The organism is Cobetia sp. PS-4MA (assembly GCF_057670765.1).
Genome location: NZ_CM173107.1, coordinates 3,800,047 through 3,915,389, shown reverse-complemented (window position 1 = coordinate 3,915,389; position 115,343 = coordinate 3,800,047). Strand labels below are relative to the sequence as shown.

Sequence of the window (115,343 nt, the reverse complement as noted above, 5' to 3'; positions counted from 1 at the left end):
GCATCTCGAGCAGGCCGCGTACCCACTCGCGGGCACGCGCGTGGCTGCCGGCGCCGATGGGACGGTCGGTCTGCCCGGCCTTGTACAGCCAGTGGGCCGCGATGCCGTTGTTGGCCATCGCTTCCATCTCGCGGGTGCGGATCTGCACCTCGATGGGCATGCCGTTCATGCCGAACAGCGTGGTGTGCAGACTCTGGTAGCCATTGGCCTTGGGGATCGCGATGTAATCCTTGAAGCGTCCCGGTACCGGCTTGTAGAGATTGTGCACCACGCCGAGGATGCGATAGCAGCTGTCCACGTCATCAGTGATGATGCGGAAGCCGAACACGTCCATCAGTTCATTGAAGGGCTTCTGCTGGTCACGCATCTTGCGGTAGATGGACAGCAGATGCTTCTGACGGCCGATCACCGAGCCGGGCAGCTGATCGCGCTCCAGCGCGTTCTGCAGGCTGGCCTGGATCTCGCGCATCAGGGTACGACGATTGCCACGCGCGGCGGTGACGGCACGCTTGATGCGTTCGGAGCGCATCGGGTGCAGCGCCTGGAAGGACAGATCTTCCAGTTCGACACGGATGGTGTTGATACCGAGGCGGTTGGCGACGCGGGCGTAGATCTCGAGCGTCTCACGGGCGATGCGCCGCTTCTTCTCGGGGCGCAGGGCACCGAGGGTACGCATGTTGTGGAGACGGTCGGCCAGTTTGACGATGATGACGCGGATGTCCTGGGACATCGCCAGCACCATCTTCTGGAAGTTCTCGGCCTGAGCGACTGCCTTGTCCTCGAAGGTGATCTGAGTCAGCTTCGAGACGCCATCGACCAGCAAGGCCACCGGCTCGCCGAACTGGCCGGCCAGTGCCTCGAAGGTCACGCTGGTGTCTTCGATGACATCGTGCAGCATGGCCGCCATCAGGCTCTGATGGTCCATGTGCATGTTGGCGAGAATGTTCGCCACCGCCAGCGGGTGGGTCACATAGGGTTCACCGGAACGCCTGCGCTGGCCATCGTGGGCCTGCTCGGCGTAATAGAAGGCGCGCCTAACCTGACGGATCTCTTCCTCGGGAAGATAACCGCCCAGGCGGTCTGCCAGGTCATCGATCGTGAACATTCAGCGGCCTTGGCTCAAGGTGGTTCCGGGCCCGCACCCCGCGTGATGGCCATGATGGCGCGACGTTGGAGGTGCGGATCAGCACACGTACAGGAGAGGGAGAGCCGGGGCTCAGTCCTCGATCTGCGGCAGTACCGGCTTGCGCTGGATCGGAGCTTCGACCGGCTCATTCAGGATGTCGCGGTTGACCAGACCCGCCGCCACTTCGCGCAGGGCCAGCACGGTCGGCTTGTCGTTTTCCCACGGCAGTTGGGCGTTGCGGCTGCCACGTGACAGCTGACGGGCACGACGAGTGGAGATCATCACCAGCTGGAAGCGGTTGTCGACGTTCTCGAGGCAATCTTCTACGGTTACGCGGGCCATGGCAGTGCACCTTCAATAGCGGGATATTCGGGGGTTCGCTGTCGGCGTGTAATCAGCGCAGAGTGCCGCGACCGCTAGGGGCCGCATACCCTGATCATCTGACAGTATCTCGCACACGACGCAAGCACAATGCCGCTGCGCCAGCCCGCCAGGGGCGAGACAGCGCAGCGGCCAATGAATCTGAAAGGGAATCGAGTCTACTCGACGCCCTTGTGGCGTGACAAGTAGGGCGCTATCCGGTGGCGCGACATGGCGCGCTCTCGGCGGCGTAAGCGACCAGAGCGCGCATGATCAGCACCGTAGGCCGCAACAAGTCCTTGTCATGCCTGGACTTCGTGCACGGGCGTCATCCGGCGAGCAGGGAGTCCAGCAATGCGGCATGGCGCGCCTGTACGCGCGGGCGGCGTGCGCGTTCGGCGGTGATCAGACTGCACAACTCGTCCAATGCCTGAGTAAAATCATCGTTGATGACGATCAGGTCGTATTCGTCGTAGTGGGACATCTCGCTGACGGCGTCACGCATGCGCCGGGCGATGACGTCTTCCCCATCGGTACCGCGGCCGGACAGACGCTCGAGCAGCGCTTCACGCGACGGCGGCAGGATGAAGATGGAGACGGCTTCCGGCACTTGGGCGCGTACCTGCTGGGCGCCTTGCCAGTCGATCTCGAGGATGACGTCCTCGCCCTTGCTCAGGCGAGCTTCGACCGCCGGACGCGAGGTGCCATAGAAGTTGTCGAAGACCTGGGCGTGCTCGAAGAAGTCGCCCTGCTCGATCATCGTCTTGAAGTGATCGACATCCACGAAGTGGTAGTTGACGGCATCCTGCTCGCCCGGGCGCTGGCCGCGGGTGGTGTGCGAGACGGATACGCCGATGCCGTCCATGCGCTCCAGCAATGCCTTGACCAGTGTGGTCTTGCCGGCGCCGGAGGGCGCGGAAATGATGTAGAGAGTGCCACGGGCGTTGCTGGCGGCAGTGGAGGGTGCTGATGATGTCGAAGACATGGAAGGGATCCGCTTGCTGTCGCTGAATCGGCGCATTATCGCACACTCACCCCTGCTTGGGCTGCAGGCAGACATGACGGTGTCATGTACCGATGTTGCACTTCCGGCACCACAGTTGTCGTGATGAATCGGTTGGGCCGGCGTGGCGTTATCTGCAACAATGGTCGTATATTTCATTGATCGCTCAAGCATCGGCCAGCCTGCGAGTCGGCTCGGCCCCATGAGGGATCGCACGGTTTGCTGACGCCTCGCCCAAGGCAACTTGAGGGGGGGTGCCGCAATACCGTTTGCCAGACGATAGAGCAGCGCCATGACGTGCAGCAGGCGTCCAAGAGAGACGCCACGCACGAGCGCATCACCTGTTACCTGTCCCGCGCGCCATTCATTCCCGCCTTCCTGGCAGATGATGAATGGCGCGCGGTCTTTTGCCTTGCGTAGCGCCAGCCATGCGCAGGCAATGCCATTCGTGGCCTGCACCTGTCAGCGGTGCTGCGGATGAGCACGGACACGGGTGATATCCCCTTTCAAGTTTCAGGAGACCCGGACATGTCTGCCTCCCCCGTTGCGCGCCATCCGCGCATCGCCGAACTGGCGCTGGCACTCGGTGCCTTTGCCATCGGCACTACCGAATTCGTGATCATGGGACTGATGCCCAACATCGCCGCGGACTTTCAGGTGTCATCCCAGCAGGTCGGCTATGCCATCAGCGCCTATGCGATGGGGGTGGTGGTCGGTGCTCCGCTGATCTCGGCGCTTGGCGCACGCCTGCCGCGGCGTGGCCTGTTGATCGGCCTGATGCTGCTGTTCGCGCTCAGCAACGTGGCCAGCCTGATGGCCCCCTCACTGACCAGCTTCGCCGCGCTGCGCTTCATCGCGGGGCTGCCGCATGGCGTCTATCTGGGGGTGGCCGCACTGGTGGCGGCGGATGCTGCTCCCGCCGGCGAGCGTGGCCGTGCCGTCGGGCGCGTGATGATGGGGCTGACGGTGGCGATTCTCATCGGGGCGCCAGCGGCGACCTGGTTCGGCAGTCTGTTCGGTTGGCATTCCGCGTTCCTCCTCGTCGGCCTGCTGGCGCTGGCGACGGCCGTGCTGGTGCGTGGCTTCGTGCCCTATCAGGCAGGCAATCAGAACGCGACGCCGCTGACCGAGCTGGCCGCGCTGATCAAGCCGCGGGTGCTCTATACCCTCGGCATCGCCTGCATCGGTTTCGGCGGCATGTTCAGTGTCTACAGCTATGCGGTGGAGACGCTCAACGTCCAGGCCGGACTGTCCCAGAATCTGGTGCCGATGGTGCTGGCCGTCTTCGGGGTAGGCACCATCATCGGCAACCTGATCGGTAGCCGTGCTGCGGACATCGACCTGATGCGCACCATTCCTGCCGTGCTGATCTGGAGCGCGCTGGTACAGGGTGGCTTCTACTTCGCCGCCGACGGTGTCTGGAGCGGTATCCTGTTCGTCGGACTGGTCGGCACGGGCATCGGCCTGGCACCGGCGCTGCAGATGCGCCTGATGGATGTGGCGGAAGACGCCCAGACCATGGCGGCGACCCTCAATCACGCGGCCTTCAACATCGCCAATGCGCTGGGCGCCTGGTGTGGTGGCCTGGCCTTCGCGTATGGCCCGTCCCACTCCTCCATCGGCCTGGTCGGGGTGGCCATGGCCATCGCCGGCTTGATCGTCTTCCTGCTCGGGCAGCGCCATGAGCGCCGCGAGCTGCAGACGGCTTCCGCCTGATGTGGGCATGAAGCGAGGCCGTGAAAGCCCCGTGAGCACAAGACGTCGCAACGCAGAACGCCGCCCTTCGGGGCGGCGTTCTGCGTTTCTGGGGCTCATCAGTGGCAAGGGACTGTCAGCATCTCTGGCGAGCGCGCGTCGGTGACATGCCGAAGTAATCCCGGAAGCAGTGACTGAAATGTGTGGTGCTGACGAAGCCGCAGGCCACGGTGACATCGGTGATGCTGGCATTGCCCTGGGTCAGCAGCTGGCGGGCGCGTGTCAGGCGCATCTCCAGATAATGGCGAGATGGCGTGGTATCCAGATGTCGCGTGAAAAGCCGCTCTATCTGGCGCCGCGACAGGGAGACGCAGTGCGAGATGTCGGTCATGCTCAGCGGCTCCTCGAGGTTGCTGCTCATCAACTCCAGGATGGAGCGCAGTGCCTCGGGAAGGTGACTGTCCGGTGCGGGCAGCGTCTGCTCGACATGCCACGGACTGGGCGTGGCCGGGCGCTCGCAGGCCAGAATCTCCTCGACGCTGCGCGCCAGATCCTCTCCGTGACGCTGACGCATGCCTTCCAGCATCATGTCCAGCGCACTGGCGGCGCTGGCACTGCTGAGACGCGCTTCCTCGACGACCAGCGGGGCTCGGGACAGCTCGAGCGCGGGGAAGGTCTCGCTGAACAGCGCCGCGTTCTCGGGGTGAATGGTGCAACGATGGCCCTCCATCACCCCGGCCGAGGCCAGGAAGTAGCTGCCGTTCCACAGACTGCCCAGGCGACAGCCCTGCTGGGCGGCACGGCGCAGCAGCTCGTTGAGCCTCGGGATCTCTTCCAGCATCACGCGATAGCCTCCGCACACGATCAGCAGATCGCACTGGGCAGGGTCCAGCTCGGCAAGCGTCAGGCCGGGCATGATGTCGATGCCCAGATCGCTGCGTACGCTGCCATCGTTCAGGCCACAGGTGTGCAGGCGATAGAAGGGATCGTCACGGAGCAGATTGGCAGTCACCAGCGCATCCAGTCCGGAGGTGAAGGCGGGGAGGGAGAAGTGCTCCAGCAGCACGAAGGCCACATCGAGCGGTGCGCTCCGGGAGCAGGTCACGTCCTGAAGCAGGCGCTGGTTGCGCAGTTTCATCGAGGGGGTGAAATCACGGCGGCGAGGCGATGTCATGGTATCGAGGGAGCACTATCGCGGATGAAGGAGGGGGCGGGGCAGGCAATGCCTCACGTGTCAGCTTCATCCTCTCAGGAGTTGGCAGGCACGGCGAGTGGCAATCCGGTGTCCTTGTGTTGGGCAGAATGTAATGCCGCTGTGGGCTTGGTGATACTTCGCGTAACACAGCAGTAAAATCATGGACTTGTCACAGCGATGCCAAGGGTGTGGCTGATAGACTGCCCGGCTAATCAGACCATGCCCAGAGGCAGATAAATGACGGATACCACCCGGACCCTTTCGTCCGGCGCCGCAACTTCAGCAGCCCCTACCCCTGTTTCCCGCGCTTCCTCCCGGGGCCTCGACTGGCCCGTCTTCCTCCTCAGCGGTGGCGTGATGGCGGTGTTCGTGATCGCCGCACTGGTCAATCTCGAGGGCGTCTCGTCGCTCATCCAGCATGCCTTCGATCTCTCGACCGCCTACTTCGGTGCCTATTGGCAGGCGCTGATGATCGCCACCTTCCTTGTCGCCATCGGCATGACGTTCGGTCGCACAGGACGGGTGGTGCTGGGTGGCCTGGACACGCCGGACATTTCCACGCCGCGCTGGATGGCGACCATCCTGTGCACGTTGCTGGCGGGGGGTGGCGTCTTCTGGGCAGCGGCGGAGCCGATCGCCCACTTCACCTCGCCGCCACCGGTGTTCGGCCCGGACGCCGCCGTGGGCAATCTCGATGCTGCCTACAACGCGCTGGCGCAGAGCTTCATGCACTGGGGATTTCTCGGCTGGGCAGTTCTGGGCAGCCTGACCGGCGTGGTCTTCATGCATCTCCACTATGAGAAGGGTCTGCCGCTCAAGCCGCGCACGCTGCTCTATCCGCTGTTCGGCGACCGGGTGATGCGTGGACCTGCGGGAGCGCTGGTGGATGCCTGCTGCGTGCTGGCGGTCATCGCGGGCACCGTGGGGCCAGTGGGCTTTCTCGGCATCCAGCTCAGCTTCGGGCTCAACGCGCTGTTCGGCATTCCCGACACCTACACGACGCAACTGGTGCTGTTGGCCATGTTGACCGCCGTCTACACCCTGTCAGCGGTGAGTGGTGTCATGCGCGGCATTCAATTCCTGAGCAGCGCCAATGTGCTGATCGGCGGCGCGATGTTGCTGTTCATCCTGATCATGGGACCGACGGAATTCCTGCTCAAGGCCTTCCCGCTGGGCATGGTGGACTACCTGAAACACATCGCGCCGATGGCGGTCTTTCGCGCGGACACTGGGTGGCTGAACAGCTGGACGCTGTTCTTCTGGGGCTGGTTCATCGGTTTCGGGCCCCTGATGGCGATGCTGGTCGCGCGTATCTCGCGGGGCCGCACGCTGCGCCAGATGGTGTGGTTGATCACTCTCCTGTCGCCGCTGGCGACCTGCGTGTGGTTCACCATTCTCGGTGGCAGCGGCCTGGCCTTCGAGCTGGCCGATCCCGGCAGCGTGTCCGGCCCGTTCACCGGCTTCAACCTGTCGGCGGCCTTGATCGCCATCACCCAGCAGCTGCCGTTCGGTTTCATCATGTCCGTGATGTTCCTGATTCTGTCGGCATTGTTCGTGGCCACCACTGGCGACTCGATGACGTATGCCATCTCGATGGTGATGAGTGGGCACGACGACCCACCACGCAGCGTGCGCGTGTTCTGGAGTCTGATCATGGGCGTGGTGGCAGCCTTGCTGATCTCGATGGGCGATGGCGGCATCAATGCGCTGCAATCCTTCATCGTCGTCACCGCCGTACCGGTCTCGCTGATCCTGTTGCCGAGCCTGTGGAATGCGCCCGGCATCGCGCGCAGGATGGCCCGCGAGCAAGGACTCTGATTCATCCTCATGACCTTGGCTGGCATGGTTCGCCCGACATGATTCGCCCGGCAGGATAGGCAGGGCCATGTCATCCGATGACGAGAAAGAAGACGCCGCCCTCCAGGGCGGCGTCTTCATGAGGAGAGGGACTGAGGGCACAAGCGGCGCGAAGGGGCACGACTCGAAGGATGCGTCATGTTACGGCGCGCCAAGAATGTAAAACGGCTGTAGGCTTGATGATACGTCGCGTTACATAGGTGTAAAAACAACCGCTTATCGCCTATTTCCTCCTGTCTCGACTGATACACTGCACCGTCACTCAGATCATGCCCAGAGGCTGACTAATGACGGATTCTTCCCGGACTGTTTCGTCCGGCTCCGCCACACCGGTAACTCCCCCCGCTGATTCCGCACACTCCCCGCAAGGTATCGACTGGCCTGTCTTCATCATCAGTGGTGGCGTGCTGGCGCTGTTCGCCATCGCCGCACTGGTCGATCTCGACGGTGTCTCCGCGCTCATCCAGAGTGCCTTCGGTGTCTCGACCCACTACTTCGGTGCCTACTGGCAAGCGCTGATGCTGGCGACCTTCGTCATCGCCATCGTGCTGACCATCGGCCGCACCGGACGGGTGCGCATGGGCGGACTCGCCGCGCCGGATATCTCGACGCTGCGCTGGATGGCCATCATCCTGTGCACGCTGCTGGCGGGCGGTGGTGTCTTCTGGGCAGCGGCCGAGCCGATCGCTCACTTCACCTCGCCGCCGCCGGTGTTCGGCGCGGATGCCCCGACGGGCAACGCCGATGCCGCCTACAACGCGCTGGCGCAGAGCTTCATGCACTGGGGCTTCCTGGCCTGGGCGATGCTCGGCAGCCTGACCGGCATCATCTTCATGTACCTGCACTACGAGAAGGGCCTGCCGCTCAAGCCGCGTACGCTGCTCTATCCGCTGTTCGGCGACCGCGTCATGCGTGGCCCCGTCGGCGCGCTGGTGGATGCCTGCTGCGTGCTGGCGGTGGTCGCCGGTACCGTCGGTCCCATCGGCTTCCTCGGCCTGCAGGTCAGCTATGGCCTCAATGCGCTGTTCGGCATCCCCGATACCTACGCGACCCAGCTCACCCTGCTGCTCGTGCTGACCGTCATCTACACCCTGTCAGCGGTGAGCGGCGTGACCCGTGGCATCCAGTTCCTGAGCAGCACCAATGTCCTGCTCGGCGGCGCGCTGTTGCTGTTCATCCTGATCATGGGTCCGACCGGCTTCCTGCTGGATGCCTTCCCGCAAGGGCTGGTGCGCTACGTCGGCGACTTCGTCTCCATGTCCACCTTCCGTGCTGACGATGGCTGGCTGAATGGCTGGACGCTGTTCTTCTGGGGCTGGTTCATCGGCTATGGTCCGCTGATGGCGATGTTCGTCGCGCGCATCTCGCGTGGCCGTACCCTGCGTCAGATGGTGCTGTTGATCGCGGTCATCTCGCCGCTGGTCACCTGCCTGTGGTTCACCATCATCGGTGGCAGCGGGCTCGCCTTCGAGCTGAGCAACCCGGGCAGCGTCTCCGGCCCGTTCACCGGCTTCAACCTGCCGGCAGCGCTGATCGCCATCACCCAGCAGCTGCCATTCGGCTTCACCATCTCGGTGCTGTTCCTGGTGCTGACCACGCTGTTCGTCGCCACCACCGGTGACTCGATGACCTACGCCGTCTCGATGGTGATGAGCGGCCACGACAATCCGCCGCGCGGCGTGCGCGTGTTCTGGAGCCTGATGATGGGCGTGGTCGCGGCGCTGCTGATCTCGATGGGCGATGGCGGCATCAATGCGCTGCAATCCTTCATTGTCGTCACCGCCGTGCCGGTGTCACTGATTCTGCTGCCCAGCCTGTGGAACGCTCCGCTGATTGCCCGCCGCATGGCGCGTGAGCAGGGCGTCTGATCGGCTCGCACGCTCGAGAGCAATGAGCGTGTCGCACCATCAAAAACGCCGCCCCGAGGGGCGGCGTTTTCGTGTCTGGCGATCAGTCGCCAGTCATCAGACGCTGACGTTCAGCGTCACATCGATGTTGCCACGCGTCGCATTGGAGTAAGGGCACACCTGGTGCGCCTTCTCGACCAGCGCATCCGCCTCGGCCTTGTCCATGCCCGGCAGGCTGATATCCAGCGCCACCTCGATACCGAAACCGGCCGGAATCTGGCCGATACCCACCTTGCCGGTGATCTCCAGGCCTTCCGGCAGCGTCACGCCTTCAGTGCTGGCCACGTGCTTCATGGCACCGATGAAGCAGGCAGAGTAACCCGCCGCGAACAGCTGCTCCGGGTTGGTGCCTTCACCGCCACCACCGCCCAGCTCTTTCGGCGTGCTCAGGGTGACATCCAGCGCCCCGTCGGAAGAACGCGACTTGCCCTCACGCCCGCCAGTGGTAGTGGCTTCTGCACGGTACAGCACTTGTTCGATAGACATGCCTGACTCCTTGAGCGGAAATGCCCTCAGCTGAGGGATGGAAACAAGATGGTGGCTCCGAAAGAAAAATCAAGGTTACATTAGGATAGGTTTTTAAGTTAACTTTGCTAATCTAAGCAGTCTAATTTTAATTTCAAATTAATTATTTTCAGGTAAAGTATTATGCCGCTTATACAAGATATAGAGAAATTTTTGAGTAGCTGGGAGGATGCTTGTAAAGAAACATTTACTAATCACGCGATTGCTGAACTATTTAAAGTTAATATAGGTGGTCGAGTTAAGACCTTTGTACATACAAAGCACCCAGATTTTATTGTCAAGGCTAGTGTTGGTGCTGGTAATTGGGCAAATGTACCTTGGATTTCGATGCTAAATCCGAGAATAACCACTAGCACTAAAGATGGGGTATATCCAGTATACCTTTTTAAAGCTGATGGTTCCGGCTTTTATTTGTCACTCAATCAAGGCACGACTAACCCTAAAGATAAGTATGGTAAGGTTGTTTCAGAGAAAAGGTCTGAAGTTATCGTACAGCATATTCGAAATGAAATACCCGAACTAATAGATTGGGAAAATGTAGATTGTGTACAGCTAAATGCTTCCACCAGTCTTGGGAAGTCATATGAGAAGCCAAATATTGCCGCTAAATTTTATGCATTTGATAATCTTCCCGAGGAAGAAGAGCTTTTTAATGATCTTGCCGAATTGTTATACTATTACAAGCGAGTTGAAACGTTATCTATTCTTGACAGCATTGATACCAAGTTGAGCGAAGTCAATGACTCTAAGCAGCTCGATTTTAATACAAATAATGTAGACGAGTCAGATAATGTTGACTTATCTGTGAACTTTACTCCTGATATATTTATTTATAAGCCGTTTCTCTTGCTTGCTGGCATTTCAGGAACAGGAAAAACTAGATTTGTGCGTAAACAAGCAGAGGCTACTGGGTCATTAGCGGATACTTATTGTTTAAGCTCTGTACGCCCAGACTGGCATGAACCAAGTGATCTTTTAGGATACATATCTCGTCTTAATGGCACGCCGCAATTTGTAGTTACAGATGTGCTATTTTTCATAGTTAAAGCATGGCGTGAAATATTTTCTGCAAAAGTAAAGTTTGAAGTATCAAAAAACGGTCGGTTAGAGGTTATCGGTGATAACAAAGACCTTGGCTCAATTAGACCCTATTGGCTTTGCCTTGATGAGATGAATTTAGCACCAGTAGAGCAGTATTTTGCTGATTATCTTTCAATATTAGAGACACGCTCATGGTCATGGAGGGACGGGTCATTCTCATATAGTAGCGACCCGTTACTCAAGTCATCTACAATATCTCAATTAGGAGAAAACTCCACATTAAGAGAAGATCTTGGACTTCAAGGCTCTATCTACGATATGGCATGGAAGATGTTTGAGCAATATGGCATCGGAATACCTTTCAACTTAATCGTTGCTGGCACGGTTAATATGGATGAAACAACCCATGGCTTTTCCAGGAAAGTGATAGACAGAGCGATTAGTTTTGACTTTGGCGCCTTTTTTCCAAATAGCTTTGATGAATTCTTTTTACCTACCATTCAAAATAAAGCTTTGAGCTATCCGCTACAGGCACAAGTAAGTCAATTAGACTTGGAATCAACTTGTGACCGTAATGGTGAAAAAAGTATTGTGTTTTTGAAGGCGATTAATGAAAGCTTGGAAAGTACGCCTTTCGAGCTGGCGTATCGTGCACTTAATGAGTTGTTATTAGCAGTTGTTTGTGCGCAGCCACAAGACGATAAAAGTCTGATAGCGGTGTGGGATGATTTTATGATGTGCAAGGTGCTTCCTCGCATTGAGGGAGATAGTGATAAACTTACAACTGCAGGAGGGGAAGAGATACTATTAAAGCTGAAAGTTGTGCTGCAGAGTCAGTTCGCATCTATTTTGAATCGAAGCGATAGCGATTTAATTCAGCGGCCAGATCTTTATCGGGAAAAAATAATAACAGATAGTAATAGCGAAAAGTTATTGAATATCCCGTGTCGCTCTATAAACAAACTGGAGTGGATGCAGCAAAGATTAGTTATCGCTACCTTCACCAGCTTCTGGCCTTGATCTTCTGCTTATAGTGGAAATAGACAATATGGAGGTCTAGCTATGCCAGAGTTATTTCGATTGCAAACTCCTGATTACGAGTTTTCAGTCTGGTCTAGTGATATTAGTCAGCGTGTCAAAATGTATAATACCACTATGGCTAGAAGCTCTAGTTCGGCCACTAGTAGTTCTAATGGAGATTGGAAGGAGAACAATATTTCTGCGGTACTTACAGAGGATATGTCGACTCCTAGTTACCAGTTACGCTTTTCACCTGAAATCGAGCTTGTTGATTTTCATTTAGAACCAAGTTCAAACCAGGAGAATGCAAGTACTTCTGTGGCAACAGAGCTGTCCACAAGTGTTTTAGTACCTAAAAAGAAAGATAATATATTATTAGGTTCACCAGTTTTTTTTGAGAATACCCAATATCAGTTTGAGTGGGTTTTCTTTTCTAAAGTGACGTTTGCATGCATAAAGCACCGTAGTCAAAATGTTAATGACACCTTTAGATTCTCAAAGCAACGAGGGCCAATGCCAGCTCGTTTGACAGGAACTATAAATACTGGGAACGATGTAGGATGGATGCGCTTGCCCTTATCTTTTGAAATTGAAGGCAAGACCTATCTACAAAATATCGCGTTCGAAGTGCTTCCAGTCAAGATGATGTTGCATCGTGACCTCCCATGTATGTATCGAGCGATTGATTCTATTTATCCGTTGTGGCGTTTCAGCCTTGTAGAAAAAACTGAGCAAGACACAGCGCTAGGGGATCAGCGAGGTCATTTTCCGTTAATGTGGCTAGCGAATTTTGCTGCTTTAAGGTTGCGTTTTGAGCAGGGACTCAAAGTGGTTTGTGCAGCACCTCATAGTCGCCTGCAGTCGCATATTGATAGTATCAAGGCTTCAAAGTTAAAGGGACGTCTTCCTAGAAAGCTAGCTGAGCGCGTGAAACAGGATTTTGCTTCTGGGCAATATGATAAGCGGTATAGGGTGAATAAAAAAAGGCTTAGTGTTGATACTCCAGAAAACAGGTTTATCAAGATGGTAGTAAGCCAAAGTAAGCGAAAATTAGCAAATTTCGAAAACAAGTTGCGCGCTAATAATCGTGCGCCTGAGAACCAGCGGTTATCAAATCATTTTTTAGATGAGCTACACTGCTGGCAGAAGCCTTTAAATAAAATATTAACTCAAAGCTTTATTAGCGAGGTCGGCTCTTTCTCTGGAATGACTCGAGAGTCATTGGTGCTACAACAAAAAACTGGTTATAGTGCAGTTTATCGAGTCTGGCAAGAGTTGAAATACTATCTCGATGCCTTTGACAATCAATCTAGTATGTCTATGAAGTCGGTGTCTGAGATTTATGAAGTGTGGTGTTTTTTATGCCTGAAGAAAATTCTTGAAGATGAGCTTGGTTTTAATGTGGTTGATAGTGAATTAATAAGTTTAGCTCAAAATGATTATTTTGAATATCAATTAAGAGATGGATTTGCAGGCGCCTTTTGTTTCAAGCGAAGTGATGGTGTAACAGCGAGGTTGGCTCATGAGCCAAAATTCACAAAAAAAGGTAAAGACATTCGTTCCTATCTAGTGAGTCAGGAACCCGATATTGTATTAGAAATCACGATCCCAGGGAGTAAACAACCTGAAGAGGCACAAAAGTTTATTTGGATATTTGATGCGAAGTACCGCATAAAAAATCATAAGGAACGTTATGATGATCAGTCTGAAGATATCGATAATATAGACCGAGTGCCAGATGATGCAATTAATCAGATGCACCGATATCGTGACGCATTAATTCGATTAACTGATCCCAATAAGAAAAGTGATAAGTTTGATATTTCTTATCTATTAAGGAAAAGTCGACCCGTTTTTGGAGCATTTGCTCTCTATCCTGGTTTTTTTGATCAGAAAGCACATGATAATCCATATGCTCGTGCGATTGAAGAAGTTGGAATCGGGGCTTTTGCATTGCTCCCTAGTCAAGCTGAGACTGAATATTGTGGCCATCAATGGTTGTTAGAATTTTTGAGGTCACAAATTGGGGGAGTCTCTGCGGAGGGAATGAATAATTATTCATCCTCAAGTATAAAAGAAAATCTATACGTGCAAGAGGCTTCACGTATACCCTATTCTGGTATGCAGCAAGTACTATATTCAGATTTAACAATGACAGTAGCATTAAGTGGTAAGCGTAAGCGAGATGATGGCTACTTTGAGGCATTTGAACAAGGGCTTGCGCGCTGGTATCACATGCCGCAAAGTACTTTCTTGGGTAAATTTAAGCAACATGTGGTAGAAGAAATTCGCTACCTGGGTTTGGCATCTACATCTGATGACCAAACGAATACCAAAAAAATAGATAAGCTTTGGCCAGTTAAGCGCGTAAGGCTCCTCCCACGATATGAGATCGACGAAGAACAGGCTGGAAAAGCTTCTGATGCGTCTGAGCTATATTATTTATTTGAGCTTGGGAAGCCGCTTACATTACACGTTCCGGTAACGCGTGTGCCACATCGACCAATAGCTCATTCAATGAAACTCACTACTTTAACTCAGTTAGAGAGCGTAACAACTTTTGCCGATGTAGAGAAAGTTTACAAGGAGGCAATGGTGTAACCGTGCCTGGCGGAGGCCATGAATAATTTACCTTAAGCTATAAAGGCAGTTTGGCAATGGCATCCGCCAGTTTCTTAATACTGTTGGCCGTTATCACTCTATATTCTGAATCTGCTCACGCATCTGTTCGATCAGTACCTTGAGCTCGACGGCGCAGCGGGTGGTGTCGGCGACGACGGATTTGGAGGAGAGGGTGTTGGCTTCGCGGTTGAGTTCCTGCATCAGGAAGTCGAGGCGACGGCCGATGGGGCCTTTCTGGGTGAGCTGACGACGGACTTCGCTGACGTGGGTGTCGAGGCGGTCGAGTTCTTCATCGACATCGGCTTTCTGGGCCATCAGGGTCAGTTCGGCTTCCAGGCGTTGCGGGTCGAGGGTGGCGCGGACTTCCTCGAGGCGGGCGAGCAGGGTTTCACGCTGTCGGGCGAGGATGTCCGGCATCAGGCGACGGACTTCGGCGACGTGGGTGTCGACGCCATCGAGGCGTGCGCTGATCAGCTCGGCGAGGCGTTCGCCTTCGCGGGCGCGGCCTTCGATGTGCTCGTCCAGCGCGCGCTTGAACAGGCTGAGGGCATCGGCCTTGATGCGTTCTTGATCGGCGCCTTCGCGCACCAGCACGCCGGGGTAGTCGAGCAGGGCGAGGCGTGAGGGCTGCGGGGCGTCCGGGCAGTGCTGGCCGACTTCGGCGAGCACGCGACTGAGTTCGCCCAGGCGTCTGGCATCGACGGCGAGGCTGTCGGCACCGGCTTCGGCGTCAAAGCGCAGCGAGAGCTCGACCTTGCCGCGATTGAGGCGTTTGCGCAGGCCTTCGCGGAAGGTGCTTTCGAGTTCGCGCAGGCTGTCGGGCAGGCGGAAGTGCGGTTCCAGATAACGCTGGTTCACCGAGCGCAGTTCCAGTGTCAGGGTGCCGTAGTCGGCTTCATGGGTCTGGCGGCTGAAGGCGGTCATGCTGTGGACCATGACGTGCTCCTTGTCGGTTGGCTGTCGAGAGAGAGGCGGCGTATGAGCGACCGCGCTGATAGCCTGAAGTGTACGCGTGCCGCTCTTGAGCGCCCAGTGCTCTCGGGCGGGCGGCCCGGTGTGCGGTGAAGGTCGTCGCCCGTGGGCGTGGCGTGTAGACTCTGGCCTCCCGAAGACTGCAACAAAGGAATCCCCATGAGCGAAGCCAACGTGATCCGCCCCAGTGGCCGCACCCCGGAGCAGCCGCGCGAGATCCGCCTGACCCGTGAGTTCACTCGTCACGCCGAGGGCTCGGTGCTGGTGGAGTTCGGGGATACCCGCGTACTGTGCACCGCCTCTGTCGTGGCGGGCGTGCCGCGCTGGCTGCGCGGTTCCGGCAAGGGCTGGCTGACCGCCGAATATGGCATGCTGCCGCGCGCGACCCACACCCGCAGTGATCGTGAGGCGGCGCGTGGCAAGCAGGGTGGTCGTACGGTGGAGATCCAGCGTCTGATCGGCCGTGCGCTGCGCGCTGCGGTGGACCTCAAGAAGCTGGGCGAATACACCATCACCATCGACTGCGATGTGCTGCAGGCCGATGGCGGCACGCGTACCGCGGCGATCACCGGTGGCTGTGTGGCGCTGGTCGATGCGCTGCAGGGCCTGCAGCGTGAGCGCAAGATCAAGACGGACCCGCTGGTGAGTCTGGTCAGCGCCGTGTCCGTCGGTATCTACAAGGGCGTGCCGGTCACGGATCTCGACTATCCGGAAGACAGCAAGGCCGATACCGACATGAACGTGGTGATGGCGGAAGGCAAGGGGCTGATCGAGGTGCAGGGCACGGCCGAAGGCGCAGCCTTTGATCGCGCCGAGCTCAACGCGCTGCTGGATCTCGCCGAGCGGACCGGAGCGGAGCTGTTCGCCGCGCAGCGTGCGGCGCTGGGCATGCCCGCCGAGGCCTGAGTCCTTTTTCGGGACCCGACGGAAAACGCCCCCATCGCTTGCGCGGTGGGGGCGTTTTCGTCAGTGCCGGATGGCACATCATGCGACTGGCAGGGTGGCCCGAGGCCGAGCGCTCAAGGCGAGACGCGACGGATCACAGTTCGAGGTCGTACTCGACGATCACCGGTGCGAATTCGCTGAAGGTCGCGTCGGTATCGATCCATGCGTCCTTGATGTGACGACGCAGGTTCGGGTCGATGACCTGATAGTCGAGGCGCCAGCCTTCCTGACGGGCGCGCGGCTGGTCACTGTCCAGCGCCGGCCACCAGGAGTACTGGTGAGCCTCGCGATTGACCTCGCGGAAGGCATCGATGAAGCCGATCGGGCCGAAGACCTGATCCATCCAAGCGCGCTCTTCCGGCTTGAAGCCGGGCGTCATCTGGTTGTCGGACCAGTTGGCGAGATCGACGGTCTTGTGGGCCACATGCCAGGTGCCGCAGATCATGTAATCACGACGCTTGCGGCGCAGCTTGCTGAGGTATTCCTGATACTGCTCCATGAAGGCGCCCTTGGCGTCCGGATCACTGCCGTCAGGCATCAGGAAGGAGCAGATGCTGAAGCGGTCGTAATCGGCCTGCAGGTAGCGGCCTTCGTTGTCGCACTGCTCGAAGCCCAGTCCATACATGATGGCCTTGGGAATCTGGCGGCAGTAGAGGCCTACGCCCGAGAAGCCGTCTTTCTCGGCGTCAAGGAAGTAGCCTTCATACCCTTCCGGGTAGAGGATGCTGTCGTCGAGCTCGAAGCTCTTGGCCTTGAGGTTCTGGATGCAGACGACGTCGGCGTCCTGACTGGCAAGCCAGTCGAGGAAGCCGCGGCTGACCGCTTCTCGAATACCATTGACGTTAACTGTAGCGATTTTCATACGTGGTCCCTGGTTCGTCGCGCCTGTATGATACCCGAGCTTTAGACGATTTGGTAAATGGCTAACGAATTCAAAGGTGATATCGGATGCAGGACTACCAGCGGGAGTTCATTGAGTTTGCCATCGAGCAGGACGTGCTGCGGTTTGGCGAGTTTACGCTCAAGTCCGGGCGGGTGAGCCCCTACTTCTTCAATGCTGGCCTGTTCCGCTCCGGTCAGGCGTTGGCGCGCCTGGGTCGTTTCTACGCCCGCGCCATCGTCGACTCGGGCCTGGAGGCCGACGTGCTGTTCGGCCCTGCCTACAAGGGCATCCCGCTGGGTGCCGTGACGGCCGTCGCGCTGGCCGACCACCATCAGCGCGACATGCCGTTTACCTTCAATCGCAAGGAAGCCAAGACGCATGGTGAAGGCGGCTCGCTGGTCGGCGCGCCCCTGGAAGGCCGCGTGATGATCATCGATGACGTCATCACCGCCGGTACCGCCATCGGCGAAGTGATGGAGATCATCCACGCCGAGCGTGCCAAGGCGGCGGGGGTCGTGATCGCTCTGGACCGTCAGGAGCGTGCTCCGGATGGACAGGGTGGCCTGAAAGCGAACAGTGCCATCCAGGAAGTGGAAGCACGTTTCTCCATGCCCGTGGTCAGTATCGTGACGCTCGACCAGGTGCTGGAGTATCTTGAGCAATACGCACAGCAGGAACTGTCTGGGTACGCGGCAGCTATCCGCGACTATCGTGCGCAGTACGGTCTCCAGAGCGCCTGAGAGCGCTCATGACCCGCGCACACCACATTTCCCAGTCACGTAGAGAGACATGCACATGACAGCTTACCGTAACATTCTCGGCCTTTCGGCAGCTATCCTTGCCGCTAGCCTGTCCGCCCCGGCACTCGCCGGCAACGCCGATCTCAACCTCAACAGTGAAGCCGTCCAGGGCGAGCTGAACGGCGAGATCAGCAACGGCGTCCAGCTCGGCGGCGGTATCCTGTCCAGCGATGACCACGATGATGTCACCGCCGGTCACGTCCAGCTGCTGGGCACCGAGCGCACCAGCGAATACGACGTGGGCCTCGGCGCACGTTGGAGCCAGTACGACACCGACCACGGTGACGGCGGCGGTCTGGGCCTGGGCGGCTATGGCTACTACTACCTGCCGGGCGCGCCGCGCGTCTCGCTGGGTGGCTATGGCTACGTCACCCCGAACGTCGTGACCAGCGACGAGCTGGAGCACAGCTACGAGTACGGCCTGCGCGCCCGCTACCAGGTCATCGACAACGTCGAAGGCTATGTCGGCTACCGCAAGGTGAAGGCGGACTTCGACAACCGTGACGAGCGCACGCTGGATTCCGGCCCGCTGGTCGGCATGCGTCTGCAGTTCTGATTCCCGCCCTGCGCGACGGATGTGCATTGCGGTAAGATGGCGGGCCCTTCGGGGCCCGCTTTGCGTTGTCCTGGCGGGCGGTGCTGCCATGAGGGGAATGCTGGCCTGCCAACGCCCTGTTTCGTCATCTGCCGCGAGTTCGCTCATGCTCGATATCGTGCTCTATCAGCCCGAGATTCCGCCCAATACCGGCAACATCATCCGCCTGTGCGCCAATACCGGCTTTCGCCTGCATCTGATCGAGCCGCTCGGGTTCGAGCTGGAGGACAAGCGCCTGCGGCGTGCCGGACTCGATTATCATGAGTGGGCACGTGTCCAGCGCCATGCCAGCCTCGAGGCCTTCGTGGCAAGTGTGGCCCCGACGCGGATCTTCGCGCTCTCGACGCGGGGTCGCACTGCGCCACACGAGGCCAGCTTCCAGGCCGGGGATGCGCTGGTGTTCGGCCCCGAGACGCGCGGCCTGCCACAGGCGATGCTCGACAGTCTCCCCCGCGAGCAGGTATTGCGCCTGCCGATGCTGGCCGACAGCCGCAGCATGAATCTGTCGAATGCCGTCGCCGTCGTCGTCTACGAAAGCTGGCGTCAGCTCGACTTTGCCGGGGCCGTGCAGCTTGATTGAGTGCGCTGCCCGGTCGTGCCCGGCACCACCAGAGATGTTTCTTCGATTGATTTCCTCGCCCAGCAGGACACCGTGATGACCGAGATCCGTGATCGCCTCGCCAAGCTCAATCTCCGCCAGCAGGAAGCCGTGCGCGCCATCGATGGCCCCTGTCTGGTACTGGCAGGGGCCGGTTCCGGCAAGACCAGCGTGATCACGACCAAGATCGCCTATCTGGTGCAGGAATGCGGCATGAAGGCACGCAACATCGCCGCCGTGACCTTCACCAACAAGGCGGCGCGCGAGATGAAGGAGCGAGTCGGCAAGATGCTCAAGGGCCGCGAGGGCCACGGGCTGATCGTCTCGACCTTCCACACCCTCGGCCTGACCATCATCCGCGGCGAGCTGAAGACACTGGGCTACAAGCCGGGCTTCTCGCTGTTCGACACCGATGACGCCAAGGTGTTGATCAAGGAGCTGATGCACAAGGAAGCCGACACCGACGCCGAGCAGATCAATGCGGTGCAGAGTCAGATTTCCACCTGGAAGAATGACCTCATCCTGCCCGGGGCGGCGCTGTCGCATGCCGAGGATGAAGACGCCCAGTACGCCGCGGTGATCTACGAGGCCTACAACCGGCATCTCAAGGCCTACAACGCGGTGGACTTCGATGACCTGATCCTGCTGCCAGTGGTGCTGTTCCGTGACCATCCCGAGGTGCTGGCGCGCTGGCAGCGGCGCATCCACTACATGCTGGTCGATGAGTATCAGGACACCAACATCAGTCAGTATCTGCTGGTGAAGATGCTGATGCAGGAGCGTCAGACCTTCACCGTGGTGGGGGACGATGATCAGTCGATCTACGCCTGGCGTGGCGCGCGCCCCGAGAACCTCGTCACCCTCGGCGAGGATTTCCCGCGGCTGAATCTGATCAAGCTGGAGCAGAACTATCGCTCCACCGGCATCATCCTGCGCGCGGCGAACACCCTGATCGCCAACAACCCGCACGTCTACGACAAGACGCTGTGGTCGCAGATGGGCGATGGCGACCCGATCCGCATCATCATGAATCGCAACGAAGAGGCCGAGGCCGAGCGCGTGGCGGGGGAGATCCTGACGCGGCGCATCAAGGAAGGCGCCGAGTGGCGTGATTTCGCGGTGCTCTATCGTGGCAACTTCCAGGCGCGCCTCCTGGAGCTGAAGCTGCAGCACTATCAGATTCCCTACAAGCTCTCCGGCGGCACCTCCTTCTTCGGGCGCAACGAGATCAAGGACGCGATGGCCTATCTGCGGCTGCTGATCAACCCGGCGGACGACAATGCCTTCCTGCGCATCGTCAACGTGCCGCGGCGCGAAGTCGGGCCGGGCACGCTGGAGAAGCTGGCCAACTACGCCACCGGGCGTGGCGTGTCACTCTACGCCGCCTGCAGCGAGATGGGCCTGCGCGAGCAGCTCAGCGAGCGGGCGCTGGACCGCCTCGGCCGCTTCACCCACACGCTGGACCGCGTGCGCCGCGAGATGGATGCTGGTCAGTCGATCAGCGCGATCCGCGAGCTGTTTCATGAAGTGGATTACGAGGGCTGGCTGTATCAGAACGCCAGTGCCCCCAAGATCGCCGAGCGGCGCATGGCCAACGTCTGGATCCTGATCGACCAGCTGGAGAAGTCGATCAGCGGCAATCCCCAGGAGGAGGTGGAAGAGCTTGAGGGCAGCGAGGCGATGGTCGGTGACACCGAGACCGGTGATGTCGCGGCGGCCATCTCACGTCTGGTGCTGCGCGACATTCTCGAGCAGCAGGCCGAGGAGGACGATTCGGACCGTGTGCAGCTGCTGACGCTGCATGCCTCCAAGGGCCTGGAATTCCCGCACGTCTACGTGATGGGGCTGGAGGAAGACCTGTTGCCGCACCGCAACTCCATCGAGATGGAGACGGTGGAGGAGGAGCGTCGCCTCGCCTATGTCGGCATCACGCGGGCACGGCGCACGCTGGTGCTGACACTGGCCCGGCAGCGCAAGACCTACGGCGAGATGATGGACTGTGTGCCGAGTCGTTTCCTGGATGAGCTGCCACCCGAGGATCTCGAGTGGGAAGGGCGTGCCGACAAGCCGCAGGATCAGGAGAAGAAGGTGGCCCGCGGACGGGATGCCATCGCGGGCCTGCGTTCCCTGCTCGGTTAGTCGCGCTCGAGGGTCAGCGCACGGAGTCGAGCAGATAGTCCACGGCGGCCTTCACTTCCTCATCGGACAGCGCCGGGTTGCCGCCCTTGGCCGGCATGGCATTGAAGCCTTCGATGGCATGGGTGTAGAGCGTCTCGTCGCCCTTGGCGAGACGCGCTTCCCAGTCGCCGGCCTCTCCCAGACGCGGTGCGCCGGCCGCGCCCGTGGTATGGCAGGCCATGCAGATACCGCCGTAGACCTTCTCGCCGTCGATCGCGCTGGCAGCACTGGCGGAGTCACTCTCTGCCGCCGCAGACGGCTGTTGGCCCGCTCCGGCCATGTCACCTGCGCAATTCTCACCTTTCAGGCATAGCTCACCCACCGGCTTGAGGCGCTCGGCGATGGCGTCATGCGAATTGTCCGCGGCGAGCGCCTGTGAACTGACAAGCACGCTGAACAGCATCGCGCTCAGGGAAACCGGCAGGGATGAGCGCGTGAGGAATGACGCGGATGGCTGGCGAGCTTGCATGAGGTGCACCTTTTGAAGGCTGTGTATCGAGCCAGTATAGCGCTGGCCGAGGGGGCGGCAACCGTGTGACGGGCGTGATATCTCGACAACGTAGAATCAAGACGTTACCATAAGCGCGCCTTGGTTCTCCGCAACCATGGCATGCGCGCCCATAGCTCAGCTGGATAGAGTACTGCCCTCCGAAGGCAGGGGTCGCAGGTTCAAATCCTGCTGGGCGCGCCAACGAATTCCGTCATCGGCCGATCGGCAAGATGACATCCGAGAAGCCCTCGCACCTCACGGTGCGGGGGCTTCTTGCATTCTGGCTTGCGTGGACTGTCGTGCAGACTTCCTTTGACGCCATCAAACGAGTGTTCTAAAACGGAGTGAGCCACGACGACGTCTGTCATTCTCGACAGCTCCCACCGGATACGCTCATGACGCCTGCTTCCCCTGAAGACCCCCGTGCTGTTGACGACCTGCCTGCCACCTCCGACGCTGCGACTGCCTCATCAGACCACGAGGGAGAGGCCGAGATGGCTCGCATGCGTGAGTTGCTGGACGCTCAGCGAGCAGCCTTCGCCCACGCGCCGATGCCGAGTGCCGAGGAGCGGCGTGGCTGGCTGGCAGCGCTGCGTGATGCCCTCAAGGCGCACGAGGAGGCCTTGGTCGCGGCCATCAGCCGAGATTTCGGTCATCGCAGTGCTCACGAGACACGCCTGGCGGAACTGGTACCGAGCTACGAGGGCATTCGCCATGCACGCCGTCACCTGAAGGGCTGGATGAAGCCCTCGAAGCGCCACGTCAGCGCCGCCTTCCAGCCAGCCAGTGCAAGTGTCGTCTACCAGCCACTTGGTGTGGTCGGCATCATCGTGCCGTGGAACTATCCGCTGTATCTGGCGATCGGCCCCTTGATCAGCGCGCTGAGCGCCGGCAATCGGGTGATGATCAAGATGAGCGAATTCACGCCGGAAACCGCCGAGGCGCTGCGCGGCATGCTCGCGGATGCCTTCGAGGAAGCGCAGGTCGCGGTGGTGACCGGCGAGGCCGAGGTCGCGGCGGCCTTCTCGGCACTGCCCTTCGACCACCTGCTGTTCACCGGCAGCACGGCGGTGGGCCGGCATGTGATGCGCGCCGCGGCGGAGAATCTGACCCCCGTCACGCTGGAGCTGGGCGGCAAGTCGCCGGTGATCATGTCGCGCCAATTGATGGCGGACGACGCGCAGCGCCGCGAGGCGGCCTCACGTCTTGCCTTCGGCAAGGGCATGAATGCCGGCCAGACCTGTGTCGCTCCGGATTACGTGCTGTGTGCGGAAGATCAGATCGAGTCGCTGGTTCAGGCGTTGGGGGAGTGCTTCCAGCGCTTCTATCCGCGCTTCGCCGAGACGCAGGATTACTCGCGCATCATCAATCAGCGTCAATACCAGCGCGTGAGGGAAGTGCTCGAGGATGCACTGGCCAAGGGTGCGACGCTCAGGCCACTGCTCGACAGCCCTGACTGGGATGACCCGGCGCTGGTCGAGAAGCGTCTGATGCCGCCGCTGGCACTGCTTGAGGTGACGGATGAGATGCGGGTGATGCAGGAGGAGATCTTCGGGCCACTGCTGCCGATTGTCGCGCTGCCGGACGCGGCGGTGGATGAGCTGTCCGCTGCGATGGCCTACGTGAATGCGCGCCCACGCCCGCTGGCGCTTTACTACTTTGGCCACGACAAGCACGAACAGCAGCGGGTCACCGAGGGCACGCATGCAGGTGGAATGTGTCTGAACGACACCCTGCTGCATGTGGCGCAGGATGACATGCCATTCGGCGGCATCGGGCCATCCGGCATGGGGCATTACCACGGGCGGGAAGGGTTCCAGACGCTGAGCAAGGCCAAGGGCGTCTTTGCCAAGGGGCGCATGAATGGCGCGAAGCTGATGTATCCGCCCTATGCCGACGGGCCGGCAGCACGCGCCATCCATGGTCTGATCCGCCGCCTGCTGATGCGCTAGGCGGTATCAGCGGTGCAGATCGCCCGCGCTTTCCGGCTGGTAGTGGAGCGCCTCGATGCGTACCTCGTGCAGGCTGCCATCCGGCAGCCGCCACTCGATGAGGCTACCGACCCGCAGCCCCAGCAGAGCGGCTCCCAGAGGCGCCAGTACTGACAGGCCATCCTGCTGGTCTGACAGGGCGTGCGGATAGACCAGCGTGCGTATCAGGGTCTGCTGGCGGGTCAGATCCGTGAACTCCACGCGGCTGTTCATGCTGACGATATCGGCGGGCACCTCGTGAGGCTCGACGATATCGCCGCGCTCCAGTTCGTCCTCAAGCTGTTCCGCCACCTGGCGGTCGGCAGCCGAGACGCGATCAATCAGGCGCTCGAGGCGTTCGGCATCCAGACGATTGATGATGATCGAGGGAAGTGTGGCCATGTGACCTCCTGTCAGGTGTGGTATCCGCGCCTTGCTGACAAGGCCTGGCGAGTTACCAAAAAAACAGCCCTCCGCCGGGTAGGCGAAGGACTGTGTGCAGAAGTCATCATATAAACTTCACTCAGCGCTGAATAGTCCTGCAAGCCATCGTTTCAGGCGCTGGAGCTGACGAACAACCAGTCGCTGATCTCGGCATGATTCAACACCACCAATTGCTGCGCACGGGGCGACTCATCCAGATAATCCGGATTGATGCCCAGCTCACGCAGCACATACTGGACGAGGGCGCCGCGAGTCGGGAGGTGAAGCTCGCCGTCGACCATGCCGTGGTCCTGTTCGATCAGGCCACGCTCATCTGGCGTCAGGCGAGGGTCTGCCCCCAGGCGCAGGGTGACCCGGGTTTCCCAGCCGTCATCGAATTCACGTTGACTGCCTTCAAGTGCCTCGCCGAACAGCTCAGGGACATCGCGGAATCGAGACAGCACGAAGTCGCGAAAAGCCCGGTTCTTCTCACAGAAGGCCCGCACATGCCAGCGACCTGCGGCATAGACCAGCGTATGTGGACACAGGATACGCTCTTCCCCCTGAGGGGAGTTCAAAGAGGCGTAGGTGACCTCCAGGCGTGCTCCCTGGCTGGCCGCTTCAATCAATGTCCGGACCACGGGCGGGCTGGCGCTGCGGGACGGCAAGCGGAGCGCCTCGGTGTTGGCCTGACCGAGTCCGAGTCCGGTGAAGTGGGGATTCAGATTGTCATGATTGCCGAGCAGCTGCAGATATTCATCCACCTCACCCCGCGTCAGCATCGGGTGAAAATTGGCGGAGGGGCGGTAGCCCTTGATCACGGGATCATATTCAAGATTGTGTTCGGCGACGGTCTCGCGATAGGTCTTCATGACGCGTGACGCCTGCTGGCGTGCTATCCCGAAGGCGTTGCCCAGATGACGTGACGTGACGCGGCCTTCCCACAGGGCGATGATCTCGATCAGACGGTAGCGTGCCAGCGTGTCCCAGGGCAGGGTTTCCAGGCGTTCCTTGATGCTCATTGATGAATCCTTTCATACGGGTCTTCTATGGCGCCGAAATGCGAGATTGCTGGAGAGGGCCCTGGCAATGGCAACGCGTGGCAGGCGTCATTGATGATCGGGAAGATGACCCGGTTCCGGGCTTCCTGTGATGGCTGAGGACTTCTTAAATGCTGGGTAGGCATGAAAAAAGCTCCGGCAGAAGATACCTGTTCGGATGCGTTGACCCCAGTGTCCGCGAAAGGCGCGACTTCATTGCGTCGCATGAAAGTGACGCATTGAAATAATCTGTTGCCATATAAACAGGTTCCAGTTTTCTATTGCGGCTTCTGGCCGTTGCGAGCAACAAGTTGGCGCATCCGAAAACCACTATCGCCGGGTGGAAGAGAGCAGCACTGCGATATGCGCAACAACAGAAGCTTGATATGACTCACATTTAAGAGGTTAGAACGCGTTAGGCCAAGGAACGGACGTTTGAGGGGGGAAACTGCCGGCCCTAATGGCGACGCACTATCTGCAATGACATGCTCGAGTATTAGGGAAGTGGCGTTGTTCACGCCTGAAACGCAAAAGACCCGCCGGGAGGCGGGTCTTTTGCGTTTCAGGCTTGCCCTCCACTTGGGGTGGAGGGCTGCACGGGCAGCGTCTTACTTGCTGGCGCGCTTGCGCTCGTTCTCTTTCAGGTACTTCTTGCGGATACGGATGTGCAGCGGAGTGACTTCCACCAGCTCATCGGAATCCAGGAACTCGATCGCCTGTTCCAGGGTGAAGCGGATCGGCGGCGTCAGCACGATGTTCTCGTCGTTGCCGGTGGAGCGCATGTTATCCAGCTTCTTGGCCTTGGTCGGGTTGACGACCAGGTCGTTGGCACGGTTGTGGATACCCACCAGCATGCCTTCATAGACTTCGGTACCGTGACCGATGATCAGCTTGCCGCGCTCCTGCAGAGTGTACAGGGCGTAGGACAGTGCCTTGCCCGGCACCATGGAGATCATGACACCGTTGCGACGCTCGACGCCTGCGCCTTCCTTCAGGTCACCGTAGTGATCGAAGCGGCTGGTCAGGATGCCGGTACCGGAGGTCAGGGTCAGGAACTGGCCACGGAAGCCGATCAGACCACGTGACGGGATGATGAAGTCCAGACGCACACGACCCTTGCCATCCGGGTTCATGTTGGTCAGCTCACCCTTGCGGTAGCCCAGCTCTTCCATGATGGAGCCCTGGTGCTGCTCTTCACAGTCGATGATGACTTCTTCGTACGGCTCCTGCTTCTTGCCGTCGATTTCCTTGATGATGACTTCCGGGCGGCCCACGGCCAGCTCGAAGCCTTCACGACGCATGGATTCGATCAGTACGGAGAGGTGCAGCTCACCACGGCCGGAAACGACGAATTTCTCCGGCGTCTCACCCTGTTCGACGCGCAGGGCGACGTTGTGGATCAGTTCCTGATCCAGACGCTCACGGATGTTGCGGCTGGTGACGAACTTGCCGTCCTGACCGGCGAACGGAGAGTCATTGACCTGGAAGGTCATGGAGACGGTCGGCTCATCGACGGTCAGCGGCGGCAGCGCTTCGACGGTCGCGGTGTCGCAGATGGTGTCGGAGATCGCGAGGTTCTCGATACCGGTGATGCAGACGATGTCGCCGGCGGTCGCCTTGTCGGTCTGCACGCGGTCCAGACCCATGTGGGTCATGACCTGGCCGATCTTGCCCTTGCGGACAGCGCCTTCCTTGGTGACGATGGAAACCTGCTGACCCGGGCTGACGGAACCGCGCTTGATGCGGCCCAGACCGATGACGCCGACGTAGCTGTTGTAGTCCAGTGCGGAGATCTGCATCTGGAACGGACCGTCCAGCTCGACCTTCGGCGGCTCGACGATGTCGACGATGGACTGGAACATCGGGTCCATGGTGTCTTGCAGGTCTTCCGGATCCATGCCGGCAATGCCGTTGAGGGCAGAGCAGTAGATGATCGGGAAGTCGAGCTGCTCGTCGGTCGCGCCCAGGTTGTCGAACAGATCGAAGATCTGGTCGACGACCCAGTCAGGACGAGAGCCCGGACGGTCGATCTTGTTGACGACGACGATCGGCTTCAGACCCTGGGCGAAAGCCTTCTGGGTCACGAAGCGAGTCTGCGGCATCGGGCCATCGACAGCATCGACCAGCAGCAGCACGGAATCGACCATGGACATCACGCGCTCGACTTCGCCACCGAAGTCAGCGTGCCCAGGGGTATCCACGATGTTGATGTGGTAATCGTTCCACTGGATCGCGGTGTTCTTCGCGAGAATGGTGATGCCGCGCTCTTTTTCCTGGTCGTTGGAATCCATGATGCGTTCCTGACCCTCGGCCTTGCGGTCCAGGGTGCCAGACTGACTCAGGAGCTTGTCGACCAGGGTAGTTTTACCGTGGTCAACGTGGGCGATGATGGCTATGTTGCGAAGTTTCTCGATCACGACGGGAACCTGTGCGGAAAATGGGCGCTCGCGTACCGGGCGCTTGTGATTTGGGGCGCATTATAGGGGGCATGGCATGCCTCCTGCCAGCATCGTGCATTCACGAGGCGGGTCAGTGACGGCCATGGATTGGCCTGAAGTGCCCAAATGATTGTCTCTCAAGTCTTTTCCGCGCGCTTGTGACAGATGAAAAAAAACTTGTGGCCAGGGGCTGCCATGACGATCACGAGCGAAAAAGACCGTCATCGACAGCGAGTTCTCTCGAATTGACGCGGCCAGTGTGAGGCTGATGCGACCGGTCAGATTGGCCTGATGGCTCGCTGTGCACCATGTTGGTGCCAAGGCATTTTTTGATGCACCAATATGATAATTCGTGCCTGCGCAATCCTCTTTTCTGCACCTTGTGGGGTCATGTTTCTCGCTGCAAAATCCAGTATGTCATCTTTGGGTGCATGTATTTCTTCATTGTTTTCAGTTAGTTATTGTTGTTGATGTTCTGGTGTGCTTCATTCTGGCACGCTCGATGCATTATCAGGTCATCCTCTTCATGGCTGGCATCCATTGGCTGACCATGAGAAAAAAGACAGACAACGAAAGACCTGAACAGACAACGCTGACACCAACTGCAACCGAGCCGCCGGCTCCATCGGAGAATTACCATGGCTGAGAAGACACTTGCCCTGATTGAAGAACACGAAGTCAAGTGGGTTGATCTGCGCTTCACCGACACCAAGGGCAAGGAGCAGCACGTCTCCATCCCGGCGCGCACGGTTGACGAAGAATTCTTCGAGAATGGTCAGATGTTCGATGGTTCTTCTATCGAAGGCTGGAAGGGCATCAACGAGTCCGACATGATCCTGATGCCGGACGATGGCACTGCCTTCCTTGACCCGTTCACCGAAGACACCACTCTGGTGCTGCGCTGTGACGTCATCGAGCCGGCCACCATGCAGGGCTATGAGCGCGACCCGCGTTCCGTCGCCAAGCGTGCCGAGGAATATCTGAAGTCCACCGGTCTGGGCGATACTGCCTTCTTCGGTCCGGAGCCGGAATTCTTCATCTTCGATGAAGTGCACTGGAAGAACGAGATGAACGGCGCGATGTTCAAGATCTCTTCCGAAGAAGGTGCATGGGCGACCGATTCCACGCCGGAAGGCGGCAACCTGGGTCACCGTCCGCGTCTGAAGGGCGGCTACTTCCCGGTCCCGCCGATCGATAGCTTCCACGATATCCGTGCTGCCATGTGCAACACCCTGGAAGCCATCGGTCAGGAAGTCGAAGTTCACCACCACGAAGTGGCGAACGCCGGCCAGAACGAGATCGGTGTCAAGTTCAACACCCTGGTCAAGAAGGCCGATGAGGTTCAGGAACTCAAGTACGTGATCCACAACGTGGCGCACGCTTACGGCAAGTCCGCGACCTTCATGCCCAAGCCGCTGGTCGGTGACAACGGTTCCGGCATGCACGTTCACCAGTCCTTCTGGAAGGATGGCGACAACCAGTTCGCCGGTGACGAGTACGCGGGTCTGTCCGAAATGGCCCTCTACTACATTGGCGGCATCATCAAGCACGCTCGTGCGCTGAACGCCTTCACCAATGCGTCCACCAACTCCTACAAGCGTCTGGTGCCGGGCTTCGAAGCCCCGGTCATGCTGGCCTACTCTGCCCGCAACCGTTCCGCTTCCATCCGTATCCCGTACACCGCCAGCCCGAAAGGCAAGCGTGTCGAGGCTCGCTTCCCGGATCCGACGGCCAACCCGTACCTGGCGTTCTCCGCGATGCTGATGGCCGGTATCGACGGCATCAAGAACAAGATCCACCCGGGCGATGCCATGGACAAGAACCTCTACGACCTGCCGGCCGAAGAAGCCAAGTCCATCCCGACCGTGGCCGAGAGCCTCGAACAGGCACTGACCGCGCTGGACGGCGATCGTGAGTTCCTGACCCAGGGTGGCGTCTTCACCGACGACATGATCGATGCCTACCTCGAGCTGAAGGGCGAAGACATCCAGCGCCTGCGCATGGCGACTCACCCGCTCGAATTCGACATGTACTACAGCGTCTGATCTACCGACGGCGCATGTCGCTCACGGCCCCGCCCGGAGCAGTCTGAGCGCGGGGCATGCGTGAGGCGAGACACACAGGGTCATACCGACAGGTATGGCCCTGTTCTCGTTTCTGAGACATGTGCTCCAAGAGCTGACTCCCGGCTGTCCAGGACCCGCGACCCGTCGCGGAAAGTCGCGTCGCAACAAGCAGGGCTGGTATCAACGCGGGAAGCTTTGTAACTTGGCAGCAGGATATGTCACTTCTGGCACGCTGGTAGCGTTCGAGTGAGTGAAACGACTGGCAGAAGCGGATGCGCGCTTCTGGCTTCCCATGACTTCTTCAGGAATTCCCGGATGTGGCCCTTCACTTCTTCTTCGCGTGGCATCGGTTCAGTGGGTGACAGCAGGTCCTTGCCGGTCAAGGGAATGCGGCGGATGGCTCGCCTGCCGGGCATGACGACGCTCGGTCTCTGCCTGTCAGCGGTGCTGGCCCTGAGCAGCGTCTCGGCGGAGCTCGAGGCGGCTCAGGTCTACCGGCACGTGGATGCCAACGGCAACGTGGTGTTCAGTGATCAGCCGGCGGGCGGCAGCAAGGTCAAGCTGACGCCGCTGAGTGTGGTGCCTTCCACCGAGTCTGCTCCCTCGCGCGCGCCTGCTTCGCGTGGCGTGTCATCTTCCCCGTCCGAGACCGCTTCCCGTAGCCGACCCTCCGCGCCTGCCGTGGATGTCAGCTTCCGTGGCTATACCCGCTTCTTCATCCAGAGCCCGAGCAATGAAGAGACGCTGCCTACGGGGCAGGCCGGCAACCTGGCGGTGCGCCTGGCCATCGAGCCGCAGCTGCGTCCCGAGCACAAGGTACGCGTGACCGTGGATGGCGCGCCGTCGCAATCGGCCATGAACAGCAGTGTCTTCATGGTGCCGGGGCTCGAGCGTGGCAAGCACGTCATCCAGGCGGAGCTGCTGGATGCCTCCGGACGAGTGCGCCAGACCACCGAGCCCCGAGTGGTCTACGTGCAACGCGCCAGCGTCAATCTCCCGCGCAATCCCAACAACCCGGCCAATGCCGGGGGTGGCTGAGAGATGGGGGTGACAGTCCTTCTGGCTTGCGAATGACACGTGACTCGCGCGCCAGGTCATCAGGCCACCTTCGGGTGGCCTTTTTTGTCGCCAGGTCTGGCAACGGTATCGCCCGCGATGCAGCAGCACGCCCGCTGATGAGCAGGTCTGCTTCATCGGGTTGGCAGTGCGATCCTTTGGTGCACCATAATGGTGCTTCAAATCGACGCCCGAAAGAGGTGCATCGGCGCGGGTGCCATGCACGCGGCATTTGCACCAGACTGGCGCGGTTATTGCAGAACAGGGAGACGTACTGCGAATGGCGGATAAAGGCATGCATCAACGACTGCTCGAACACCTGAATACTGCCGTGGTGGTGCTGGATGCACAGCTGCGCGTGGTATGGCTGAACCCGGCGGCCGAGACGCTATTGGCGGTCAGCCTGGTGCGCGTCAAGGGCAGCTCCCCTGAACATCTGACCGGGCTGGATGAAGAGCCCATCAAGGTGCTGCGCAAGGCGCTGGAAGAACAGCATCCCTATACCCAGCGTGAGGCCGAGATCGTCAATGCGGCCAACGAGCCGCTGACGGTGGACTTCACCGCGACCCCGGTCAGCGCCAATGAGCTGCTGGTGGAAATCGAGCCGCGTGATCGTCTGATGCAGATCTCTCGCGAGGAGGCGCTGATCGCTCGGCAGGAAGCCGTCAAGGTGCTGACACGCGGACTGGCGCATGAAGTGAAGAACCCGCTTGGCGGTATCCGGGGCGCGGCCCAGTTGCTGGAGCGCGATCTGCCGGAACCGCAGATGGTGGAGTTCACGCGCATCATCATCGAGGAGGTGGATCGCCTGCGCGATCTGGTCGATCGCATGCTGGGGCCGAATCGGCCACCGCTGCAGTCGCCGGTCAATATCCACTCGGTGACCGAGCGGGTGCGCTCCCTGCTGGCGGCGGAAGGGCATCACATCAAGCTGACGGCCGACTATGACCCGAGCCTTCCTGAAGTCATCGGCGATGAAGGCCAGTTGATCCAGGCGGTGCTCAACATCGCGCGCAACGCGACCCAGGCCCTCAACGAGCAGCCGCAGCCCGAATCAGCCGATGGCAATGAGGCGCCGTGGGAGATCACCCTGCGCACGCGGGCCCGGCGGCAGTTCACGCTGGGTCATGAGCGCCATCGTCTGGTCTGCGAGCTGGCGATCAGCGACAACGGCCCGGGCATTCCCGAGGCGCTGCGCGAGACGCTGTTCTACCCGATGGTCTCGGGGCGCGCCGAAGGCTCAGGGCTCGGGCTTTCCATCGCCCAGGGCATCCTGCACCAGCATCAGGGGTTGATCGAGTGTGACTCGCGCCCCGGCCATACCGAATTCCGACTATTAATCCCGCTTGCCGGCACTTCTGGAGATCCCTCATGAGCGAGACTGCACGCGTCTGTATCGTCGATGATGACCGCGCCATCCGCTGGGTACTGGAGCGCGCTCTGGCCCAGCCTGACCTCGAGGTGGAAAGCTTCGAGCGCCCGGATCAGGCAGAAGCCAGCATCATGCGCCAGTGCCCGGATGTGCTGATCACCGACATCCGCATGCCCGGTATCGATGGCCTCGATCTGATGGCACGAGTCCGCGAGCGTTATCCGGACCTGCCGGTGATCGTGATGACGGCCCATTCCGACCTCGACAGTGCCGTGGCCTCCTATCAGGGCGGTGCCTTCGAGTATCTGCCCAAGCCCTTCGATGTCGATGAGGCGCTGGCGCTGGTGCGGCGCGCCGTGGCGCACGCGCGGGAATCCAAGGCCCCCGCGGTGGTGCCGGAAGGATTGACCAAGGAGATCATCGGGGAAGCGCCAGCGATGCAGGAGGTCTTTCGGGCCATCGGTCGCCTGTCCCAGTCGCACATCACCGTACTGATCAACGGCGAATCCGGGACCGGCAAGGAGCGTGTCGCCCAGGCGCTGCATCAGCATTCGCCCCGCAAGGCCAAGCCGTTCATCGCGTTGAACATGGCGGCGATCCCCAAGGACCTGATGGAGTCAGAGCTCTTCGGCCACGAGAAGGGCGCCTTCACCGGTGCCACCGCTCTGCGTCGCGGACGCTTCGAGCAGGCCGATGGTGGCACCCTGTTCCTGGACGAGATCGGCGACATGCCGGCGGAAACCCAGACACGTCTGTTGCGGGTGCTGGCGGATGGCGAGTTCTACCGCGTGGGGGGCATCACGCCGGTCAAGGTGGATGTGCGTATCATCGCCGCGACCCACCAGCACCTGGAGGCGTTGGTGGAGGATGGTCGTTTCCGTGAGGATCTCTTCCACCGCCTCAACGTGATCCGCGTCCACCTGCCGCGGCTGTCAGAGCGCCGTGAGGACATCCCGCGCCTGATGCAGCACTTCCTCGCCGAAGCCGCACGCGAGCTGGCCACGGACCCCAAGGTGCTCACCGAGGCGGCCGAGAAGCACCTCACGCGTTTCGACTGGCCGGGCAACGTGCGCCAGCTGGAGAACACCTGTCGCTGGCTGACGGTGATGGCCTCGGGCCGCGAGGTGATGGTCGAGGATCTGCCGCCGGAACTGCGTGACGTCAGTGGCACCGAGGCCGCGTCCGGGGACTGGCGTGGTGCCTTCCGTGAGTGGGCGGACCGCGCGCTCGCCGCCGGCCACACCCATCTGCTGGAAGAGGCGGTGCCCGACTTCGAGCGCATCCTGATCGAGACGGCGCTAAAGCATACCGGCGGTCGCAAGGGCGAAGCCGCCGAGTTGCTGGGCTGGGGACGCAACACGCTGACGCGCAAGCTCAAGGTGCTGTTGCCGGCACTGGCCGAGGATTGAGCCGCCCCGGCGCCAGACAGTCTCGAGCGCCCTTATCATCAGGCTGAGCGGGAGATGAACCGCCTGAGCGGGTCGAGAAACCGTCTGGGCGGACAGGAGAACCGCCCAGCGGTCTGGAGAGAAAGAGAACAGGGTGCCACAATCCCTGTTCTCTTTTTTTCTGCCCGTCATTCACCGTTGTCTGCTCGCCGGCGTCATTTCTCGGGCGCCTGCCAAGGAGTTGCCTGATGTCATCAATGAACTGGGAACGACTGCTGGAGCCGAGTCGCCTGCATGACGCACCGGGCACCGTATCGCGTGAGATGGGCCGTACGCCCTTCCACAAGGATCACGACCGGATCGTGTTCGCGGGCTCCTTCCGACGGCTGGGTCGCAAGACCCAGGTGCATCCGCTGACCGACAACGACCACATCCACACGCGTCTGACCCACTCCCTGGAGGTCGGCTGCGTCGGGCGTTCGCTAGGCATGATGGTCGGCGAGAAGTTGAAGGACCATCTGCCCGAGTGGGTCACGCCCGCCGACCTCGGCGTCATCGTCCAGACCGGCTGTCTGGGACATGACATCGGCAACCCACCCTTCGGGCATGCCGGAGAATATGCCATCCGTGACTGGTTTGCCGCAGAGGCCGCCAGTGACCACGGGCGTCTGTCAGGCCTGAGCGAGGCCGAGCGCGAAGACCTGCTCACCTATGAAGGCAACGCCCAGGGCTTTCGTATCGTCACCCAGATCGAATACAACCAGTTTCATGGCGGCATGCGCCTGACGGCGGCGACGCTGGGCACCCTGCTCAAGTATCCCTGGACGGTGAAGCACGCCACGGCAGGCGGCAAGTTCGGTTGCTACCAGAGTGAGCGTGAACTGCTGGATCAGGTGGCCGAGCGCTGCGGGCTGCTGGCGCGTGACGATGGCCGCTGGTGTCGCCACCCGTTGGCGTGGCTGGTCGAGGCCGCCGATGACATCTGCTATGCGCTGCTCGATCTCGAGGATGGCCTCGAGATGGGCATACTGCAGTTCGAGGAGGTCTACGAGATTCTGACCGGCATCAGTGGTGGCGCGCCGCGGGAGTATGACGACATGGTCGCGCGTGGCACGTCACAGCGGCGCAAGGTGGCGGCCCTCAGGGGCGCGGCGATGGAGCGGGCGGTCAATGACGTGGCCCAGGCCTTCGTGCAGCATGAGGCGGAATTGCTGGCGGGCACCCTCAGTGAGGACCTGCTGGATCTGTGTCATCCCGATCTCGGCTGGGGCGTGCGGGAAGCCAAGAATCTGGCGCGCCAGAAGATCTTTCGCAACGAGCGCAAGGCCAAGCTGGAAATCGGCGCCTACACCACGCTGGGCATCCTGCTCGAAGCTTTCATCGGGGCTGCCCATGAGCTGCACACCACGGGGCGCTCCAGCTTCAAGCATCAGCGCGTGCTGGCGCTGATCGGCGAGAACACCCCGACGCGTGACTGGGATCTCTACCGCAGTTACCGGCGCATGCTCGATTTCATCGGCGGCATGACCGATCACTTCGCCGTGGACCTCGCTCAGGAGATGGGTGGCCGCTTGCGCGGCGACTGAGCCATCCGCTCGAGCATGACGACTGTCCGGCAAGCCGTGCCGGGCAGTCGTGGTCTGCCGTGTCATCTCCGCGTTGCCTTGCCGGCCTCCTGCCGGTCACGCGCCCCATCTGTTCCGGCAACTCCTTTCCCGCTTTCCCTCCGTCCCTCTTTTCCTTTTTTCCTCGATGTCTCCGTCGACGTGATCCTGGCCGGCTGCTGTCTCGCGTGACGTCCTTGCGCTGACAAGCGGTAAATTTTCTTTACGTAGCCTATCGAGTTGTTGTACTAGCTTTGTACGAAGTGTGAGCGCGCAGGTCACTTTTCATTCATGATAAGCTATTATCATGCAGGGTAATAACGATAAACGAGGCTTATTTATGAGCAAGAAAACCCCCGGAGGAACCGCTGCCAACGCGGAGAACAAGCCAGAGAAGGCCTTCGACATGATCGACAAGCCGACCTTCTTCGGCTCGATCTTTCTGCTGCTGGCAGTGACGTTGCCATTGGTCATCTTCCCCGAGCAGGGTGCGATGTGGGTATCGGCGGCCAAGAATTTCGTCACCAGCAAGCTGGGTGTGCTCTACCTGATGCTGGGTGTCGGAGCCGGTGGCTTCATGATCTACATCATCTTCAGTGATATCGGGCAGATCAAGCTGGGCGACGCCGAAGAGAAGCCCGAGTTCTCGATCGTGTCGTGGGCGGCCATGCTGTTCTGCGCCGGTATCGGGGCCTCCATCCTCTACTGGTCGATGATCGAGTGGGTCTACTACTACCAGTCGCCGCCGTTCCACGTGGAAGGTCAGACACCGGAGGCCGCGGAATGGGCCGCCGCCTACGGTATCTTCCACTGGGGGCCGCTGGCATGGGCGATCTATCTGATTCCCGCCGTGCCGATCGCCTACTTCTACTACGTGCGTCACCACAGTGTCCTGAAGATTTCCGAGGCGCTGATGCCGGTGCTCGGCGAAAAGCTGGCGCGTGGCTGGCTGGGCAAGCTGGTCGACATCAGCTTCGTCTTCGGCATGCTGGGTGGCGGGGCGACCACGCTCGGTCTGGCAGCTCCGATGATCAACGAGGGGGTGCATGAGCTGTTTGGCGTACCCAAGTCGCTGATGACCCAGGTCGTCGTGCTGCTGGTGTGTACCGCGCTGTTCGGCTACAGCGCCTACGTGGGGCTCAAGAAGGGCATCAAGCTGCTGTCGGACATCAACTTCTGGCTGGCGGTCGGGTTGCTGCTGTTCATCTTCATCGCAGGTCCGACCCTGTTCATGGCCAACACCGGTCTGGACGCGCTGGGGCGCGTGATGAGCAATCTGATCCACATGGCGACCTGGCTTGAGCCGTTCGCCGAGTTCAAGGGCTTCGAGAACACCCACTTCCCGCAGGACTGGACCATCTTCTACTGGGCCTGGTGGCTGGTGTTCGCGCCCAGCGTGGGGCTGTTCATCGCGCGCATCTCGCGGGGTCGCACCATTCGCGCGATGGTGGCGGGCTCGATGTTCTTCGGCACCATGGGCTGCTTCCTGTTCTTCATGGTGATGGGCAACTACGGCCTGTACCTGCAGCTGTCAGGTGAGCTGGACGTGGTGACCATACTCAACGAGCAGAGCCCGACCGCTGCCATCTTCGCCATGCTGCATACCCTGCCGCTGGACTATGTGGTGATCTTTGCCTTCACGCTGCTGGCACTGATCTTCACGGCCACCACCTTCGACTCCATCTCCTATATCCTGGCGGCCGTGGTCCAGAAGGAAGTGGATGAGGAGCCGATGCGCTGGAACCGTCTCTTCTGGGCCTTCGCGCTGTCGTTCATGCCGATCGTGCTGATGTTCGTCGGCGGGCTGGAAACCTTGCAGACGGCCTCGATCATCGGTGGCGTGCCGTTGCTGGCGGTGGCGTTGCTGCTGTGCATCTCCATCGTGCGCGCCGCGCACTATGACCTGCGCTACCAGCCGGATTACACGGTCAAGGAGATCAATATCGAGGAATTCCCGGAAGACGACCCCTGGACGGAAGAGGGCACCTGGGAGATTCCGGACGAGGACGTGCCTGCGGCGGGCAAGCCGCAGCAGGACACGCCCAAGAATCATGTCGAAGGCGACCCGCACAGCCGTCCTTCCCGACTGTGATCCGGCCGGCCTGAAGGATCAGGCCGCCGACAGCAGAAAGCCGCCCCTCGGGGCGGCTTTCTGCTGTCTGGATGACGGGCTGGTGAGTCTCAGGGGCGATGATTCAGGCGGTTTCCTGCAGTGTCTCGCTGCGGGCGCGGCGCGGTGTCAGCACCGGCGGCGTCGGGTCCTTGTCGTCATTGTCGAGGGCCAGATAGCGACTGATGGCGGCACCGATACGCCGTGAACTGTCCTGAATGCCCTGGTTGCCGAACAGACGATTGAACTCGAAGACCATCGGATGGCCATCGACCATCGCGATATCGAAACCGGCGTGGTCGACACTCAGCGCCTCGGCCAGCTGCAGCGCCAGCTCGATGGCGGGCGCCGGGATGTTGTCATAGGCCGTCTCGCCGCCCTGACTGACATTGGAGCGATAGCCGCCCAGCGGCGTGACGCGCCAGTAGGCAGTGATGACTTCGCCACCGACCACCACGATGCGCAGGTCGCGATCGATATCCAGCCGCGGCTGGGCATACAGCACCGGGTGCTCGGCTGCGTGGGCTTCCAGCTCGCCACGTGACTGGATCAGCTTCACCCCGGCCCCCATGGAGCTCTTCACTTCCTTGACGATCAGCGGATAGCCGAAGCGTGCCTCGATGTCGTCGATAGCCTGACGGCTGGCACCCCGAATCTCGGTGGGCGGCACATTGTCCGGGCAGATGGCCTGAAAGACGCGCGTCTGCTCGACCTTGTCGTGGCCGATGGCGTAGCTGGGCAGGCTCGGGAAGATGCGTTTTCCCAGGCCGTAGACCAGGGTGGTGATCTGCCAGTATTCGGGAAACAGCAGGATGTCGGCGGCGCGGATCTCGTCGAGGTGATCCAGCATGCGTTCCGGCTTGATGTAGCGAACGCCGGCGATACCGAGGGTGCGAAATGCGTCGAAGGTGATGAGTTTCATGGGGGATATGTCGCCAGAAGCGCCATTATTGCGACGGCGCGATCAAGGAGCCAGGGCTGGACCGGCGCGTATTTAACGTCGCGCCGGCCCGCTTGGCAAGTCCTTGTGACGGGCGGATGGGCGACCGCCAGTCGCTGGCCTAGGGCGTTTCCATGCGTTCGGCCTGTACCCGCAGCAGAATCGCCTCGTTGATGCGCTGCTTGAGTGCCTCATCCAGCGCCGGGCAGCCATCCTCCGGGGTCATGCAATGGGTGCTGAGCCACTCGGCCAGCCCTTCGCCATTGACGACGTCCGGGTCGCCCTTGCGCTGTTCACCACGCCGGATGATCTGCCAGCCCGGCAGCGCCAGAATGCCGTGTACCGGTACCTCGACACCACACTCGCGCTTGAGCCAGGCGGCAGTCCAGTCACGCGCGACGCGTGTCTCGCGCAGCGGCTTGCGCTCGCGCCCACCGGGGAAGTGCAGGCGCCCATCCTCCAGCTTGACCTCGTTCTTGATCGCTCCCAGAGCATCCAGCGGACGCGAGCGCGCCTTGGTGCGGATGGCATAGGCACCGAGCGGCGTGAGCACCAGATGGTCGATATGGAAGCCGTCGGCGGGGACGTCATGATAGACCACGCTGCTCAACTGCTCCGGGCGAATGAGCTGATCCAGCTCCTGGCCGATGGACAGCTCGCAGGCCAGCCCCAGCTTCAACTTGCGGATGCGCTGGAAGTGGCGGGTGAGGCGCAGCGCGAAGATCAACACGAACAGCGCGCAGGCCAGTCCATAGCCCGCCCACTCCAGCCAGTTCTGCTCTTCGCCGAACACCATGCGTCCCATGCCATAGATCAGCGGGCTCAGGGTGATGAGCGGTCCCAGTGCGCCATCGAGAAACAATGACTGGAAGGCATCATCGAGGCGGTCTCGCAGGCTCTGGCCCGGCTCGCGCAGCTGGCGGCGGGTCAGGGGTGACTGGATGCGGCGCTCATGCAGGCCGCGCATGCCCAGCACCACCAGCGCGATGGCGCCCAGCGGGGTGAGAAAGAAGACAGGTAACAGGTATTCCAGCCAATCCATCGGGATGTCCTATCTACAGGAGAGGGGGGCGTATTCAGTGGCCCAGCGCACGTGGCAGCGGCACGATCGGCACCTCGACCTCACCCTGCGCTGCGTTGTGGGTAGTGTCCAGTACCGGCACCACGCTGTCATTGATCCAGTACAGCTTGCCGTCACTGCGCACGTCGGCCTGCAGTGCATAGCGATGGCCATCCTCGATGGCATTGCGATCATATTGCAGGCTGACCGGGAAAGGCCCCTGGCGCAGCCCGCCGAAGCGGGTGCTGGCGATCAGGTTGGCCGGTGCATCGGCTCTGGAGATATCCACCAGGCGGACCTCCAGCAGCGCATCACCCGGTGCCTGGAAGGCTTGCTGTGGCACCACGCGTGCCTCCAGCTGAGCGAAGTCAGGGCCGGTCATGCAGCCCGCCAGCCCCAGCGTGCCGAGCAGCAGTGCGCCGATGGCCAGAGAGCGGGAAGGATGAGGCATGGAGAGTTTCAGCATGGAGGTCCCTTGTGCGGTCGGCGATACGCCGCCAACCGAGATGTCTGATGAGACGGATGCCGGGGCGTGCAGGTTCAGCCGCCGGCCAGCTTGACGGTATAGCCGCGTCGCGTCAGCTCGGTCTTGAGCGTCTCGCGGTGATCGCCCTGGATCTCCACGATACCGTCCTTGAGGCTGCCGCCGGTGCCACACCGCTGCTTGAGAGTCTTGGCAAGCGCCTTGAGTTCCTTCTCCGCCAGCGGAATCCCGCTCACGGTGGTCACGCCCTTGCCCTTGCGGCCGCTGGTCTCGCGGCGGATACGCACCACGCCATCGAGGCTGTCGAGCCGTTCGCGCTCGGCGAGGTCCGCGCACTCGCAGTCGGCTTCGGCGCGGCGGCATTCGGGGCAGGTGGCGCCGTGTTCAGTGGAATAGACAAGCCCGGAAAGTTGATCCTTGAGCGAGGCCATGATGTCTCCTGCGGTACCAGAAAAATGATGCGTTGTCGGCGGTGTCTGAGGAAAGGATACCCGTGCGCGTCGGCAGCGGCACCCTGATGCGTCAAAAAAAGGCGGCCCCTGCGGGCCGCCTTTCGTTCATGCCGTCGTGCGCATGGCCGTCAGATCAGTTGATCTTCGGGTCCAGCTCGCCACGGTGGTAACGCTCGAACATCGCTTCGAGGTTGATCGGGTCGATCTTGCTGCCGTGGCCGGCAGCACCGAAGGCTTCGTAGCGAGCGATGCAGATGTCGCGCATCGCCTTCACGGATTCCTTCAGGTACTTGCGCGGGTCGAATTCAGACGGGTTCTGGGCCATGAAACGACGGATGGAGCCGGTGGAGGCGAGGCGCAGGTCGGTATCGACGTTGATCTTGCGCACGCCGTGCTTGATGCCTTCGACGATCTCGTCGACCGGAACCCCGTAGGTTTCCGGAATCTTGCCACCGTATTCGTTGATGATTTCCAGCCAGTCCTGTGGCACGGAGGAAGAGCCGTGCATCACCAGGTGAGTCTCGGGGATGCGGGCGTGGATTTCCTTGATGCGCTGGATGGACAGGGTGTCACCCGTCGGCGGCTTGGTGAACTTGTAGGCGCCGTGGGAGGTGCCGATGGCGATGGCCAGGGCATCGACGTGGGTCTTCTTGACGAAGTCGGCGGCTTCTTCGGGGTCGGTCAGCATCTGGTCGTGGTCCAGCTTGCCTTCGGCACCGATGCCGTCTTCTTCACCGGCCATGCCGGTTTCCAGCGAGCCGAGGCAACCCAGTTCGCCTTCGACGGACACGCCACAGGCATGCGCCATCTCGACGGTGCGACGGGTCACATCGACGTTGTATTCGTAGCTTGTCGGGGTCTTGCCATCTTCCCCCAGCGAACCGTCCATCATCACCGAGCTGAAGCCCAGCTGGATGGAGCGCTGGCAGACGGCTGGCGAGGTGCCGTGATCCTGGTGCATGACCACCGGGATATGCGGGAATTCCTCGATCGCGGCCAGAATCAGGTGGCGAAGGAACGGCGCGCCGGCGTATTTGCGAGCGCCTGCAGAGGCCTGGACGATCACCGGAGAGTCGGTGTGGTCGGCGGCTTCCATGATGGCGCGCATCTGCTCGAGGTTGTTGACGTTGAACGCGGGAATGCCGTATCCGTACTCGGCTGCGTGGTCCAACATCTGGCGCATGCTGATCAATGCCATGACATCACCTGTCTTCTTGGGGAATGGAAAAGGGAGTAGCGTCTGGCCACCCTGTGCCGCAGGCAGAGGATGGCCCTGTTACCGTGACCCAGTTACCGGGTACCCCGGGCATGTGGCTGGCTCAGGGTACCGGGACAGTCGATGAGGACCTTGTCGCTGCGCCATTCGAGCGCAGCCCGGGTCAGCTTGCAGCGGCTTCCAATGCCGCCACGGCCGGTAGCGTCTTGCCTTCCACGTACTCGAGGAAGGCACCGCCACCGGTAGAAATGTAGGACACGCGGGACTCGACAGCGTATTTGTCGATGGCCGCCAGGGTGTCCCCACCACCAGCGATGGAGAAGGCGTCGCTCTCGGCGATGGCCATGGCCAGCTTCTCGGTACCGTTGGCGAACTGGTCGATCTCGAACACGCCCACCGGGCCGTTCCACAGAATGGTGCCGGCATCCTTGAGCAGCGCCCCGAAGCGGGAGGCGGTGTCCGGGCCGATATCCAGAATCATCTCGTCATCACGCACGTCGGCAACGTCACGCACGATGGCCTCGGCCTTGTCGGAGAACTCGGTGGCCACGACGACGTCGGTGGGCAGCGGGATCTCGACCTTGTCCATCAGCGCGCGAGCGGTCTCCAGCAGGTCAGCCTCGTAGAGCGACTTGCCGACGTTGTAACCGGCGGCGGCGATGAAGGTGTTGGCGATGCCGCCACCGACGATCAGCTGATGGCACTTGTCGGACAGCGCCTTGAGCACGTCCAGCTTGGTGGAGACCTTGGAGCCGCCGACGATGGCGACCATCGGCGCGCGCGGCGCGGCGAGTGCCTTCTCGAGGGCTTCCAGCTCGGCAGCCAGCAGCGGGCCGGCGCAGGCGTCCGGGGCGAAGCGTGCCACGCCATGGGTAGAGGCCTGGGCGCGATGCGCGGTGCCGAAGGCGTCCATCACGTAGATGTCGCACAGGGCGGCGTAGGCGCGAGACAGCGCTTCATCGTCCTTCTTCTCGCCGGCATTGAAGCGCACGTTTTCCAGCAGCACGACCTCGCCCTCGGCGACGTCCGGTGCCGTGTCGAGATAGTCGGTGATCAGACGCACCGGGCTGCCCAGCAGCTCGCCCAGGTGTGCCGCGACCGGTGCCAGAGAGAACTGCTCTTCCGGCTGCCCTTCGGTGGGACGGCCCAGATGGCTCATCAGCATGACGCGCGCTCCCGCATCGCGGGCCGCCGTGATGGTCGGCAGGCTGGCGCGGATACGCGCGTCGCTGGTCACCTGACCATTGCGAACCGGCACGTTGAGATCTTCGCGGATCAGCACGCGTTTGCCTGACAGGTCGAGGGCGGTCATCGTTTGCACGTTCATGACGGGTTCCTTGGTCGTGAATCGGTGGAGAGAGCTCCCGTCGCCAGAGGCGTTGTCATCTCGCAGGCGTGCCAATGGGTGGCGACGTCCAGCATGCGATTGGCAAAGCCCCATTCGTTGTCGAACCAGCACAGCATCTTGATCAGCCGGCCGCCGGCAACACGGGTCTGGGTCGCATCCACGATACCCGAGCGCGGATCGTGGTTGAAGTCGATGGACGCCGTCGGCTCCTCGCTCAACCCCATCAGGCCCTGCAGGCGTCGTGCGCAGGCCTCGCGCAGCAGGTCATTGACCTCGTCCGCGCTCACGTCGCGCTTCACCTCGATGGACATGTCCATGCAGGACACGTTGATGGTCGGCACCCGCAGGTGCAGACACTCGAAGCGTCCTTCCAGATGCGGCATCAGGCGGTTGATGCCCTTGGCCAGCCCCGTATCCACCGGCACGATCGAACTCATCGCGGAGCGCGTCAGGCGCAGGTCCGTCTGGTGGTAGGCGTCGATCACCGGCTGGTCGTTCATCGCCGAATGCACCGTGGTGGTGACGCCACGCTCCAGCCCGAAGGCCTGCTCCAGCACCGTGAGGATCGGGATCAGGCAATTGGTCGTACACGACGCCGCCGAGACGATGCGCATGCCGCCAGCGTCTTGCCCTGTCCCGGCGGGGGCCAGCGCCGATTGGTTGATGCCGCACACGATGGTGGCATCGACATCGGCGTCGGTATCGCCGGGCTGGGAGAACAGCAGCCGTCCCGCGCCTGCCGACAGATGGCGCTCGGCGGTGGCGCGGTCCTTGAAGCTGCCGGAGCACTCCAGGACCAGGTCAATCCCCAGTGCCCGCCAGGGCAGGCAGTCTGGATTGGCCTCGGACAGGATGCTGATCGCATGACCGTTGACGACCAGCTGGCCGTCGCGCTGCTCCACCGTGCCGGGGAAGCGGCCATGGGTGGTGTCGTAGCGTGTCAGATAGGTGATGGTGTCCAGGTCTGATAGCTCGTTGATCGCCACCACTTCCAGTGGCAGCGTCTCGCCACGTGCTTCACGTTCCACCAGCGCTCTCAGCACACACTGACCGATGCGTCCGTAGCCATTGATGGCCACTCGCAAGGGGGCGTTCCCCTGGCGAAGGCGCATGCTGGCCTCCTGGGAGGCGTCGGAGGTGGGCAGAGGGGACTGATGGCTCAATGAGGTCTCGTTCCGGGTGTTTTTCAGGGGGTCCATGGTAGCGCATCGCTTTGCTGGGCGGAGGGAGCGAAAGGCGCGCAAGCGCCTGATTTCTGGTTTTTTTCGTCTAAGAACACGTAGTCACACTACCCAACTGGAGGGGTTGTGTAGTCGCCATCCGCACTGTCTGTCGAGGGCTGGATCGCCGGAGAATGACCGTTCATGCAGGATGAATCGTGTCATCAAGCTGTGACTGACATGGAGCGCGTCGACTACAGGCGACAGCCGGTGACGGTGGAGGGCTTCTCGAGTGTCGCACAGACGAAAACGCCGCCGCTCCCATCGGGAGGCGGCGGCGTCGATCTGCATCCCACTCCGTCATCGACGGGGTGAGTCAGGCGGTGATCAGCCCAGCAGCGTGTTGGCGCGTTCGACCACGTTCTCGACCGTGAAGCCGAAGTGCTTGAACAGGTCGCCAGCCGGCGCGGATTCCCCGAAGGTCTCCATGCCGATGATGTCGCCGTTCAGGCCGACATACTTGAACCAGTAGTCACGATGCCCGGCTTCGATCGCCACGCGCGCGGTGACGGAGGACGGCAGCACGGATTCGCGGTATTCCGCGTCCTGGGCATCGAACAGGTCGGTGGCCGGCATGGACACGACACGCACGGCGCGACCGGCGGCTTCCAGCTCGGCGGCGGCATCCATCGCCAGACCGACTTCGGAGCCGGTGGCGATCAGGATCAGTTCCGGCTGGCCGTTGGCGGCGTCCTTCAGCACGTAACCGCCACGGCTGATGTTGGCCAGCTGGGCCTTGTCGCGGTTCTGGTGCGGCAGGTTCTGACGCGACAGGATCAGCGCGGTCGGGCCGGAGTGACGCTTGATGGCCGCATCCCAGGCGGCTGCGGTCTCCACGGCATCCGCCGGACGCCAGGTGGACAGGTTCGGCGTGGTGCGCAGGCTGGTCAGCTGCTCGATCGGCTGGTGCGTCGGGCCATCTTCGCCCAGACCGATGGAGTCGTGGGTGAAGACGTAGACGGCCTGCTGACCCATCAGGGCGGCCATGCGAACGGCGTTGCGCATGTACTCCATGAATATCAGGAAGGTCGCGCCGTACGGGATGAAGCCGCCGTGCAGACCGGCGCCGTTCATGATCGCGCCCATGCCGAACTCACGCACACCGTAATGCAGGTAGTTGCCGCTGAAGTCTTCGCGGGTGATCGCCTGGGCGCCCTTCCAGAAGGTCAGGTTGGACGGGGCGAGGTCGGCGCTGCCGCCGAGCAGTTCCGGCAGCTGCGGGCCGAGCTGGTTCAGGCACTCGAAGGAGGCCTTGCGCGATGCCGGGCTGTCGCCGGCGGCCTGAGCGTCCTCGATCATCTTCTCGCTGCTCAGGGCGTGCGGCAGCTTGCCTTCCAGACGACGGGTGAACTCGGCGGCCAGTTCCGGGTGCGCGTCGGCGTAACGGGCGAAGCGCGCATCCCAGTCACTCTCGAGCTTGGCGCCGCGCTCGCTGGCATCCCAGCCCTGATAGATGTCTTCCGGGATGTGGAAGGGTGCGTGGGTCCAGCCCAGCTTCTCGCGGGTCGCCGCGACTTCGTCGTCACCCAGCGGAGCGCCGTGGCAGGACTCGGTGCCTTCCTTGTTCGGGGAGCCGAAGCCGATGACGGTCTTGCAGATGATCAGGCTCGGCTTGTCGTCGTGGCTCTTGGCCAGGGCGATGGCGGCGTTGATCTCTTCCGGCTTGTGGCCGTCGACGTTGGCCACGACGTGCCAGCCATAGGCTTCGAAGCGCTTGGCGGTGTCATCGGTGAACCAGCCTTCGACTTCCCCATCGATGGAGATGCCGTTGTCGTCATACAGGGCGATCAGCTTGCCCAGACCCAGGGTGCCGGCCAGCGAGCCGACCTCGTGGGAGATGCCTTCCATCAGGCAGCCATCGCCCAGGAAGCACCAGGTGGTGTGGTCGACGACGGTGTGGCCCGGACGGTTGAACTGCGCCGCCAGTGTCTTCTCGGCGATCGCCATGCCCACGGCATTGGCCAGCCCCTGGCCCAGCGGGCCGGTGGTGGTCTCGATACCCGGCGCATAACCGTATTCCGGGTGACCGGCGGTCTTGGAATGCAGTTGGCGGAAGTTCTGCAGATCTTCAAGGCTCAGCTGGTAGCCCGTGAGGTGCAGCAGGGAGTAGAGCAGCATGGAGCCGTGGCCGTTGGACAGCACGAAGCGGTCACGGTCGGCCCAGTTCGGGTTGGCCGGGTTGTGCTTGAGGTGGTCGTTCCAGAGCACTTCAGCGATGTCGGCCATGCCCATGGGGGCGCCGGGGTGGCCAGACTTGGCCTTCTGAACGGCGTCCATGGAAAGTGCACGGATGGCGTTGGCCAGGTCAAAACGGGAAGGCATGCAATAGCTCCTCGCCTGCGGGGCGTCAAGAGTGTGGCAATGAATCACGGCGTTCTGCCTGTGGTGCGCAGCGCGCCGGAAAGGACAGTGCGTCGCGTGAACCTTGTGCGTACGAAGCTTCGCCCGTACGCGATCTCCGGGCCAGTATTGTCACCGAGATGACGGGGCGCGGCAAATCGCATCCGGGCCCCGCAGCCGTCCATGCGTCTTGCTGACTTATGCCGGTTGGTGTCCTTCTTGTGGCAAAAAGGTCTCGAAACGGCCGTCGTGCAGTCCGCATGGCGCTAGGCACTCACATAAGTGGCGTGTAAACTCGCCCCCCCGAGGCCGGGCCGTCTGTGTCAGTCCTCAACGTGCGCCGCAAGCGTGTTTCTACTCGGTCTCAAGCAGCCATCTGCCGTCAGTGGCCGAATCATCCCCGCATCCGAAAAGAGGGTCGAGGACCAATGAGCGAATACTCACTCTTCACATCCGAGTCCGTGTCCGAAGGGCACCCGGACAAGATTGCCGACCAGATTTCCGATGCCGTGCTCGATGCCATCATCGCGCGCGACAAGCAGGCACGCGTGGCGTGCGAAACGCTCGTCAAGACAGGCGTGGCCATCGTGGCCGGTGAGATCTCCACCAGCGCGTGGGTCGATCTCGAGGAGCTGGTACGTCGTGTCATCACGGACATCGGCTACACCTCTTCCGATGTCGGTTTCGACGGCGAGACCTGTGGTGTCCTGAACCTGATCGGCAAGCAGAGCGTCGATATCGCCCAGGGCGTCGATCGCACCAAGCCGGAAGATCAGGGCGCGGGCGACCAGGGCCTGATGTTCGGCTATGCCACCAACGAGACCGACTCCTTCATGCCGGCGCCGATCCACTACGCTCACCGTCTGGTGGAGCGTCAGGCGGAACTGCGCAAGAACGGCATGCTGCCGTGGCTGCGTCCGGATGCGAAGAGTCAGGTCACCTTCCGCTACGACGAAGCCGGCAAGCCGGTCGCCGTCGAAGCCGTCGTGCTGTCCACCCAGCATGACCCGGAAGTGTCCCAGGAAGACCTGCGCGCGATGGTCAAGCGCGAGATCATCGAGCAGGTCCTGCCGGCCGAGTGGCTGTCCGAGACCACCGAATACCACATCAACCCGACCGGCAACTTCGTCATCGGTGGCCCGGTGGGTGACTGTGGTCTGACGGGCCGCAAGATCATCGTCGACACTTACGGCGGCATGGCCCGTCACGGTGGTGGTGCCTTCTCCGGCAAGGACCCGTCCAAGGTCGATCGCAGCGCCGCCTATGCCGGTCGTTACGTGGCCAAGAACGTCGTCGCCAGCGGTCTGGCCGACAAGTGCGAGATCCAGGTCTCCTACGCCATCGGTGTCGCCGAGCCGACCTCCGTCTCGATCAACACCTTCGGCACCGGCAAGATCAGCGATGCCAAGATCGTCGAGCTGGTGCGCGAGCACTTCGACCTGCGTCCGTATGCCATCACCACCATGCTGGATCTGGCGCACCCGATGTATCAGCTGACCGCTGCCTACGGCCACTTCGGTCGTGAGCCGTTCGAGCACAGCTACAGCTGGACCGACGTGACCGGCGAGAAGAAGACCGAAACCTTCACCGCCTTCCCGTGGGAAAAGACCGACCGTGCCGCTGGCCTCAAGGCTGCTGCCGGCCTGTAAGGTCGTCAGCTCGACAGGCCTGGCAGGGGAGGGGCATCTCGCCCCCACCGGCTCAGTGTCATGACAAGAAAACCCGCTTCGGCGGGTTTTCCTGTCTCTGGTGGAGCGTTAGCGGCGCGAGCCCGTCTGACACGCAGGTCTGACCCTTTGTGGGACAGCAACAGGAGAGAGGCCCAGTGGCTGATCTACGCTATCTCAAGGGCTACGGCCCCGAGATCCAACAGCAGGCGAGTGAACTGCTGGCGTCGGGCAAGACGGCAGCCTTCTTTCTCGCTAGATATCCCGAGCCACATCAGTTGCAGGGGGCCCGTGCGCTGCATGACTACACCATGGCGCTGAAGAATCAGCACCTGCGCAGCTCGGCGCCGATCAGCAAGGTGATCTATGACGACCGGATTCACGTCATCGACAACGCCCTGGGGCTGCACACCTTCGTGTCGCGGGTGCAGGGCAACAAGCTCAAGGCCAAGCACGAGATCCGCATCTCGTCGTTGTTTCGGCGCCTGCCGGAGCCGCTGCTGAACATGATCGTGGTCCATGAGCTGGCGCATCTGCGCGAGAAGGCCCACGACAAGGCGTTCTATCGACTCTGCTGTCACATGCAGCCGGAGTATCATCAACGTGAGTTCGAGCTGCGTCTCTATCTCTGTCACCGTGAACGTCACGGCGATCTCTGGTAGTCACGGCCAGTGCTGGCAGTCACGATCAGCGCTGCTGGCCACGCGAGTGGCTCACCACACCAGCTCGTATGAAAGACGAATGACAAGGACGTCATGCCCTCCAGGGTATCGGCGCCACTGCAAAGGACCGTTTTCGGATGCTCAATCTCGCTGCACTGTTCATTACCATCACTGCCGTGTGCATGTGGTTCAACCATCGGGTCCTGCGCCTGCCCCCGACCATCGGCGTGATGGCCATCGGTCTGGTGCTGTCACTCGGCGTGATCGGACTGGATCACTTCGCGGTGACCACCGTCGTGGCCGACATCGCGGAAGACTGGCTGGGGCGCATCAACTTCAACAGCCTGCTGATGGACGGCATGCTGTCCTTCCTGCTGTTCGCCGGTGCGCTGCACGTGGATCTCTCGCGTCTGAAGGCCTATCGCCGCTCCATCGGCCTGCTGGCCACGCTGGGCGTGCTGGTCTCGACCCTGGTGATCGGCTCCGCCGCCTGGTGGCTGTTCCAGTGGGCCGGCATCGAGGTGCCCTACCTGTATTGCCTGGTGTTCGGCGCGTTGATCTCGCCCACCGACCCGATCGCCGTGCTCGGCATCATGCGCAGCGCCGGAGCGCCTGCCGACATGGAGATCCGCATCGTCGGCGAGTCACTGTTCAATGATGGTGTGGCGGTGGTGCTGTTCACCGCGCTGTTGAGCGCGGCCTCGGCGGGCAGCGGTGAGGTCGAGCTCGGCCACATGGGGCTCCTGTTCCTCGAGGAAGCCGGCGGCGGGATTCTGCTCGGGCTGGCACTGGGGGCGCTGGTCTATCAGCTGATGCGCAGCATCGACCAGTATCAGGTCGAGGTGATGCTGAGCCTGGCGCTGGTGTTGGGCGGCTACGCGCTGGCCTCGGCGCTGCACGTCTCCGGCCCCATCGCGATGGTGGTGGCGGGGCTGATCATCGGCAACATGGCGCGTGATGGCGCCATGTCCGACAACACCCGCCGCTATCTGGACGGTTTCTGGGAGCTGGTCGACGAGATCCTCAACGCGGTGCTGTTCGTGCTGATCGGCCTCGAGCTGGTGCTGATGCCGATCACCCTGACCTCGATCGGCATCGCCCTGGCGCTGGTGGCGGTCATCCTGCTCTCGCGTCTGGCGCTGATCGGCATTCCGCTGAGCATCTTGCGGCGCTGGTATACCTTCCGGGCCGGCACCACGCGCGTGCTCACCTGGGGTGGCCTGCGCGGCGGCATCTCGGTGGCACTGGCCCTGGCGATTCCCGAAGGTGACTTCCGCGAGCCGCTGGTGGTCACCACCTACATCATCGTGCTGTTCTCGATCCTCGTGCAGGGGTTGAGCATCGGCAAGCTGGTGACCGCAGTCGTCGGTGATCGCCGTCATTCGCAGGAGTCGAACGACCAGCATTGAGTCAGGGCCTGCCAAGAGAAACGCCCCCTCACTGACAGCAGTGAGGGGGCGTTTTCGTTGCTGTCGAGAGAGGCAAGCCAAGGGCATCGCAATGGCAGGTCAGAGGGCAGCCAGCCCCCGGGCAAAGACGCCGCTGAGCGGCTTGGCCTCGCCGCCCGGTGCCGCGCGGGTGACGGCGGGCTGGCGCATCAATGTCAGCAGCAGATCCCGTCCCGCCAGCAGCGGGTCGACCACCGGCAGACCGATATCCCGAGCGATGGCGTCGCGCAGCGGGCCCATCGCGGCGCAGCCCAGCACGATGCTGCCGGCACCGCTCGCCCTGGCCTGCTCACAGCTCTCAAGCAGCGCCTGCGGGGGAGTGCGTGCCTCGGACAGCGCCAGTACCGGGACGTCACAGGCCAGCAGCGCCTTGCACAGCGGACGCATCGCATAGCGCTCCAGCAGCTGCTCGGACATCGGCAGCGTGCTGGTCATGCTGGTGACGATGGCAAAGGAGGGTGCCGCCAGCGTGGCCATGTGCATGGCGGCCTGGGCGATGCCGATCACCGGCACGGGGCTCAGTTCGCGGGCGGCCTCAAGGCCGGGGTCACCGAAGCAGGCCAGCAAATAGCCATCGGCGGGGGGCGTGTCCAGCAGGCCTTCCCGGTCCCGGGCGATCAGACTCAGCAGCGCGACCACCGCCATGGCTTCCTCGACGGCCGTCTCGATGCTGGGGGCGCCATGCTCGGCGGTCAGTACCTCGAGTCGGACGTCGTCCGCGAGCTGTCGTTGCAGCGAGTGCGCCATCTGCTGGCTCATCGCCTGGCTGGTGTTGGGATTGATGACCTTGAGACGCAACATGGCGCGTGTCTCCTGTGATGAGGTTCGGCTCGCGGGGATGGGTGAGACGTTCGAGCAGGATGGTCAATACGTGAGCAGCATTCGTGCCAGACGGGCAATCACCGCTTCAGCAACGTTCGTTTCATCGTTGGTGCGCCCTGGTGGTGCATATGGCGAATTCAGGGGGAATCGATGGTGCTTGAGGGGGCAGCGATTTCGGCTTGAGAGGCACTACTGGCAGGAGGTGCAGGCAGAGCAGGGGTTGGGGGAAACGCTGGGAGATTGAAAAGCCGCAACATGTGTTTCATTGGCATGCTTGTTGATAGGGGGATAGGCATGGCGAGGCGTGATGCCTCGTGACCGGCCCACGGACGGAACGTCCACTCGGGCACCAAGCCCCCTCTGGAGACAACAATGACACCCCAGACTCCCCCTGACCTGAGCAACGCCAGCAAGCGGCTCATCAACGACGACCTCGCGCCCTGCGAGCAGAACTGGAACTGGTACAACATCTTCTCGTTCTGGATGTCCGACGTGCACAGTGTCGGTGGCTATGTCTTCGCCGCCAGTCTGTTCACCCTGGGCCTGGCCAGCTGGCAGATTCTGGTCTCGATGCTGGTGGGGATTCTGGTGGTGCAGGTGTTCGCCAATCTGATCTCGCGGCCCAGCCAGCAGACGGGGGTACCGTTTCCGGTGGTCTGCCGCCAGTCCTTCGGCATCTATGGCGCCAATATCCCGGCGATCATCCGCGGGCTGATCGCGGTGGTGTGGTACGGCATCCAGACGTATCTGGCGGCACATGCCTTGATGCTGGTGCTGCTGCGTTACGTGCCGTCGCTGGAGGGGCTGACCGAGGTCCAGTACCTCGGCCTCTCGCAGCTTGGCTGGTACTGCTTCCTGTTCATGTGGGTGCTGCAGGCGCTGGTGTTCTGGTGGGGCATGAACGCGGTGCGCCGTTTCATCGATTTCGCCGGGCCGGCGGTCTATGTGGTGATGTTCGCGCTGGCGGGCTGGATCGTCTGGCAGGCCGGCTGGGACAACATCAGCTTCACGCTGGGCAGCAAGACACTCTCCGGCAGTGATGCCCTGTGGCAGATGGTGATTGCCGCGGCCCTGGTGGCGGGCTACTTCGCGGGTCCGACGCTCAACTTCGGTGACTTCTCGCGTTACTGTGCCACGCCTGGTGACGTGAAGCGCGGTAACTTCTGGGGCCTGCCGGTCAACTTCCTGCTGTTTGCCGTCATCACCGTGGTAGTGGTGTCCGGCACCCAGCCCATCTTCGGCGAGATGCTGCATGACCCGATGGAGACTGTCGCGCGCATCGACAACGGTGTCGCGGCGGCGCTGGGCATCCTGACCCTGGTGCTGGCGACCATCGGCATCAACATCGTGGCCAACTTCGTGTCACCGGCGTTCGATTTCTCCAATGTGGCGCCGTCGCGCATCAGCTGGCGGATGGGCGGCATGCTCGCCGCCGTCGGCTCCATCTTCATCACGCCGTGGAATCTGTTCAACAATCCGGAAATCATCCAGTACACCGTGGGCATTCTCGCTGCGGCCATCGGCCCGGTGTATGGCGTGATCCTGTTCGATCACTACTTGGTCCACAAGGGCGGCATCAACACCCGGGCATTGTTCACCGACAGCGCGCAGGGAGAGTATTTCTTCGAGAAGGGCGTCAATGTCGCGGCGGTCAAGGCGTTGCTGGCCTCCTCGGCGGTGACGCTGGTCATCAGCTTCCTGCCGCTGGGTGACATCACCCACTTCACGCTGTTCATCGGCGGCCTGATGGCGGCAGGGCTGTATGGCATCTTCTCGGGATATTGGCTGGGAGATGCCGCCTCCGCGCGCATCTATGTGCCTGCTGGCTCACGCGGCAAGGTCGTCTGATCGCAGGCGAAAGGCGCGAGTCACGTCGAGACGCTCAGGGCCCGTACCTTCCCGGTATCGGGCCCTGAGTGCATCTCGCCGCCAGGACACGTGGCTGTAGCGTTGGCGGGACGCGAGCCGTCGGGATAGGGGGAGGCTGGCGGCAGGTGTAGCATGAGGCCATGCCCCAGCTTTCCGAGAGGACGTGCCGTGTCGTTCCATGATCACCTCATGCCATGCAGTGAGATGGAGGATGAGGAGTCTCGCCATTATCGGGCGCGACTCAATCATACCTTCGTGCTGTTCGCGATGGCGGGTCTGGCGTGCTTTCTGCTGTTCGATTACTTCCAGGTCCCTGACGCCTGGCCGACTCTGTGGCTCGGGCGCTTTCTGCTTCTCGGTGTCTGTGTGCTGTGTGTGACGCTACTGCGTCGCCAGCCACGTCGGCCCGACGATATCGCATTGCTCGGCGCCGTCTGCGCCAATCTGTATTTCTGCTTCGGCGCGACGATGATCCAGGATGCCATCACGCTATCGCTGTGGAACCTGAGCTTCTCGACCTCCATGCTGATCGCCATGCCGGCGTGGCTGGTGTGGGGCTGGCGGTACCAGCTGGTCAGCAGTCTGCCGTTGATACTGGGCTATCTGCCGCTCTTTCTATGGCTGAGCCCGCTCTCGCTCAAGGACCTTGCCGGCGCGGGAGGTGCCTACATGATCGCGACGATGATCATGGCGCCGGCGCTGGCGCACGCTCGCAGCTCCACCTTCCTGCGTACCGTCAAGCTGCGCCGGGCACTGGAGGTGCGCAACGCCGAGCTCAGCCACATGAATCAGCAGCTGCTCACGCAGCAGCATGAGCTGGAATACCGTGCCAACCATGACCTGCTGACCAGCCTGCCCAACCGCCGTTGTGGTCTCGAGTTTCTCGATAGGACGTTGGCCGCCAGCCTGCGAGAACGCCGGTGTCTATCCATCCTGTTCGTGGATGTCGATCGCTTGAAGTACGTCAACGACACCTTTGGCCATCCCCAGGGGGACCGGCTGATCCAGCTGGTCGCCGCAGGCGCGGCACAGGCCGCGGGAGAGGAAGGGATGGCCTGCCGTCTGGGCGGAGACGAGTTTCTGGTCGTGCTGCCCGGGGCCTGCGACATGGCCAGTCAGCAGGCGGCGAATCAGCTGATGCATCACCTGGAGGCGCAACGTCTCGAGGAGCAGATCGCCTTTCCGGTCGAGGTGAGCATCGGGCGGGTCACGCATGACTCGGTACTGCAGGGCGAGATCAGCGTGCAGGATCTCATCCACATCGCGGATGATCGCATGTACCGCCAGAAGCGCGCCGGCCGGCATGCGGTGGTAAAGGGGAGCAATCAGCAGGCGTGAGCGGCTAGTTGTCATCGCCCGGTCATGGTCCTGTTATGGAGGCGTCATCGCACGCGGTCACTCTGGTCCGGCAATCCGGGGCGTAGCCATGTCTGTCTGCGCTCGCCGATCCCGAGGTGATTGATCAGAGGTAACTGACATGCCCGTGCCGCACTTCGCTCCCCCGTCTTCTCCGGCATCTTCTGCAGAGGCGGCGCCACGGCATGCGTCACTCGGCCAGGTGCGGACATTGTTCATCTCGGACGTGCATCTGGGCACGCCGGACTGTCAGGCGGCGCTGCTCGCGAAGCTGCTGCGGCGCGTGCGCCCTGAGCGTCTGTATCTGGTCGGCGATATCGTGGATCTGCTGGCGATGCGCAAGCGTGCGGTGCTCGACAAGGACCAGCAGGCGCTGGTGGCGCGGGTACTGCGCCTGGCACGCAGTGGCTGCGAGGTCATCTACATTCCCGGCAATCACGATGCCGCCTTCCGTCGTCTGTGCGGTCTGAAGCTACACAACGTCAGCATCGAGCGGCGCGCGATCCACACCACCGGCAGCGGGCGCCGCCTGCTGGTCTCCCACGGCGATGAATTCGATACCCATGTGCGCATCGCGCCGTGGCTGCTCACGCTGGGGGATGGCATGCACGGCTTCATCCTGTCGCTCAATCGCTGGTGCAACCGCGCGCGTGGCATGTTCGGTCTGCCTTACTGGTCGCTGGCCAGCGCGCTCAAGCGCCGCAGTGGCGTCGCCCAGCGCTACGTGGCCCAGTTCGAGGAGGCGGCCATGCGCCAGGCCCGTCTCGAAGGCCTGGATGGCTATGTCGGTGGGCATATCCACCAGGCGGGCTTTCGGGTCGAGGATGGCGTGCTCTACTGCAACGACGGCGACTGGGTAGAGCACTGCACTGCGCTGGCAGAAGATGGCGATGGCGCACTGCATCTGATCGACTGGCAGGGGCAGATTCTCGAAAGCGCCCCGCGTCATGTGATGCCGCGTCAGGCCGTGCCACCCGCCACCGAGGCCGTCACCCCCGAGATGGCCGGGGCCTGAGCCTCACCCCAGCCCGCTGATCGTCAGCATCCATGACAGGTAGAGTGGGATGATCAGCGGGGCCGCCAGGGTAGTCAGCATCACCGCGATCGCGCCCTTGGCCGGCTGGATGTTCAGCTCGATGGCCAGCACGACCACATTGGCGGCCATCGGCACCACCCCCAGCAGCAGCAGGACCTGCGCCAGTACCGGGTCGAGTGCGAACAGGCTGCCCAGCAGCAACACGCTGCCCAGACTCAGCAGCGGCCACATCACGAAACGCAGGGCAGTCGCGGCCAGGATGAAGCGCGGGTCGACCTCGCGCAGGCTGACACCCCCCAGCGTCATGCCGATGATCATCATGCCCAGCACCGTGTAGCTGTACTTGAAGTAGTCGAGCCCCTCCATGACCGCCCCCGGCACCTGAAGCCCCAGCGTGCCGACCAGCAGTGCGGCCATGAAGGCGTAGATCAGCGGCAGCCGCGCGATCTTCACCAGACTTTGCTGCATCGAGAACTGCCCGCGCGCACTGACGTAGAAGCCCAGCGTGAACTCATACAGGGTGATGCCAAGCAGGCAGAACAGGTACTGGGTCACGCCTTCCGGCGGCAGCAACAGCATCGCGACCGGCAGGCCGAAGTAGCCGGTGTTGCCGGTGCCGGAAGAGAAGGCGAGCAAGGCGGCCTCCTGCGGCGGGAAGAACTTCGCGGCCAGTGGACGCACCAGCAGACAGATGAGGCTCGACAGCGTGAACAGGCCCAATGTCAGACCCAGATCGCTCAAGGAGGGCTCGCCCAGCACCAGTCCGCGGAAGAAGGTCAGCGGCGCGATCACGTAGATCAGCAAGGTGGCGATGGGGCGTGGGTCGATGGCCAGCTTGCGGGCGCAAAGTGCGCCGATGGCAACGAAGGTGATCAGCATCCAGAGCGGTTGCTGCAGATCCAGGTGATCCATCACGGTTCCTTGTGAAGTGGGGCGGGGCGTGCGAGCCATCATGCCGTGAGTCATGTGCCGACGTCATCTCGAAAACGGCGCCCGCTCAGACCGCAGGGAGGATGTGGCGCAGCAGGCGAGTCGGGTAAGGCGTTGTGGTTATAAGAAAGCAGATTCTTATATGAATGATATTGATGTTGAGGCGAAAACCTTTCATTGGCCGTGGATCGAGGCGCAGGTCATGATGCATGACATGCACCGTGCGCGCGCTTGTGTCATCAGCGCAGCGCCTCACGGCAGCACGCACACCGCGACGTGTGCGGCACAAGAACATCAATGCCGGACACGACCGACCAGGAGGCCGCCCCATGAGCGTCAGCGAACACCCCTCAGGCATCAGTTTCGAGTTCTTTCCACCGAATACCGAGGTGGGACATGAAAAGCTGATGGGTGTCCGTGACCGCCTGGCCGCGCTGGACCCGGCATTCTTCTCGGTCACCTATGGCGCTGGTGGCTCCACGCGTGAGCGCACCTTCAATACCGTGCAGTCCGTGCGCAGCAGCGGTATCTGCACGGCGCCGCATCTGTCATGTGTCGGCAGCGACCGTGGTGAGCTGCGCGAGATTCTCGGCGAGTATCGCGAGCAGGGCATCAAGCGCCTGGTGGCGCTGCGCGGTGATCTGCCGTCCGGGATGGGCGCGCGCAGTGAACTGCGCCATGCCAATGAGCTGGTGGAGTTCGTGCGTGACGAGACCGGCGATCATTTCGAGATCGCGGTGGCCGCCTACCCGGAGTGTCACCCGCAGGCTGACAACTACCGTATGGATCTGGAGAACTTCGCACGCAAGATGAATGCCGGGGCCGACATCGCCATCACCCAGTACTTCTTCAATGCCGATGCCTACTTCCACTTCGTGGAGCGAGCACGTGATCTGGGCATCCAGCAGCCGATCATCCCGGGCATCATGCCGATCACCAATTACACCAAGCTGGCGCGTTTCTCCGACTCCTGCGGTGCCGAGATTCCGCGCTGGATTCGCAGGCAGCTCGAGAGCTACGCCGATGACAGCGAGAGCCTCCAGGCCTTCGGTACCGAGGTGATCTCGCGGATGAGTCAGCGTCTGCTGGATGGCGGCGCGCCGGGTCTGCATTTCTATACCCTCAACCAGGCCGGGCCGTGTCTCAAGGTGCTGGAAAACCTGGGGATCTCTTCTCGCTGAGGTGTGCTCGCCCGGCGTGCGCGGCAAGTCATTGGCAGAATTGCATTGAATGTGACGTCTCTCGCCCTGAGGTCTGAGGGGTAGCCGCTTGCGACAGCGGCCCGCAAGCCACTCAAGGCGTCGGCAGTGAAGCCGGCCTCAGTGAAGGAGAGATTGGTCATGAATCACGAAACACGGCACACGGCATCCTTTGCGTCATCTACCAGAAAGCCCTTCAAGAGCGCCGCTGCGGTGGCGCTGGGTGCCTGGTTGTTCGGCGGTGTCGCCCAGGCGGCCACCGAGGTGGAAATGCATCGTGTCAGCAGTGACGGGGTCGGCGAGACCGTCGGTAGCATCATGGCCGAGGACACTGCTGATGGTCTGCTGCTGACGCCGAAGATCGAAGGACTCGAAAGCGGCATCCATGGCTTCCACCTGCATGCCAATGCCAGCTGCGAACCCGCCGAGAAGGACGGTGAGGCCGTGGCCGGTGCCGCGGCAGGTGGCCACTTCGACCCAGAGGAGACCGGCACCCACCAGGGCCCGTATGGCGATGGCCACCTGGGCGATCTTCCGGCGCTGAGCGTCGATGCCGATGGCAAGATCTCGCTGCCGGTGTTGGCTCCGCGCCTCAAGGAGAGCGATCTCGGCGGTCATGCGCTGATGATCCACTCCGGCGGTGACAACTACACCGATACGCCCAAGCTGGGTGGTGGCGGCTCGCGCGTTGCCTGCGGCGTGGTCAAATGAAAGCCGTGGGCCAGTCGAGCTGACAGTCCGTCGAGCTGATACGCAAAAGCCCCGCCATCTGGCGGGGCTTTTTCATGCAGCAAGCATGGATGCCACGGGGGCTCACGATATCACATGCGGTCAGTGCCGCTTGCCGGGGTCCAGGATACGCACCGGCTGGACCTCATCACTCGCGGGCTCGTCGCGTGGCGCGTTCACGCGCGTGGACAGCTCCTCGAGGGTGGGCGGTTCCTCGATGGCCTGTTGCTCGAAGAAGTCACAGGACACGCAGTCACGGTAGCGTGTCTCGTTCTGCTCCCAGGTGCGCAGGCGGTCCATTGCTCCGCAGCGTGGGCAGACGGCACCCGCGATGAAGCGCTTGATGGTAGACATGGTGCCTCCAGTCAGGATCTGGTTGTGTCAGGCCGCTCGGCATCGGGCAATGCGAGCGTCAGGCGGACGATGCGCCATATGATACGCCCCCGACCGGCAAAGGTCAGGGGCGCAGGGACAGCGGTGTGTGATCAGGCTTGCGCCGTCATCAAGACCGGGGTCTGGGCGAGGCTCAGGCCGCCTGGGCACCGATGCCGGAGTGACGCAGCAGGGCATCGACCTGCGGGTCACGGCCCCGGAAGGCGCGGAACAGCTCGGCGGCATCACGCGAGCCACCCTTGGCCAGTACCTCTTCCCGGAAGCGCTGACCGGTAGCAGTGTCGAAGACCGCGCTTTCCTCGAAGGCGCTGAAGGCATCCGCCGACAGCACTTCGGCCCACTTGTAGCTGTAGTAACCCGCGGCGTAACCGCCGGCGAAGATGTGGCTGAAGCCATTCTGGAAGCGGTTGAACTCGACCGCCGGGACCACGGCGACCTTGCTGCGTACCTCGTCGAGCAGCGTCTGGACATCGCCGGCGGACGGCGTGTCGAGCTCGTGATGCAGGCGGAAGTCGAACAGCGAGAATTCCAGCTGGCGGACCATGGTCATCGCCGCCTGGAAGTTGCGGGCTGCCTGCAGGCGCTCGAGCATGTCGTCGGGCAGACGCTCGCCGGTGTCCACGTGACGCGCGATCAGATCCAGCCCTTCACGCTCGTAGCAGAAGTTCTCCATGAACTGGCTGGGCAGCTCGACGGCGTCCCACGCCACGCCATTGATGCCGGAGACTTCGGCGACTTCCTGACGGGTCAGCATGTGATGCAGACCGTGACCGAACTCGTGGAACAGCGTAACCACTTCATCGTGGGTCAGCAGCGCCGGGCGGCCACCCACCGGGCGGGTGAAGTTGCAGGTCAGATAGGCGACCGGCAACTGCAGGCTGCCATCCTCGCGGCGACGACGCACGCGGCACTCGTCCATCCAGGCGCCGCCACGCTTGCCTTCGCGGGCATAGAGATCGAGATAGAAGCCGGCGATCGGCGTGTCATTCTCGATCACCTCGTAGTAGCTGACGTCGTCGTGCCACACCGGCACTTCACGCTGCTTGAAGGTGATGCCGTAGAGGCGATTGACCACCTCGAACAGCCCGTCGATGGCCTGCGGCGCCGGGAAGTAGGGGCGCAGCTGTTCCTGATTGATCGCGTAGCGTGATTCGCGCAGCTTCTCGCTGGCGTAGCCGACATCCCACGGTTGCAGGTCATCGATGCCGAGGCTTTCGGTGGCGTAGGCCGCCAGCTCGTTGAACTCTTCACGCGCCTGGGGCACTGCGCGGGTCGCGAGGTCCTCGAGGAAGCTGATGACCTGTGCCGGCGAGTCGGCCATCTTGGTCGCCAGTGACAGTGAGGCGTAATCGTCGAAACCGATCAGCCTGGCCAGTTCCTGACGCAGGGCCAGAATCTCCTCGATCACCGGACCGTTGTCGAAATCACCGGCGTTGGGACCCTTTTCCGAGGCGCGGGTGACGAAGGCGGTGTAGACCTCCTCGCGCAGCTCGCGGTTGTCGGCGTAGCTGAGCACCGGGAAGAAGCTCGGGAAGTCCAGGGTGATGCGATAGCCTTCCAGCCCCTTGGCCTCGGCGTTGGCCTTGAGCGCCGCGAGGCCGCTTTCCGGCACGCCCGCCAGCGCCTCTTCCTCGACATCCTTGTGCCAGGCCTGGGTGGCATCCAGCACATGGTTGGAGAAGGTGTTGGAGAGTTCGGACAGGCGCGCCTGGATCTCGCCATAACGCTGCTTCTTGTCCTGGGGCAGATCGACACCGGCGAGACGGAAATCGCGCAGACTGTTGGTGATCGCCTTCTGCTGGGCTTCATCGAGGCTTGCGAATTCGTCGCTGTCCGCAAGGCGCTGATAGGCCGCAGCCAGATCGCTGTTCTGACCCACCCAGGTGGAGTAGGCCGACAGCTTGGCCAGACAGGCCTGATAGGCCTCGCGCAGCTTGGGGGAATTCATGGTCGAGTTGAGGTGCGAGACCGGTGACCAGGCCTGACTCAGGCGGTCGCCCAGCGCTTCCAGCGGCGCGGCGAAGTTGTCCCAGCGCGTGTCGTCGCGGGTGGCCTCGATCAGGCGCTCGATCTCCTGCTGGTTGTGCTCCAGCAGTTCGCTGATCGCGTCTTCGACATGCTCGGCCTTGAGGGTGTCGAAGGGGGGCAGAGTGTTGCGTTCCAGCAGGGGATTGATCGACATCGTGTACCTCGCGTCATCGGATGGGCGGCAGCGGTGAACGGTAAAGGAAGACTGGCGCATCGGAGGCGCCACGAGAACGGTGTCACCGTCGCCGCGGGGATACCTAGAATGTGAGGCCTTGGCGCGTGTTATTCAATCTATCGACCCGATAGGAGGCGGCCCGGACCTCTCCGCGTGGGACGCCCGAGCCGAGCCCGCATTGGCCCTGAACGACGCGGCTGCTATCTTGCAGCCCCTGATGAGCCTTCATTGACTATCGATTCTTCACCACGAGAGCAGACATGAGCGAAACCACCGAACGCTGGGGCAGTCGCCGCGCCTTCATCCTGGCCGTCACCGGCGCTGCCGTCGGGTTGGGCAACATCTGGCGCTTCCCGTACATGACGGGCGAGAACGGCGGTTCGGCCTTTCTGCTGCTGTACATCGGCTTCGTGCTGCTGCTGGGCCTGCCGGTGATGATGGCCGAGATCATGATCGGTCGCGCCGGTCGGCGCGGGCCGATGCAGGCGCTCGCCCATCTGGCGACCAGCGCTGGCCGTACGCCGAACTGGCGCTGGCTGGGCTTCTTCGGTGCCATCACCATGTTCTTCATCCTGTCGTTCTATTCGGTGGTGTCGGGCTGGTCGATCGAGTATCTGGTCGATTCACTGAAGGGGGACTTCAGCGGCATGAGCCCGCCGGAGATCGGCGCCTCCTTCGGTGCCTTTCTGGAAGACCCGGTCACCATGACCTTCAACCACACCGTCTTCATGCTGATGACCATGAGCGTGGTGGCCGCCGGCATCTCCTCGGGGCTCGAGCGTCTCAACAACCTGATGATGCCGCTGCTCTATGTGCTGCTGCTGGCATTGGCCGGTTACAGCATCAGCACTCCGGGCTTCGGTCCCGCCATCAGCTGGCTGTTCATGCCCAATCCCGACGCCATCACGCTGGACGTGGTGCTCAATGCCATGGGGCATGCCTTCTTCACGCTGGCGGTCGGCGCCTGTGCGCTGATGGCCTATGGCGCCTACATGCCGGAGCGCCAGAGTCTGCCGACGGCCGCGATCGCCGTGGCGGCGCTGGACATCGGGGTGGCATTGCTGGCGGGGATCGCCATCTTCGCGGCGGTGTTCAGTCAGGGACTGGACCCGGCTTCCGGGCCCGGCCTGATGTTCGTCAGCCTGCCCATCGCCTTTGCCAATCTGCCGGGCGGCAGCCTGCTGCTGGCGCTGTTCTTCCTGTTGCTGCTGCTGGCGACCTGGACCAGCTCGATCAACATCGCCGAGCCCATCGTCGAGGTGCTGCAGGGCTGGGGAATAACACGTCGGCGTGCCGCGCTGGCGGTGGGTATCGCGGTCTGGGCGATGGGCCTGTTGTCGGTACTGTCCTTCTCGAGCCTCAAGGAAGTGCACCTGCTGGGCGAGATGAACGCCTTCGATGTGGTGACGACGATTCCGCCGGACTTCTTCCTGCCGATCGGCGGCCTGCTGATCGCCATCTTCGCGGGCTGGATCATGCCGCAGAATCTGGCATTGGCGGGGCTGGGGACGTCGCGTCGTTTCTTCCGTCGCTGGCGTTGGGTGCTGCGCTGGATCTCGATTCCGCTGGTGCTGGTCGTGCTGGGGTGGAGCTTCTTCAAGTAGGCCGCCAAGGGTTACGTGAGCAGGGCGTTTAGTCCTCGGGAGGGGCGGTGCCGCAAGGCGGGGAAATGAGCGTCGTCGAGCAAACCGCAACGCGATTCAGGCTGCCGCGCTATTGGCATCATGATGATGGGAGCAGTAGGCTGGTGGCCTAATTCAGGAGGCAAGGCATGAGCATTCGATCCTTCAAGGGCCTGACGCCGCGGCTGGGCGAACGGGTTTTCATCGACCCCAGCAGTGTCGTACTGGGCGATGTCGCCCTCGGTGATGACAGCTCGGTATGGCCACTGGCCGTGATCCGCGGTGACATGCACCGTATCCGTATCGGCGCGCGTACCAGCGTGCAGGACGGGGCAGTGCTGCACATCACTCACGCCAGCGACTTCAATCCGGGTGGCCATCCGCTGGAAATCGGTGACGACGTCACCATCGGCCACAAGGCCGTGCTGCACGGCTGCACCATCCATGACCGCGTGCTGGTCGGCATGGGAGCCATCGTGATGGACGGTGTGGTGGTGGAGGATGAGGTCATCATCGCGGCGGGCGCACTGGTGCCGCCTGGCAAGCGTCTCGAAGGCGGGCATGTGTATGCGGGCAATCCCGCGCGTGCGCTGCGTCCCATCAAGGACAGCGAGCGTGAGTTCTTCACCTATTCGGCGGTGAACTACGTCAAGCTGAAGGATCAGCATCTGGCTGAGGATTACGCCGGCTGAACCTCCTTCAAGGAGTTCCCCGAGCGCAGCAAAGAGCACTCCCCCGTCGGCCCTGGCTGGCGGGGGAGTGCGCGTTTCGGGGGCTGCATTTCCCGAGCGTTGACGGTGGAGGCAGCATCTGCACTCACAAACCCGGACAAGCCATTGTTTTTCATGAAATGCTTGCGTCATAATCTGGACATATATCCAGTGCCAGCGTGTGGTGACTGGTCCAGTGACATCGTCGAGGGCTCGCGACCCGTATCTCATGGCCAATTTTCGTACCCATATCACCGTGGCAGCCTTTGCCGGCGGTATCGTGGCGGCGGCAGGCTGGCAAGGCGGCCTGTGGTCGCTGGCGGAGGGTGTGCCGCTGGCGAGCCTGACGACCTTCGGTGGCATCCTGCCGGACATCGACTCAGACAACTCGCGCGCCATCCGTATCCTGTTCACGCTGTTTGCGGTGCTGGCGACCATGGCCTGCGTGCTGCTGCTGCAGGACCGCCTGCTGGCGGGGCCGCTGATGATGGCGGGTGGCGCGACCTATCTGGGCGTGCGCTATGTGGCCAGCGCCATCTTCAAGCGTTTCACCGTCCATCGCGGCATCTGGCATTCCCTGCTGGCCTCATTGCTGTGCTCGCTGGGCGTGACGGCCGCCAGTCTGCATCTGCTCGGCCAGAGTGAGGAGCAGGCCTGGTGGCAGGGCGCCGCCCTGTTGTTCGGCGCCATGATCCATCTGTTGCTGGATGAGATGTACAGCGTCGACATGGTCGGAGCGCGTCTCAAGAAGAGTTTCGGCACCGCCTTCAAGCTGTTCGATTACCGCGAGCCGGGCAACTCGCTGGCGATGGTGGCGGTGATCGCCGCGATGACTCCCTGGCTACCGCCGCTGGCGGTGCTGGTGGACATCATGCACCTGCAGGGACCGCTGTCCGTCTTCGGCGCCAGCCTGTCTCGCCTGATGGCCGGTGTCTGACACGACGGCTACCTCTCCCGCAGTCCGCCATGCGCTTCAGCGCCGGTAGGGTTCGGCACTCAGGCCATGCTTCTTGAGCTTGTCGTAAAGTGTCTTGCGCGGCAGTCCCAGTCGTTCGCAGGCCATCACGACCTGTCCGCGGCACGCGGCCAGCGCGTCACGGATGAGCGCGGCCTCGAAGGCCTCCATGCGTGTCGGCAGTGCCTGCCCTTCGGTTGCCTGGCTGACGCTCTCTTCCAGTGACATCTCCGCCTGCAGGCTGCGTTGTTCGGCGGAACCTCCCGGCGGCTGCCCCTCCGCCATGCTGTCGCCGATATTGCCCTCCAGTCCCCCCAGCAGCACATGACGCTCCGCACAGTTTCTCAGCTCACGCACATTGCCCGGCCAGTCATGGTCGAGCAGCGCCTGCAGCGTACGCGAATCCAGCGGCGGAACCTCCAGACTGGTGCGCTCGCTGGCCAGAATGGCGAAGTGTCGAAACAGCTGCAGGATATCCTCGCGATGCTCACGCAGTGGCGGCAGATACAGCGTGACGACGTTCAGGCGGTAGTAGAGGTCTTCACGAAAGTCGCCGGCGCTGGCCGCTTCACGCAGGTCACGCTTGGTGGCCGCGATGACGCGGATATCGATGGGGCGCGGTGTATTGCTGCCCAGTCGCTCGATACTGCGCTCCTGAAGGACACGCAACAGCTTGATCTGCAACGACACCGGCATGGACTCGATCTCATCGAGAAACAGGGTGCCGCCGTCGGCGTGTTCCAGCTTGCCGATCCGGCGCTCGCTGGCGCCGGTAAAGGCCCCCTTTTCGTGGCCGAACAGCTCCGACTCGATCAACGTTTCCGGCATGCCGCCACAATTGAGTGCCACGAAGGGCTTGCTGGCACGGAGACTGCGCTCGTGCAGACAGCGGGCGACACGGTCCTTGCCGGCTCCAGTCTCGCCGTACAGCAGGGTATCGGCATCCACCGCCGCCAGCCGTGAGACCTGGGCATCCAGGCGCTGAATCACCTCGCTGCTGCCGACCAGGCGCGGCCCGGCGCTGTTGCGCTGGGTATCCAGCTGCTCGCGCAGTGAGCGGTTCTCCAGCGCCAGACGTCTGGCGGCCACCGCACGCCGCACCCCGTCCAGCAGCCGCTCACGATCGAAGGGTTTCTCGATGAAGTCCCAGGCGCCGCCCTGCATGGCGGAGACGGCGGTATCGACATCGCCATGCCCTGTCATCACGATCACCGGCAGCTCGTCATCCAGCTCACGGGCAGCGCGCAGCAGGCTCAGACCATCCATGCCCGGCATGCGGATGTCGGTGATCACCACGCCCTCGAAGGGGGCTTCGGTGTTCAGGATCTCAAGCGCTTCCTCGGCACTGGCCAGCGGCCGGGTGAGGTAATCGGCCAGCATCAGGCTCTGGCTCAGGCTGTCGCGTAGATGAGGTTCGTCATCCACGACCAGCACCTGCATGTCAGCATTCGTGACATCACTCATGACGGCTCCTGTGAATTGGCGGCGGCGGATGGGGAAAGGGGCTGTGAGGGCGTGCCCGACGCCGGCAGCGTCAGCCGGAACAGTGCGCCCCCCAGCGGTGAGGGATGCGCCTCGAGGGTGCCGCCGAGATCCGCCACGATACGCGCGCTGATCGACAGTCCCAGTCCCAGTCCCTTGCCATCGGCGCGCTGGGTATAGAAGGGTTCGAAGACCCGCGTCAGCTGGGCTGGCGCAAGTCCCGGGCCGTTGTCATGCACTTCCAGCACCACTTGCGTGCCTTCACTGCCGGCTCGTTCATGCAGGTTCAGCTGGAGGCAGGCTGGCGCTGACGGCCTGTCGGCCAGCGCATCCAGTGCATTGCTGAGCAGATTGACCAGTACCTGCTCGAGGCGTACCGGTTCGGCGCGCACCCTGGGCAGGGCGGTGCTCTGCTCACGCGTGATGTCGACTGCCTGGGCATCACGGCGTGGCTGCAGCAGGCGCAGGGCGTAGTCGAGACTGGTGGCGAGGTCGACCGCTTCCAGGCGGTCACCACTCTTGCGCGAGAACTGGCGCAGCTGGGCGCTGATCTCGCCCATGCGCTGGGTCAGCTCGGTGATCTGGCGCAGGTTGCTCTCGACCTGAGGTGTCTGGGCACGGGCGAGGAAGGCGCTGGCATTCTCGGCATAGGCGCGGATGGCGGCCAGCGGCTGGTTGAGCTCGTGGTTGATGCCGGCGGCCAGCTCGCCAAGCACTGCCAGCTTGGCGAGCTGGATCAGTTCATCGCGGGTCGCGCGCAGCTCACGCTCGGCGCGGGTGCGTTCCTCGACTTCCGCGCTCAGGCGCGCATTGCTGGCAGCGAGGTCACGGGTGCGCTCGACCACGCGTTGCTCGAAGGCATCGCGTGCCTGGGCGAGAGCCTCGGCCTGGGCGCGCCGCTCGCTGACATCGAAGACCGTCACCAGCCAGCGCGGGCCATTGGGGCTCGGTAGCGGGGCGCAGGACAGCTCCAGCGGCACGGCCACTCCGCTGCGCAGGCCATGCACTTCCAGCGGCCCGATCGGGCGGGGGCGGGTCAGGTGGTCCAGCAGCGCACGCTCGGCCGGCAGGAACAGTTCGCGCAGGTCACGCCCTTCGCGTGCGCTGGGCTGCCGGGGGCTGTCGTCCCGTGAGGCATCGGCGCTCAAGGGCGAACCGAACAGCGCCACGGCGGTAGGATTGAGGTACACCAGGTGAGCACGTTCATCGAGGATACACAGCCCCGCCTGAGTGCGGTCGATGATGCCCCGCACCCGTTGCTGACTGGCGGCGAGCGACTGTCGTTCACGTTCGGCGAACAGACGCCGCTCGCGCAGGATGCGCAGCCGTTGCCAGCCCAGCCCCGCCAGCAGGCACAGCAGTACGTAGCCACCGGCGGCCAGTCCGGCGGCTTGCCAGATGCTGCCGCGCAGCGGGGCCAGTGGCTTGAGCACATGCAGGCGCCAGCCGATGTCCGGCAGCGGGCGTGACAGGCTCAACCAGGCGTGCTGCCAGAGATCGCCCGGCGTCAGTTGCAGCAGCTCGACCGTGGTGACGGCGTCGAGACGCAAGGGCGGCTCGGGCGTCGACAGATCGGACAAGGCTTCACGGTGATAGAGCCGCAGGGGGCGCAGGCGTTGATTGGCATAGCGCTGGGTGTCGAGCAGCCGGTTGCGGGTCTCGTCACTGAGGGGGTCCAGCGTGCGCAGTACCCGGTCGGGCTGACTGGCGATGAAGATCACGCCGTGCGGGTCGGTGACCATGATGTCGGCATTCTGATCCAGCCATGCCGCTTCCAGCGCGGCGATCTGCACCTTGGCCACCACCACGCCGCGCCGCCCGCGGGGACTCACCACGCTGGCGCTGAAGAAGTAGCCACGCTCGCCGGAACTGGTCCCCAGCCCGTAGAAGCGTGCTTCGCCGCCGTCGATGGCGTCCTTCCAATAGGGGCGGAAGCGATAGTTCTGGCCGATGAAGGTGGATGCCGAGCGCCAGTTGCTGGCGGCGATGGTGGTGCCGACGTCGTTGACCAGGTAGAGGTCGGACACCTTCGCGAGCGCGCGCATGCGATCCAGCCGTTGATTGAGTGCCATCTCGGCGCTGGGGTCATCGGGGGCATCAAGGAAAGCGCGCAGCTGATCGTTCTCGGCGACCAGCCGTGGCAGGTAGGCATGCTGACTCAGTTGACCACGCAGGCTGGCGGCGGTCAGGCGCAACTCGTTGTCTGCTTCATGGGTCAGGCGCTCGAGTGACTGGCTGCGCGCGACGGCCACCGCCTGCCAGACGCACAGCATCAGGCCGATCGGTAGCACGATCGCCAGCAGCAGACGCCAGTGGTGAGGCAGACGCGTGTCCTTCATCGGCAGGCCTTCCTGGGCAAGGGCTCAAGGGGAAGGGGGGGAGCGGCCACCCTCACTGATCCATCAGCGTTGCACCCTCAGCGCTCCGGCATGGCCTGGGCACGGCGCAGGGCACGCTGTGCACGGGTTTCGGCGCGCTCCAGCTCCAGCAGTGAATCCTCGACGAACACCAGGTGCTCGTGGGCCGCGTTGCGGGCGTCTTCGGCGCGTCCTTCCATGATCGCCTCGAACAGGGTGCGGTGCTGCTGGATCAGGCGCGGACGCGATTCGGGCTTCTCGAACAGGTGGCGCAGGTTGGCCACGATGCTCTTCTCCAGCAACTGGAACAGGCTGCGCATCGAGTGCAGCAGCACCACGTTGTGTGCGGCCTCGGCGATGGCGAGGTGGAAGGCGGCATCCGCGCCGGCTTCCAGTTCCGGATCACGTCCCTCGAAACTCTTCTCCAGCGTCTCGAAGCATTGACGCAGCATCTCCTTGTCGGCCGGGGTGGAGCGCATGGCAGCGTAATAGGCGCTGATGCCTTCCAGGGCGTCGCGAAACTCCAGCAGGTCGAGATTGAACTCGGAATGCCGACCCAGCAGCGCGCTGAGCGGGTCGGACCAGGCGCGCGCCAACTCTTCGGATACGTAGGTGCCGCCACCCTGACGTGAGGTCAAAAGCCCGCGCGCCGCCAGCTTCTGGATGGCTTCCCGCACGGACGGTCGCGAGACCTCGAACTGCTCGGCGAGGGTGCGCTCCGGAGGAAGCCGCTCACCGGGCTTCAGACTGCCCTCGAGAATCATGCTCTCGAGGCGCTCGGTGAGCACATCGGCGATACGGGGTTGGCGGACGGGGGCGTAACGCATGGAAGTGTCCTTGCGGCAGGAGTGAAAGGTGGCGCCGAGTGCTGCAGGCCGGTGTGCGGCATGCAGAAGAGGCGCGACCGAGGATCAGTGTGGCGTGTGGCGACTTCGCGCTATAGCCGACATTGGTCTTACCAATATGTATGACAACCACGCCTCGCGTGGCTGATTGGGATCGCCAACAATTGGTAATACCAATTTTAAAGGGCGATGGTGCTTTGACCAATGTCTAGATATCAGGCAGCTCATGATGTTTGACCGCCATGAGGGCGACGCCTAGATTATGCCGAGGTGCAGCAAGGTAAATTGGTATGACCAATTTATGTGAAGACCTGACCAGAGGGTGCGCCAACCCCGAGTGCTTCACTGCTGTGCCCGACAACAATCACAACAATTCGCCTGCGGAGTTTCCGTCATGTCCGAGCCCCTCCTGGCCTTGCTGGCCTTTGCCCCCATTCTGCTGGCGGGCATCCTGCTCGTCGGCCTGCAATGGCCCGCGCGCCGCGCCATGCCATTGGTCTTCCTCGTCACCGCTGCCATCGGCTATTTCGTGTGGCAGATGTCGCTGACGCGCATTCTGGCCTCCACGCTGCAGGGACTGATGGTCACCGTCTCGGTGCTGTGGATCATCTTCGGCGCCATCTTCCTGCTCAACACCCTCAAGCATTCCGGGGCGATCGCGGTGATCCGCGGTGCCTTCACCACCATCAGCCCGGATCGTCGCGTACAGGCGATCATCATCGCCTGGCTGTTCGGCAGCTTCATCGAGGGCGCTTCCGGCTTCGGGACGCCTGCGGCCATCGCGGCGCCGCTGCTGGTCGCCATCGGCTTCCCGGCGCTGGGGGCGGTGATGGTGGGCATGATGATCCAGTCGACGCCGGTATCGTTCGGTGCGGTGGGCACGCCGATCGTGATCGGCGTGAACGCAGGCCTCGACAAGGCCAGCCTCAGCGAGCAGCTGCTGGCGAATCATTCCAGCTGGGAGGCCTTCCTGCAGCTGATCACCTCGGAAGTCGCCATCGTGCATGGCATCGTCGGCCTGCTGATGCCGCTGTTCATGACCGTGATGATGACGCGTTTCTTCGGCGCGAAGAAACGCTGGAGTGAAGGGCTGTCGATCGCACCGTTCGCGCTGTTCGCCGGGCTGTGCTTCACGCTGCCCTACGTGGCGGCGGGAGTCTTCCTCGGCCCGGAATTCCCGTCACTGATCGGTGCCCTGGTCGGCCTGATCATCGTGGTGCCGGCGGCGCGTGTCGGTTTTCTTCTGCCGAAGGACAGCTGGGATTTTCCGCCCGAGGCCGAATGGCCCAGGCATTGGCTGGGCGACCTGACGCTGGAGCGTGATGAGGTCGAGATGGCCGCCGCCGGCAGACGCCCGCTACCACTGTGGCTGGCATGGCTGCCGTATGGCCTGATCGCGCTGCTGCTGGTCGCCTCGCGCGTGTCGGGCGACGTCAAGGCGTGGCTGGTCAGCGTGCAGTTCAGTGCCACGGACCTGCTGGGGGCCAGCGGTGTGTCGGGGTCGATACAACCGCTCTACCTGCCGGGCGGCATCATGGTCTTCGTGGCACTGATCACCCTGATGCTGCATCGCATGCAGACGCGTCAGCTGGTGGCGGCGGCCAGTGAATCCTGGCGCACGCTGGTCGGGGCCGGATTCGTGCTGGTGTTCACCATTCCCATGGTGCGCATCCTGATCAACTCCGGCGTCAATCTGAACGACCTGGCCTCGATGCCGGTAGTGATGGCGGACGTGGTGGCTGACAGTCTCGGTCAGGCGTATCCACTGTTCGCGTCCGGCATCGGCGCGCTGGGGGCCTTCATCGCCGGCTCCAACACGGTCTCGAACATGATGCTGTCCCAGTTCCAGTTCAATGTCGCTGCCCAGCTCGGGCTGTCGGGAGCGCTGATGGTGGCGCTGCAGGCGGTCGGGGCGGCGGCCGGCAACATGATCGCCATCCACAATGTGGTGGCGGCCTCGGCGACCGTCGGCCTGCTGGGGCGTGAGGGACGCACCCTGCGCATGACGGCGATTCCGACGGCTTACTATCTATTGGCTTCTGGCGTGCTTGGCTTGCTGGCGTTCCACTTGCTTGGCCTGAGTGACCCATTGCTCAAGTGACAGAGCCTTTTCGTGATGCTGCCCTGACTGACATCCACACCGTTTTTTCAAAAAGAGATTGGCCATGACTGCTCCTGACGCCATTGCACGAGATGCCTTGAGCGAGACCCCATCGGCGACTGAGCGTGCAGCTGCCTATCTGGCATTGCGCGAGGCGCTGGCATTGCACCTTCCCGCTGAGCGCTTGATTCATGACGCGTTGCGGACGCTGGCCTACGGCACGGATGCCAGCTTCTATCGCCTGGTGCCGCAGCTGGTGGTGCGCGTGCATGACGAGCAGGAGCTGGGACATGTGCTGCGCGAGTGCCGAGCGCGCAAGCTGCCGGTAACCTTCCGGGCGGCCGGGACGTCGCTGTCCGGTCAGGCGCTGACGGATTCGGTGCTCATCCAGCTGGGCGGTGAGTGGCGTGGGGCGCAGGTGCTGGAACAGGGCGGTCGTATCCGCCTGCAGCCGGGGGTGATCGGCGCGCGTGCCAATCAATTGCTGGCCCCCTTCGGGCGCAAGATCGGCCCGGACCCGGCCTCCATCAACAGCTGCATGATCGGTGGCATCGCGGCCAACAACGCCTCCGGTATGTGCTGCGGCACGGCACACAACAGTTATCGCACCGTGGAGGACATTCGCGTCATTCTCGCCGATGGCACCTGCCTGGATACGGCGGTGCCGAAGAGCGTACAGGCCTTCCGTGCAAGCCACGCTGGCCTGCTGGCAGCGTTGGAAAGGATGGCCTGCGATGTGCGGGCGGACCCTGAACTGGCGGAGCGCATCCGCCACAAGTACCGCCTCAAGAACACGACCGGCTACAGCCTCAATGCGCTGGTCGACTATGCCGATGGTCTCGAGATCCTCAAGCATCTGATGATCGGCTCGGAAGGCACGCTGGGCTTCATCGCCTCGATCACCTATCGCACGGTGATCGAGGAGTCACACAAGGCGGCGGCGCTGGTCTACTACCCGAACATCGATGCGGCCTGTCGCGCCACCATGCTGCTCAAGACGGCGCCGGTGGCGGCGGTGGAGCTGATGGACCGCGCGGCGCTGCGCTCCGTCGAGGACGCGCCGGGCATGCCGGAGGTGCTGCGCACCCTGCCGGAAGCGGCGGTCGCGCTGCTGGTGGATGTGCGCGGCGCGCATCAGCAGGAGCTGGAGGCGCGCATGGCGGAGGTCGCCCGCGTGCTGGAAGGCATCGAGACCTGTGAAGCGTGGGCCTTCACCCAGGATGCGCAGCGCTATGCGTTGTACTGGAAGATCCGCAAGGGGCTGTTTCCGGCGGTCGGTGCGGTGCGTGACCTGGGGACCACCGTGATCATCGAGGATGTCGCCTTCCCCATCGAGCGGCTGGCGGAAGGGGTCGGGGCGCTGACGGAGGTCTTCCAGCGTCATGGCTACTCCCAGGCGATCCTGTTCGGCCACGCGCTGGAAGGCAACCTGCATTTCGTCTTCCCGCAGGGCTTCGAGCGTGAAGGCGAGGTGGAGCGCTATCAGGCATTGATGGATGACGTCGCACGGCTGGTGGGGCAGGAGTACGGTGGTTCGCTCAAGGCTGAGCATGGCACCGGTCGCAACATGGCACCTTATGTAGAGCTTGAGTGGGGCAAGGAGGCCTACGCCCTGATGTGGCGTATCAAGGAGGCTTTCGACCCGGACAATCTGCTCAACCCGGAAGTCATCCTGACGCGCAATTCCCGTCTGCATCTGGAGAACCTCAAGCCTCTCCCGGCAGCAGACCCGCTGGTGGATCGCTGCATCGAGTGCGGATTCTGCGAGTCGGTCTGTCCGTCGAAGAATCTCAGCCTCACTCCACGTCAGCGCATCGTCATCCGGCGTGAGATCGCACGCCTGGCTGCGCTCAAGGCACCGGATGATGCACAGCGCGACCAGCTGGCAGTGCTCAGGAAGGAATACGCCTATCAGGGCATGGAGACCTGTGCGGGCGATGGCCTGTGCGCGACCCAGTGTCCGGTCGGCATCAATACCGGGGATCTGATCCGCGGTCTGCGCCACGAGGAGAACGCCGGTGCCGATCATCCGGGCAAGGTGAAGGTGGCGCACTGGGCCGGCGAGCACTTCACCCATGTCACCAGTGGCATGCGCGGTGTCTTGCGCCTGGCAGATGGGCTGCATGGTGTGGTCGGTACGCGCAACATGCGACGGCTGACTCAGGCCGCACGCAAGGTCTCCGGCGACAGGGTGCAGCAATGGACTCCCAGCATGCCAGGCGCCGCTCCGCGTCCCTATCTCAAACGTCTGGCGCAGCCATTGGGGCGCAACGAGACGCCCAATGGGCATGTCGTCTATTTCCCGTCCTGTGCCACGCGTGTCTTCGGGGTCGCCACTGACGACATCGATCCGCGCAGCGCCACCGAGATGGCGCTGGCCCTGATGGACAAGGCGGGATTCGAAGTCGTTCTGCCCAAGGGAGTGGATGCTCTGTGCTGCGGAATGGCCTTCCAATCCAAGGGCCAGTTCGAGGCCGGGGATGCCAAGGCCGCCGAGTTGGCAGTCGCGCTGGTGGAGGCGAGCGATGGCGGGCGTCTGCCGATCTTCTGTGATACCAGCCCGTGTCTCGCCCAGGCACAGGCCTACGCACGTGAACATCTCGAGGTATCGCTGACGCTGGTCGAGCCGGTGCAGCTGGTGCTCGACTATCTATTGCCACACCTCTCGATCACACCGCTCAAGGCAAGAGTCGCGGTGCATGTCACCTGCTCCAGTGTTCGCATGGGCTTGGCGGAGCGTTTCGTGGCACTGGCGCGCCAGTGTGCGACCGAGATCGTCGTGCCGGAAGAGATCACCTGCTGTGGTTTCGCGGGAGACAAGGGCTTCGCGACACCGGAGCTCAATGCTTCGGCGCTGAAAGGGCTGAAGGACGTGGTCGCCGACTGTGACTATGGTGTCTCCAACTCGCGCACCTGTGAGATAGGGCTGAGTGAGCACTCAGGGCTCAGTTATCAGTCGATTCTTGGCCTGGTGGATCGTGCCTCGGCATCAAGGCAAGGATAGAGGGCAAGGATAGGGAGAAGAGGGAGTGTGACGCTCCGTGACAGCGTGATGACAATCTCTTGAAAAAGCCCTTGCCCTCAGCCCGGTTCCTGCGTAAAGTACGCATCCGCTGCCGGGGACGCATGGCGTTACCAGCGGTGAAAGAGGTTTGCAGGTGATTGTTTTGTTTGATGTTTTTGAAGTCCGCTTCCAAATCATCGATTGACAATCCCGGGCGATTCGCTAGAATACGCCGCACTCCTTACGGAACAGGTGATCGAGCAATGCTCCTCACCGCTGGATGATGCTTAGAGGCAGTCGATTGACTCATCATCAAGTGCTTGACTTCTCAAGCGTTCCGGATAGAATATGCCTCCTCGCTTAACAGCGACGCTCTTTAAAAATTTGATCAGGTAATTCGTGTGAGCGCTTGCCGATGAGTGGTGACAAGGTCACCAAATATCGGAGCAAGCCTCTCACGAGAAGTTTGACTCTGAACCAAGTTTGGTCTGCTTAACAGACTATCAAGCTTTCAACTGAAGAGTTTGATCATGGCTCAGATTGAACGCTGGCGGCAGGCTTAACACATGCAAGTCGAGCGGAAACGATTCTAGCTTGCTAGAAGGCGTCGAGCGGCGGACGGGTGAGTAATGCATGGGAATCTGCCCGATAGTGGGGGACAACCTGGGGAAACTCAGGCTAATACCGCATACGTCCTACGGGAGAAAGCAGGGGATCTTCGGACCTTGCGCTATCGGATGAGCCCATGTCGGATTAGCTTGTTGGTGAGGTAACGGCTCACCAAGGCGACGATCCGTAGCTGGTCTGAGAGGATGATCAGCCACACTGGGACTGAGACACGGCCCAGACTCCTACGGGAGGCAGCAGTGGGGAATATTGGACAATGGGCGAAAGCCTGATCCAGCCATGCCGCGTGTGTGAAGAAGGCCTTCGGGTTGTAAAGCACTTTCAGCGAGGAAGAACGCTTCGGGATTAATACTCCCGAGGAAAGACATCACTCGCAGAAGAAGCACCGGCTAACTCCGTGCCAGCAGCCGCGGTAATACGGAGGGTGCAAGCGTTAATCGGAATTACTGGGCGTAAAGCGCGCGTAGGTGGCTAAGTCAGCCAGGTGTGAAAGCCCCGGGCTCAACCTGGGAACGGCATCTGGAACTGCTTGGCTAGAGTGCAGGAGAGGAAGGTAGAATTCCCGGTGTAGCGGTGAAATGCGTAGAGATCGGGAGGAATACCAGTGGCGAAGGCGGCCTTCTGGACTGACACTGACACTGAGGTGCGAAAGCGTGGGTAGCAAACAGGATTAGATACCCTGGTAGTCCACGCCGTAAACGATGTCAACTAGCCGTTGGGTCCCTTGAGGACTTAGTGGCGCAGCTAACGCAATAAGTTGACCGCCTGGGGAGTACGGCCGCAAGGTTAAAACTCAAATGAATTGACGGGGGCCCGCACAAGCGGTGGAGCATGTGGTTTAATTCGATGCAACGCGAAGAACCTTACCTACCCTTGACATCCAGAGGACTTTCCAGAGATGGATTGGTGCCTTCGGGAACTCTGAGACAGGTGCTGCATGGCTGTCGTCAGCTCGTGTTGTGAAATGTTGGGTTAAGTCCCGTAACGAGCGCAACCCCTATCCTTATTTGCCAGCGAGTAATGTCGGGAACTCTAAGGAGACTGCCGGTGACAAACCGGAGGAAGGTGGGGACGACGTCAAGTCATCATGGCCCTTACGGGTAGGGCTACACACGTGCTACAATGGCAAGTACAAAGGGTTGCAATACGGCGACGTGGAGCCAATCCCATAAAGCTTGCCTCAGTCCGGATTGGAGTCTGCAACTCGACTCCATGAAGTCGGAATCGCTAGTAATCGTGGATCAGAATGCCACGGTGAATACGTTCCCGGGCCTTGTACACACCGCCCGTCACACCATGGGAGTGGACTGCACCAGAAGTGGTTAGCCTAACCTTCGGGAGGGCGATCACCACGGTGTGGTTCATGACTGGGGTGAAGTCGTAACAAGGTAGCCCTAGGGGAACCTGGGGCTGGATCACCTCCTTATCGACACTGTCTATCGCTCGCGGCAAGTGCTCACAACGAATTACCTGATCTTATTGCTGGCTTAGCCGGCAGTGGCAAGCGTGCTCGACAGAGCGCGCTTCTCACTGTTCTCTGAACAGCCGCTCTTTAACAATGTGAATCATGCTGACGATGGAATGTGCGCCAAGCACATCTCCATCAAACGATATGTCGGAGAGGTCCGACAGATTCGTAATCCTTGACAGACCCCTTGGGGTTATATGGTCAAGCGATTAAGCGCATACGGTGGATGCCTTGGCAGCCAGAGGCGATGAAGGACGTGATAGCCTGCGATAAGCGTTGGCGAGGTGGCAAATACCCTGCGACCCAACGATTTCCGAATGGGGAAACCCACTCACCATCAGGTGAGTATCTATAGGCCAATACATAACCTATAGAGGCAAACCCGGGGAACTGAAACATCTAAGTACCCGGAGGAAAAGAAATCAACCGAGATTCCCCAAGTAGCGGCGAGCGAACGGGGACCAGCCCTTAAGCGATACAACTGACAGACGAACAAGCTGGGAAGCTTGACGATACAGGGTGATAGTCCCGTAGTCGAAGTCTGAGTATCGTGAAATCGAGTAGGTCGGGGCACGAGAAACCTTGACTGAACATGGGGGGACCATCCTCCAAGGCTAAATACTCCTGGCTGACCGATAGTGAACCAGTACCGTGAGGGAAAGGCGAAAAGAACCCCGGCGAGGGGAGTGAAATAGATCCTGAAACCGTATGCGTACAAGCAGTGGGAGCACCTTCGTGGTGTGACCGCGTACCTTTTGTATAATGGGTCAGCGACTTATATTCTGTGGCGAGCTTAACCGTATAGGGGAGGCGTAGCGAAAGCGAGTCTTAACTGGGCGACCAGTCGCAGGGTATAGACCCGAAACCGGGCGATCTATCCATGGCCAGGGTGAAGATTGAGTAACATCAATTGGAGGCCCGAACCCAAGTATGTTGAAAAATGCTGGGATGAGCTGTGGATCGGAGTGAAAGGCTAATCAAGCCCGGAGATAGCTGGTTCTCCTCGAAAGCTATTTAGGTAGCGCCTCACGTATCACCGCTGGGGGTAGAGCACTGTTTCGGCTAGGGGGTCATCCCGACTTACCAACCCGAGGCAAACTCCGAATACCAGTGAGTGCAGCGTGGGAGACACACAGCGGGTGCTAACGTCCGTTGTGAAAAGGGAAACAACCCAGACCGTCAGCTAAGGTCCCAAAATCCTGATTAAGTGGGAAACGATGTGGGAAGGCTCAGACAGCTAGGAGGTTGGCTTAGAAGCAGCCATCCTTTAAAGAAAGCGTAATAGCTCACTAGTCGAGTCGGCCTGCGCGGAAGATATAACGGGGCTAAATCAGGTACCGAAGCTACGGGTTCATCCTTATGGATGAGCGGTAGAGGAGCGTCGTGTAAGCCAATGAAGGTGGATTGAGAAGTCTGCTGGAGGTATCACGAGTGCGAATGCTGACATGAGTAACGATAAGGGGAGTGAAAAACTCCCCCGCCGGAAGACCAAGGTTTTCTGTTCTACGTTAATCGGAGCAGAGTGAGTCGGCCCCTAAGGCGAGGCGGAAACGCGTAGTCGATGGGAAACGGGTTAATATTCCCGTACCGGATGTGGTTGCGATGGGGGGACGAAGAAGGCTAGGTGAGCCAGGCGTTGGTTGTCCTGGTGAAAGCATGTAGGCCGAGGAATCAGGCAAATCCGGTTCCTCTGAGGTCGAGATGCGAGACGAACTGACTACGGTCAGGAAGTCATCGATGCCACGCTTCCAGGAAAAGCCTCTAAGCTTCAGATCACATGCGACCGTACCCCAAACCGACACAGGTGGTCAGGTAGAGAATACCAAGGCGCTTGAGAGAACTCGGGTGAAGGAACTAGGCAAAATGGCACCGTAACTTCGGGAGAAGGTGCACCGGTTCGAGTGAAGGACTTGCTCCGTAAGCTCTTACCGGTCGAAGATACCAGGTGGCTGCAACTGTTTATTAAAAACACAGCACTCTGCAAACGCGCAAGCGGACGTATAGGGTGTGACGCCTGCCCGGTGCCGGAAGGTTAATTGATGGGGTTAGGATTCGTCCGAAGCTCTTGATCGAAGCCCCGGTAAACGGCGGCCGTAACTATAACGGTCCTAAGGTAGCGAAATTCCTTGTCGGGTAAGTTCCGACCTGCACGAATGGCGTAATGATGGCCACGCTGTCTCCACCCGAGACTCAGTGAAATTGAAATCGCAGTGAAGATGCTGTGTACCCGCGGCTAGACGGAAAGACCCCGTGAACCTTTACTATAGCTTTACACTGGATGCTGATGTTGTCTGTGTAGGATAGCTGGGAGGCTTTGAAACCACGTCGCCAGATGCGGTGGAGCCAACCTTGAAATACCAGCCTGACATCATTGGCGTTCTAACTCAGGTCCGTCATCCGGATCGAGGACAGTGTATGGTGGGTAGTTTGACTGGGGCGGTCTCCTCCTAAAGAGTAACGGAGGAGCACGAAGGTACCCTCAGCACGGTTGGAAATCGTGCATTGAGTGCAAGAGCATAAGGGTGCTTGACTGCGAGACAGACACGTCGAGCAGGTACGAAAGTAGGTTCTAGTGATCCGGTGGTTCTGTATGGAAGGGCCATCGCTCAACGGATAAAAGGTACTCCGGGGATAACAGGCTGATACCGCCCAAGAGTTCACATCGACGGCGGTGTTTGGCACCTCGATGTCGGCTCATCACATCCTGGGGCTGAAGTCGGTCCCAAGGGTATGGCTGTTCGCCATTTAAAGTGGTACGCGAGCTGGGTTTAGAACGTCGTGAGACAGTTCGGTCCCTATCTGCCGTGGGCGTCGGAAGTTTGAGAAGAGCTGCTCCTAGTACGAGAGGACCGGAGTGGACGAACCTCTGGTGTTCGGGTTGTCATGCCAATGGCATTGCCCGGTAGCTACGTTCGGACGGGATAACCGCTGAAAGCATCTAAGCGGGAAGCCCCCTTCAAGATGAGACTTCCCTGAGGCCTTGCGCCTCCTGAAGGGCCCTTGAAGACTACAAGGTTGATAGGCTGGGTGTGGAAGCACAGCAATGTGTTGAGCTAACCAGTACTAATTGCCCGTGAGGCTTGACCATATAACACCCAAGGGGTTTGCGCAGGCAAACCGCCGGGATTGCGACAGGATCGACGACATATCGGTCAGCATGATTCATATTGCGAGTCGCGAGGCCACAAGCCTCGAGACTCAGGCACCGCAAGGTGCCACCGTTTCGCCTGACGACCATAGCGAGCGTGAACCACCCGATCCCATGCCGAACTCGGAAGTGAAACCGCTTAGCGCCGATGGTAGTGTGGAGTTTCTCCATGTGAGAGTAGGTCATCGTCAGGCACTTATACCGAACCGCCCCTGTAGCCTTGCTGCAGGGGCGGTTCTCTTTGTGCGTAGGAAAAGTGGTGCTCGGCAAGAGTCGTGTGCGAGACAAAAGCTGCGCTGAGTAAAGAGTGCTGGGCCGGGCGTGCTGGGAACACGCGATGAGAAAAGGTCACGCGTCCCTAGGGTAGCGTTTCTCCCTGTAAGAGTAGCGGATGGCCGCCCCACGACCGTCATGAAAAGCTCGTCAGGCACTTATACTGAACCGCCCCTGCAGCCCAGCTGCAGGGGCGGTTCTCTTTGTGCGTAGGAAAAAGTGGTGCGCAGGAAAGTGATATGCAGATCGGGGTGGCGTGCACCCCGCTGAGTCATCCATACGAGAGTTCTGTCCCTGTCGCCTCGACGTGAAGCCCGATTCCTCCTGGAGTCGGGCTTTTTCGTGGGTTGACCTTGATTGTGCAAAGACGGTGCTTTGCCCCTCGTGGCATGAGCCGACGATCAAAATGCCGTAGTCTCTAGGCATATCTCTTTGATGACAGGGAAGGCAATGGACGAGTTGATCGTGGTCGGTGCCGTGTTTGCGGTTCTGGTCATCGGTGGGGCGCTGACGGGTTGGCTCAGTCTGCTCAAGATCAAGGGGCTGGAGCAGCGTGTTCTCAAGCTGGAAGCACAGCTGCGAGAGGTCGGGCCACAGCTTATGCACAGCACCTCCAGGCGTCAGGGTGTGGATAAGTCGAATGATGGCTCTACCACGACTGACGGTGCCGAGGGGGGCTTGTCACCTGATGGGAAGAAGGCCGCAGCGAGCCGAAGTCCTATTGACGAGGCATCCTCTCATCAGACGGATGCGGATGCAGGCGCCGCTCCCGTGAAGCTGCTCGAGTCGCTATGGACACGCTTGCTGCATGGCGCGTCTGGCAGGCCCAGGGGGGAGGGGCGTGAGAGCGGCAGCACGGAGCGCGCCGGTGGCACCCCCATGGCGCGGAGCTTCGCGGTAATGCGCGAGCACTGGATGATACTTGTCGGTGCCCTGTCTCTGGTCATGGCGGGCGTGATGCTGGTCGGTTACTCCCTTGAGCAGGGGCTGCTGGGGCCGGGCATGCGACTGGCGCTGGGACTGGGCTTCGGTATCGGCATGATCGTGCTGGCTGAATGGCTACGATGGCGCACGACGCAATCTCCCAGCTTGACCGGAGCCGTGAGTGGTGCGGGAAGTCTGGTCACCGCAGCAAGTCTATTGGCCGGTCACTACCTGCTGTCGTTGGCTTCTCCACTCGTCACCTTCATGCTGTTGGCTCTGCTGAGTCTGTGGACGCTGGAGCGTGCCCGCCATCATGGCCCTTGGCTGGCCGCGCTGGGCATGCTGGGTGGTTACGCCCTCCCGCTTGCCTTGCCCCTTCAGGCACAGTTGGGAGGAGCCGCCAGCCTGATGCTGCTGGGGCATCTAGGGGTCATCGCCCTGGCATGCCGCCTTCTGCACCGGAAGATCGGACTGAACTGGCTGTATTGGGGGGGATTGTGCGGTGCCTTGCTATGGTGGATGGCGCTGCTCCCCCTGGAGGCGGGAACTGTTGATCTGCGACCTGTCTCAGGCGAGCTGGAGCGCGGACTTGTGGGTCTCTGGTTGTGCCTGTTGGCTATTGCGTACCTCCATACCTGGCGAGACGAGTCTGGACGATCCGAAGGCCGGGTGGTGGCAGATGGCGCGCAGGGTGGCGTGAGTGCCACGGGGGAGGCCATGACCTGGTGGCCATGGCGTGCCACCCCGCGGGTGCAGCGTCATTGGATCGCGGGTCTGCTGCTGGGGGCCGTCAATGCCATGAGCCTGTTGCTGCCCCATGTTGGGGGGCTGGAGGCTGCCAATGACATCGCGCCCGGTGACTGGTTGCCGAGTGTCCTGCTGCTGTGGGTCACGGGATGGACCGCACGACACATGGCGGCTAGCTGGTCGATGATGGTGGGGGCGGTAGCGTTCTGGTTGTTGGCATGGGGATGGAGCCCACTGACGGCGAGCGGGATCTGGGTGATGACAGGGCCGATGGCGCTGTGTGTCGGGTTGGTTGGCCTTGCCTGCTGGAAACCGCAGGCCTCGCAGGCACCTGCCAAGCAGGCGCACATGCTGTCTGCCTGCTGGAAACCGCAGGCCTCGCAGGCACCTGCCAAGCAGGCGCACATGCTGTCTGCCTGCTGGTGGGCCATGGCGACTCTGGTACCGCTGGTCGCGTGGGGGCTGGCCGTCTGGAACGGCACCATCCCTGTCGAGGCGGAGGGTGGAGCGGCCCCATGGCTGAACACCGCCATGCCACCCTTGATCTGGGGGCTGGTATGTTGGATTGGCGCCAACCGTTTCCATTCGCGAGAAGGAGTGCGTCTGGCTGCCGGCCTGTGGCTGCCCGCTCAATTCGGGATTGCGCTGGCGCTGGTGATCGCGCTTGACGGTCCATCGCTGACACTGGCGTTGGCATTGCAACTGCTTGGGTTGACGGGGTGTGAGTGGCGTTGGTGGCGACTCCAGGCTGATGAGGATGGCGCCGGACGCTCCCTGTTTGCCGAGTTGGCGCGCCTGCTTGCCTGGGGGTTGGCCCTGCGTCTGGCCTGGGGTGTCGTCACTGGCACGTATGACGACATCAGTCACTGGCCGTTGCAGGTCTTTCTGCCGGTGCTTGTCTGTGTCGCCCTCAGCAGTCATGGCATGCGTCACCGCAAGTCTATCCAGCGCTGGCTGGAAGGGGTCGTGGTTCAGCTTGCGCTCGCCACGACAGTGCTGGAGATTCGTTATCTGCTGACAGACGGTCAGCCTTTCTCCGGCCCTCTTTCACTGGCGGAACTCTCCCTGCAGGTGTTGGCGCTCGCTGGTGTGGCGGCGGGCTATGCCTGGCGCGGGCGTGGTTCGGCGACGAATGTCGCGCTATACCGCCTGCTGGCCTCCGTCGTGGGCGGCCTGGCAGGAATCATCTGGCTTGCCGGCATCGTTCTGGCATTCAATCCGCTGTGGCAGGACGGTGATGTCGGTCGCTGGCCATTGTTGAACTGGCTATTGCCCGCTTATGCGCTGCCGGCGCTGGGAGCCGCCCTGGTATGGCGTCTTTCGCGGCATGCTGCCTTGCTGCGTCGTCTCTGCGAGGTGGTGGGTCTGCTGGCTGTCGGGCTATGGATTGGGCTCAGCTTGCGCCATGTCTGGCATGGTGGCGCGCTCGGGCTCTGGCTCGGGGTCGAGCAGGCGGAGCTTTATGCCTATAGTCTCGCCTTGCTGGCCGTTGCGGCGAGTCTCGTGATCGGCGGTGCCAGAATGGGGCAACCGCACTGGCAGCGCGTCGGACAGGGGCTGTTGGTCGTGACGATTCTCAAGGTCGGACTCTGGGACACGGCGACTCTGGATGGCCTGTGGCGAGTGGGGTCATGGCTCGGGCTTGGAACCGTGCTGATGCTGCTGTCAGCGTTGTTCAAGCGCCTGGCAGGGGCCGGTACGTGAAGGGAGGAGCAGGAATGAGTGAAAAGCCCCCGAACTTTGGTCGTTGTTCTTGGCTCGCAAGCCCATGAATCCGATAGAATGTGCCCTTTTGCACAGGGACGCTCCCCGCATGACCATCCGTGATCTCATTCGCCTGCTCGGAGATGGTGACTACCACTCCGGAGAGGCCCTGGGCGAAGAGCTCGGGGTGTCGCGTACGGCGGTCTGGAAGCAGCTCAAGAAACTTGAGGCGCTTGATATCCCGCTTGAGGCTGTGAAGGGGTTGGGCTATCGACTGGCCAACCCTATCGAGTTGCTTGATGGACAGCGGATCATCGAAGCGCTGCCACGCGAGACTCGCAAGCATCTGAAGCGCCTGTTCATCGAGGAATCGTTGGATTCCACCAATACCTTCATCCGTGAGCGCTTTCGCCAGGGAGCGGGTCATGCAGAGGTCTGCCTGGCTGAGGTGCAGTCTGCCGGGCGGGGTCGTCGTGGTCGCGAGTGGCAGACGCCATGGGGCCGCAGCCTGGTCTTCTCACTTGGTTGGCGCTTCGAGTCAGGTGCCGCGTCACTGGAAGGCTTGAGCCTGGCGATCGGCGTGGCAGTCGCCGAGGTGCTGGAGGCGGATGGGTTGCCTGCGCGCCTGAAGTGGCCGAATGATGTCCTGCTTCAGATACAGAAGGACCAGCCGAAGATTGCCGGCATTCTGGTCGAGGTGACAGGTGATGTCTCCGGGCCTTGTGATGTCGTGATCGGTATCGGGTTGAACATCGAGTTGCCGGCGAGTCATCGCGAGGATATCGGGCAATCGGTCGCGGCGGTACGTGACATCATCCCGGGCGCTTCACGCAACGCTTATGCGGCTCGCCTGATGGAGTCGCTGCTGGCCCTGTTGCCTGAGTTCGAAGCTGAAGGGTTCTCTGCCTGGCAGCAGCGCTGGAATGAGCGCAATGCGTTCAAGGGGCGCGATGTGGTGATTCTGCGAGGCGACAAGCGGGAGGAAGCCATCGCTGAAGGTGTGGATATCAACGGAAATCTCGAGGTGCGCATGAATGGCGAAACCATCACACTCGCCGGTGGCGAGATCAGTCTGCGCGCTGTCTCATGATTCTGGATCTTGATATCGGCAACACCTTGTCCAAGTGGCGTCTCAAGGACACTGTCTCCAGCGAGATCCGCTCACGCGGCGCAGTATGGACACGTGAAGAGTGGCGTCCAGGGGAGGATATTCCCGATCTGGACGTCGTCACGGCAGTGCGCATTTCCAGCGTGGCGCGCAAGCAGGTATTGGATGAGACCGTCGAGCTGTTGCGCAAGCAGGTCGGGGCAGTGCATGTGGCACGCTCGACACGTGAGGCGCTGGGGGTCACCTGCGGGTATGAAGAGCCGCAGCGATTGGGGGTGGATCGCTGGCTTGGTGCGCTTGCCGGGCATCATCTGACCGGCGGATGTTGCAGTGTGGACTGTGGAAGCGCCATTACCGTGGACTTCGTGTTGCCGGGCGGGAAGCATCTCGGGGGCTATATCATTCCCGGGCTACGCCTGATGAAGGAGAGCCTCAAGCTGGGGACGCGCAACGTGGCCATCGACCCGGACAGTGAGGTGGACAGCCTGCTGGCGCCGGGACGCAATACGGTGGAGGCGGTCAATCACGGGATCTACATGGCGGCGGTCAGTGCCGTCAATCGGTTGTATGCCGAGGTGTGTGATCGTGAGGGGGTCGCGCTGCCGCTGTTGCTGACCGGAGGGGATGCACGCGTGGTAGCGAGAGGCCTGCGGGTTCCTCATGCATTATGGCCGGACATGGTCTATGCCGGTCTCGAGGCGCTTTTCCCGCTGACAGCGGCGGAGCGTGCCGGACGCCTGTCAGGCGCGCCGGAGCAGCCGCGCGTTGCTGATCTGGAAAAACTTCGCTCAGGGCTTGCACTTACCCAGATGCTTTGACATACTACGCCCCGTTCTGAGGAGATACATTCCCTCAAGCGCTTGAAGTCAAAAGAAATCAAGCACTTGACAGCGTATCCCAGGCGACGTAAGATTTGTCGCCATAGAAGAGGTGGGGTTCCCGAGTGGCCAAAGGGAGCAGACTGTAAATCTGCCGCGAAAGCTTCGAAGGTTCGAATCCTTCCCCCACCACCAGATTCGCTCATGATGGCATGTTCATCTGGGCAGCAAGAGTTGGAAAGCGGGCATAGTTTAATGGTAGAACCTCAGCCTTCCAAGCTGATGACGCGGGTTCGATTCCCGCTGCCCGCTCCAGTTCATCTCGTCTGACGAGATTGCGCAAAGGTTTTGCTCGTGTAGCTCAGGGGTAGAGCACACCCTTGGTAAGGGTGAGGTCGGCGGTTCAAATCCGCCCACGAGCTCCATACAACGGAAAGGCGAGTCGCAGTTTGGCTCGTCTTTTTCGTTTCCGACGACCTCCCAGGTCGCGGTCAAAGATAAGGCTTGTCAGTATGGGTTGTCTCAGCTATGATGGCGCCCGCTGTTAATTCAGCCTTGTTTTTAGTCTCTGGAACACGCAAGTGTTACAGGCCAGTAGCTCAATTGGCAGAGCAGCGGTCTCCAAAACCGCAGGTTGGGGGTTCGATTCCCTCCTGGCCTGCCATCCTTCCCCAGGATGGTATTCGACTTCTTACCGATTCTCGATTCTAGCGATCGCTGCACCCTTGAGGAGTCTCTTTGATGAAACAGAACGCCGAGGTGCAGGAAGCGCGCCACGACGGATTCAAGTGGTCGGTCGTTGTCATTCTTCTTGTGCTGGCTGTTGCCGGCAACGCCTATTTTGCTGACCAAGCGCTGCTTTATCGCGTGCTTGGCGTCGTCGTGCTTGGCGTTGCAGCGGCTGCTCTGGCCATCACGACCAACAAGGGCCGTGATGTCGTCGAGCTGGCAAGCAGTGCGCGCCGCGAGATCCAGCGCGTCGTTTGGCCGACCCGACAGGAAACTGTCCAGACAACTGCCATCGTGCTGGGTGCCGTGCTTATCGTGGGCCTGTTGCTATGGCTCATCGATACCACCCTCGGCTGGCTGATGTCCGGCATCGTCAGTTAACGGAGTTTCCATGTCCAAGCGTTGGTATGTCATACACGCCTATTCCGGTTTCGAAAAGCAGGTCATGCGCTCCCTGAATGAGCGTGTGAAGCTGTATGCCATGGAAGAACACTTCGGTGAGATTCTGGTGCCTGTGGAAGAAATCGTCGAGATGCGTGACGGCAAGCGCCGCAAGAGTGAGCGCAAGTTCTATCCAGGCTACGTGCTGGTCGAGATGGACATGAATGATCAGTCCTGGCACCTGGTGAATGAAACCCCGCGCGTCATGGGGTTCATCGGTGGCACGCCGGAGAAGCCGGCTGCGATCACCCAGAAAGAAGCCGACGCCATGTTGCGTCGCGTTCAGGACGGTACTGACAAGCCGCGTCCGAAGACTCTCTTCGAGCCGGGCGAGACAGTGCGCGTCACCGACGGTCCTTTCGCCGATTTCAATGGCGTCGTCGAAGAAGTGAATTACGAAAAGAGCCGTCTGCAGGTCAGCGTGCTGATCTTCGGGCGTGCCACGCCAGTGGAGCTCGAGTTCTCGCAGGTCGAGAAGGACTGATCTCTGGATCACCTTTCCTGTCTGGATACGAGCATCACGGCAACACGACGGGTCGCCTGAGGCGGCCCGGTTTCACGGGGAGCCGCAAGGCGCTACCACCCAAAATGGAGTCCTATCATGGCCAAGAAAGTACAGGCTTACATCAAGCTGCAGGTCGCAGCCGGTAAAGCTAACCCGAGCCCGCCCGTGGGTCCTGCCCTCGGTCAGCACGGTGTCAACATCATGGAGTTCTGTAAAGCGTTCAACGCCGCTACCCAGAACGTCGAGCCGGGCCTCCCGACTCCTGTGGTCATCACCGTGTATTCCGACCGCAGCTTCACCTTCGTCACCAAGACGCCGCCTGCCGCCGTCCTGCTGCTGAAGGCTGCTGGTCTGAAGTCCGGTTCTGGCGAGCCGAACAAGAAGAAGGTCGGTACCGTGACTCGCGCTCAGCTCGAAGAGATCGCGACCACCAAGGAACCGGATCTGACAGCTTCCAATCTGGACGCTGCTGTTCGCACCATCGCCGGTACTGCCCGTAGCATGGGCCTGAACGTGGAGGGTCTTTGATCATGGCCAAGATTTCAAAGCGCGCCCAGGCGATCAACGCAAAAGTCGAATCCGGCAAGGTCTACAGCGTCGAAGAAGCTGTCGCCCTGCTGTCCGAGCTGTCCACCGTCAAGTTCAAGGAGACTGTTGAAGTCTCTCTGAACCTGGGTGTCGATCCGCGTAAATCCGACCAGGTCGTTCGCGGCGCTACTGTCATGCCGAACGGCACCGGTAACGACGTGCGTGTCGCTGTCTTCACCCAGGGCGCCAACGCTGAAGCAGCGAAGGAAGCCGGTGCAGACGTCGTCGGCATGGACGATCTGGCTGAGCAGGTCAAGAAAGGCGTGATGGACTTCGACGTCGTCATCGCTTCTCCGGACGCCATGCGCGTCGTCGGTCAGCTGGGTCAGATCCTCGGCCCGCGCGGCCTGATGCCGAACCCGAAAGTCGGTACCGTGACGCCGGACGTCGCGACTGCCGTGAAGAATGCCAAGGCAGGTCAGGTGCGTTTCCGTACTGACAAGAACGGCATCATTCACGCCGGTATCGGCAAGATCGACTTCAGTGCAGACGCGATTCAGGGTAACATCGACGCCCTGGTCGCCGAAGTGAAGAAGCTGAAGCCGAGCACTTCCAAAGGTATCTACCTGAAGAAGATCACCCTGTCCAGCACCATGGGCCCGGGTCTGACCGTCGATCACGCCAAGTACGCGTAAGGCAGTCACAGAATGTTTCACTTTGCGGTCCCCGTGCTCAGCCGCGGGGCGCCGTCAAAGACCGCAGGTGCCAGCCTTGTCGCTTCGGTGGCAGGGCTGGCTTAATCGTGACGTGATGCCTGCATCGCGCGCAGCCTGCGCAGATGGTGTCCCAGCCTCGCTGGTGGCAGCCATCCTCCAAGACTCTCCCGCGCAGTTCAGGTGAGAGAGATGGTAAACCACTGGGGAATTCGTTCCCCGGCACGAAATGGAGTCAACACCGTGGCTTTAGGTCTCGAAGACAAGAAGGCAATTGTTGCTGAGGTCAGCGAAACCGCCAAGGGTGCTCTCTCCGTAGTCGCTGCCGACTCTCGTGGTGTAACTGTTGGCGCAATGACCGAATTGCGCAAGCAGTGCCGCGAAGCGGGCGTCCAGCTGCGTGTTGTTCGCAACACCCTGGCTCGCCGTGCGCTGTCCGGTACCTCTTATGAGGTGCTGAACGAGTCCTTCGTCGGCCCGACCCTGCTTGCATTCTCCATGGAACACCCGGGCGCTGGCGCTCGTCTGTTCAAGGAATTTGCCAAGAAGGTCGAGGCATTCGAAGTCAAGGCACTGGCCTACGAAGGCGAGTTCATCCCGGCGGCCAACATCGACCGTCTGGCATCTCTGCCGACCCGCGACGAAGCACTGTCCAAGCTGCTGTCTGTCATGAAGGAAGCTTCTGCAGGCAAGCTGGTCCGTACTATCGCAGCACTGCGCGATCAGAAGCAGGAAGCCGAAGCCGCCGCGTAAGCGTCGCTTCTTCCTCCTGGCTGTCTCGTGCAGCCTGAATCGATTTCCGTTTGACCGAGCATCTTTGCTCCGCAAAGTTTAGGATTGCTAAAATGGCACTGACCAAAGAAGACATCATCAACGCCGTCGCTGACATGACCGTCATGGAAGTGGCTGAGCTGATCGAAGCAATGGAAGAGAAGTTCGGCGTTTCTGCCGCTGCCGCCGTCGTTGCTGGCCCGGCCGCTGCAGGTGAAGCCGCTGAAGAACAGACCGAGTTCGACATCGTTCTGACTGCTGCTGGTGACAAGAAAGTCAACGTCATCAAGGCTGTTCGCGAACTGACTGGCCTGGGCCTGAAAGAAGCCAAGGCAGCTGTTGACGGCGCTCCGGCCACCCTGAAAGAAGGCGTGAGCAAGGAAGACGCTGAAGAAGCGAAGAAGAAGCTGGAAGAAGCTGGCGCGTCCGTGGAACTCAAGTAACTCGTGTTCCAGGCTACGCACGCTGCGTAAGCTTCCTGGCTGGTGGCGGACTCCGCCACCAGCCTTTTTCTGTTGCAAGACGAATTATGACGGCGAGCCAGCCCGCAAGGGAGGCTTGCCGTCCGCGCCTGATGGACATCGCCGCGCCATCAGGTATGAGCCGACCACGCATCGGTCACCCAAGGTGAACAAGCTGGGGAATACAGATGGCTTACTCATACACTGAGAAAAAACGCATCCGCAAGGATTTTGGCAAACTGCCCCAAGTGATGGATGTGCCTTACCTGCTGGCCATCCAGCTTGATTCCTACCACGACTTTCTCCAGCAGGACAGGGCGCCAGAACAGCGCCTGGAAGTCGGCCTTCACGCTGCCTTCAAGTCCGTGTTCCCGATTGCCAGTTTCTCTGGCAACGCAGCGCTCGAGTATGTCAGCTACCGTTTCGGTACGCCGGCGTTCGACGTAAAGGAATGTCAGCTGCGCGGAGTGACCTACTCTGCACCGCTGCGCGTGAAAGTGCGCCTGATGATCTACGACAAGGAATCGTCCAACAAGGCGATCAAGGACATCAAGGAGCAGGAAGTCTACATGGGGGAAATCCCCCTGATGACAGAGAACGGTACCTTCGTCATCAATGGTACTGAACGTGTCATCGTGTCTCAGCTGCATCGCTCGCCGGGTGTGTTCTTCGATCACGACAAGGGCAAGAGCCACTCGTCCGGCAAGTTGCTGTACTCCGCACGTGTGATTCCTTACCGCGGTTCCTGGCTGGACTTCGAGTTTGACCCGAAGGACAACGTCTACGTCCGTATCGACCGTCGTCGCAAGCTGCCGGCCTCCGTGCTGCTGCGTGCCATGGGCATGACCAGCGAAGAGATCCTCGGTACCTTCTTCGATACCACCATGTACCACATCGAGCGCAGCGGCTTCTCCGTTGAGCTGGTGCCGTCACGCCTGCGTGGCGAGACTGCCGCCTTCGACATCAAGGATGCCGATGGCAGCGTGATCGTGGAAGAAGGTCGTCGCATCACCCAGAAGCACGTCCGTCAGATGGAAAACTCCGGCCTCGAGCGTCTCGAAGTGCCGATGGAGTACCTCTACGGCAAGGTGCTGGCCAAGGATCAGATCGATCCGGCCACCGGTGAGCTGGTGTGCGAATGCAACAGCGAGATCACCCCGGAACTGCTGGAGAAGATGGCCCAGGCCAAGATCACCCAGTTCGAGGTCATCTACACCAACGATCTGGATTGCGGTCCGTTCGTGTCTGACACATTGAAGCTGGATACCACGCGTAACCAGCTCGAGGCACTGGTCGAGATCTACCGCATGATGCGTCCGGGCGAGCCGCCCACCAAGGACGCGGCAGAATCACTGTTCCAGAACCTGTTCTTCAGCGAAGACCGCTACGACCTGTCGGGCGTGGGTCGCATGAAGTTCAACCGTCGCCTGCGTCGCGAAAGCGATACCGGCAGCGGCGTGCTCGATCAGGACGATATCCTGACCGTCATGCAGGAACTGATCAGCATCCGTAACGGCAATGGCGATGTCGATGACATCGACCATCTGGGCAACCGTCGTATTCGCTCTGTGGGCGAAATGGCGGAAAACCAGTTCCGTGTCGGTCTGGTCCGTGTCGAGCGTGCGGTCAAGGAGCGTCTCTCCATGGCCGAGAGCGAAGGCCTGATGCCGCAGGATCTCATCAACGCCAAGCCGGTTGCGGCGGCGGTGAAGGAATTCTTCGGTTCCAGCCAGCTCTCCCAGTTCATGGATCAGAACAACCCGCTGTCCGAAGTGACGCACAAGCGCCGTGTCTCCGCGCTTGGTCCGGGTGGTCTGACTCGTGAGCGCGCCGGCTTCGAAGTTCGTGACGTTCACGCCACGCACTACGGCCGTCTGTGCCCGATCGAGACGCCGGAAGGGCCGAACATCGGTCTGATCAACTCCCTGGCGACCTACTCCAAGACCAACAGCTATGGCTTCCTCGAGACGCCGTACCGCAAGGTCGTGGATTGTCAGGTCACCGACGACGTCGTCGATCTGTCCGCGATCGAGGAAGGCGATTTCATCATCGCCCAGGCCTCCGCGACCGTCGACGAGAACAACCGTCTGGTCGACGACCTGGTTCAGGTGCGTCACCGTGGCGAGACTACCTTCATGGCGCCGGAAAAGGTCACCATGATGGACGTGTCTCCGCGTCAGGTCGTCTCCGTCGCTGCGGCATTGATCCCGTTCCTCGAGCACGATGATGCCAACCGCGCCCTGATGGGTGCGAACATGCAGCGTCAGGCCGTTCCGACCCTGAAGGCTGACAAGCCGCTGGTCGGTACCGGCATGGAGCGCTTCGTGGCGCGTGACTCCGGCGTCTGCGCCGTGGCACGTCGTGGCGGCGTCATCGACTCCGTCGATGCCAAGCGTATCGTCGTGCGTGTGCGGGAAGAAGAGATCATCGGCGGTGAAGCCGGCGTTGATATCTACAACCTGACCAAGTACGTCCGCTCGAACCAGAACACCTGTCAGAACCAGCGTCCGATCGTGCGCCCGGGCGACGAAGTCGCCATCGGCGATATCCTGGCCGACGGCCCGTCCGTCGACATGGGGGATCTGGCACTGGGTCAGAACATGCGTCTGGCGTTCATGCCCTGGAACGGCTTCAACTTCGAGGACTCCATCCTGTTCTCGGAGCGTGTGGTGCAAGAAGATCGCTTCACCACCATCCACATCCAGGAACTGACCTGTGTCGCGCGTGACACCAAGCTCGGGCCGGAAGAAATCACGTCCGATATCCCGAACGTCGGCGAGTCCGCACTCTCCAAGCTGGATGAGTCCGGTGTCGTCTACATCGGTGCCGAGCTGAATCCGGGCGACATCCTGGTCGGCAAGGTCACGCCGAAGGGCGAGACCCAGCTGACGCCGGAAGAGAAGCTGCTGCGTGCCATCTTCGGCGAGAAGGCGTCCGACGTGAAGGACACCTCTCTGCGTGCCCCGACCGGCATGAAGGCCACCGTCATCGACGTTCAGGTCTTCACCCGTGACGGCGTCGAGAAGGATCAGCGTGCGCTCTCCATCGAGCAGATGCAGCTGGCCGAGGTCCGCAAGGACCTGCAGGAAACCTACCGCATCGCGGAAGAGGCGACCTTCGAGCGTCTGCAGCGCAACCTGGTCGGTCAGGCGGTCAACGGTGGTCCGAAGCTCAAGAAGGGCGACGTGCTGACCGATGACTACCTCGAGGCCCTGCCGCGTCAGGAGTGGTTCAAGCTGCGTCTGCAGGACGAATCTCTCAATGAGCTGCTGGCCCAGGCCGATGAGCAGCTCGAGATCCGTCGTCGCGAGATGGACGAGCGCTTCGAAGACAAGAAGCGCAAGCTCACCCAGGGCGATGATCTGGCACCGGGCGTGCTCAAGATCGTCAAGGTATACGTCGCCGTGAAGCGCCGTATCCAGCCGGGTGACAAGATGGCCGGTCGTCACGGTAACAAGGGTGTCATCTCCGCGATCATGCCGGTGGAAGACATGCCGTTCGATGGTTACGGCGAGCCGGTAGATGTCGTGCTGAACCCGCTGGGTGTTCCGTCGCGCATGAACGTCGGTCAGATCCTCGAGACCCACCTCGGCATGGCCGCGCGTGGTCTGGGCGTGAAGATCGAGCACATGCTGCGCGAAGAGCGTGCCGAGCAGGTCAAGCAGATCCGCGAGTTCCTCGACAAGGTGTACAACACCGTCGGTGGCCGTCAGGAAGACCTCTCCGTGCTCAGCGATGACGAGATCATCACCATGGCGCACAACCTGAAGAAGGGCGTGCCGATGGCGACGCCGGTCTTCGATGGCGCCAAGGAACACGAGATCAAGCAGTTGCTCACGCTGGCCGGTATCCCTGATTCCGGACAGATGGACCTCTACGATGGCCGCACCGGCGAGAAGTTCGATCGCAAGGTGACCGTCGGTTACATGTACATGCTCAAGCTCAACCACCTGGTGGATGACAAGATGCATGCGCGTTCGACCGGCTCCTACTCCCTCGTCACGCAGCAGCCGCTGGGTGGTAAGGCGCAGTTTGGTGGTCAGCGCTTCGGTGAGATGGAGGTCTGGGCCCTCGAGGCGTACGGCGCTGCCTACACCCTCCAGGAGATGCTCACGGTCAAGTCCGATGACGTGGAAGGCCGTACCAAGATGTACAAGAGCATCGTAGATGGCGATCACACCATGCAGGCGGGCATGCCCGAATCCTTCAACGTGCTGGTGAAGGAAATCCGCTCGCTGGGTATCGACATGGAGCTGGAAGGCTGACGCCGAAAAGCCACAAGTATTGACGGTCCGCAAAGCCTGGTGTCAGCAGCCAGGCTTTGCCCATGACAACTCCGCAACGGAGCGACCCATGAAAGATTTGGTGAAAGTTCTCAAATCGCAGGCGCAGTCCGAAGAATTCGACGCCATCAAGATTACCCTGGCGTCTCCGGACATGATTCGCTCGTGGTCTTTTGGTGAAGTGAAGAAGCCTGAAACCATCAACTACCGGACATTCAAGCCGGAACGTGATGGTCTTTTCTGTGCCAAGATCTTTGGCCCGGTGAAGGACTACGAGTGCCTGTGTGGCAAGTACAAGCGGATGAAGCATCGCGGCATCATCTGTGAGAAGTGTGGCGTTGAAGTGACCAAGGCGGCAGTGCGTCGTGAGCGTATGGCTCACATCGAACTGGCCAGCCCGGTCGCGCACATCTGGTTCCTGAAGTCGCTGCCGTCCCGTATCGGCATGCTGCTCGACATGACTCTGCGTGATATCGAGCGTGTGCTGTACTTCGAAAGCTTCGTGGTCATCGATCCGGGCATGACGACCCTCGAGAAGGGTCATCTGCTCAACGATGAGCAGTATTTCGAGGCGCTGGAAGAATTCGGCGATGACTTCGATGCCCGCATGGGTGCCGAGGCCATCAAGGCGCTGCTCGAGGACATCGAGCTGGAAGAAGAGGTCGAGCGCCTGCGTGAAGAGATTCCGCAGACCAACTCCGAGACCAAGATCAAGAAGCTGTCCAAGCGCCTCAAGCTGCTGGAAGCCTTCTACTATTCCGGCAACAAGCCGGGCTGGATGATCATGGAAGTGCTGCCAGTGCTGCCGCCGGACCTGCGTCCGCTGGTACCGCTGGACGGCGGCCGCTTCGCGACCTCGGATCTGAACGATCTGTATCGCCGCGTGATCAACCGCAACAACCGCCTCAAGCGTCTGCTCGACCTCAATGCGCCGGACATCATCGTGCGCAACGAGAAGCGCATGCTTCAGGAATCCGTGGATGCTCTGCTCGACAACGGTCGTCGCGGTCGCGCCATCACCGGTTCCAACAAGCGTCCGCTGAAGTCACTGGCCGACATGATCAAGGGCAAGCAGGGTCGTTTCCGTCAGAACCTGCTGGGCAAGCGTGTCGACTACTCCGGTCGTTCCGTCATCACCGTCGGCCCGACCCTGCGTCTGCACCAGTGTGGTCTGCCGAAGAAGATGGCGCTTGAGCTGTTCAAGCCGTTCATCTACGCCAAGCTGCAGGCCTCCGGTCACGCCAGCACCATCAAGGCCGCCAAGAAGATGGTCGAGCGTGAAGCCCCGGAAGTCTGGGATTTCCTCGCCGACGTCATCCGCGAGCACCCGGTGCTGCTGAACCGTGCCCCGACTCTGCACCGTCTGGGTATCCAGGCGTTCGAGCCGCTGCTGATCGAAGGCAAGGCCATCCAGCTGCACCCGCTGGTCTGCGCGGCGTACAACGCCGACTTCGATGGTGACCAGATGGCCGTCCACGTACCGCTGACGCTGGAAGCCCAGCTGGAAGCGCGTGCGTTGATGATGTCGACCAACAACGTGCTGTCGCCGGCCAACGGCGAGCCGATCATCGTGCCGTCCCAGGACGTCGTGCTGGGTCTGTACTACATGACCCGCGAGAAGATCGGTGCCAAGGGTGAGGGCATGGCCTTCGCGAACCTGGGTGAAGTCGAGCGCGCCTTCGGCACGCACAGCGCTCACCTGCACGCGATGGTCAAGGTCCGTCTGACAGAGACGCTCAAGGATGAAGAATCCGGCGAGCTGTACGAGAAGACGTCCCTGCACGACACCACCATCGGTCGCGCACTGCTGTTCCGCATTCTGCCGAAGGGCATGCCGTTCGAGCTGATCAACCAGGTGATGAAGAAGAAAGCCATCTCCGGTCTGATCAACGAGGCGTACCGTCGCGTCGGTCTGAAGGACACCGTCATCTTCGCTGACCAGCTGATGTACACCGGCTTCCGTCTCGCGACCTGGTCCGGCGCCTCCATCGGCGTCAACGACTTCGTCATTCCGGACGCGAAGAAGGTCATCATCGACGCGGCCGAAGACGAAGTGAAAGAGATCGAAGACCAGTTTTCCTCCGGTCTCGTGACCGCGGGCGAGAAGTACAACAAGGTCATCGATATCTGGGCGCGTGCCAACGACCGTGTCGCCAAGGAGATGATGGCGGGTATCTCGAAAGAGACCGTCGTCAACTGGAAGGGCGAAGTGGTCAACGGCGAAGACGGCAAGCCGATGGAGCAGGAGTCGTTCAACAGCGTCTTCATCATGGCTGACTCCGGTGCTCGTGGTTCCGCGGCCCAGATTCGTCAGCTGGCCGGCATGCGTGGCCTGATGGCCAAGCCGGATGGCTCGATCATCGAGACGCCGATCACCGCCAACTTCCGTGAAGGTCTGAACGTACTCCAGTACTTCATCTCCACCCACGGTGCCCGTAAGGGTCTGGCGGATACGGCACTGAAGACCGCCAACTCCGGTTACCTGACGCGTCGTCTGGTCGATGTTGCCCAGGATCTGGTCATCACCGAAGCGGATTGTGGCACTCAGGAAGGTCTGATCCTGCACCCGGTCATCGAAGGCGGTGACATCATCGTCCCGCTGTCTCAGCGTGTGCTGGGTCGTGTCGTGGCACAGGATGTCGTCGATCCGGTCTCTGATGAGGTCCTGATCGCACGCGGCACCCTGCTGGATGAAGCCTGGTGTGCACAGCTCGATACCATGGGCGTCGATGAGATCATCGTGCGTACCACCATCGGCTGTGAAACCGTGCACGGTGTCTGCTCGGCCTGTTATGGCCGTGATCTGGCGCGTGGCCATCAGGTCAACGTCGGTGAAGCCATCGGTGTCATCGCGGCACAGTCCATCGGTGAGCCGGGTACCCAGCTGACCATGCGTACCTTCCACATCGGTGGTGCCGCCTCGCGTGCTTCTGCCGTGGATAGCGTCCAGGTCAAGCACGGCGGCCACGTGCGTCTGCACAACATCAAGTCGGTCGAGCGCGCGGATGGCAAGCTGATCGTCGTCTCGCGTTCCAGTGCGCTGGCTGTCGCTGACGATCACGGTCGTGAGCGTGAGTTCTACAAGCTGCCGTATGGTGCCGAGCTGTCCGTACGTGACGGTGACAAGGTCGAGTCCGGTCAGTCCGTCGCCAAGTGGGATCCGCACACTCACCCGATCGTCGCCGAAGTGGCGGGTCAGGTGCAGTTCACGGACATGGAAGATGGTCAGACCATCAACCGTACCACCGACGAGATGACAGGCCTGTCCTCCATCGAAGTCATCGAGAGCGCCTCGCGTCCGTCCGCGGCACGTGACAAGCGTCCGATGATCATGCTGGTGGATTCCAGTGGCAAGCACGTGACACTGCCGGGCTCCAACACGCCGGTCCAGTATCTGCTGCCGGGCAATGCCGTGGTATCCGCCGAGAATGGCGCAGCCGTCGGTGTGGGTGACGTCATCGCACGTATCCCGATGGAAGCGTCCGGTAACAAGGACATCACCGGTGGTCTGCCGCGCGTTGCCGACCTGTTCGAAGCACGTCGTCCGAAGGAACCGGCCATCCTGGCCGAGATCTCCGGTACCGTGACCTTCGGCAAGGAAACCAAGGGCAAGCGTCGCCTGACCATCACGCCGGCCGAAGGTGACCCGTTCGAGCTGTTGATCCCGAAATGGCGCCAGATCAGCGTCTTCGAAGGGGAAACGGTCGAGAAGGGTGAGGTCATCTCCGATGGCCCGAGCAATCCGCACGATATCCTGCGTCTGCTCGGCGTCGCGGAAATGACCAAGTACATCACCACCGAAGTCCAGGAGGTCTATCGCCTCCAGGGTGTCGGCATCAACGACAAGCACATCGAAGTCATCGTGCGTCAGATGCTGCGCAAGGTGGAGATCACCGATTCCGGCGATTCCAGCTTCATCACCGGCGACCAGGTGGAATACGCCCGTGTCGTCGAAGAGAACATGCGTCTCGAGGCCGAAGGCAAGTTCCCGGCCAAGTTCGACCGCATCCTGCTCGGTATCACCAAGGCGAGCCTGGCGACAGAATCGTTCATCTCGGCGGCCTCCTTCCAGGAGACCACACGAGTTCTGACCGAAGCCTCTGTCACCGGCAAGCGCGATTATCTCCGTGGTCTGAAGGAGAACGTCGTGGTGGGTCGCCTGATCCCGGCGGGTACTGGCCTGGCTTATCACGATGAGCGTCGCCGCCGTCGTGATGGCCTGCCGCTCGCACCGGCCCCGTCGGCACAGGACGTCGAGCAGGAGCTGGGTGCCCAGCTGACCGCTCTCGACGCGGACGACGACGACCTCTGAGGTCTTGAGCCCCGCCGTCGCTGACGGCGGGGTTGACGCCCTTGTGGCCCAAGCCCTAGAATATGCAGCCTTTAACAGTAGGGCAGGTGCATCCTGTCCGATTGTTGGAAGGCAGTACAACCCATTGGAGCAAGCAAATGGCAACCGTAAACCAGCTCGTGCGCAAGCCGCGCAAGCGTCAGGCGTCCAAGAGTGACGTCCCTGCGCTGCAGGCATGCCCGCAGAAGCGTGGCGTGTGTACTCGCGTATACACCACTACCCCGAAGAAGCCGAACTCCGCACTCCGTAAGGTCTGCCGTGTTCGCCTGACCAACGGCTTCGAAGTCTCTTCCTACATCGGCGGTGAAGGTCACAACCTTCAGGAACACTCTGTTGTTCTGATCCGTGGCGGTCGTGTGAAGGATTTGCCGGGTGTCCGTTACCACACCGTTCGTGGTGCACTGGATACCTCTGGCGTGCAGAACCGTAAGCAGGGCCGTTCCAAGTACGGCGCCAAGCGTCCGAAGGCGTAATTCAAAGTTTAATATCGGTCTGATAAGAGTAAGGTCGGGTGTCGCGTCCATCGCGAGGCATCCCGGGTTTACCTGAAGGACCCTTCTACTGAGGGCTTATCATGCCTAGAAGACGTGTAGCAGCTAAGCGCGAAATCCTGCCGGATCCGAAGTTCGGAAGCGAGCGCCTGGCCAAGTTCATGAACCACCTGATGATCAGCGGCAAGAAGTCTGCAGCCGAGCGCATCGTTTACGGTGCCCTCGACCGTGTTGCCGAACGCTCCAATGATGAGCCGCTGGATCTCTTCGACAAGGCGTTGGAAGCCATCCAGCCGATGGTTGAGGTGAAGTCCCGTCGTGTCGGTGGTGCTACCTACCAGGTGCCGGTCGAAGTTCGTCCGTCCCGTCGCCAGGCACTGGCCATGCGTTGGCTGGTGGACGCTGCGCGCAAGCGCGGCGAAAAGACCATGGTGCAGCGCCTCTCTGGCGAGATCCTGGATGCCGCTGAAGGCAAGGGTTCTGCTGTGAAGAAGCGTGAAGACGTGCACCGCATGGCAGAAGCCAACAAGGCCTTCTCCCACTACCGCTTCTAAACAACGGGGATACTCACCGTGGCACGCAAGACTCCACTTAAGCGTTACCGCAACATCGGTATCTGTGCCCACGTCGACGCCGGTAAGACTACCACTACCGAGCGCGTCCTGTTCTACACCGGCCTGTCCCACAAGGTCGGCGAAGTCCACGATGGTGCTGCCACCATGGACTGGATGGAGCAGGAACAGGAACGTGGCATCACGATCACCTCTGCGGCGACCACCTGCTTCTGGCAGGGCATGAACAAGCAGTTCGACGAGCACCGTATCAACATCATCGATACTCCGGGGCACGTTGACTTCACTGTTGAAGTCGAGCGTTCACTGCGTGTTCTCGATGGCGCGGTCGTGGTGCTGTGTGGTTCTTCCGGTGTCCAGCCGCAGACAGAAACTGTCTGGCGTCAGGCCAACCGTTACGAAGTTCCGCGCATGATCTTCGTCAACAAGATGGACCGCGCTGGCGCGGACTTCTTCATGGTCGTCGAACAGGTGCGCAAGCGCCTGGGCGCGAACGCCGTGCCGATCCAGATCAACTGGGGCGCGGAAGACGAGTTCAAGGGCGTCATCGACCTGATCAAGATGAAGGCGATCGTCTGGGACGAAGACAATCACGGCATGAACTATGAGCTGATCGACATTCCGGCTGAGCTGCAAGACACAGCTGCCGAATGGCGTGAGCACATGCTCGAGTCTGCTGCTGAAGCGTCCGAAGAACTGATGGACAAGTACCTTGAAGAAGGCGACCTGACCGAGGAAGAAGTCAAGGCTGCGCTGCGTCAGCGTACCCTGGCCAACGAAATCTGCCTCGTGACCTGTGGTTCTGCCTTCAAGAACAAGGGTGTCCAGGCGGTTCTGGATGCGGTCATCGAATACATGCCGTCTCCGCTTGAAGTCAAGGCCATCGAAGGTGAGCTTGACGACAAGGACGGTACCATCGAGACCCGCGAAGCTGACGACAAGGCTCCGTTCGCGGCGCTGGCGTTCAAGATCGCGACCGACCCGTTCGTGGGTACCCTGACCTTCATCCGCGTCTACTCGGGCGTGCTGAAGTCTGGCGATGGCGTCTTCAACTCCGTCAAGAGCAAGAAGGAGCGTGTCGGTCGTATCGTCCAGATGCACTCCAACTCTCGTGAGGAGATCAAGGAAGTCTATGCTGGCGATATCGCCGCATGTATCGGTCTGAAAGACGTGACCACCGGGGATACCCTGTGTGATCCGGACAACAAGATCGTGCTTGAGCGCATGGAATTCCCTGAGCCGGTCATCTCCGTCGCCGTCGAGCCGAAGTCCAAGGCCGACCAGGAAAAGATGGGTGTCGCACTGGGCAAGCTGGCCCAGGAAGATCCGTCCTTCCGCGTCGAGACCGACGAAGAGTCTGGTCAGACCATCATCTCCGGTATGGGTGAGCTTCACCTGGACATCCTCGTTGACCGCATGCGTCGCGAGTTCAATGTCGAGGCGAACATCGGCAAGCCGCAGGTGGCTTACCGTGAGACCATCCGCACCAAGGTCGAGCAGGAAGGCAAGTTCGTTCGTCAGTCCGGTGGTCGTGGTCAGTTCGGTCACGTCTGGCTTCGCATTGAGCCTCTGACTGCAGAGGACAAGGGCGACGACGAAGAAATGACCTTCAAGTTCGAGTCCGAGATCGTCGGTGGTGCGGTTCCGAAGGAATACGTGCCGGCCGTCGAGAAGGGTGCCGCTGAGCAGCTCAAGAATGGTGTCATCGCCGGTTATCCGATGATCGACGTCAAGGTCACGCTGTTCGATGGTTCCTACCACGACGTCGACTCCAACGAGACCGCGTTCAAGGTTGCCTCTTCCATGGCGATCAAGGCCGGTGCCCCGAAAGCGGGTGCAGTGCTGCTTGAGCCGCTCATGAAAGTCGAAGTCGTCACGCCTGAAGATTTCATGGGTGACGTCATGGGCGACCTGAACCGTCGTCGTGGCCTCGTTCAGGGCATGGATGATTCTTCCACTGGCAAGATCATCAATGCACTGGTGCCGCTGGGTGAGATGTTCGGTTATGCGACCGACCTGCGCTCACAGACCCAGGGCCGCGCAAGCTACTCCATGGAGTTTGCGAAATACGACGAAGCGCCGAACAGCATCGTCGAAGCCGTCATCAACCAGAAGTAACCGATTAGCTAACGAAAGAGGTTATAGCAGTGGCTAAGGAAAAATTTGAGCGTTCGAAGCCGCACGTCAACGTCGGCACCATTGGTCACGTCGATCACGGCAAGACCACTCTGACTGCGGCACTGACTCGTGTCTCTGCAGAAGTTTTCGGTGGTGACGCGCGTGCGTTTGACTCCATCGATAACGCCCCGGAAGAGCGTGAGCGTGGTATCACCATCTCCACCGCTCACGTGGAATACCAGTCCGAAGTGCGTCACTACGCGCACGTCGACTGCCCGGGTCACGCTGACTACGTCAAGAACATGATCACCGGTGCTGCCCAGATGGACGGCGCTATCCTGGTCTGTTCCGCAGCTGACGGCCCCATGCCGCAGACTCGCGAGCACATCCTGCTGTCCCGTCAGGTCGGCGTTCCGTTCATCGTTGTCTTCCTGAACAAGGCTGACATGGTCGATGACGAAGAACTGCTCGAGCTGGTCGAGATGGAAGTGCGCGAACTCCTGAGCGAGTACGACTTCCCGGGTGACGACACTCCGATCGTCATCGGTTCTGCTCTGATGGCTCTGGAAGGCAAGGACGACAACGGCATGGGTACTACCGCCGTTGCCAACCTGATCAAGGCCCTGGATGCGTACATCCCGGAGCCGGAGCGTGCTATCGACCAGCCGTTCCTGATGCCGATCGAAGACGTCTTCTCCATCTCTGGCCGTGGTACCGTCGTGACTGGCCGCATCGAGCGTGGTCTGGTCAAGACTGGCGAAGAGATCGAGATCATCGGCGTGCGTGACACCACCAAGACTACCGTTACCGGTGTCGAGATGTTCCGCAAGCTGTTGGACGAAGGTCGTGCTGGTGAGAACGTCGGCGCTCTGCTGCGTGGCACCAAGCGTGATGACGTCGAGCGTGGCCAGGTTCTGGCCAAGCCGGGCTCCATCAAGCCGCACACCAAGTTCGAAGCAGAAGTCTACGTTCTGTCCAAGGAAGAAGGCGGTCGTCACACTCCGTTCTTCAAGGGCTATCGTCCGCAGTTCTACTTCCGTACCACTGACATCACTGGTACCTGTGAGCTGCCGGAAGGCGTCGAGATGGTCATGCCGGGCGACAACGTCCAGATGGTCGTGTCTCTGATCGCTCCGATCGCCATGGAAGATGGTCTGCGCTTCGCTATCCGTGAAGGCGGTCGTACCGTCGGCGCTGGCGTCGTGGCCAAGATTGTCGAGTAAGGTTCTCCTTACCTGACACAGAAGGGGGCCCTGTTGGGCCCCCTTTTCTCGCATGTTTGACACCTGATGTCAGTCTGCCTATAATGCGCATCCTTTGAATGCGTGGGTGACGGCCTACGCCGTCGACATCCATTGGAGTTTTGGGCAATGCAAAACCAGAAGATTCGCATCCGGTTGAAAGCATTCGACCACCGTCTGATCGACCAGTCCTCTGCAGAGATCGTTGAAACTGCAAAGCGTACCGGTGCTCAGGTTCGTGGCCCGATCCCGCTGCCGACCCGTCGCGAGCGTTACACCATCCTGGTATCTCCGCACGTCAACAAGGACGCGCGTGACCAGTATGAGATTCGTACCCACAAGCGCGTTCTCGACATCGTCGAGCCGACAGAGAAGACTGTCGACGCGCTGATGAAGCTTGACCTGGCCGCCGGTGTGGACGTCCAGATCAAGGTTGACTGATACCTCACTAGTCACTGCGGCCCAGCGCTCTCAATGATGGAGCAGCAGCCGCCACGCCGGGATGGCGTCATACAATGTGCTAGTGGAATGCTCTGGAAAGGGCAGCCATAGCGGGTGACAGCCCCGTACACTAAAGGAGACTGAACATGTCTATCGGTTTAGTCGGTAAGAAGGCCGGGATGACCCGCGTCTTCACCGAAGCTGGCGCATCCGTGCCGGTTACCGTGATTGAAGTTGAGCCGAACCGCATCGTGACCATCAAGTCCGTCGAGACTGATGGCTACAATGCGATTCAGGTGACAACTGGTTCCCGCAAGGCCAAGCACCTCACCAAGGCAACTGCTGGTCAGTATGCCAAGGCAGGTGTTGAGGCTGGTCGTTCCCTGATGGAGTTCCGCCTGGAAGAAGGTGATGAAGCTCCTGCAGTGGGCGGCGAACTCACCGTATCCCTCTTTGAAGCTGGTCAGAAGATTGACGTGACTGGCACCTCCAAGGGTAAAGGTTTCCAGGGCGCAGTTAAGCGCTGGAACTTCCGCACCCAAGACGCTACCCACGGTAACTCACTGTCGCACCGCGCGCCGGGTTCCATCGGTAACTGTCAGACCCCGGGCCGCGTCTTCAAAGGTAAGAAGATGGCTGGCCAGATGGGCAACGTCCGTTCCACCGTCCAGAGCCTGGAAGTGGTCCGCGTCGACGCTGAGCGCAATCTTCTGTTGGTCAAGGGTGCCGTTCCAGGTGCTCCGGGCGGCGAAGTGATCGTGCGTTCCGCTGTGAAAGCTCGCTGAGGGGAATTAACCGATGAATCTTAATCTTGCAGGTGCAGGCGGCGCAGTAGACGTCTCCGATGCTACCTTTGGTAAGGACTTCAACGAGGCTCTGGTTCACCAGGTCGTCACCGCCTATCTGGCTGGTGCGCGTCAGGGTACCGTGGCTCAGAAGACCCGTTCTGACGTGTCCGGCGGTGGCAAGAAGCCGTGGCGTCAGAAAGGTACTGGCCGCGCTCGTGCCGGTACCATCCGTTCCCCGTTGTGGCGTTCTGGCGGTGTGACCTTTGCAGCGCGTCCGCAGGACCACTCGCACAAGGTCAACCGCAAGATGTATCGCGCTGCCATGCGTTCCATCCTGTCCGAGCTGGTCCGTCAGGATCGCCTGGTCGCGGTCGACGCAATCACTGTCGATGCTCCGAAGACCAAGCTGCTGATCGCCAAGCTCCAGGAACTGGGCCTTGAGAAAGCGCTGATCGTCACAGAAGAGCAGGACGTCAATCTGTACCTGGCTGCGCGCAACATCCCGTATGTTGACGTCGTCAATGTCGCTGGCGCTGACCCGGTCAGCCTCGTCGGTTACGACAAGGTGCTGATGACTGTCGCTGCCCTGCGCAAGTTCGAGGAGAACCTGGGATGAATCAGGAACGCGTATTCAAGGTCCTGCTTGGTCCTCACATGACCGAGAAGGCCGCGGTCGCTGCCGAGAACAACCAGTACGTGTTCAAGGTTGCCAGCGACGCGACAAAGCCCGAAATCAAGAAAGCCGTCGAAGAGCTGTTTGGCAAGAAAGTCGATCGTGTTCAGGTTCTGAACATGAAAGGCAAGACCAAGCGCACCGCTCGCGGTGTTGGTCGTCGCGCTGGTTATCGCAAGGCCTATGTAACTCTGGCCGCCGGCGAGACCATCGAAGACTTCTCTGGCGCCGAGTAAGGCAGGAGTACGGAACATGGCAATTGTTAAGACAAAACCTACCTCCGCCGGTCGCCGCCACCTGGTAAAAGTCGTCAATGACGAACTTTTCAAAGGTCGCGCGTACGCTCCGCTGCTTGAAAAGCAGTCAAAGTCCGGTGGTCGTAACAATAATGGTCGCATCACTACTCGCCACATCGGCGGTGGTCATCGTCACCATTACCGTCTGGTCGACTTCAAGCGCAACAAGGATGGCATTCCGGCCATCGTCGAGCGCCTGGAATACGATCCGAACCGTAGCGCGAACATCGCGCTGGTGAAGTACCTCGACGGCGAACGTCGCTACATCATTGCACCGAAAGGTGTCTCTGCTGGCGACCGTCTCGAGTCCGGTGTCAACGCACCGATCAAGAAAGGCAACGCTCTGCCGCTGCGCAATGTCCCGGTGGGTTCCACCGTTCACTGTGTAGAGCTGAAGCCGGGCAAGGGCGCTCAGATCGCTCGTAGTGCAGGTACCAGTGCCCAGGTCGTGGCACGTGACGGTAACTACACCACGCTGCGTCTGCGCTCTGGCGAGATGCGTAAGGTGCTGTCCGAATGCCGTGCAACACTCGGCGAAGTGGGCAACTCCGAGCACAGCCTCCGTCAACTGGGCAAGGCCGGTGCTAAGCGTTGGAGAGGCGTGCGCCCGACCGTTCGCGGTGTCGCGATGAACCCTGTCGATCACCCGCATGGTGGTGGTGAAGGTCGTACCTCTGGTGGCCGTCACCCGGTCAGCCCGTGGGGCGTCCCGACCAAGGGTCACAAGACTCGCAAGAACAAGCGCACCGATAAGCTTATCGTCCGTCGCCGCAAGGCCAAGTAACAGATATTGAGAGGTAACGGCTGTGCCACGTTCACTGAAGAAAGGTCCATTTATTGACCTTCATCTGCTGAAGAAGGTTGAGACAGCAGTGGAAAAGAACGACCGCAAACCGATCAAGACCTGGTCGCGTCGTTCCATGATCCTGCCGAACATGGTCGGGCTCACCATTGCCGTCCATAACGGTCGCCAGCATGTCCCGGTTCTCGTTTCTGAGGAAATGGTCGGTCACAAGCTCGGCGAGTTTGCTGCCACCCGCACATACCGCGGGCACGCTGCAGATAAAAAAGCCAAACGGTAAGCCAGAGAGGATTTAAGAGATGGAAGTAGCTGCTAAGCTGCGCGGCGCTCGTTTATCCGCCCAGAAGGCCCGTTTGGTGGCTGACCAGGTGCGCGGTAAGCCGGTCGCCGAGGCGCTGAATCTGCTCGCTTTCTCACCGAAGAAGGCCGCGAAGATTGTTCGCAAGGTTCTGCAGTCCGCGATCGCGAATGCGGAAGAAAACAACGGCATGGACATTGACGAGCTTCGCGTCTCGACTATCTGTGTCGACGAGGGCATGACGCTCAAGCGCATCCAGCCACGTGCCAAAGGCCGTGCGGATCGCATCTTGAAGCGCACTTGTCATATCACCGTCAAGGTAGCCGAGAAGTAGGAGACGACCAATGGGTCAGAAAGTTAATCCGACAGGTTTCCGACTGGGTATTGTCAAGGATCATACCTCTGTCTGGTACGCCGAAGGCGCTACCTATGCCGACAAACTGAACAACGATCTGCAGGTGCGTGGATTCCTGGAAGAGCGTCTGAAAAGCGCTTCCGTGAGCCGCATCAGCATCGAGCGTCCGGCAAACAACGCCCGTATTACCATTCACACTGCCCGTCCGGGTATCGTGATCGGTAAGAAAGGTGAAGATGTCGATCGCCTTCGTCGTGAAGTTTCCGAGATGATGGGCGTTCCCGTCCACATCAACATCGAGGAGATTCGCAAGCCGGAACTCGATGCCAAGCTGGTCGCTGCCAATGTGGCAGGTCAGCTCGAGCGTCGTGTCATGTTCCGTCGTGCGATGAAGCGTGCTGTGCAGAACGCAATGCGTCTGGGCGCCAAGGGCATCAAGATTCAGCTCTCCGGTCGTCTCGGCGGTGCCGAAATCGCCCGTACCGAATGGTACCGCGAAGGCCGCGTTCCGCTTCACACCCTGCGTGCTGACATTGATTACTCCACCTTCGAAGCTCACACCACCTACGGCATCATTGGTGTCAAGGTCTGGATCTTCAAAGGCGAGATCCTCGGTGGCATCGAAGAGGTGCGAGCCAAGGCGAAGCAGCCCGCGTCCGCACCCAAGAAGAAAGGCAAGTAAGGGGGTAATCGATGTTACAGCCCAAGCGTATGAAATTCCGCAAGATGCAGAAAGGTCGCAATCGTGGCCTGGCGCATCGCGGAAGCAAGGTAAGCTTTGGTGAGTTTGGCCTGAAAGCCACCGGCCGTGGTCGTATCACCGCTCGTCAGATCGAAGCTGGCCGTCGTGCCATCACTCGTCACGTCAAGCGTGGCGGTAAGATCTGGATCCGCGTCTTCCCAGACAAGCCGATTTCCAACAAGCCGTTGGAAGTTCGTATGGGTAAAGGTAAGGGTTCTGTCGAGTACTGGGTCGCACAGATCCAGCCCGGCAAGGTCCTTTACGAGATCGAAGGTGTATCCGAAGAGCTGGCCCGTGAAGCATTCAGTCTGGCCGCTATGAAGATGCCGATCTCCACCACCTTTGTTAAGCGGACGGTGATGTGATGAAAGCCCAAGAACTCCGTGAAAAGTCAGTCGAGGCGCTCCAGGAGCAGTTGTTCGAACTGCTGCGTGAGCAATTCAATCTGCGCATGCAGAAGGCTACCGGTCAGCTGAGCCAGGTTCACCTGCTCAAGCAGACTCGTCGCCAAATTGCTCAGGTTAAGACTGTGCTCAACCAGAAGTCAGGTGAGTAAAATGGCCGAAGAAACTAAAGCACGCACACTCACCGGCAAGGTGGTGAGTGACAAGATGGAAAAATCCATCGTTGTCATGGTCGAGCGCCGTGAGCGTCACCCGATCTATGGCAAGTACCTGAGACGCTCCACCAAGCTGCACGCCCATGATGAGGCGAATCAGGCTCGGATCGGTGACACCGTCTCTATCGCCGAGACTCGTCCGCTGTCCAAGAAGAAAGCCTGGACCCTGGTCGAGGTGGTTGAACAGGCCAAGGGTTGATCCCGAGGCCAGTTCCCACCAGGCAGTCAGATTAGGTTTGGAGAAAACCGATGATTCAGACTCAGACAATGCTGGATGTCGCCGACAACAGTGGCGCGCGCCGGGTGCAATGCATCAAGGTGCTGGGTGGTTCACACCGCCGTTACGCTCGTGTTGGAGACATCATCAAGGTCACCGTCAAAGAAGCTATCCCGCGTGGCAAGGTCAAGAAAGGCCAAGTCATGAAGGCAGTGGTCGTTCGTACCAAAGCCGGTGTCCGTCGTAATGACGGTTCCGTGATCCGCTTCGACGGTAATGCGGCCGTTCTGTTGAATAACACCAACGAACAGCCGATCGGTACCCGTATCTTCGGCCCGGTTACCCGTGAACTTCGCAGTGAGAAGTTCATGAAGATCATTTCCCTGGCGCCCGAAGTGCTGTAAGGAGCGGAAGCGGATATGCAAAAGATCAAACGTGACGATGAAGTCATCGTCATCGCCGGGAAGGACAAGGGCAAGCGCGGTACCATCAGCAAGGTGCTGAAAGGTGAGCGTCTGCTAGTGTCCGGTGTGAACATGATCAAGCGTCACACCAAGCCCAACCCGATGCTGGGCACCCAGGGGGGTATCGTCGAGCGCGAGGCTCCGATTCACGCGTCCAACGTGGCCATCTTCAACCAGGAGACCGGCAAGGCGGATCGTGTCGGTATCCAGGTTCAGGAAGACGGTACTAAGGTACGCATCTTTAAGTCGACTCAGAAGCTGATCGACGCCTAACGCGAGTCGGGTACAACATGGCGAACTTGAAAGAACGTTATCAGAACGAAGTGGCCGCCCAGCTTAAAGAGCAGTTCGGCTACGCCAACGTGATGCAGGTGCCGCGTATCACCAAGGTGACCCTGAACATGGGCATCGGTGAAGCCACCGCTGACAAGAAGCTGATCGACAACGCGTTTGCCGATCTCCAGATGCTGTCTGGTCAGAAGCCGATCATCACCAAGGCACGCAAGTCCATCGCTGGCTTCAAGGTCCGCGAAGGATGGCCGATCGGTGTCAAGGTGACCCTGCGCAGCGATCGTATGTGGGACTTCCTGGACCGTCTCGTGAACGTGGCTATCCCGCGCGTTCGTGACTTCCGCGGTCTGAACCCGAAGTCCTTCGATGGCCGTGGAAACTACTCCATGGGTGTGCGTGAGCAGATCATCTTCCCGGAGATCGAGTATGATAAGATCGACCGGATTCGTGGCCTGGACATCACCATCACCACTAGCGCCAACACCGATGATGAAGGTCGTGCGTTGCTGGGCGCGCTGAACTTCCCGTTCAAGAAATAAGGGTGGATCATGGCAAAGAAAAGCATGGTTGAGCGTGAGCTCAAGCGCACCAAGCTGGTCGCAAAGTACGCCGCCAAGCGCGACGCACTGAAGACCATCATCAATGACGTCAACGCTTCTGAAGAAGAGCGCTTCGACGCACAGCTGAAACTGCAGCAGCTGCCGCGTGATGCCAGCCCGGTCCGTCAGCGTAACCGCTGCCGTATCACTGGCCGTCCGCACGGCTACTACAACAAGTTCGGCCTGAGCCGCAACAAGCTGCGTGAAGCCGCTATGCGTGGTGACGTGCCTGGTCTGACCAAGTCCAGCTGGTAACACCACTGCAAGAATTCAGGAGCGCAACGTAAATGAGCATGCAAGACACTCTGGCGGATATGTTCACTCGTATCCGCAATGCGCAGATGGCCACCAAGGAGACGGTTACCATGCCGTCTTCCAAGCTCAAGGTTGAAGTGGCCCGCGTATTGAAGGAAGAGGGTTACATTTCCGAGTTTGCTGTCGCAGAAGGCGCGAAGCCGGAACTGACCGTGACCCTCAAGTACTTTGAAGGCAAGGCGGTTATCGAGAACATCAAGCGTGTTTCCAAGCCGTCCCTGCGCCAGTACAAAGGCAAGGGCGAGCTGCCGAAAGTCGCAGATGGCCTGGGTATTGCGATCGTTTCCACCTCCCGGGGCGTGATGACCGATCGTGCGGCCCGTCAAGCTGGTGTCGGCGGCGAAGTCCTCTGCACCGTATTCTAGGAGTTTGGAATGTCCCGCGTAGCCAAGTATCCGGTTAAATTGCCGAACGGCGTCGAGGCAAAACTCGATGGCGACAAGCTGACCGTGAAGGGCAGCAATGGCCAGCTGGAACTGACCGTCCACCAGGACGTGGTCATCAACCTGGAAGAAGGTCAGATGACCTTCGCCCCGGCTGAGACTGCCAAGAACTGGGCAATGGTTGGTACCACACGTGCTCTGGTCAACAACATGGTGTCTGGTGTTTCCGAAGGCTTCACAAAGTCTCTGGAAATCAATGGTGTGGGTTATCGTGCCCAGGCCAAAGGCCAGACAATCAACCTGACACTGGGCTTCTCACACCCGGTCGACTATGAACTGCCGGCAAGTGTTACGGCTGAAACGCCGAAGAACACTCAGATCGTCCTGAAATCTGCTGACAAGCAGGCTTTGGGTCAGGTCGCCGCAGAGATTCGCGCGTTCCGTCCGCCGGAGCCCTACAAGGGCAAAGGTATTCGGTACAGCGACGAAGTCGTCCGTCGTAAAGAAGCCAAGAAGAAGTAAGGCAGGGTTATGAACGCGAAGAAAGAATCTCGTCTCCGTCGTGCCCGCCGCGCTCGTGCGAAAATCCGCGAGCTGGGCGTGTTTCGCCTGTGCGTGAACCGCACCCCGCGTCACATCTACGCGCAGATCATCTCGCCGGATGGCGGCCAGGTCCTGGCCACCGCATCCACGCTCGACAAGAGCCTGCGCGAAGGTTCTACCGGTAACTCGGACTCCGCCGCCAAGGTGGGTGCTCTGATTGCCGAGCGCGCGAAGGAAGCGGGTATCAAGCAAGTGGCTTTCGATCGCTCCGGGTACAAGTACCACGGTCGCGTGAAGGCCCTGGCCGATGCCGCACGTGAAGGCGGCCTGGAATTCTAAAGGGTTTTACGATGGCGAATATCGAACAGAAGGGCGGTGACCTGCAAGAGAAGCTCGTGCAGATCAACCGCGTCGCCAAGGTAGTCAAGGGCGGCCGTATCTTCGGTTTCACCGCTCTGACTGTCGTTGGTGACGGCAATGGTCGTGTTGGCTTCGGTCGTGGCAAGGCGCGTGAAGTGCCGGTCGCGATCCAGAAGGCAATGGACCAAGCTCGTCGCAACATGATCAAGGTTGACCTGAAGGGCCACACCCTGCAGTACCCGGTGAAGGCTCGTCACGGCGCATCCAAGATCTACATGCAGCCAGCATCCGAAGGTACCGGCATCATTGCCGGCGGTGCGATGCGTTCCGTGCTCGAACTGGCAGGCGTCCATGACGTCCTGGCCAAGTGCTACGGTTCCACCAATCCGGTCAACGTGGTGCGCGCGACCATCAACGGTCTCGCTGCCATGAAATCTCCGGAAGACATCGCCGCCAAGCGTGGCCTGTCTGTCGACAAGATTGCGGGGTAAGGCACCATGGCAGCTAAGATCACGGTAACCCAGATCCGCAGCACCATCGGCGTCCTCGAAAAGCACAAGGCCACCATGAAAGGCCTTGGGCTGCGTCGCATCGGTCACACTGTCGAGCTGGAAGACACCCCCGCGGTACGCGGCATGATCAACAAGGTTCATTACCTTGTCCGTGTTGAGGGAGAGTAATCCATGAAATTGAATACCCTGAGTCCGGCCCCGGGCTCCAAGCACGCTGCAAAGCGTGTCGGTCGTGGTATCGGCTCCGGTCTTGGTAAGACCGGCGGTCGTGGCCACAAGGGCCAGAAGTCCCGTTCCGGTGGCAGCGTCAAGCCGGGCTTCGAAGGCGGTCAGATGCCTATGCAGCGTCGCCTGCCGAAGTTTGGTTTCACTTCCGCGAAATCTCTGGTTTCCGAAGAAGTGCGCCTGAGCGAGCTGGCACTGGTAGACGGTGATATCGTCGACCTCGAAACGCTGAAGAAGGCCAACGTGCTTCGTGATTCCACGAAGTTCGCGAAGGTCATGCTCTCCGGCGAACTGGACAAGGCAGTCACGGTCCGCGGCATCAAGGTCACCAAGGGTGCCCGTGCTGCGATCGAAGCTGCCGGTGGCAAGGTAGAGGACTAAATGGCTAAGTCAGGAAACGTACCGGCGATGCAGGGAAGTGGGTTGAGCGAACTCTGGGCGCGTTTGCGCTTCGTGTTCATCGCCATCGTGGTGTACCGAATCGGTGCACACATCCCCGTTCCCGGTATCAATCCTGACCAGCTTGCTGCCTTGTTCAGGGAAAACCAGGGCACCATCCTGAGCATGTTCAACATGTTCTCCGGTGGTGCACTGGAGCGAATGAGTATCTTCGCGTTGGGCATCATGCCCTACATATCCGCGTCGATCATCATGCAGCTCCTGACGGTGGTCTCGCCTCAGCTAGAGCAGTTGAAGAAGGAAGGTGAGGCCGGTCGTCGCAAGATCAGCCAGTACACGCGCTACGGCACGGTCGTACTGGCCCTGGTCCAATCGATCGGCATGGCAGTCGGACTGGTCGGAAACGGTGTCGCCTATTCCGCTGACTTCAGCTTCTACTTCACCGCCGTGAGTACGTTCGTGGCTGGTGCAGTGTTCCTGATGTGGCTGGGAGAGCAGATCACCGAGAAGGGTATCGGCAACGGGATCTCACTGATCATCTTTGCTGGTATTGTCGCCGGGCTGCCGAGTGCCATCGGCCAGTCTTTCGAACTGGCGCGCAATGATGGTGCCTGGAATGTGCTTCCGCTGCTGGCGCTGACGCTGCTCGCAGTCGTTACCGTTGCCTTTGTGGTGTTCATCGAACGCGGTCAACGCCGCATCACGGTGAACTATCCGCGCCGTCAGGTGGGCAACAAGATGTATGCCGGTCAGAGCAGCTACTTGCCGATGAAGGTCAACATGGCCGGGGTCATCCCGCCGATCTTCGCGTCAAGCATCCTGCTGTTCCCTGCATCGATGGGCCAATGGTTTGGCCAGAGTGAAAGCATGCAATGGTTGCAGACGGCTTCTCAGGCTCTCGGGCCGGGCCAGCCACTGTACATCTTGCTTTTCGCTGCCGCTGTAGTATTCTTCTGCTTCTTCTACACGGCGCTGGTCTTCAATCCCAAGGATGTTGCTGACAACCTCAAGAAGTCAGGAGCTTTCCTGCCGGGGATTCGCCCAGGCGAACAGACGGCCCGTTACATCGATAAGGTGATGACTCGCCTGACGCTGTTCGGCGCCCTCTACATCACCCTCGTCTCCCTGATGCCGCAATTCCTCGTTGTCGCCTGGCAGGTTCCGTTCTATTTCGGCGGTACCTCTCTGCTCATCGTGGTTGTGGTGGTCATGGACTTCATGGCCCAGGTGCAGTCGCATCTGATGTCAAATCAGTATGCGTCGGTGATGAAGAAGGCCAACCTCAAAGGCTATGGCAGCGGTGGCATGATGCGCTGATTGCGCAGCCCCTGTTAGCAAACTGGAGAGAACGATGAAAGTTCGAGCTTCCGTCAAGAAAATTTGCCGTAACTGCAAGATCATTCGGCGTCGTGGCGCAGTGCGGGTCATCTGCACTGAGCCGCGCCACAAGCAGCGTCAGGGTTAATCCCTCGACCCCGCTTAGCTGAATACAAGCTCGGGTGCTGGCATACCCCCTTGTTCCCAACGGGATCAAGGGGTATGCTATTGCGCCCTTTGTGGATGTAAAATCCGCCGCTAACCTTTCGGAGAAAACTGATGGCCCGTATTGCTGGCGTCAATATCCCGGACAACAAGCACGCGGCGATCTCGCTGACTTATATCTTCGGGATTGGCCGTACGCGTGCACAGCAGATCTGCGCCGCTCTCGGTTTAGAACCGAGCGTCAAGATCGCTGATCTGTCTGTTGAACAACTGGACCTGGTTCGTGCCGAGGTGGGTAAGTACACCGTCGAAGGCGACCTGCGTCGTGAGATCACGCTGAACATCAAGCGTCTCATGGACCTCGGTTGCTATCGTGGCCTGCGCCATCGTCGTGGTCTTCCGTTGCGCGGTCAGCGCACCAAGACCAACGCACGTACACGCAAAGGTCCGCGTAAACCGATTCGCAAGTAAACGAACTGGCGTTTAGACAGGAAACATCTAATGGCTAACCCGAGTAAGCGCAAGAAGGTTAAAAAGCAGGTAGTGGATGCCATCGCGCATATCCATGCCTCTTTTAACAACACTATCGTGACGATCACAGACCGCCAGGGCAATGCTCTCTCCTGGGCAACTGCCGGTGGTTCGGGTTTTCGTGGTTCTCGCAAGAGCACCCCGTTCGCTGCGCAAGTCGCAAGTGAACGTGCAGCGACCGCTGCAGCCGAATATGGTGTGAAGAACGTCGACGTGCTGGTCAAGGGCCCGGGTCCGGGTCGTGAGTCCGCCGTGCGTGCTCTCAATGCCGCAGGCTTCCGCGTGCAAAGCATCACCGACGTGACCCCCATCCCGCATAATGGGTGCCGTCCGCCGAAGAAACGCCGCGTTTAAGGAGACAGACTCATGGCTCGTTATATTGGACCGAAGTGCAAACTGTCTCGTCGTGAAGGCACCGACCTCTTCCTGAAGAGTGGCGTGACTCCGTTCGAGAAGAAGTGCAAATCCGAACAACCCCCGGGTGTTCATGGCCAGCGCCGTCAACGTCTTTCAGACTACGGCCTGCAGTTGCGTGAAAAGCAGAAGGTTCGTCGCATGTACGGCGTTCTGGAAAAGCAATTCCGCAATTACTACAAAGAAGCCGCTCGCGTGAAAGGCGCGACTGGCGAGGTTCTGCTCCAGCTCCTCGAGGCTCGCCTCGACAACGTCGTCTACCGCATGGGCTTCGGCTCCACGCGTTCCGAGGCACGTCAGCTGGTCAGCCACAAGGCGATCGCCGTGAACGGCCGTACCGTCAACGTCGCTTCCTTCAATGTGAAGGCCGGTGATGTGGTTACCGTTCGTGAGAAGGCCAAGAACCAGGCTCGCATCCAGCAGTCTCTGGCACTCGCTGCCAACCGCGGTGATGTCTCCTGGGTCGACGTCGACTCCAAGAAGATGGAAGGCACTTTCAAGGCTGTCCCCGAGCGTGGCGACCTGTCTGCCGATATCAACGAAAACCTGATCGTCGAGCTGTACTCCAAGTAATGTGATGCCGGGCTGATTCGTCGGCCCGGCTGGAGTACCCAGATTATCCGTTTGGCAGCCTTAAAGGTGTTCTTATGCAGCGCTCAGTGACAGAGTTTCTCCGTCCTCGCGATATCAAGGTCGAGGAAGTCAGCGCCCATCATGCGCGGATCGTCCTCGAGCCCTTCGAGCGTGGTTTCGGCCACACCCTGGGGAATGCTCTGCGTCGCATCCTGCTGTCTTCCATGCCCGGCTGTGCCGTCGTGGAAGCTGAGATCGAAGGCGTTCTGCACGAGTACAGCGCCATTGAAGGGGTACAGGAGGATGTCATCGAAATCCTGCTGAACCTCAAGGACGTGGCCATCAAGATGCATGGTCGCGACGAAGCTGTGCTGGCGCTGAACAAGAAGGGCCCGGGCATCGTGACTGCTGGCGACATCGCCGGTGACCATGATCTCGAAATCGTGAATCCGGATCACGTCATCGCTCACCTGAATGATGGTGGCGAGCTGAAGATGCAACTCAAGATCGCTCGTGGCCGCGGCTACGAACCGGCTGACGCGCGTCTCTCTGCAGATGACGAATCACGTGCCATTGGCCGTCTCCAGCTGGATGCGACCTTCACGCCGGTTCGCCGGGTCTCCTATGCTGTCGAGGCGGCGCGTGTTGAACAGCGCACCAACCTTGACAAGCTGGTGATTGACCTGGAAACCGACGGCACGCTGGATCCGGAAGAAGCGATCCGCCGCTCCGCAACCATCTTGCAGGAGCAGCTGGCCGCCTTCGTTGATCTGGAAGCAGACAAGGAACAGGAAGTCGAAGAAGAGGAAGATCAAATCGATCCGATCCTTCTCCGTCCCGTAGACGATCTTGAGCTGACCGTTCGCAGTGCGAACTGTCTCAAGGCCGAGAATATCTATTACATCGGTGATCTCATTCAGCGCACCGAAGTTGAGCTGCTGAAGACCCCGAATCTCGGCAAGAAGTCCTTGAATGAAATCAAGGACGTGCTGTCCGCGCGTGGTCTGTCCCTCGGCATGCGGTTGGAAAACTGGCCGCCCGCAAGCCTGAAGGACGACAAGGCTTCCGCTTAAGGAAGCCCGGTCGGCTCAAGCCCCAGACTGGTAAGGAATCACAACCATGCGTCATCGTAAGAGTGGTCGTCACCTGAACCGTACCAGCTCTCACCGTGAAGCCATGTTCAAGAACATGTGCATCTCTCTGGTAGAGCACGAAGTCATCAAGACTACCCTGCCGAAAGCCAAGGAACTGCGTCGTCATATCGAGCCGCT

Annotated in this window: 100 protein-coding genes, 5 tRNA genes and 3 rRNA genes (2 of these 108 only partly in view); 82 read left to right on the top strand and 26 right to left on the bottom strand. The window is 60.8% G+C overall.

All coding sequences use genetic code 11. The annotated features are described in order from the left end of the window. From AC26AR_RS16510 to gmk, 3 genes are all read right to left on the bottom strand, one after another. Nucleotides 1-1,105, bottom strand: the 5' portion of a protein-coding gene (locus AC26AR_RS16510) for a RelA/SpoT family protein (protein WP_077379874.1). 1,061 nt of this gene lie to the left of the window's left edge; 1,105 of the gene's 2,166 nt are visible here — the first part of the coding sequence; it begins with the start codon at nt 1,103-1,105; the stop codon falls past the left edge of the window. A gap of 111 nt (nt 1,106-1,216) precedes the next feature. Next, a complete protein-coding gene (rpoZ, locus tag AC26AR_RS16505) occupies nt 1,217-1,468 on the bottom strand; it encodes a DNA-directed RNA polymerase subunit omega (protein WP_077379876.1) in 252 nt (83 codons plus the stop codon). Between the two features lie 346 nt (nt 1,469-1,814). Beyond that, nucleotides 1,815-2,471 carry a guanylate kinase gene (gene gmk, locus AC26AR_RS16500; RefSeq protein WP_077380016.1) on the bottom strand — a complete coding sequence of 219 codons (657 nt, stop codon included), beginning with the start codon at nt 2,469-2,471 and terminating at the stop codon, nt 1,815-1,817. A gap of 546 nt (nt 2,472-3,017) precedes the next feature. Here gmk and AC26AR_RS16495 point away from each other — a divergent pair. Beyond that, nucleotides 3,018-4,205: an MFS transporter gene (locus tag AC26AR_RS16495; protein ID WP_077379879.1), complete on the top strand. Its 1,188-nt coding sequence runs from the start codon at nt 3,018-3,020 to the stop codon at nt 4,203-4,205. 115 nt (nt 4,206-4,320) lie between these two features. Here AC26AR_RS16495 and AC26AR_RS16490 read toward each other — a convergent pair whose 3' ends face one another. Continuing rightward, complete coding sequence (locus tag AC26AR_RS16490) at nt 4,321-5,322, bottom strand: GlxA family transcriptional regulator (protein WP_240499631.1); 1,002 nt, start codon at nt 5,320-5,322, stop codon at nt 4,321-4,323. Nucleotides 5,323-5,616: 294 nt separating this feature from the next. Between AC26AR_RS16490 and AC26AR_RS16485 the strand changes: the two genes are divergently transcribed. Beyond that, entirely contained in the window at nt 5,617-7,197 is a 1,581-nt protein-coding gene (locus AC26AR_RS16485; protein ID WP_141392234.1) for a BCCT family transporter, read from the top strand. Between the two features lie 326 nt (nt 7,198-7,523). Then, entirely contained in the window at nt 7,524-9,104 is a 1,581-nt protein-coding gene (locus AC26AR_RS16480) for a BCCT family transporter (RefSeq protein ID WP_077379885.1), read from the top strand. A gap of 96 nt (nt 9,105-9,200) precedes the next feature. Here AC26AR_RS16480 and AC26AR_RS16475 read toward each other — a convergent pair whose 3' ends face one another. Continuing rightward, on the bottom strand, nt 9,201-9,629 hold the full coding sequence (locus tag AC26AR_RS16475) for an organic hydroperoxide resistance protein (protein ID WP_488107338.1): 429 nt from the start codon (nt 9,627-9,629) through the stop codon (nt 9,201-9,203). Nucleotides 9,630-9,791: 162 nt separating this feature from the next. Between AC26AR_RS16475 and AC26AR_RS16470 the strand changes: the two genes are divergently transcribed. Then, nucleotides 9,792-11,729 carry an MrcB family domain-containing protein gene (locus AC26AR_RS16470; RefSeq protein ID WP_488107337.1) on the top strand — a complete coding sequence of 646 codons (1,938 nt, stop codon included), beginning with the start codon at nt 9,792-9,794 and terminating at the stop codon, nt 11,727-11,729. A gap of 42 nt (nt 11,730-11,771) precedes the next feature. Then, nucleotides 11,772-14,330, top strand: coding sequence for a DUF2357 domain-containing protein (locus AC26AR_RS16465; protein WP_488107336.1), 2,559 nt, complete (start codon nt 11,772-11,774; stop codon nt 14,328-14,330). A gap of 93 nt (nt 14,331-14,423) precedes the next feature. Here the strand turns inward: AC26AR_RS16465 and AC26AR_RS16460 are convergent, their stop codons facing one another. Beyond that, nucleotides 14,424-15,287: a YicC/YloC family endoribonuclease gene (locus AC26AR_RS16460; RefSeq protein ID WP_488107335.1), complete on the bottom strand. Its 864-nt coding sequence runs from the start codon at nt 15,285-15,287 to the stop codon at nt 14,424-14,426. Between the two features lie 195 nt (nt 15,288-15,482). Here AC26AR_RS16460 and rph point away from each other — a divergent pair, with 195 nt between their 5' ends. Next, nucleotides 15,483-16,229: a ribonuclease PH gene (rph, locus tag AC26AR_RS16455; protein WP_077379897.1), complete on the top strand. Its 747-nt coding sequence runs from the start codon at nt 15,483-15,485 to the stop codon at nt 16,227-16,229. Nucleotides 16,230-16,362: 133 nt separating this feature from the next. On the opposite strand, the gene AC26AR_RS16450 is transcribed toward rph, so the two are convergent. Then, nucleotides 16,363-17,130: an exodeoxyribonuclease III gene (locus AC26AR_RS16450; RefSeq protein WP_077379899.1), complete on the bottom strand. Its 768-nt coding sequence runs from the start codon at nt 17,128-17,130 to the stop codon at nt 16,363-16,365. Nucleotides 17,131-17,216: 86 nt separating this feature from the next. Between AC26AR_RS16450 and pyrE the strand changes: the two genes are divergently transcribed. The 4 genes from pyrE to rep all read left to right on the top strand — a co-directional run bounded on the left by pyrE (nt 17,217) and on the right by rep (nt 21,283). Continuing rightward, a complete protein-coding gene (gene pyrE, locus AC26AR_RS16445; protein WP_077379901.1) occupies nt 17,217-17,891 on the top strand; it encodes an orotate phosphoribosyltransferase in 675 nt (224 codons plus the stop codon). 55 nt (nt 17,892-17,946) lie between these two features. Further along, nucleotides 17,947-18,507, top strand: a complete 561-nt coding sequence (locus AC26AR_RS16440) for a YfaZ family outer membrane protein (RefSeq protein ID WP_077379903.1) — start codon at nt 17,947-17,949, stop codon at nt 18,505-18,507. Between the two features lie 145 nt (nt 18,508-18,652). Further along, entirely contained in the window at nt 18,653-19,126 is a 474-nt protein-coding gene (trmL, locus tag AC26AR_RS16435) for a tRNA (uridine(34)/cytosine(34)/5-carboxymethylaminomethyluridine(34)-2'-O)-methyltransferase TrmL (protein WP_136939531.1), read from the top strand. Between the two features lie 75 nt (nt 19,127-19,201). After that, nucleotides 19,202-21,283, top strand: coding sequence for a DNA helicase Rep (gene rep, locus AC26AR_RS16430; protein ID WP_488107334.1), 2,082 nt, complete (start codon nt 19,202-19,204; stop codon nt 21,281-21,283). A gap of 13 nt (nt 21,284-21,296) precedes the next feature. Here the strand turns inward: rep and AC26AR_RS16425 are convergent, their stop codons facing one another. Continuing rightward, nucleotides 21,297-21,791: a c-type cytochrome gene (locus tag AC26AR_RS16425; protein ID WP_279855712.1), complete on the bottom strand. Its 495-nt coding sequence runs from the start codon at nt 21,789-21,791 to the stop codon at nt 21,297-21,299. 145 nt (nt 21,792-21,936) lie between these two features. On the opposite strand from AC26AR_RS16425, the gene AC26AR_RS16420 reads away from it, so the two are divergent. Both AC26AR_RS16420 and AC26AR_RS16415 read left to right on the top strand, forming a co-directional pair. After that, a tRNA-Arg gene (locus AC26AR_RS16420) sits at nt 21,937-22,013 on the top strand. Between the two features lie 293 nt (nt 22,014-22,306). After that, nucleotides 22,307-23,764, top strand: a complete 1,458-nt coding sequence (locus AC26AR_RS16415; RefSeq protein ID WP_488107333.1) for a coniferyl aldehyde dehydrogenase — start codon at nt 22,307-22,309, stop codon at nt 23,762-23,764. A 6-nt stretch (nt 23,765-23,770) separates the two neighbouring features. Here AC26AR_RS16415 and rnk read toward each other — a convergent pair whose 3' ends face one another. From rnk to typA, 3 genes are all read right to left on the bottom strand, one after another. Continuing rightward, nucleotides 23,771-24,184: a nucleoside diphosphate kinase regulator gene (rnk, locus tag AC26AR_RS16410; protein WP_176493851.1), complete on the bottom strand. Its 414-nt coding sequence runs from the start codon at nt 24,182-24,184 to the stop codon at nt 23,771-23,773. A gap of 152 nt (nt 24,185-24,336) precedes the next feature. Continuing rightward, a complete protein-coding gene (locus tag AC26AR_RS16405; protein ID WP_077379913.1) occupies nt 24,337-25,227 on the bottom strand; it encodes a WYL domain-containing protein in 891 nt (296 codons plus the stop codon). A 626-nt stretch (nt 25,228-25,853) separates the two neighbouring features. After that, complete coding sequence (gene typA, locus AC26AR_RS16400) at nt 25,854-27,662, bottom strand: translational GTPase TypA (RefSeq protein WP_077379915.1); 1,809 nt, start codon at nt 27,660-27,662, stop codon at nt 25,854-25,856. 373 nt (nt 27,663-28,035) lie between these two features. Between typA and AC26AR_RS16395 the strand changes: the two genes are divergently transcribed. The 7 genes from AC26AR_RS16395 (at nt 28,036) to AC26AR_RS16365 (ending at nt 37,261) form a co-directional block, all read left to right on the top strand. Next, nucleotides 28,036-28,329 carry a hypothetical protein gene (locus tag AC26AR_RS16395; RefSeq protein WP_271302774.1) on the top strand — a complete coding sequence of 98 codons (294 nt, stop codon included), beginning with the start codon at nt 28,036-28,038 and terminating at the stop codon, nt 28,327-28,329. Beyond that, nucleotides 28,322-29,728, top strand: a complete 1,407-nt coding sequence (gene glnA, locus AC26AR_RS16390; RefSeq protein WP_065392424.1) for a glutamate--ammonia ligase — start codon at nt 28,322-28,324, stop codon at nt 29,726-29,728. Before AC26AR_RS16395 ends, glnA begins: the two co-directional genes overlap by 8 nt. Nucleotides 29,729-30,145: 417 nt before the next feature. Next, complete coding sequence (locus AC26AR_RS16385; protein WP_255304486.1) at nt 30,146-30,787, top strand: DUF4124 domain-containing protein; 642 nt, start codon at nt 30,146-30,148, stop codon at nt 30,785-30,787. 313 nt (nt 30,788-31,100) lie between these two features. Beyond that, entirely contained in the window at nt 31,101-32,180 is a 1,080-nt protein-coding gene (gene glnL / locus AC26AR_RS16380; protein WP_077380022.1) for a nitrogen regulation protein NR(II), read from the top strand. Further along, complete coding sequence (gene ntrC, locus AC26AR_RS16375; protein ID WP_077379917.1) at nt 32,177-33,586, top strand: nitrogen regulation protein NR(I); 1,410 nt, start codon at nt 32,177-32,179, stop codon at nt 33,584-33,586. The genes glnL and ntrC overlap by 4 nt, the downstream gene beginning before the upstream one ends. Before the next feature lie 227 nt (nt 33,587-33,813). Then, nucleotides 33,814-35,151 carry a deoxyguanosinetriphosphate triphosphohydrolase gene (locus tag AC26AR_RS16370; RefSeq protein WP_084207729.1) on the top strand — a complete coding sequence of 446 codons (1,338 nt, stop codon included), beginning with the start codon at nt 33,814-33,816 and terminating at the stop codon, nt 35,149-35,151. Between the two features lie 358 nt (nt 35,152-35,509). Further along, nucleotides 35,510-37,261: a BCCT family transporter gene (locus tag AC26AR_RS16365; RefSeq protein WP_191236391.1), complete on the top strand. Its 1,752-nt coding sequence runs from the start codon at nt 35,510-35,512 to the stop codon at nt 37,259-37,261. Between the two features lie 103 nt (nt 37,262-37,364). Here the strand turns inward: AC26AR_RS16365 and AC26AR_RS16360 are convergent, their stop codons facing one another. From AC26AR_RS16360 to tkt, 8 genes are all read right to left on the bottom strand, one after another. After that, the gene (locus AC26AR_RS16360; protein WP_077379923.1) at nt 37,365-38,201 is read right to left on the bottom strand and encodes an ATP-grasp domain-containing protein; all 837 of its coding nucleotides are present in this window, start codon (nt 38,199-38,201) and stop codon (nt 37,365-37,367) included. 139 nt (nt 38,202-38,340) lie between these two features. Beyond that, entirely contained in the window at nt 38,341-39,261 is a 921-nt protein-coding gene (locus tag AC26AR_RS16355) for a nuclease-related domain-containing protein (protein WP_077379925.1), read from the bottom strand. Between the two features lie 34 nt (nt 39,262-39,295). After that, nucleotides 39,296-39,730, bottom strand: a complete 435-nt coding sequence (locus tag AC26AR_RS16350; protein WP_303565971.1) for a YbaY family lipoprotein — start codon at nt 39,728-39,730, stop codon at nt 39,296-39,298. A gap of 89 nt (nt 39,731-39,819) precedes the next feature. Continuing rightward, nucleotides 39,820-40,194 carry a translation initiation factor Sui1 gene (locus tag AC26AR_RS16345; protein WP_084207732.1) on the bottom strand — a complete coding sequence of 125 codons (375 nt, stop codon included), beginning with the start codon at nt 40,192-40,194 and terminating at the stop codon, nt 39,820-39,822. 154 nt (nt 40,195-40,348) lie between these two features. After that, on the bottom strand, nt 40,349-41,413 hold the full coding sequence (gene fba / locus AC26AR_RS16340) for a class II fructose-bisphosphate aldolase (protein WP_077379931.1): 1,065 nt from the start codon (nt 41,411-41,413) through the stop codon (nt 40,349-40,351). A gap of 181 nt (nt 41,414-41,594) precedes the next feature. Next, nucleotides 41,595-42,758, bottom strand: a complete 1,164-nt coding sequence (locus AC26AR_RS16335; protein WP_084207733.1) for a phosphoglycerate kinase — start codon at nt 42,756-42,758, stop codon at nt 41,595-41,597. Then, nucleotides 42,755-43,891, bottom strand: a complete 1,137-nt coding sequence (locus tag AC26AR_RS16330) for a type I glyceraldehyde-3-phosphate dehydrogenase (RefSeq protein WP_077379935.1) — start codon at nt 43,889-43,891, stop codon at nt 42,755-42,757. Before AC26AR_RS16330 ends, AC26AR_RS16335 begins: the two co-directional genes overlap by 4 nt. A 435-nt stretch (nt 43,892-44,326) precedes the next feature. Further along, nucleotides 44,327-46,321: a transketolase gene (tkt, locus tag AC26AR_RS16325; RefSeq protein WP_077379937.1), complete on the bottom strand. Its 1,995-nt coding sequence runs from the start codon at nt 46,319-46,321 to the stop codon at nt 44,327-44,329. A gap of 446 nt (nt 46,322-46,767) precedes the next feature. Here tkt and metK point away from each other — a divergent pair, with 446 nt between their 5' ends. From metK to AC26AR_RS16310, 3 genes are all read left to right on the top strand, one after another. After that, nucleotides 46,768-47,988: a methionine adenosyltransferase gene (gene metK / locus AC26AR_RS16320; RefSeq protein WP_077379939.1), complete on the top strand. Its 1,221-nt coding sequence runs from the start codon at nt 46,768-46,770 to the stop codon at nt 47,986-47,988. Between the two features lie 176 nt (nt 47,989-48,164). Next, the gene (locus AC26AR_RS16315) at nt 48,165-48,668 is read left to right on the top strand and encodes a M48 metallopeptidase family protein (RefSeq protein WP_279875466.1); all 504 of its coding nucleotides are present in this window, start codon (nt 48,165-48,167) and stop codon (nt 48,666-48,668) included. Nucleotides 48,669-48,805: 137 nt separating this feature from the next. Beyond that, entirely contained in the window at nt 48,806-50,077 is a 1,272-nt protein-coding gene (locus AC26AR_RS16310; RefSeq protein WP_191236389.1) for a cation:proton antiporter, read from the top strand. Between the two features lie 99 nt (nt 50,078-50,176). Here AC26AR_RS16310 and AC26AR_RS16305 read toward each other — a convergent pair whose 3' ends face one another. Then, a complete protein-coding gene (locus AC26AR_RS16305; protein WP_271302778.1) occupies nt 50,177-50,917 on the bottom strand; it encodes an aspartate/glutamate racemase family protein in 741 nt (246 codons plus the stop codon). 393 nt (nt 50,918-51,310) lie between these two features. Here AC26AR_RS16305 and AC26AR_RS16300 point away from each other — a divergent pair, with 393 nt between their 5' ends. From AC26AR_RS16300 to AC26AR_RS16290, 3 genes are all read left to right on the top strand, one after another. Beyond that, complete coding sequence (locus AC26AR_RS16300) at nt 51,311-52,786, top strand: NCS1 family nucleobase:cation symporter-1 (RefSeq protein ID WP_488107332.1); 1,476 nt, start codon at nt 51,311-51,313, stop codon at nt 52,784-52,786. Between the two features lie 210 nt (nt 52,787-52,996). After that, nucleotides 52,997-54,145, top strand: coding sequence for a GGDEF domain-containing protein (locus AC26AR_RS16295; protein WP_167592949.1), 1,149 nt, complete (start codon nt 52,997-52,999; stop codon nt 54,143-54,145). Between the two features lie 139 nt (nt 54,146-54,284). Further along, nucleotides 54,285-55,178 (top strand): UDP-2,3-diacylglucosamine diphosphatase, encoded by an 894-nt coding sequence (locus AC26AR_RS16290; RefSeq protein WP_176493856.1) that lies wholly within the window; start codon nt 54,285-54,287, stop codon nt 55,176-55,178. A gap of 3 nt (nt 55,179-55,181) precedes the next feature. On the opposite strand, the gene AC26AR_RS16285 is transcribed toward AC26AR_RS16290, so the two are convergent. After that, a complete protein-coding gene (locus AC26AR_RS16285; RefSeq protein ID WP_488107331.1) occupies nt 55,182-56,111 on the bottom strand; it encodes an AEC family transporter in 930 nt (309 codons plus the stop codon). Between the two features lie 347 nt (nt 56,112-56,458). On the opposite strand from AC26AR_RS16285, the gene metF reads away from it, so the two are divergent. Both metF and sodC read left to right on the top strand, forming a co-directional pair. Next, nucleotides 56,459-57,310 (top strand): methylenetetrahydrofolate reductase [NAD(P)H], encoded by an 852-nt coding sequence (gene metF, locus AC26AR_RS16280; RefSeq protein ID WP_303565954.1) that lies wholly within the window; start codon nt 56,459-56,461, stop codon nt 57,308-57,310. A gap of 159 nt (nt 57,311-57,469) precedes the next feature. Next, entirely contained in the window at nt 57,470-58,039 is a 570-nt protein-coding gene (gene sodC / locus AC26AR_RS16275; RefSeq protein ID WP_404983315.1) for a superoxide dismutase [Cu-Zn] SodC, read from the top strand. A 120-nt stretch (nt 58,040-58,159) separates the two neighbouring features. Here sodC and AC26AR_RS16270 read toward each other — a convergent pair whose 3' ends face one another. Then, nucleotides 58,160-58,411 (bottom strand): YheV family putative zinc ribbon protein, encoded by a 252-nt coding sequence (locus tag AC26AR_RS16270; RefSeq protein WP_077379959.1) that lies wholly within the window; start codon nt 58,409-58,411, stop codon nt 58,160-58,162. A 172-nt stretch (nt 58,412-58,583) separates the two neighbouring features. Next, nucleotides 58,584-60,632 carry an oligopeptidase A gene (gene prlC, locus AC26AR_RS16265; RefSeq protein ID WP_479399156.1) on the bottom strand — a complete coding sequence of 683 codons (2,049 nt, stop codon included), beginning with the start codon at nt 60,630-60,632 and terminating at the stop codon, nt 58,584-58,586. Between the two features lie 281 nt (nt 60,633-60,913). On the opposite strand from prlC, the gene AC26AR_RS16260 reads away from it, so the two are divergent. From AC26AR_RS16260 to AC26AR_RS16250, 3 genes are all read left to right on the top strand, one after another. Then, complete coding sequence (locus AC26AR_RS16260) at nt 60,914-62,257, top strand: sodium-dependent transporter (RefSeq protein ID WP_488107330.1); 1,344 nt, start codon at nt 60,914-60,916, stop codon at nt 62,255-62,257. Between the two features lie 167 nt (nt 62,258-62,424). Next, on the top strand, nt 62,425-62,967 hold the full coding sequence (locus AC26AR_RS16255) for a gamma carbonic anhydrase family protein (RefSeq protein ID WP_077379965.1): 543 nt from the start codon (nt 62,425-62,427) through the stop codon (nt 62,965-62,967). Between the two features lie 247 nt (nt 62,968-63,214). Then, nucleotides 63,215-63,922, top strand: a complete 708-nt coding sequence (locus tag AC26AR_RS16250) for a metal-dependent hydrolase (protein ID WP_077379967.1) — start codon at nt 63,215-63,217, stop codon at nt 63,920-63,922. Between the two features lie 36 nt (nt 63,923-63,958). Here the strand turns inward: AC26AR_RS16250 and AC26AR_RS16245 are convergent, their stop codons facing one another. From AC26AR_RS16245 to AC26AR_RS16235, 3 genes are all read right to left on the bottom strand, one after another. After that, nucleotides 63,959-65,404: a sigma-54-dependent transcriptional regulator gene (locus AC26AR_RS16245; protein ID WP_488107329.1), complete on the bottom strand. Its 1,446-nt coding sequence runs from the start codon at nt 65,402-65,404 to the stop codon at nt 63,959-63,961. Then, nucleotides 65,401-67,761, bottom strand: a complete 2,361-nt coding sequence (locus AC26AR_RS16240; protein WP_488107328.1) for an ATP-binding protein — start codon at nt 67,759-67,761, stop codon at nt 65,401-65,403. Before AC26AR_RS16240 ends, AC26AR_RS16245 begins: the two co-directional genes overlap by 4 nt. A 77-nt stretch (nt 67,762-67,838) precedes the next feature. Then, nucleotides 67,839-68,606 (bottom strand): FCD domain-containing protein, encoded by a 768-nt coding sequence (locus tag AC26AR_RS16235; protein ID WP_077379971.1) that lies wholly within the window; start codon nt 68,604-68,606, stop codon nt 67,839-67,841. Nucleotides 68,607-69,018: 412 nt separating this feature from the next. Here AC26AR_RS16235 and AC26AR_RS16230 point away from each other — a divergent pair, with 412 nt between their 5' ends. From AC26AR_RS16230 to rplQ, 52 genes are all read left to right on the top strand, one after another. Then, entirely contained in the window at nt 69,019-70,725 is a 1,707-nt protein-coding gene (locus AC26AR_RS16230; RefSeq protein WP_271302782.1) for an L-lactate permease, read from the top strand. A gap of 64 nt (nt 70,726-70,789) precedes the next feature. Next, nucleotides 70,790-73,729 carry an FAD-binding and (Fe-S)-binding domain-containing protein gene (locus tag AC26AR_RS16225; RefSeq protein WP_488107327.1) on the top strand — a complete coding sequence of 980 codons (2,940 nt, stop codon included), beginning with the start codon at nt 70,790-70,792 and terminating at the stop codon, nt 73,727-73,729. Between the two features lie 512 nt (nt 73,730-74,241). Beyond that, nucleotides 74,242-75,782, top strand: a 16S ribosomal RNA gene (locus tag AC26AR_RS16220). Between the two features lie 241 nt (nt 75,783-76,023). Continuing rightward, nucleotides 76,024-78,912: ribosomal RNA gene (locus tag AC26AR_RS16215) — 23S ribosomal RNA — on the top strand. 138 nt (nt 78,913-79,050) lie between these two features. After that, a 5S ribosomal RNA gene (gene rrf, locus AC26AR_RS16210) occupies nt 79,051-79,166 on the top strand. The 16S, 23S and 5S rRNA genes sit together here, the layout of an rRNA operon. A gap of 529 nt (nt 79,167-79,695) precedes the next feature. Next, nucleotides 79,696-82,620, top strand: coding sequence for a DUF2339 domain-containing protein (locus AC26AR_RS16205; RefSeq protein WP_488107326.1), 2,925 nt, complete (start codon nt 79,696-79,698; stop codon nt 82,618-82,620). A 109-nt stretch (nt 82,621-82,729) separates the two neighbouring features. Further along, complete coding sequence (locus AC26AR_RS16200; RefSeq protein WP_077373336.1) at nt 82,730-83,710, top strand: biotin--[acetyl-CoA-carboxylase] ligase; 981 nt, start codon at nt 82,730-82,732, stop codon at nt 83,708-83,710. Next, the gene (locus tag AC26AR_RS16195) at nt 83,707-84,546 is read left to right on the top strand and encodes a type III pantothenate kinase (protein ID WP_077373339.1); all 840 of its coding nucleotides are present in this window, start codon (nt 83,707-83,709) and stop codon (nt 84,544-84,546) included. The genes AC26AR_RS16200 and AC26AR_RS16195 overlap by 4 nt, the downstream gene beginning before the upstream one ends. Before the next feature lie 111 nt (nt 84,547-84,657). Next, a tRNA-Tyr gene (locus tag AC26AR_RS16190) sits at nt 84,658-84,741 on the top strand. Between the two features lie 46 nt (nt 84,742-84,787). Beyond that, nucleotides 84,788-84,861 (top strand) — tRNA-Gly (locus AC26AR_RS16185). Between the two features lie 35 nt (nt 84,862-84,896). Next, nucleotides 84,897-84,971, top strand: a tRNA-Thr gene (locus AC26AR_RS16180). Nucleotides 84,972-85,134: 163 nt separating this feature from the next. Continuing rightward, nucleotides 85,135-85,210: transfer RNA gene (locus AC26AR_RS16175), tRNA-Trp, on the top strand. 77 nt (nt 85,211-85,287) lie between these two features. After that, nucleotides 85,288-85,656, top strand: a complete 369-nt coding sequence (gene secE, locus AC26AR_RS16170; RefSeq protein WP_043334897.1) for a preprotein translocase subunit SecE — start codon at nt 85,288-85,290, stop codon at nt 85,654-85,656. Nucleotides 85,657-85,666: 10 nt separating this feature from the next. Then, entirely contained in the window at nt 85,667-86,200 is a 534-nt protein-coding gene (nusG, locus tag AC26AR_RS16165) for a transcription termination/antitermination protein NusG (protein WP_065392619.1), read from the top strand. A gap of 117 nt (nt 86,201-86,317) precedes the next feature. Continuing rightward, on the top strand, nt 86,318-86,749 hold the full coding sequence (gene rplK, locus AC26AR_RS16160) for a 50S ribosomal protein L11 (RefSeq protein ID WP_043334893.1): 432 nt from the start codon (nt 86,318-86,320) through the stop codon (nt 86,747-86,749). Nucleotides 86,750-86,751: 2 nt separating this feature from the next. Next, nucleotides 86,752-87,444, top strand: coding sequence for a 50S ribosomal protein L1 (gene rplA / locus AC26AR_RS16155; protein WP_065392620.1), 693 nt, complete (start codon nt 86,752-86,754; stop codon nt 87,442-87,444). A 261-nt stretch (nt 87,445-87,705) separates the two neighbouring features. Continuing rightward, nucleotides 87,706-88,215 carry a 50S ribosomal protein L10 gene (rplJ, locus tag AC26AR_RS16150; RefSeq protein WP_065392618.1) on the top strand — a complete coding sequence of 170 codons (510 nt, stop codon included), beginning with the start codon at nt 87,706-87,708 and terminating at the stop codon, nt 88,213-88,215. Between the two features lie 92 nt (nt 88,216-88,307). Beyond that, nucleotides 88,308-88,676 (top strand): 50S ribosomal protein L7/L12, encoded by a 369-nt coding sequence (gene rplL / locus AC26AR_RS16145; RefSeq protein ID WP_043334886.1) that lies wholly within the window; start codon nt 88,308-88,310, stop codon nt 88,674-88,676. Between the two features lie 206 nt (nt 88,677-88,882). Further along, the gene (gene rpoB, locus AC26AR_RS16140; RefSeq protein ID WP_077373342.1) at nt 88,883-92,959 is read left to right on the top strand and encodes a DNA-directed RNA polymerase subunit beta; all 4,077 of its coding nucleotides are present in this window, start codon (nt 88,883-88,885) and stop codon (nt 92,957-92,959) included. 88 nt (nt 92,960-93,047) lie between these two features. Further along, the gene (rpoC, locus tag AC26AR_RS16135; protein ID WP_077373345.1) at nt 93,048-97,289 is read left to right on the top strand and encodes a DNA-directed RNA polymerase subunit beta'; all 4,242 of its coding nucleotides are present in this window, start codon (nt 93,048-93,050) and stop codon (nt 97,287-97,289) included. Between the two features lie 137 nt (nt 97,290-97,426). Then, nucleotides 97,427-97,801 (top strand): 30S ribosomal protein S12, encoded by a 375-nt coding sequence (gene rpsL, locus AC26AR_RS16130; protein ID WP_077373348.1) that lies wholly within the window; start codon nt 97,427-97,429, stop codon nt 97,799-97,801. A 101-nt stretch (nt 97,802-97,902) separates the two neighbouring features. Next, nucleotides 97,903-98,373, top strand: coding sequence for a 30S ribosomal protein S7 (gene rpsG, locus AC26AR_RS16125; RefSeq protein ID WP_043334878.1), 471 nt, complete (start codon nt 97,903-97,905; stop codon nt 98,371-98,373). Nucleotides 98,374-98,391: 18 nt separating this feature from the next. Next, a complete protein-coding gene (gene fusA, locus AC26AR_RS16120) occupies nt 98,392-100,509 on the top strand; it encodes an elongation factor G (protein ID WP_065392571.1) in 2,118 nt (705 codons plus the stop codon). Nucleotides 100,510-100,538: 29 nt separating this feature from the next. Then, complete coding sequence (gene tuf, locus AC26AR_RS16115) at nt 100,539-101,732, top strand: elongation factor Tu (protein WP_065392570.1); 1,194 nt, start codon at nt 100,539-100,541, stop codon at nt 101,730-101,732. A 147-nt stretch (nt 101,733-101,879) separates the two neighbouring features. After that, the gene (rpsJ, locus tag AC26AR_RS16110; protein WP_024950650.1) at nt 101,880-102,191 is read left to right on the top strand and encodes a 30S ribosomal protein S10; all 312 of its coding nucleotides are present in this window, start codon (nt 101,880-101,882) and stop codon (nt 102,189-102,191) included. Between the two features lie 146 nt (nt 102,192-102,337). Beyond that, nucleotides 102,338-102,976, top strand: coding sequence for a 50S ribosomal protein L3 (rplC, locus tag AC26AR_RS16105; protein ID WP_065392569.1), 639 nt, complete (start codon nt 102,338-102,340; stop codon nt 102,974-102,976). Nucleotides 102,977-102,989: 13 nt separating this feature from the next. Then, a complete protein-coding gene (gene rplD / locus AC26AR_RS16100; RefSeq protein WP_065392568.1) occupies nt 102,990-103,595 on the top strand; it encodes a 50S ribosomal protein L4 in 606 nt (201 codons plus the stop codon). After that, a complete protein-coding gene (rplW, locus tag AC26AR_RS16095; protein WP_065392567.1) occupies nt 103,592-103,888 on the top strand; it encodes a 50S ribosomal protein L23 in 297 nt (98 codons plus the stop codon). Before rplD ends, rplW begins: the two co-directional genes overlap by 4 nt. 16 nt (nt 103,889-103,904) lie before the next feature. Beyond that, nucleotides 103,905-104,732 (top strand): 50S ribosomal protein L2, encoded by an 828-nt coding sequence (gene rplB, locus AC26AR_RS16090; protein WP_043334862.1) that lies wholly within the window; start codon nt 103,905-103,907, stop codon nt 104,730-104,732. 22 nt (nt 104,733-104,754) lie between these two features. After that, entirely contained in the window at nt 104,755-105,030 is a 276-nt protein-coding gene (rpsS, locus tag AC26AR_RS16085; RefSeq protein WP_024950655.1) for a 30S ribosomal protein S19, read from the top strand. Between the two features lie 19 nt (nt 105,031-105,049). Continuing rightward, complete coding sequence (gene rplV / locus AC26AR_RS16080) at nt 105,050-105,382, top strand: 50S ribosomal protein L22 (protein WP_043334859.1); 333 nt, start codon at nt 105,050-105,052, stop codon at nt 105,380-105,382. 10 nt (nt 105,383-105,392) lie between these two features. Beyond that, nucleotides 105,393-106,085 (top strand): 30S ribosomal protein S3, encoded by a 693-nt coding sequence (gene rpsC, locus AC26AR_RS16075; RefSeq protein WP_043334856.1) that lies wholly within the window; start codon nt 105,393-105,395, stop codon nt 106,083-106,085. A gap of 11 nt (nt 106,086-106,096) precedes the next feature. After that, nucleotides 106,097-106,510: a 50S ribosomal protein L16 gene (gene rplP / locus AC26AR_RS16070; protein WP_043334854.1), complete on the top strand. Its 414-nt coding sequence runs from the start codon at nt 106,097-106,099 to the stop codon at nt 106,508-106,510. Further along, nucleotides 106,510-106,701, top strand: coding sequence for a 50S ribosomal protein L29 (gene rpmC, locus AC26AR_RS16065; RefSeq protein WP_024950659.1), 192 nt, complete (start codon nt 106,510-106,512; stop codon nt 106,699-106,701). Before rplP ends, rpmC begins: the two co-directional genes overlap by 1 nt. A gap of 1 nt (nt 106,702) precedes the next feature. Beyond that, entirely contained in the window at nt 106,703-106,963 is a 261-nt protein-coding gene (gene rpsQ, locus AC26AR_RS16060; RefSeq protein WP_043334852.1) for a 30S ribosomal protein S17, read from the top strand. Between the two features lie 50 nt (nt 106,964-107,013). Continuing rightward, nucleotides 107,014-107,385 (top strand): 50S ribosomal protein L14, encoded by a 372-nt coding sequence (gene rplN, locus AC26AR_RS16055; protein ID WP_043334850.1) that lies wholly within the window; start codon nt 107,014-107,016, stop codon nt 107,383-107,385. Nucleotides 107,386-107,400: 15 nt separating this feature from the next. After that, nucleotides 107,401-107,718, top strand: a complete 318-nt coding sequence (gene rplX / locus AC26AR_RS16050) for a 50S ribosomal protein L24 (RefSeq protein ID WP_043334846.1) — start codon at nt 107,401-107,403, stop codon at nt 107,716-107,718. Nucleotides 107,719-107,735: 17 nt separating this feature from the next. After that, on the top strand, nt 107,736-108,275 hold the full coding sequence (gene rplE / locus AC26AR_RS16045) for a 50S ribosomal protein L5 (RefSeq protein ID WP_065392566.1): 540 nt from the start codon (nt 107,736-107,738) through the stop codon (nt 108,273-108,275). A 9-nt stretch (nt 108,276-108,284) separates the two neighbouring features. After that, entirely contained in the window at nt 108,285-108,590 is a 306-nt protein-coding gene (gene rpsN, locus AC26AR_RS16040) for a 30S ribosomal protein S14 (RefSeq protein ID WP_043334842.1), read from the top strand. Nucleotides 108,591-108,622: 32 nt separating this feature from the next. After that, nucleotides 108,623-109,015, top strand: coding sequence for a 30S ribosomal protein S8 (gene rpsH, locus AC26AR_RS16035; RefSeq protein WP_065392565.1), 393 nt, complete (start codon nt 108,623-108,625; stop codon nt 109,013-109,015). 9 nt (nt 109,016-109,024) lie between these two features. Then, nucleotides 109,025-109,555 carry a 50S ribosomal protein L6 gene (gene rplF, locus AC26AR_RS16030; protein ID WP_065392564.1) on the top strand — a complete coding sequence of 177 codons (531 nt, stop codon included), beginning with the start codon at nt 109,025-109,027 and terminating at the stop codon, nt 109,553-109,555. A gap of 9 nt (nt 109,556-109,564) precedes the next feature. Further along, nucleotides 109,565-109,915 (top strand): 50S ribosomal protein L18, encoded by a 351-nt coding sequence (rplR, locus tag AC26AR_RS16025; protein WP_024950667.1) that lies wholly within the window; start codon nt 109,565-109,567, stop codon nt 109,913-109,915. 11 nt (nt 109,916-109,926) lie between these two features. Beyond that, nucleotides 109,927-110,427 carry a 30S ribosomal protein S5 gene (gene rpsE, locus AC26AR_RS16020; RefSeq protein ID WP_054556902.1) on the top strand — a complete coding sequence of 167 codons (501 nt, stop codon included), beginning with the start codon at nt 109,927-109,929 and terminating at the stop codon, nt 110,425-110,427. 6 nt (nt 110,428-110,433) lie between these two features. Beyond that, complete coding sequence (gene rpmD / locus AC26AR_RS16015) at nt 110,434-110,616, top strand: 50S ribosomal protein L30 (RefSeq protein WP_024950669.1); 183 nt, start codon at nt 110,434-110,436, stop codon at nt 110,614-110,616. Nucleotides 110,617-110,619: 3 nt separating this feature from the next. Further along, nucleotides 110,620-111,054 carry a 50S ribosomal protein L15 gene (gene rplO / locus AC26AR_RS16010; protein WP_065392563.1) on the top strand — a complete coding sequence of 145 codons (435 nt, stop codon included), beginning with the start codon at nt 110,620-110,622 and terminating at the stop codon, nt 111,052-111,054. After that, on the top strand, nt 111,055-112,389 hold the full coding sequence (gene secY / locus AC26AR_RS16005; protein ID WP_065392562.1) for a preprotein translocase subunit SecY: 1,335 nt from the start codon (nt 111,055-111,057) through the stop codon (nt 112,387-112,389). Nucleotides 112,390-112,423: 34 nt separating this feature from the next. Next, nucleotides 112,424-112,537, top strand: coding sequence for a 50S ribosomal protein L36 (rpmJ, locus tag AC26AR_RS16000; RefSeq protein ID WP_077373351.1), 114 nt, complete (start codon nt 112,424-112,426; stop codon nt 112,535-112,537). 131 nt (nt 112,538-112,668) lie between these two features. Further along, complete coding sequence (rpsM, locus tag AC26AR_RS15995; protein WP_024950672.1) at nt 112,669-113,025, top strand: 30S ribosomal protein S13; 357 nt, start codon at nt 112,669-112,671, stop codon at nt 113,023-113,025. A 30-nt stretch (nt 113,026-113,055) separates the two neighbouring features. Then, nucleotides 113,056-113,439, top strand: a complete 384-nt coding sequence (gene rpsK, locus AC26AR_RS15990; RefSeq protein ID WP_043334827.1) for a 30S ribosomal protein S11 — start codon at nt 113,056-113,058, stop codon at nt 113,437-113,439. 12 nt (nt 113,440-113,451) lie between these two features. Further along, entirely contained in the window at nt 113,452-114,072 is a 621-nt protein-coding gene (rpsD, locus tag AC26AR_RS15985; protein ID WP_065392561.1) for a 30S ribosomal protein S4, read from the top strand. 74 nt (nt 114,073-114,146) lie between these two features. After that, on the top strand, nt 114,147-115,145 hold the full coding sequence (locus tag AC26AR_RS15980; RefSeq protein WP_065392560.1) for a DNA-directed RNA polymerase subunit alpha: 999 nt from the start codon (nt 114,147-114,149) through the stop codon (nt 115,143-115,145). Nucleotides 115,146-115,191: 46 nt separating this feature from the next. Further along, on the top strand, nt 115,192-115,343 hold the 5' end (the start) of the coding sequence (gene rplQ, locus AC26AR_RS15975) for a 50S ribosomal protein L17 (protein WP_065392559.1). The gene runs 235 nt beyond the window's last position; only the first 152 of its 387 coding nucleotides appear in the window; it begins with the start codon at nt 115,192-115,194; the stop codon falls past the right edge of the window.

Coding starts and splice junctions, on each gene's coding strand:
- rpoZ (WP_077379876.1), bottom strand. CDS start 1,468: ATGGCCCGCGTAACCGTAGAAGATTGCCTCGAGAACGTCGACAACCGC.
- gmk (WP_077380016.1), bottom strand. CDS start 2,471: ATGTCTTCGACATCATCAGCACCCTCCACTGCCGCCAGCAACGCCCGT.
- AC26AR_RS16495 (WP_077379879.1), top strand. CDS start 3,018: ATGTCTGCCTCCCCCGTTGCGCGCCATCCGCGCATCGCCGAACTGGCG.
- AC26AR_RS16490 (WP_240499631.1), bottom strand. CDS start 5,322: ATGAAACTGCGCAACCAGCGCCTGCTTCAGGACGTGACCTGCTCCCGG.
- AC26AR_RS16485 (WP_141392234.1), top strand. CDS start 5,617: ATGACGGATACCACCCGGACCCTTTCGTCCGGCGCCGCAACTTCAGCA.
- AC26AR_RS16480 (WP_077379885.1), top strand. CDS start 7,524: ATGACGGATTCTTCCCGGACTGTTTCGTCCGGCTCCGCCACACCGGTA.
- AC26AR_RS16475 (WP_488107338.1), bottom strand. CDS start 9,629: ATGTCTATCGAACAAGTGCTGTACCGTGCAGAAGCCACTACCACTGGC.
- AC26AR_RS16470 (WP_488107337.1), top strand. CDS start 9,792: ATGCCGCTTATACAAGATATAGAGAAATTTTTGAGTAGCTGGGAGGAT.
- AC26AR_RS16465 (WP_488107336.1), top strand. CDS start 11,772: ATGCCAGAGTTATTTCGATTGCAAACTCCTGATTACGAGTTTTCAGTC.
- AC26AR_RS16460 (WP_488107335.1), bottom strand. CDS start 15,287: ATGGTCCACAGCATGACCGCCTTCAGCCGCCAGACCCATGAAGCCGAC.
- rph (WP_077379897.1), top strand. CDS start 15,483: ATGAGCGAAGCCAACGTGATCCGCCCCAGTGGCCGCACCCCGGAGCAG.
- AC26AR_RS16450 (WP_077379899.1), bottom strand. CDS start 17,130: ATGAAAATCGCTACAGTTAACGTCAATGGTATTCGAGAAGCGGTCAGC.
- pyrE (WP_077379901.1), top strand. CDS start 17,217: ATGCAGGACTACCAGCGGGAGTTCATTGAGTTTGCCATCGAGCAGGAC.
- AC26AR_RS16440 (WP_077379903.1), top strand. CDS start 17,947: ATGACAGCTTACCGTAACATTCTCGGCCTTTCGGCAGCTATCCTTGCC.
- trmL (WP_136939531.1), top strand. CDS start 18,653: ATGCTCGATATCGTGCTCTATCAGCCCGAGATTCCGCCCAATACCGGC.
- rep (WP_488107334.1), top strand. CDS start 19,202: ATGACCGAGATCCGTGATCGCCTCGCCAAGCTCAATCTCCGCCAGCAG.
- AC26AR_RS16425 (WP_279855712.1), bottom strand. CDS start 21,791: ATGCAAGCTCGCCAGCCATCCGCGTCATTCCTCACGCGCTCATCCCTG.
- AC26AR_RS16415 (WP_488107333.1), top strand. CDS start 22,307: ATGGCTCGCATGCGTGAGTTGCTGGACGCTCAGCGAGCAGCCTTCGCC.
- rnk (WP_176493851.1), bottom strand. CDS start 24,184: ATGGCCACACTTCCCTCGATCATCATCAATCGTCTGGATGCCGAACGC.
- AC26AR_RS16405 (WP_077379913.1), bottom strand. CDS start 25,227: ATGAGCATCAAGGAACGCCTGGAAACCCTGCCCTGGGACACGCTGGCA.
- glnA (WP_065392424.1), top strand. CDS start 28,322: ATGGCTGAGAAGACACTTGCCCTGATTGAAGAACACGAAGTCAAGTGG.
- AC26AR_RS16385 (WP_255304486.1), top strand. CDS start 30,146: ATGGCTCGCCTGCCGGGCATGACGACGCTCGGTCTCTGCCTGTCAGCG.
- glnL (WP_077380022.1), top strand. CDS start 31,101: ATGCATCAACGACTGCTCGAACACCTGAATACTGCCGTGGTGGTGCTG.
- ntrC (WP_077379917.1), top strand. CDS start 32,177: ATGAGCGAGACTGCACGCGTCTGTATCGTCGATGATGACCGCGCCATC.
- AC26AR_RS16370 (WP_084207729.1), top strand. CDS start 33,814: ATGTCATCAATGAACTGGGAACGACTGCTGGAGCCGAGTCGCCTGCAT.
- AC26AR_RS16365 (WP_191236391.1), top strand. CDS start 35,510: ATGAGCAAGAAAACCCCCGGAGGAACCGCTGCCAACGCGGAGAACAAG.
- AC26AR_RS16360 (WP_077379923.1), bottom strand. CDS start 38,201: ATGAAACTCATCACCTTCGACGCATTTCGCACCCTCGGTATCGCCGGC.
- AC26AR_RS16355 (WP_077379925.1), bottom strand. CDS start 39,261: ATGGATTGGCTGGAATACCTGTTACCTGTCTTCTTTCTCACCCCGCTG.
- AC26AR_RS16350 (WP_303565971.1), bottom strand. CDS start 39,730: ATGCCTCATCCTTCCCGCTCTCTGGCCATCGGCGCACTGCTGCTCGGC.
- AC26AR_RS16345 (WP_084207732.1), bottom strand. CDS start 40,194: ATGGCCTCGCTCAAGGATCAACTTTCCGGGCTTGTCTATTCCACTGAA.
- fba (WP_077379931.1), bottom strand. CDS start 41,413: ATGGCATTGATCAGCATGCGCCAGATGTTGGACCACGCAGCCGAGTAC.
- AC26AR_RS16335 (WP_084207733.1), bottom strand. CDS start 42,758: ATGAACGTGCAAACGATGACCGCCCTCGACCTGTCAGGCAAACGCGTG.
- AC26AR_RS16330 (WP_077379935.1), bottom strand. CDS start 43,891: ATGCGCCTTCGCCAGGGGAACGCCCCCTTGCGAGTGGCCATCAATGGC.
- tkt (WP_077379937.1), bottom strand. CDS start 46,321: ATGCCTTCCCGTTTTGACCTGGCCAACGCCATCCGTGCACTTTCCATG.
- metK (WP_077379939.1), top strand. CDS start 46,768: ATGAGCGAATACTCACTCTTCACATCCGAGTCCGTGTCCGAAGGGCAC.
- AC26AR_RS16310 (WP_191236389.1), top strand. CDS start 48,806: ATGCTCAATCTCGCTGCACTGTTCATTACCATCACTGCCGTGTGCATG.
- AC26AR_RS16305 (WP_271302778.1), bottom strand. CDS start 50,917: ATGTTGCGTCTCAAGGTCATCAATCCCAACACCAGCCAGGCGATGAGC.
- AC26AR_RS16300 (WP_488107332.1), top strand. CDS start 51,311: ATGACACCCCAGACTCCCCCTGACCTGAGCAACGCCAGCAAGCGGCTC.
- AC26AR_RS16295 (WP_167592949.1), top strand. CDS start 52,997: ATGCCATGCAGTGAGATGGAGGATGAGGAGTCTCGCCATTATCGGGCG.
- AC26AR_RS16290 (WP_176493856.1), top strand. CDS start 54,285: ATGCCCGTGCCGCACTTCGCTCCCCCGTCTTCTCCGGCATCTTCTGCA.
- AC26AR_RS16285 (WP_488107331.1), bottom strand. CDS start 56,111: ATGGATCACCTGGATCTGCAGCAACCGCTCTGGATGCTGATCACCTTC.
- metF (WP_303565954.1), top strand. CDS start 56,459: ATGAGCGTCAGCGAACACCCCTCAGGCATCAGTTTCGAGTTCTTTCCA.
- sodC (WP_404983315.1), top strand. CDS start 57,470: ATGAATCACGAAACACGGCACACGGCATCCTTTGCGTCATCTACCAGA.
- AC26AR_RS16270 (WP_077379959.1), bottom strand. CDS start 58,411: ATGTCTACCATCAAGCGCTTCATCGCGGGTGCCGTCTGCCCACGCTGC.
- prlC (WP_479399156.1), bottom strand. CDS start 60,632: ATGTCGATCAATCCCCTGCTGGAACGCAACACTCTGCCCCCCTTCGAC.
- AC26AR_RS16260 (WP_488107330.1), top strand. CDS start 60,914: ATGAGCGAAACCACCGAACGCTGGGGCAGTCGCCGCGCCTTCATCCTG.
- AC26AR_RS16255 (WP_077379965.1), top strand. CDS start 62,425: ATGAGCATTCGATCCTTCAAGGGCCTGACGCCGCGGCTGGGCGAACGG.
- AC26AR_RS16250 (WP_077379967.1), top strand. CDS start 63,215: ATGGCCAATTTTCGTACCCATATCACCGTGGCAGCCTTTGCCGGCGGT.
- AC26AR_RS16245 (WP_488107329.1), bottom strand. CDS start 65,404: ATGAGTGATGTCACGAATGCTGACATGCAGGTGCTGGTCGTGGATGAC.
- AC26AR_RS16240 (WP_488107328.1), bottom strand. CDS start 67,761: ATGAAGGACACGCGTCTGCCTCACCACTGGCGTCTGCTGCTGGCGATC.
- AC26AR_RS16235 (WP_077379971.1), bottom strand. CDS start 68,606: ATGCGTTACGCCCCCGTCCGCCAACCCCGTATCGCCGATGTGCTCACC.
- AC26AR_RS16230 (WP_271302782.1), top strand. CDS start 69,019: ATGTCCGAGCCCCTCCTGGCCTTGCTGGCCTTTGCCCCCATTCTGCTG.
- AC26AR_RS16225 (WP_488107327.1), top strand. CDS start 70,790: ATGACTGCTCCTGACGCCATTGCACGAGATGCCTTGAGCGAGACCCCA.
- AC26AR_RS16205 (WP_488107326.1), top strand. CDS start 79,696: ATGGACGAGTTGATCGTGGTCGGTGCCGTGTTTGCGGTTCTGGTCATC.
- AC26AR_RS16200 (WP_077373336.1), top strand. CDS start 82,730: ATGACCATCCGTGATCTCATTCGCCTGCTCGGAGATGGTGACTACCAC.
- AC26AR_RS16195 (WP_077373339.1), top strand. CDS start 83,707: ATGATTCTGGATCTTGATATCGGCAACACCTTGTCCAAGTGGCGTCTC.
- secE (WP_043334897.1), top strand. CDS start 85,288: ATGAAACAGAACGCCGAGGTGCAGGAAGCGCGCCACGACGGATTCAAG.
- nusG (WP_065392619.1), top strand. CDS start 85,667: ATGTCCAAGCGTTGGTATGTCATACACGCCTATTCCGGTTTCGAAAAG.
- rplK (WP_043334893.1), top strand. CDS start 86,318: ATGGCCAAGAAAGTACAGGCTTACATCAAGCTGCAGGTCGCAGCCGGT.
- rplA (WP_065392620.1), top strand. CDS start 86,752: ATGGCCAAGATTTCAAAGCGCGCCCAGGCGATCAACGCAAAAGTCGAA.
- rplL (WP_043334886.1), top strand. CDS start 88,308: ATGGCACTGACCAAAGAAGACATCATCAACGCCGTCGCTGACATGACC.
- rpoB (WP_077373342.1), top strand. CDS start 88,883: ATGGCTTACTCATACACTGAGAAAAAACGCATCCGCAAGGATTTTGGC.
- rpoC (WP_077373345.1), top strand. CDS start 93,048: ATGAAAGATTTGGTGAAAGTTCTCAAATCGCAGGCGCAGTCCGAAGAA.
- rpsL (WP_077373348.1), top strand. CDS start 97,427: ATGGCAACCGTAAACCAGCTCGTGCGCAAGCCGCGCAAGCGTCAGGCG.
- rpsG (WP_043334878.1), top strand. CDS start 97,903: ATGCCTAGAAGACGTGTAGCAGCTAAGCGCGAAATCCTGCCGGATCCG.
- rpsJ (WP_024950650.1), top strand. CDS start 101,880: ATGCAAAACCAGAAGATTCGCATCCGGTTGAAAGCATTCGACCACCGT.
- rplC (WP_065392569.1), top strand. CDS start 102,338: ATGTCTATCGGTTTAGTCGGTAAGAAGGCCGGGATGACCCGCGTCTTC.
- rplD (WP_065392568.1), top strand. CDS start 102,990: ATGAATCTTAATCTTGCAGGTGCAGGCGGCGCAGTAGACGTCTCCGAT.
- rplW (WP_065392567.1), top strand. CDS start 103,592: ATGAATCAGGAACGCGTATTCAAGGTCCTGCTTGGTCCTCACATGACC.
- rplB (WP_043334862.1), top strand. CDS start 103,905: ATGGCAATTGTTAAGACAAAACCTACCTCCGCCGGTCGCCGCCACCTG.
- rplV (WP_043334859.1), top strand. CDS start 105,050: ATGGAAGTAGCTGCTAAGCTGCGCGGCGCTCGTTTATCCGCCCAGAAG.
- rpsC (WP_043334856.1), top strand. CDS start 105,393: ATGGGTCAGAAAGTTAATCCGACAGGTTTCCGACTGGGTATTGTCAAG.
- rplP (WP_043334854.1), top strand. CDS start 106,097: ATGTTACAGCCCAAGCGTATGAAATTCCGCAAGATGCAGAAAGGTCGC.
- rpmC (WP_024950659.1), top strand. CDS start 106,510: ATGAAAGCCCAAGAACTCCGTGAAAAGTCAGTCGAGGCGCTCCAGGAG.
- rpsQ (WP_043334852.1), top strand. CDS start 106,703: ATGGCCGAAGAAACTAAAGCACGCACACTCACCGGCAAGGTGGTGAGT.
- rplN (WP_043334850.1), top strand. CDS start 107,014: ATGATTCAGACTCAGACAATGCTGGATGTCGCCGACAACAGTGGCGCG.
- rplX (WP_043334846.1), top strand. CDS start 107,401: ATGCAAAAGATCAAACGTGACGATGAAGTCATCGTCATCGCCGGGAAG.
- rplE (WP_065392566.1), top strand. CDS start 107,736: ATGGCGAACTTGAAAGAACGTTATCAGAACGAAGTGGCCGCCCAGCTT.
- rpsN (WP_043334842.1), top strand. CDS start 108,285: ATGGCAAAGAAAAGCATGGTTGAGCGTGAGCTCAAGCGCACCAAGCTG.
- rpsH (WP_065392565.1), top strand. CDS start 108,623: ATGAGCATGCAAGACACTCTGGCGGATATGTTCACTCGTATCCGCAAT.
- rplF (WP_065392564.1), top strand. CDS start 109,025: ATGTCCCGCGTAGCCAAGTATCCGGTTAAATTGCCGAACGGCGTCGAG.
- rplR (WP_024950667.1), top strand. CDS start 109,565: ATGAACGCGAAGAAAGAATCTCGTCTCCGTCGTGCCCGCCGCGCTCGT.
- rpsE (WP_054556902.1), top strand. CDS start 109,927: ATGGCGAATATCGAACAGAAGGGCGGTGACCTGCAAGAGAAGCTCGTG.
- rpmD (WP_024950669.1), top strand. CDS start 110,434: ATGGCAGCTAAGATCACGGTAACCCAGATCCGCAGCACCATCGGCGTC.
- rplO (WP_065392563.1), top strand. CDS start 110,620: ATGAAATTGAATACCCTGAGTCCGGCCCCGGGCTCCAAGCACGCTGCA.
- secY (WP_065392562.1), top strand. CDS start 111,055: ATGGCTAAGTCAGGAAACGTACCGGCGATGCAGGGAAGTGGGTTGAGC.
- rpmJ (WP_077373351.1), top strand. CDS start 112,424: ATGAAAGTTCGAGCTTCCGTCAAGAAAATTTGCCGTAACTGCAAGATC.
- rpsM (WP_024950672.1), top strand. CDS start 112,669: ATGGCCCGTATTGCTGGCGTCAATATCCCGGACAACAAGCACGCGGCG.
- rpsK (WP_043334827.1), top strand. CDS start 113,056: ATGGCTAACCCGAGTAAGCGCAAGAAGGTTAAAAAGCAGGTAGTGGAT.
- rpsD (WP_065392561.1), top strand. CDS start 113,452: ATGGCTCGTTATATTGGACCGAAGTGCAAACTGTCTCGTCGTGAAGGC.
- AC26AR_RS15980 (WP_065392560.1), top strand. CDS start 114,147: ATGCAGCGCTCAGTGACAGAGTTTCTCCGTCCTCGCGATATCAAGGTC.